At 59.0% G+C, this 115343-nt stretch carries 98 protein-coding genes, 1 tRNA gene and 1 pseudogene (2 of these 100 cut by a window edge); 60 read left to right on the top strand and 40 right to left on the bottom strand.

The window, feature by feature from the left end:
* Positions 1-1095, bottom strand: partial view of an FAD-dependent oxidoreductase gene (locus WBR25_RS07260; protein ID WP_100653433.1) — the 5' portion only. 594 nt of this gene lie to the left of the window's left edge; the window shows 1095 of its 1689 coding nt (coding positions 1-1095); it begins with the start codon at positions 1093-1095; its stop codon lies off the left edge, out of view.
* 135 nt (positions 1096-1230) lie between these two features.
* Between WBR25_RS07260 and WBR25_RS07255 the strand changes: the two genes are divergently transcribed.
* The 3 genes from WBR25_RS07255 (at position 1231) to WBR25_RS07245 (ending at position 5760) form a co-directional block, all read left to right on the top strand.
* Positions 1231-4167 carry a sensor domain-containing phosphodiesterase gene (locus WBR25_RS07255; protein WP_479749640.1) on the top strand — a complete coding sequence of 979 codons (2937 nt, stop codon included), beginning with the start codon at positions 1231-1233 and terminating at the stop codon, positions 4165-4167.
* Between the two features lie 65 nt (positions 4168-4232).
* Positions 4233-5030: a pyruvate formate lyase 1-activating protein gene (pflA, locus tag WBR25_RS07250; protein WP_005333994.1), complete on the top strand. Its 798-nt coding sequence runs from the start codon at positions 4233-4235 to the stop codon at positions 5028-5030.
* 88 nt (positions 5031-5118) lie between these two features.
* Positions 5119-5760 (top strand): energy-coupling factor ABC transporter permease, encoded by a 642-nt coding sequence (locus WBR25_RS07245; protein WP_005361550.1) that lies wholly within the window; start codon positions 5119-5121, stop codon positions 5758-5760.
* A gap of 84 nt (positions 5761-5844) precedes the next feature.
* Here the strand turns inward: WBR25_RS07245 and WBR25_RS07240 are convergent, their stop codons facing one another.
* The gene (locus tag WBR25_RS07240) at positions 5845-7137 is read right to left on the bottom strand and encodes an NAD(P)/FAD-dependent oxidoreductase (protein WP_005333998.1); all 1293 of its coding nucleotides are present in this window, start codon (positions 7135-7137) and stop codon (positions 5845-5847) included.
* A gap of 74 nt (positions 7138-7211) precedes the next feature.
* Complete coding sequence (ycfP, locus tag WBR25_RS07235; RefSeq protein WP_005334000.1) at positions 7212-7751, bottom strand: alpha/beta hydrolase YcfP; 540 nt, start codon at positions 7749-7751, stop codon at positions 7212-7214.
* A 505-nt stretch (positions 7752-8256) separates the two neighbouring features.
* On the opposite strand from ycfP, the gene WBR25_RS07230 reads away from it, so the two are divergent.
* Positions 8257-9660: a nucleobase:cation symporter-2 family protein gene (locus WBR25_RS07230; RefSeq protein ID WP_479749639.1), complete on the top strand. Its 1404-nt coding sequence runs from the start codon at positions 8257-8259 to the stop codon at positions 9658-9660.
* A gap of 63 nt (positions 9661-9723) precedes the next feature.
* On the opposite strand, the gene WBR25_RS07225 is transcribed toward WBR25_RS07230, so the two are convergent.
* From WBR25_RS07225 to WBR25_RS07215, 3 genes are all read right to left on the bottom strand, one after another.
* Positions 9724-11520 (bottom strand): M3 family oligoendopeptidase, encoded by a 1797-nt coding sequence (locus WBR25_RS07225; protein WP_479749638.1) that lies wholly within the window; start codon positions 11518-11520, stop codon positions 9724-9726.
* Between the two features lie 123 nt (positions 11521-11643).
* Entirely contained in the window at positions 11644-12564 is a 921-nt protein-coding gene (locus WBR25_RS07220; RefSeq protein ID WP_479749637.1) for a DUF808 domain-containing protein, read from the bottom strand.
* A 1-nt stretch (position 12565) separates the two neighbouring features.
* Positions 12566-12706: a hypothetical protein gene (locus tag WBR25_RS07215; RefSeq protein ID WP_193558067.1), complete on the bottom strand. Its 141-nt coding sequence runs from the start codon at positions 12704-12706 to the stop codon at positions 12566-12568.
* A gap of 251 nt (positions 12707-12957) precedes the next feature.
* Between WBR25_RS07215 and WBR25_RS07210 the strand changes: the two genes are divergently transcribed.
* Positions 12958-13560: a DUF924 family protein gene (locus tag WBR25_RS07210; protein ID WP_479749636.1), complete on the top strand. Its 603-nt coding sequence runs from the start codon at positions 12958-12960 to the stop codon at positions 13558-13560.
* A 63-nt stretch (positions 13561-13623) separates the two neighbouring features.
* Here WBR25_RS07210 and WBR25_RS07205 read toward each other — a convergent pair whose 3' ends face one another.
* The 5 genes from WBR25_RS07205 to WBR25_RS07185 all read right to left on the bottom strand — a co-directional run bounded on the left by WBR25_RS07205 (position 13624) and on the right by WBR25_RS07185 (position 18992).
* On the bottom strand, positions 13624-15243 hold the full coding sequence (locus tag WBR25_RS07205) for a methyl-accepting chemotaxis protein (RefSeq protein WP_005334016.1): 1620 nt from the start codon (positions 15241-15243) through the stop codon (positions 13624-13626).
* 104 nt (positions 15244-15347) lie between these two features.
* Complete coding sequence (locus WBR25_RS07200; RefSeq protein ID WP_043819404.1) at positions 15348-16607, bottom strand: dicarboxylate/amino acid:cation symporter; 1260 nt, start codon at positions 16605-16607, stop codon at positions 15348-15350.
* 204 nt (positions 16608-16811) lie between these two features.
* Positions 16812-17243 carry a CC0125/CC1285 family lipoprotein gene (locus WBR25_RS07195; RefSeq protein ID WP_041235087.1) on the bottom strand — a complete coding sequence of 144 codons (432 nt, stop codon included), beginning with the start codon at positions 17241-17243 and terminating at the stop codon, positions 16812-16814.
* 216 nt (positions 17244-17459) lie between these two features.
* Positions 17460-17536 (bottom strand) — tRNA-Pro (locus WBR25_RS07190).
* A gap of 112 nt (positions 17537-17648) precedes the next feature.
* Positions 17649-18992, bottom strand: a complete 1344-nt coding sequence (locus tag WBR25_RS07185) for a dihydroorotase (RefSeq protein WP_479749635.1) — start codon at positions 18990-18992, stop codon at positions 17649-17651.
* Positions 18993-19072: 80 nt separating this feature from the next.
* Between WBR25_RS07185 and WBR25_RS07180 the strand changes: the two genes are divergently transcribed.
* Positions 19073-19948 carry a 6-pyruvoyl trahydropterin synthase family protein gene (locus tag WBR25_RS07180; RefSeq protein WP_236354169.1) on the top strand — a complete coding sequence of 292 codons (876 nt, stop codon included), beginning with the start codon at positions 19073-19075 and terminating at the stop codon, positions 19946-19948.
* Positions 19949-20019: 71 nt separating this feature from the next.
* Here the strand turns inward: WBR25_RS07180 and WBR25_RS07175 are convergent, their stop codons facing one another.
* Positions 20020-22032, bottom strand: a complete 2013-nt coding sequence (locus WBR25_RS07175) for a methyl-accepting chemotaxis protein (RefSeq protein ID WP_279486871.1) — start codon at positions 22030-22032, stop codon at positions 20020-20022.
* A 252-nt stretch (positions 22033-22284) separates the two neighbouring features.
* On the opposite strand from WBR25_RS07175, the gene hinT reads away from it, so the two are divergent.
* From hinT to tyrA, 12 genes are all read left to right on the top strand, one after another.
* On the top strand, positions 22285-22635 hold the full coding sequence (gene hinT, locus WBR25_RS07170) for a purine nucleoside phosphoramidase (protein ID WP_005334033.1): 351 nt from the start codon (positions 22285-22287) through the stop codon (positions 22633-22635).
* On the top strand, positions 22635-24071 hold the full coding sequence (locus WBR25_RS07165) for a COG3014 family protein (RefSeq protein ID WP_479749634.1): 1437 nt from the start codon (positions 22635-22637) through the stop codon (positions 24069-24071). Before hinT ends, WBR25_RS07165 begins: the two co-directional genes overlap by 1 nt.
* Positions 24072-24154: 83 nt before the next feature.
* Positions 24155-24553: a YcfL family putative periplasmic lipoprotein gene (locus tag WBR25_RS07160; protein ID WP_005334038.1), complete on the top strand. Its 399-nt coding sequence runs from the start codon at positions 24155-24157 to the stop codon at positions 24551-24553.
* The gene (gene lpoB / locus WBR25_RS07155) at positions 24553-25149 is read left to right on the top strand and encodes a penicillin-binding protein activator LpoB (RefSeq protein WP_479749633.1); all 597 of its coding nucleotides are present in this window, start codon (positions 24553-24555) and stop codon (positions 25147-25149) included. Before WBR25_RS07160 ends, lpoB begins: the two co-directional genes overlap by 1 nt.
* Positions 25139-25984, top strand: a complete 846-nt coding sequence (locus tag WBR25_RS07150) for a phosphotransferase (protein ID WP_479749632.1) — start codon at positions 25139-25141, stop codon at positions 25982-25984. Before lpoB ends, WBR25_RS07150 begins: the two co-directional genes overlap by 11 nt.
* 3 nt (positions 25985-25987) lie before the next feature.
* Entirely contained in the window at positions 25988-26845 is an 858-nt protein-coding gene (locus WBR25_RS07145) for a DUF6279 family lipoprotein (RefSeq protein ID WP_258720372.1), read from the top strand.
* A 96-nt stretch (positions 26846-26941) separates the two neighbouring features.
* On the top strand, positions 26942-27376 hold the full coding sequence (locus WBR25_RS07140; protein ID WP_005334044.1) for a hypothetical protein: 435 nt from the start codon (positions 26942-26944) through the stop codon (positions 27374-27376).
* A 158-nt stretch (positions 27377-27534) separates the two neighbouring features.
* Positions 27535-29337, top strand: coding sequence for a protein translocase subunit SecD (secD, locus tag WBR25_RS07135; RefSeq protein WP_064341910.1), 1803 nt, complete (start codon positions 27535-27537; stop codon positions 29335-29337).
* A gap of 151 nt (positions 29338-29488) precedes the next feature.
* A complete protein-coding gene (gene secF / locus WBR25_RS07130) occupies positions 29489-30406 on the top strand; it encodes a protein translocase subunit SecF (protein ID WP_266133809.1) in 918 nt (305 codons plus the stop codon).
* A 282-nt stretch (positions 30407-30688) separates the two neighbouring features.
* Positions 30689-31990 (top strand): glucose-1-phosphate adenylyltransferase, encoded by a 1302-nt coding sequence (gene glgC, locus WBR25_RS07125; protein ID WP_005334047.1) that lies wholly within the window; start codon positions 30689-30691, stop codon positions 31988-31990.
* Positions 31991-32398: 408 nt separating this feature from the next.
* Entirely contained in the window at positions 32399-33472 is a 1074-nt protein-coding gene (locus WBR25_RS07120; protein WP_058058089.1) for a 3-deoxy-7-phosphoheptulonate synthase, read from the top strand.
* A gap of 135 nt (positions 33473-33607) precedes the next feature.
* Positions 33608-34735 (top strand): bifunctional chorismate mutase/prephenate dehydrogenase, encoded by a 1128-nt coding sequence (tyrA, locus tag WBR25_RS07115; RefSeq protein WP_479749631.1) that lies wholly within the window; start codon positions 33608-33610, stop codon positions 34733-34735.
* Between the two features lie 160 nt (positions 34736-34895).
* On the opposite strand, the gene WBR25_RS07110 is transcribed toward tyrA, so the two are convergent.
* The 4 genes from WBR25_RS07110 to dapB form a co-directional block, all read right to left on the bottom strand.
* Entirely contained in the window at positions 34896-36047 is a 1152-nt protein-coding gene (locus tag WBR25_RS07110) for a DUF1615 domain-containing protein (RefSeq protein WP_479749630.1), read from the bottom strand.
* Between the two features lie 301 nt (positions 36048-36348).
* Positions 36349-39573, bottom strand: coding sequence for a carbamoyl-phosphate synthase large subunit (carB, locus tag WBR25_RS07105; protein ID WP_479749629.1), 3225 nt, complete (start codon positions 39571-39573; stop codon positions 36349-36351).
* A 20-nt stretch (positions 39574-39593) separates the two neighbouring features.
* Positions 39594-40730, bottom strand: a complete 1137-nt coding sequence (gene carA / locus WBR25_RS07100) for a glutamine-hydrolyzing carbamoyl-phosphate synthase small subunit (RefSeq protein WP_479749628.1) — start codon at positions 40728-40730, stop codon at positions 39594-39596.
* 670 nt (positions 40731-41400) lie between these two features.
* Positions 41401-42213 (bottom strand): 4-hydroxy-tetrahydrodipicolinate reductase, encoded by an 813-nt coding sequence (gene dapB, locus WBR25_RS07095; RefSeq protein WP_005347132.1) that lies wholly within the window; start codon positions 42211-42213, stop codon positions 41401-41403.
* A 273-nt stretch (positions 42214-42486) separates the two neighbouring features.
* On the opposite strand from dapB, the gene WBR25_RS07090 reads away from it, so the two are divergent.
* From WBR25_RS07090 to serA, 6 genes are all read left to right on the top strand, one after another.
* Positions 42487-42621: a hypothetical protein gene (locus tag WBR25_RS07090; RefSeq protein ID WP_479749627.1), complete on the top strand. Its 135-nt coding sequence runs from the start codon at positions 42487-42489 to the stop codon at positions 42619-42621.
* Between the two features lie 10 nt (positions 42622-42631).
* Positions 42632-43468: an alpha/beta hydrolase gene (locus tag WBR25_RS07085; protein WP_479749626.1), complete on the top strand. Its 837-nt coding sequence runs from the start codon at positions 42632-42634 to the stop codon at positions 43466-43468.
* 438 nt (positions 43469-43906) lie between these two features.
* Entirely contained in the window at positions 43907-45241 is a 1335-nt protein-coding gene (locus tag WBR25_RS07080) for a Na+/H+ antiporter NhaC family protein (RefSeq protein WP_335847862.1), read from the top strand.
* 313 nt (positions 45242-45554) lie between these two features.
* The gene (locus WBR25_RS07075) at positions 45555-46151 is read left to right on the top strand and encodes a 5-formyltetrahydrofolate cyclo-ligase (RefSeq protein ID WP_479749625.1); all 597 of its coding nucleotides are present in this window, start codon (positions 45555-45557) and stop codon (positions 46149-46151) included.
* A gap of 161 nt (positions 46152-46312) precedes the next feature.
* Positions 46313-46966 carry a ribose-5-phosphate isomerase RpiA gene (gene rpiA / locus WBR25_RS07070; protein ID WP_479749624.1) on the top strand — a complete coding sequence of 218 codons (654 nt, stop codon included), beginning with the start codon at positions 46313-46315 and terminating at the stop codon, positions 46964-46966.
* A gap of 324 nt (positions 46967-47290) precedes the next feature.
* Positions 47291-48523, top strand: coding sequence for a phosphoglycerate dehydrogenase (serA, locus tag WBR25_RS07065; protein ID WP_005337639.1), 1233 nt, complete (start codon positions 47291-47293; stop codon positions 48521-48523).
* A gap of 81 nt (positions 48524-48604) precedes the next feature.
* Here serA and WBR25_RS07060 read toward each other — a convergent pair whose 3' ends face one another.
* Positions 48605-48985 (bottom strand): diacylglycerol kinase, encoded by a 381-nt coding sequence (locus tag WBR25_RS07060; RefSeq protein ID WP_005337641.1) that lies wholly within the window; start codon positions 48983-48985, stop codon positions 48605-48607.
* A gap of 144 nt (positions 48986-49129) precedes the next feature.
* On the opposite strand from WBR25_RS07060, the gene WBR25_RS07055 reads away from it, so the two are divergent.
* Entirely contained in the window at positions 49130-50194 is a 1065-nt protein-coding gene (locus WBR25_RS07055; protein ID WP_144715443.1) for a 3-deoxy-7-phosphoheptulonate synthase, read from the top strand.
* Positions 50195-50279: 85 nt separating this feature from the next.
* Here WBR25_RS07055 and WBR25_RS07050 read toward each other — a convergent pair whose 3' ends face one another.
* The 3 genes from WBR25_RS07050 to WBR25_RS07040 all read right to left on the bottom strand — a co-directional run bounded on the left by WBR25_RS07050 (position 50280) and on the right by WBR25_RS07040 (position 52982).
* Positions 50280-51077: an ATP-binding cassette domain-containing protein gene (locus tag WBR25_RS07050; RefSeq protein ID WP_186301917.1), complete on the bottom strand. Its 798-nt coding sequence runs from the start codon at positions 51075-51077 to the stop codon at positions 50280-50282.
* A 65-nt stretch (positions 51078-51142) separates the two neighbouring features.
* Positions 51143-52150, bottom strand: a complete 1008-nt coding sequence (btuC, locus tag WBR25_RS07045; protein ID WP_479749623.1) for a vitamin B12 ABC transporter permease BtuC — start codon at positions 52148-52150, stop codon at positions 51143-51145.
* A 100-nt stretch (positions 52151-52250) separates the two neighbouring features.
* The gene (locus tag WBR25_RS07040) at positions 52251-52982 is read right to left on the bottom strand and encodes a substrate-binding periplasmic protein (RefSeq protein WP_043825634.1); all 732 of its coding nucleotides are present in this window, start codon (positions 52980-52982) and stop codon (positions 52251-52253) included.
* Positions 52983-53094: 112 nt separating this feature from the next.
* On the opposite strand from WBR25_RS07040, the gene WBR25_RS07035 reads away from it, so the two are divergent.
* Together WBR25_RS07035 and tapW are read left to right on the top strand one after the other, a co-directional pair.
* Positions 53095-53451, top strand: coding sequence for a DMT family protein (locus WBR25_RS07035; RefSeq protein ID WP_479749622.1), 357 nt, complete (start codon positions 53095-53097; stop codon positions 53449-53451).
* A 58-nt stretch (positions 53452-53509) separates the two neighbouring features.
* Positions 53510-54649, top strand: a complete 1140-nt coding sequence (gene tapW / locus WBR25_RS07030) for a type IVa pilus ATPase TapW (RefSeq protein ID WP_005353124.1) — start codon at positions 53510-53512, stop codon at positions 54647-54649.
* 93 nt (positions 54650-54742) lie between these two features.
* On the opposite strand, the gene WBR25_RS07025 is transcribed toward tapW, so the two are convergent.
* Positions 54743-55192, bottom strand: a complete 450-nt coding sequence (locus tag WBR25_RS07025) for a methyltransferase family protein (protein WP_479749621.1) — start codon at positions 55190-55192, stop codon at positions 54743-54745.
* Positions 55193-55365: 173 nt separating this feature from the next.
* Here WBR25_RS07025 and alr point away from each other — a divergent pair, with 173 nt between their 5' ends.
* Positions 55366-56592 carry an alanine racemase gene (alr, locus tag WBR25_RS07020; RefSeq protein WP_479749620.1) on the top strand — a complete coding sequence of 409 codons (1227 nt, stop codon included), beginning with the start codon at positions 55366-55368 and terminating at the stop codon, positions 56590-56592.
* 65 nt (positions 56593-56657) lie between these two features.
* On the opposite strand, the gene WBR25_RS07015 is transcribed toward alr, so the two are convergent.
* The 7 genes from WBR25_RS07015 to WBR25_RS06985 form a co-directional block, all read right to left on the bottom strand.
* Positions 56658-57602: a TerC family protein gene (locus WBR25_RS07015; RefSeq protein WP_005337664.1), complete on the bottom strand. Its 945-nt coding sequence runs from the start codon at positions 57600-57602 to the stop codon at positions 56658-56660.
* 302 nt (positions 57603-57904) lie between these two features.
* Entirely contained in the window at positions 57905-58900 is a 996-nt protein-coding gene (oppF, locus tag WBR25_RS07010; RefSeq protein WP_005337666.1) for a murein tripeptide/oligopeptide ABC transporter ATP binding protein OppF, read from the bottom strand.
* Entirely contained in the window at positions 58901-59881 is a 981-nt protein-coding gene (gene oppD, locus WBR25_RS07005; RefSeq protein WP_005337668.1) for an ABC transporter ATP-binding protein, read from the bottom strand.
* A gap of 54 nt (positions 59882-59935) precedes the next feature.
* Positions 59936-60847: an oligopeptide ABC transporter permease OppC gene (oppC, locus tag WBR25_RS07000; RefSeq protein ID WP_005337670.1), complete on the bottom strand. Its 912-nt coding sequence runs from the start codon at positions 60845-60847 to the stop codon at positions 59936-59938.
* Between the two features lie 14 nt (positions 60848-60861).
* Positions 60862-61782 carry an oligopeptide ABC transporter permease OppB gene (gene oppB / locus WBR25_RS06995; RefSeq protein WP_069555437.1) on the bottom strand — a complete coding sequence of 307 codons (921 nt, stop codon included), beginning with the start codon at positions 61780-61782 and terminating at the stop codon, positions 60862-60864.
* A gap of 98 nt (positions 61783-61880) precedes the next feature.
* Complete coding sequence (locus tag WBR25_RS06990) at positions 61881-63500, bottom strand: ABC transporter substrate-binding protein (protein ID WP_120413955.1); 1620 nt, start codon at positions 63498-63500, stop codon at positions 61881-61883.
* A 279-nt stretch (positions 63501-63779) separates the two neighbouring features.
* On the bottom strand, positions 63780-64415 hold the full coding sequence (locus tag WBR25_RS06985; protein WP_005337678.1) for a YchE family NAAT transporter: 636 nt from the start codon (positions 64413-64415) through the stop codon (positions 63780-63782).
* A gap of 840 nt (positions 64416-65255) precedes the next feature.
* Between WBR25_RS06985 and adhE the strand changes: the two genes are divergently transcribed.
* Positions 65256-67922 carry a bifunctional acetaldehyde-CoA/alcohol dehydrogenase gene (adhE, locus tag WBR25_RS06980; protein ID WP_019446648.1) on the top strand — a complete coding sequence of 889 codons (2667 nt, stop codon included), beginning with the start codon at positions 65256-65258 and terminating at the stop codon, positions 67920-67922.
* Between the two features lie 569 nt (positions 67923-68491).
* Here adhE and WBR25_RS06975 read toward each other — a convergent pair.
* From WBR25_RS06975 to WBR25_RS06965, 3 genes are all read right to left on the bottom strand, one after another.
* Positions 68492-69232: a YebC/PmpR family DNA-binding transcriptional regulator gene (locus WBR25_RS06975; RefSeq protein ID WP_005337681.1), complete on the bottom strand. Its 741-nt coding sequence runs from the start codon at positions 69230-69232 to the stop codon at positions 68492-68494.
* Positions 69233-69334: 102 nt separating this feature from the next.
* Complete coding sequence (gene aspS, locus WBR25_RS06970) at positions 69335-71101, bottom strand: aspartate--tRNA ligase (protein WP_479749619.1); 1767 nt, start codon at positions 71099-71101, stop codon at positions 69335-69337.
* 32 nt (positions 71102-71133) lie between these two features.
* Positions 71134-71385 (bottom strand): FmdB family zinc ribbon protein, encoded by a 252-nt coding sequence (locus tag WBR25_RS06965; RefSeq protein ID WP_005337686.1) that lies wholly within the window; start codon positions 71383-71385, stop codon positions 71134-71136.
* Positions 71386-71547: 162 nt separating this feature from the next.
* Between WBR25_RS06965 and WBR25_RS06960 the strand changes: the two genes are divergently transcribed.
* The 6 genes from WBR25_RS06960 (at position 71548) to WBR25_RS06935 (ending at position 77744) form a co-directional block, all read left to right on the top strand.
* Positions 71548-72396, top strand: coding sequence for a DUF72 domain-containing protein (locus WBR25_RS06960; protein ID WP_479749618.1), 849 nt, complete (start codon positions 71548-71550; stop codon positions 72394-72396).
* Between the two features lie 275 nt (positions 72397-72671).
* Positions 72672-73418 carry a carboxy-S-adenosyl-L-methionine synthase CmoA gene (cmoA, locus tag WBR25_RS06955; RefSeq protein WP_005353159.1) on the top strand — a complete coding sequence of 249 codons (747 nt, stop codon included), beginning with the start codon at positions 72672-72674 and terminating at the stop codon, positions 73416-73418.
* Positions 73415-74392, top strand: a complete 978-nt coding sequence (gene cmoB, locus WBR25_RS06950) for a tRNA 5-methoxyuridine(34)/uridine 5-oxyacetic acid(34) synthase CmoB (protein WP_139734269.1) — start codon at positions 73415-73417, stop codon at positions 74390-74392. The genes cmoA and cmoB overlap by 4 nt, the downstream gene beginning before the upstream one ends.
* Before the next feature lie 52 nt (positions 74393-74444).
* The gene (locus tag WBR25_RS06945) at positions 74445-75233 is read left to right on the top strand and encodes an ATP-dependent zinc protease family protein (protein WP_005337698.1); all 789 of its coding nucleotides are present in this window, start codon (positions 74445-74447) and stop codon (positions 75231-75233) included.
* A 3-nt stretch (positions 75234-75236) separates the two neighbouring features.
* Positions 75237-76775 carry an inactive transglutaminase family protein gene (locus WBR25_RS06940; RefSeq protein WP_005337699.1) on the top strand — a complete coding sequence of 513 codons (1539 nt, stop codon included), beginning with the start codon at positions 75237-75239 and terminating at the stop codon, positions 76773-76775.
* Positions 76776-76778: 3 nt separating this feature from the next.
* Positions 76779-77744: an alpha-L-glutamate ligase-like protein gene (locus WBR25_RS06935; protein WP_005337700.1), complete on the top strand. Its 966-nt coding sequence runs from the start codon at positions 76779-76781 to the stop codon at positions 77742-77744.
* 319 nt (positions 77745-78063) lie between these two features.
* On the opposite strand, the gene WBR25_RS06930 is transcribed toward WBR25_RS06935, so the two are convergent.
* Positions 78064-78666 (bottom strand): peroxiredoxin C, encoded by a 603-nt coding sequence (locus WBR25_RS06930; RefSeq protein WP_005337701.1) that lies wholly within the window; start codon positions 78664-78666, stop codon positions 78064-78066.
* A 146-nt stretch (positions 78667-78812) separates the two neighbouring features.
* On the opposite strand from WBR25_RS06930, the gene WBR25_RS06925 reads away from it, so the two are divergent.
* From WBR25_RS06925 to WBR25_RS06915, 3 genes are all read left to right on the top strand, one after another.
* The gene (locus WBR25_RS06925) at positions 78813-79721 is read left to right on the top strand and encodes a hydrogen peroxide-inducible genes activator (protein WP_005337702.1); all 909 of its coding nucleotides are present in this window, start codon (positions 78813-78815) and stop codon (positions 79719-79721) included.
* Between the two features lie 194 nt (positions 79722-79915).
* Positions 79916-80365 (top strand): C40 family peptidase, encoded by a 450-nt coding sequence (locus WBR25_RS06920; RefSeq protein ID WP_042083908.1) that lies wholly within the window; start codon positions 79916-79918, stop codon positions 80363-80365.
* A gap of 311 nt (positions 80366-80676) precedes the next feature.
* The gene (locus WBR25_RS06915; protein ID WP_005337704.1) at positions 80677-80853 is read left to right on the top strand and encodes a hypothetical protein; all 177 of its coding nucleotides are present in this window, start codon (positions 80677-80679) and stop codon (positions 80851-80853) included.
* A 170-nt stretch (positions 80854-81023) separates the two neighbouring features.
* Here WBR25_RS06915 and dsdC read toward each other — a convergent pair whose 3' ends face one another.
* Positions 81024-81968 (bottom strand): DNA-binding transcriptional regulator DsdC, encoded by a 945-nt coding sequence (gene dsdC / locus WBR25_RS06910; protein WP_429042057.1) that lies wholly within the window; start codon positions 81966-81968, stop codon positions 81024-81026.
* A 223-nt stretch (positions 81969-82191) separates the two neighbouring features.
* On the opposite strand from dsdC, the gene dsdX reads away from it, so the two are divergent.
* From dsdX to WBR25_RS06895, 3 genes are all read left to right on the top strand, one after another.
* Positions 82192-83529, top strand: coding sequence for a D-serine transporter DsdX (dsdX, locus tag WBR25_RS06905; RefSeq protein ID WP_479749617.1), 1338 nt, complete (start codon positions 82192-82194; stop codon positions 83527-83529).
* A gap of 16 nt (positions 83530-83545) precedes the next feature.
* The gene (locus tag WBR25_RS06900) at positions 83546-84877 is read left to right on the top strand and encodes a D-serine ammonia-lyase (protein ID WP_479749616.1); all 1332 of its coding nucleotides are present in this window, start codon (positions 83546-83548) and stop codon (positions 84875-84877) included.
* A gap of 309 nt (positions 84878-85186) precedes the next feature.
* Positions 85187-85363 carry a hypothetical protein gene (locus WBR25_RS06895; RefSeq protein WP_005337712.1) on the top strand — a complete coding sequence of 59 codons (177 nt, stop codon included), beginning with the start codon at positions 85187-85189 and terminating at the stop codon, positions 85361-85363.
* A 72-nt stretch (positions 85364-85435) separates the two neighbouring features.
* Here WBR25_RS06895 and icd read toward each other — a convergent pair whose 3' ends face one another.
* Together icd and WBR25_RS06885 are read right to left on the bottom strand one after the other, a co-directional pair.
* Positions 85436-86689, bottom strand: coding sequence for an NADP-dependent isocitrate dehydrogenase (gene icd / locus WBR25_RS06890; RefSeq protein ID WP_005347179.1), 1254 nt, complete (start codon positions 86687-86689; stop codon positions 85436-85438).
* Positions 86690-86845: 156 nt separating this feature from the next.
* On the bottom strand, positions 86846-87721 hold the full coding sequence (locus WBR25_RS06885; protein WP_005361632.1) for a helix-turn-helix transcriptional regulator: 876 nt from the start codon (positions 87719-87721) through the stop codon (positions 86846-86848).
* 129 nt (positions 87722-87850) lie between these two features.
* Between WBR25_RS06885 and manA the strand changes: the two genes are divergently transcribed.
* The 5 genes from manA to WBR25_RS06860 all read left to right on the top strand — a co-directional run bounded on the left by manA (position 87851) and on the right by WBR25_RS06860 (position 96376).
* Positions 87851-89050: a mannose-6-phosphate isomerase, class I gene (gene manA, locus WBR25_RS06880; protein WP_479749615.1), complete on the top strand. Its 1200-nt coding sequence runs from the start codon at positions 87851-87853 to the stop codon at positions 89048-89050.
* A gap of 860 nt (positions 89051-89910) precedes the next feature.
* Positions 89911-91551: a methyl-accepting chemotaxis protein gene (locus WBR25_RS06875; RefSeq protein WP_216955590.1), complete on the top strand. Its 1641-nt coding sequence runs from the start codon at positions 89911-89913 to the stop codon at positions 91549-91551.
* 521 nt (positions 91552-92072) lie between these two features.
* A complete protein-coding gene (locus WBR25_RS06870; RefSeq protein ID WP_479749614.1) occupies positions 92073-93965 on the top strand; it encodes a PTS fructose transporter subunit EIIC in 1893 nt (630 codons plus the stop codon).
* Positions 93966-94198: 233 nt separating this feature from the next.
* Entirely contained in the window at positions 94199-94951 is a 753-nt protein-coding gene (locus tag WBR25_RS06865; protein ID WP_479749613.1) for a DNA/RNA non-specific endonuclease, read from the top strand.
* 321 nt (positions 94952-95272) lie between these two features.
* Positions 95273-96376, top strand: a complete 1104-nt coding sequence (locus WBR25_RS06860) for an ElyC/SanA/YdcF family protein (protein ID WP_479749612.1) — start codon at positions 95273-95275, stop codon at positions 96374-96376.
* An 81-nt stretch (positions 96377-96457) separates the two neighbouring features.
* Here the strand turns inward: WBR25_RS06860 and WBR25_RS06855 are convergent, their stop codons facing one another.
* Positions 96458-96832, bottom strand: a complete 375-nt coding sequence (locus WBR25_RS06855) for a DUF805 domain-containing protein (RefSeq protein ID WP_005337730.1) — start codon at positions 96830-96832, stop codon at positions 96458-96460.
* Between the two features lie 367 nt (positions 96833-97199).
* Between WBR25_RS06855 and WBR25_RS06850 the strand changes: the two genes are divergently transcribed.
* On the top strand, positions 97200-99125 hold the full coding sequence (locus WBR25_RS06850) for an NAD(P)-binding protein (protein WP_421287368.1): 1926 nt from the start codon (positions 97200-97202) through the stop codon (positions 99123-99125).
* Positions 99122-100327: a c-type cytochrome gene (locus WBR25_RS06845; protein WP_479749611.1), complete on the top strand. Its 1206-nt coding sequence runs from the start codon at positions 99122-99124 to the stop codon at positions 100325-100327. The genes WBR25_RS06850 and WBR25_RS06845 overlap by 4 nt, the downstream gene beginning before the upstream one ends.
* A gap of 88 nt (positions 100328-100415) precedes the next feature.
* Here the strand turns inward: WBR25_RS06845 and WBR25_RS06840 are convergent, their stop codons facing one another.
* The 3 genes from WBR25_RS06840 to WBR25_RS06830 form a co-directional block, all read right to left on the bottom strand.
* Positions 100416-100751, bottom strand: a complete 336-nt coding sequence (locus tag WBR25_RS06840; protein WP_479749610.1) for a DUF3634 family protein — start codon at positions 100749-100751, stop codon at positions 100416-100418.
* Between the two features lie 106 nt (positions 100752-100857).
* Positions 100858-101826: a nucleoside hydrolase gene (locus tag WBR25_RS06835; RefSeq protein WP_479749609.1), complete on the bottom strand. Its 969-nt coding sequence runs from the start codon at positions 101824-101826 to the stop codon at positions 100858-100860.
* Positions 101827-102044: 218 nt separating this feature from the next.
* The gene (locus tag WBR25_RS06830) at positions 102045-102338 is read right to left on the bottom strand and encodes a hypothetical protein (RefSeq protein WP_005353197.1); all 294 of its coding nucleotides are present in this window, start codon (positions 102336-102338) and stop codon (positions 102045-102047) included.
* 212 nt (positions 102339-102550) lie between these two features.
* Here WBR25_RS06830 and WBR25_RS06825 point away from each other — a divergent pair, with 212 nt between their 5' ends.
* The 4 genes and pseudogenes from WBR25_RS06825 (at position 102551) to WBR25_RS06810 (ending at position 106328) form a co-directional block, all read left to right on the top strand.
* The gene (locus WBR25_RS06825; protein ID WP_139731867.1) at positions 102551-103996 is read left to right on the top strand and encodes a coniferyl aldehyde dehydrogenase; all 1446 of its coding nucleotides are present in this window, start codon (positions 102551-102553) and stop codon (positions 103994-103996) included.
* A gap of 11 nt (positions 103997-104007) precedes the next feature.
* On the top strand, positions 104008-104628 hold the full coding sequence (locus WBR25_RS06820; protein ID WP_005337741.1) for a TetR/AcrR family transcriptional regulator: 621 nt from the start codon (positions 104008-104010) through the stop codon (positions 104626-104628).
* Positions 104609-105127 (top strand): hypothetical protein, encoded by a 519-nt coding sequence (locus WBR25_RS06815; protein WP_139410538.1) that lies wholly within the window; start codon positions 104609-104611, stop codon positions 105125-105127. The genes WBR25_RS06820 and WBR25_RS06815 overlap by 20 nt, the downstream gene beginning before the upstream one ends.
* An 18-nt stretch (positions 105128-105145) precedes the next feature.
* Positions 105146-106328, top strand: a pseudogene (locus WBR25_RS06810) (iron-containing alcohol dehydrogenase).
* A 3-nt stretch (positions 106329-106331) separates the two neighbouring features.
* Here WBR25_RS06810 and WBR25_RS06805 read toward each other — a convergent pair.
* Complete coding sequence (locus WBR25_RS06805) at positions 106332-106637, bottom strand: hypothetical protein (RefSeq protein ID WP_279486844.1); 306 nt, start codon at positions 106635-106637, stop codon at positions 106332-106334.
* A gap of 194 nt (positions 106638-106831) precedes the next feature.
* On the opposite strand from WBR25_RS06805, the gene WBR25_RS06800 reads away from it, so the two are divergent.
* The 8 genes from WBR25_RS06800 to WBR25_RS06765 all read left to right on the top strand — a co-directional run.
* The gene (locus WBR25_RS06800; RefSeq protein ID WP_005337747.1) at positions 106832-107092 is read left to right on the top strand and encodes a GNAT family N-acetyltransferase; all 261 of its coding nucleotides are present in this window, start codon (positions 106832-106834) and stop codon (positions 107090-107092) included.
* Entirely contained in the window at positions 107079-107669 is a 591-nt protein-coding gene (locus tag WBR25_RS06795; RefSeq protein WP_279486843.1) for a nucleotidyltransferase family protein, read from the top strand. Before WBR25_RS06800 ends, WBR25_RS06795 begins: the two co-directional genes overlap by 14 nt.
* A 71-nt stretch (positions 107670-107740) precedes the next feature.
* Positions 107741-109564 carry a SulP family inorganic anion transporter gene (locus WBR25_RS06790; RefSeq protein ID WP_021230679.1) on the top strand — a complete coding sequence of 608 codons (1824 nt, stop codon included), beginning with the start codon at positions 107741-107743 and terminating at the stop codon, positions 109562-109564.
* Positions 109565-109685: 121 nt separating this feature from the next.
* Positions 109686-111047 carry an MATE family efflux transporter gene (locus tag WBR25_RS06785; RefSeq protein ID WP_479749608.1) on the top strand — a complete coding sequence of 454 codons (1362 nt, stop codon included), beginning with the start codon at positions 109686-109688 and terminating at the stop codon, positions 111045-111047.
* Positions 111044-111655: a hypothetical protein gene (locus tag WBR25_RS06780; RefSeq protein WP_005361671.1), complete on the top strand. Its 612-nt coding sequence runs from the start codon at positions 111044-111046 to the stop codon at positions 111653-111655. Before WBR25_RS06785 ends, WBR25_RS06780 begins: the two co-directional genes overlap by 4 nt.
* A gap of 276 nt (positions 111656-111931) precedes the next feature.
* Complete coding sequence (locus tag WBR25_RS06775) at positions 111932-112147, top strand: HP1242/YdcH family protein (RefSeq protein WP_005337763.1); 216 nt, start codon at positions 111932-111934, stop codon at positions 112145-112147.
* 162 nt (positions 112148-112309) lie between these two features.
* Complete coding sequence (locus WBR25_RS06770; protein WP_479749607.1) at positions 112310-113503, top strand: sugar ABC transporter substrate-binding protein; 1194 nt, start codon at positions 112310-112312, stop codon at positions 113501-113503.
* Positions 113500-115343, top strand: the 5' portion of a protein-coding gene (locus WBR25_RS06765) for a diguanylate cyclase domain-containing protein (RefSeq protein WP_479749606.1). 295 nt of this gene lie beyond the right edge of the window; only the first 1844 of its 2139 coding nucleotides appear in the window; its start codon is at positions 113500-113502; the stop codon falls past the right edge of the window. The genes WBR25_RS06770 and WBR25_RS06765 overlap by 4 nt, the downstream gene beginning before the upstream one ends.

Below are 115343 nucleotides of genomic sequence, written 5' to 3'. Positions count from 1 at the left end.
TTGCACCAGTCGCTTCTCGTTGAGGCCGGTGCTGGCCACCGCCAGATCGAACAGCTTGCAGATGGCGGTCCCTTGCGTCTTCTTGTAGGTTTCGCTTCGGCCCAGCATATTGTCGGCGGCGATGCGCCCCTGCCGGTTGGCCGGGCCCGCCAGCGGGATCAGCACAGATTCGCCGGTGACGAAGTCAATCTCTTCCACCGCATCCCCTACCGCATAGATGAAGGGATCCGAGGTACGCATCCCGGCATCCACCTTGATGCCGCCCCGTGGGCCCAGCTCCAGCCCCGCCTTGGCGGCGAGCAGGGTTTCCGGCTTGACGCCGATGGCGAGGATCAAGAGACCGGTATCAAGATGGGAACCGTCATTGAGGGTCAGGCGCAGGCCACCGCTTTTGGCGGTCGGCACGGCGGAGGTCTTCTCGGCAGGCAGATCCAGACTCTCGATGGCGGTGAGGCCGGTGCGCAGGCGCAGGTCAATCCCCTCTTCCCGGATGCGGGCATGGAGCATGTTGGCCATCTCCTTGTCCACCGGTGCCATCACCTGATCGGCCAGCTCCAGCAGGGTGACATCCAGCTTGCGCTGATGCAGCGCCTCCATCATCTCCAGCCCGATAAAGCCGCCGCCCACCACGGTAACGTGGCGCGGCTGATCGTGATGCAGGGCCGCCAGAATGCGATCCATGTCCGGGATGTTGCGCAGGGTATAGACATGGGGGCTGTCGATACCGGGGAAGGGAGGACGGATCGGCGCAGCCCCCGGGCTCAGCAGCAGCACATCGTAATGCTCGCGCTGCTCTTCACCGGTTTGCAGGTTGCGCACCAGCAAGGTCTTGCCCGCCTTGTCGATCTCAATCACATCGTGGAAGACCCGCACATCGACGTTGAAACGGCGCTTGAAACTCTGGGGAGTCTGCAGCAGCAAGGCATCCCGGTCGGGGATATCGCCCCCGATGTGATAGGGCAGACCGCAGTTGGCGAAGCTGACAAACTCGCCCCGCTCGAACATCACGATCTCTGCCTCTTCACTCAAACGACGAGCACGAGCCGCCGCCGATGCGCCCCCCGCGACACCACCGATAATCAGGATCCGTTTCATCTGCAAGACTCCTCATACATGATAATGGGCAATAAATTAGACTTTTCTAATTTAGAATTCAATGAAATTTTGTTTCACACCATTTTGCAGTATTCTTGCAACCCCGACGGTTGCTTAACAGGATGTTGTTTGTTCATGTCGTCTACCGCACTCAGTCATCTTCCTCCTGCCCTCCAGACGCCGCTCTTTTTCCGTCTGGATCTGCGCAGTCAACGGCTGGTCGCCCTGACCGACGTGATGCAAACCCCGCTCTACTGGCTCGACGAACCGCGCGCCCCCTGGCCTGCCCAGCTGCCCGATGCCCTGCGCCTGCCCATCGAACAACTGTTGGCCAACGGCCATGGCGGCAAGATCACCGTGCGCTTTGCCAGCCAGTTGTGGCATATCGCCCTCGCCCACGAGCAGGATGGCTTCTGGCTCATCTGTCTGCAGAACCTTCGTCAGGAGCCCATCGCCGACCTGGCATTGCAACTGCCGCGCCTCAGCCAGATGGCGAGCCAGCAGCAGTATGCGCCCCTGCTCGAGGCCCTTAAAGAGAGTTTGGGGGCCGATCGGCTCATCCTCTGGCACTATCAGGCCAACGGCGATCTCGGCAGCGAACAACTCACCCCAGTGTTCACCCTGGGGGTCGAGGCGCTCTACCCCATTCGTGGTGACAGCCGCTATATCCGCGCCCTGCGTACCCGCAAATCGTTGAGCTTCTCGGAGGCCGCCCACCAGCCGATGCTGAGCAATCACCTCTATCTGACCAGTGCCGGTGTGCGCTCACGCCTCGATGGTGCCTTGCTGGAGCAGGACAAGCTGTTCGGGGTGCTGAGTCTGGAGTATCTCGATCCCACCCCCCTTAGCGAGGAGATGTTGCAGCTGGTGCGCAGCAGCGCCCAACTGCTCGGCCACTGGCAACCGCAACCGGAAGAGCACCGCGCCGAGCTGGCCCTCCCGCCCGAACTGCACCAGCAGACCGGCATCGACTACTGCAAGACGCTGGTAAGCTGGGCCATGAGCGCCAGCGGTGCCCGGGTGGGCTGGATCGGCGAGTTCCAGCCCCGCGGTCAGGATCTCTGGATCATCCCCCGCTGCGTCATCAACGAGGAGATCTGCTCCACCCTCAAGCCCATCCAGCTCGACCCCGGCCCCGCTCAGGAGCTGTTCCAGCACGGTCAGGCCATCTATGTGGAAGATCTGCCCGTGCGCTATCCCAAGGCGACCCGGCTGCTGGCCCTCAATGCCAGCGCCTACATCGGCATTCCGCTCCATGGCCAGAGCGGCGCCCCCATTGGCCAGATCACCCTGCTGCTCGATGCCCCTCTTGAGGAGCCCGAGCCGCTGCTGGATCTGTTGAGCAGCCAGCACGAGCGGGCAGCCATCGAGCTCAAGCGCCTCGCCACCGACGATGCCCTGCGGCTGGCGGAAGTGGCCTTCAATACCCACGATGGGCTGATCGTGATGGATCACAACGGCATCATCCTCAAGGTCAACCACTCCTTCAGCCGGATCACCGGATTTGGCGAGGTAGAGGTGATCGGTCACTCCATTCGCAAGCTGCGTCCCACCTACTACGGGGATCATCTCAAGGAGGATGTCAGCCGCACCGTCAACGAGCAGGAGTTCTGGCTCGGGGAAGAGCGCTGCCTGCACAAGGATGGTCACCTCTTTCCGGTGCGCTTGATGGTGAACGGCGTCAAGGATGAGCAGGGGGAGCTCAGCCACTTTATCTGCAGCTTCTACGACATCACCCAGGAAAAAGAGGCGGCCAGACATATCGAGCAGCTCGCCTACTACGACGATCTCTGCGGTCTGCACAACCGCCGCAGCCTCAACCATATTTTGCAGCAGACCCTGAGCGCCCCCAACGGCCAGTGGGGCGCCCTGCTGCTGGTGGATCTCGACAACTTCAAGTCGATCAACGACTCCCTCGGTCACGCCTGCGGCGATCTGTTGCTGCAGGCCGTGGTGCAGCGTTTCAGGGAGCTGCCCCAGGACAATCTGGTGCAGGCGCGCATCTCGGGGGATGAGTTTGCCCTGCTCTTTACCCAGCTCGGACAAGGCGAGGTCACCGCCAAAATTCTGGCAGAGCACTTCGCCCGCGAGCTGATGGGGCTGTTTCGCACCCCGTTTGACATCGGCGATCACAAGCTGCACTGCAGCGCCTCGGTGGGGATCAGCCTCTTCTCCGGCAACGAGACGGATCATCTGGTCCTGATGCAACAGGCCGACACCGCGACCCACATGGCCAAGCGCGCCGGTCAGGGCCACTACGTCTTCTTTACCGAGGCGATGGCCCAGCACGAGAAAATTCGGCTGACCCTTACCAATGAACTGCGCGATGCCCTGCGTCACCACGAGCTGCAACTCCACTACCAACCGCAATACCGGGTCGACAATGGCTCGCTGTCGGGTATCGAGGCGCTGCTGCGCTGGCAGCGCAGCGACGGCACCATGGTGCCACCCGGGGAGTTTATCCCCATCGCCGAAGAGACCAGCCTGATCCTCGAAATCGGCTACTGGGTGATGAAGACCGCCTGCGCCCAATACAGCTTCTGGCTCAACCGTGGCCTGCAGATCCCCCATCTGTCGGTCAACGTCAGCGCTCGCCAGTTCCACACTCAGGGCTTCGTACAACAGGTGGAGTACATCTTGCGCGACACCGGTGTGCCCCCCTCCCGCCTGCTGCTGGAGGTGACCGAATCGGTAGTCTTGGAGAATCGGCAGGAGAGTATTGCCAGAATGCGCCAGCTCAAGGAGCTCGGCATCCTCATCTCCATCGATGACTTCGGTACCGGCTACTCGTCGCTGGCCTATCTGCGGGATCTGCCCGCCGATGAGGTGAAGCTGGACAGAAGCTTCATTCAGACCCTGGTACACAGCGAACAGGACAGAGCCATCGTCAAGGCGATACTCGATCTGGCCCAGGTCTTTCGTTTTACCGTCACCGCCGAAGGGGTGGAAGAGGAGGCGCAGCTGGCCATCCTCAAAGCACTGGGATGCCAGCATTATCAAGGGTTTCTCACCAGTCGGCCGCTCACCGTCAAGGGGCTGGAGCAGCTGCTTGGCAGCCGGGCGCCGGACTAAAGGTGTAGGATCAATAGGGGTTTATGTAATAAAATAACGGCCTGCTCGAATCGTTGGAGTTGTTTATGTCTGTCATTAATCGGATCCCTGCCGTTGAAATCAGCCAGCCAGCCGGAGCTCACGGCACCGTTGGCCGGATCCATTCCGTCGAAACCTGCGGCACTGTCGATGGCCCGGGAATACGCTTTATCGTATTCATGCAAGGCTGCCTGATGCGCTGCAAGTACTGCCACAACCGCGATACCTGGGATACCGAAGGTGGCCGCGAAGTGACCGTACCGGAGTTGATGAGTGACATCACCAGCTATCGCCACTTCATGAATGCCTCCGGCGGTGGCGTGACAGCGTCCGGCGGTGAAGCCATGCTGCAACCGGCTTTCATTACCGAACTCTTTACCGCCTGCAAAGAGAAAGGGATCCACACCTGTCTCGACACCAACGGCTTCGTCCGTCATCTCGACGAACAGGTGGACAAACTGCTCGACCAGACCGATCTGGTGCTGCTCGACATCAAACAGATCAATGACGAGAAACACATTCCGCTGACCCACGTCAGCAACAGATACACCCTGGAGTTTGCCCGCTATCTGGCAGCCAAAGGCAAGACCATGTGGATCCGCTACGTGGTGGTACCGACCTGGAGCGACGACGACGAGAGCGCTGAAGGGCTGGGCCAGTTTATCGCCGAGCTGGGCGAGAGCGTGGAGAAGGTGGAGCTGCTCCCCTACCATGAGCTCGGCAAACACAAGTGGGACGTGCTGGGCGACCCGTACGAGCTGAGCGGGATCAAGCCCCCCAGCAAGGAGACCATGGAACGGGTCAAGGGCATCCTCGGCAAGTACCACAACAACGTCAAATATTGATGGTAAAAGCAGGCTGACTCGTCAGCCTGCTCTGCTATGGGGCGGTCGGGAAGACCGCCCGGACTCTACTGCATGAATGGATGACAAGATGAGTGAAGGACAACTCGCCGCCCTTCTGATCTGGCTGGTACTGCTGGCCTTCAGCCTGCGCCGCTCCCTGTGGCAGACCCTCCATGACAACCCCCTCTATCAGCACCTGTTGCTGGGGAGTGCCATCGCGCTGGTGCCGCTCTGGTATCTAAGAGCCGGCCTGCATGAGGGGCTGGAGGTCCATTTTCTCGGGCTCACCTCCCTCACCCTGCTGCTGGGCTGGCGGCTGGCACTGCTCGCCCCCTGCCTGACCCTGCTGGTGCTCGGTTACTTCGGTGTCACCAATCTGGCCGATTTTGGCTGGCAAGCGCTGGTGGGCATCGCCCTGCCGGTAGCCACCAGCTGGCTGCTGTTTCTGGCCAGCTGGGCCTGGCTGCCGCGCCATCTTTTTGTCTATATCTTCGTGGCTGCCTTTCTCGGCGGCGCCATCACCATCTCGGTCAAGGTGGCCGCCAGCGCCCTGCTGATGGGGCTGAGCGACAGCTACCCCTGGCACACCATCACGGCGGATTACCTCTCCATCTGGCCACTGCTGCTGTTCCCCGAAGCCCTGCTCAACGGCATGGCGATGACGGTGCTGGCCATCTACCGCCCTCACTGGGTCAATACCTTCTTCGACCGCACCTATCTGGGCAAGTAGCTCTCTCTTTCCTGATCTGCGCCCATAAAAAAGGAGAGGCCATCGCCTCTCCTGTTGGTATTCCGAATTCTGTCAAACCTTGGCTTAGTGCAGCTTCAGGGTCGGGCGCAGTACCCGGTTGATGCGACCCACCAGCATGATGAGGCCGGTCTTGACGTAGCCGTGCAGGGCGATCTGGTGCATCCGGTAGAGGGAGATGTAGACCAGACGGGCAATGTAGCCCTCCACCATCATGGAGCCGCGCATCAGGTTGCCCATCAGGCTGCCCACGGTGGAGAAGCGGCTGAGGGAGACCAGCGAACCGTGGTCGTGGTAGAGGTAGGGCTTCATCTCGCCGCCGTTCATCTTGGCCAGGATATTCTTGAACGCCTGGCTGGCCATCTGGTGGGCAGACTGGGCGCGCGGCGGCACGAACTTGCCATCCGGCTGCGGGCAGGCTGCGCAGTCACCGATAACGAAGATGTTCTCGTCACGGGTAGTCTGCAGGGTCTCTTTCACCACCAGCTGGTTGATGCGGTTGGTCTCAAGACCGGCGATATCCTTCATGAAGTCAGGTGCCTTGATACCGGCCGCCCACACCATCAGGTCAGCTTCAATCAGCTCGCCATCCTTGGTGTGCAGACCGTCGCTGGTCGCTTCGGTGATCATGGTGGCGGTACGCACATCCACACCCAGCTTGACCAGCTCCTGATGGGCGGCGCCGCTGATGCGCTCCGGCAGAGCCGGCAGAATGCGCGGGCCCGCTTCCACCAGGGTCACCTTCAGGCTGTCGGTGGTGAGGTTCTTGAAGCCGTAAGCGTAGAGCTGCTCGACCGCGTTGTAGAGCTCGGCAGAGAGCTCAACGCCGGTTGCGCCGCCGCCGACGATGGCAATCTTCACTTTGTCGCCCGGCTTATATTCGGTGGCGAACTGCAGGAAGCGGTTCATCATGCTGTTGTGGAAACGGTGCGCCTGGGAGGGGCTATCGAGGAAAATACAGTTATCCTTGATGCCCTTGGTGTTGAAGTCGTTGGAGACAGAACCGATGGCCATCACCAGATAGTCGTAGGGCAGCTCGCGCTCGTTGACCACGATGTCGCCATTGTCGTCGTGGATCGGGGCCAGCACGATGCGTTTATCGTCACGCTTGATGTCGGTCAGGGTGCCGAGCTGGAAGTCGAAACCGTGGTTCTTGGCGTGAGACTGGTAGCTCAGAGCATCGATGCCCGCGTCCATGGAGCCGGTGGCTACTTCGTGCAGCAGGGGTTTCCACAGGTGGGTGCGGTTGCGATCGACCAGAGTGATCTTGGCCTTGTTCTTCTTGCCAAGCTTGCGACCCAGACTGGTGGCCAGCTCCAGGCCACCGGCGCCGCCGCCTACAACGACAATATTCATCATGATGATTTTCCTCGGTTCCTCAAAACGAAAGGGAGCCATTGGCTCCCTAAAACGAAATCGGTCGACGTGATGGATCAGGCTTCTTTGAAGGCCTTCATCCGCTGCAGATGATGCGAGATATTTTTGAACTTATGAGTCTCGCGCTCATCCCACACGATGTCGTAATAGTTCTTCAATTCACGTTCAGTGTCCCGATTATCGCGCACTTCATCCTGAACGGAAAGGATACACAGGCAGTTTCCTGAATTTTTCTTACGAAATTCAGTTACACACTTGGTACCGATATCGTCATATTCTTCCGGCCGGTCGATCTTGCCCTGCATGTTCTCTTCCGGATGGAGGTTGGGGTTGAAGATCACCTGGCGAATACCGCACAGAAAGCCGATCCGCTCGCTCCAGTAGCCACCAAGACCCACGCCGCAGATCAGCGGTTTGGGATCGGTACTCATATCGAGCTGTTTTTTCACTTCCTTGAGCAGATGGCTCATATCATGACGGGGGTGAACCGTGCTGTAGTGCACGAAACGCACATCATCATCAATAAACTGCAACTGCAGCACTTTCTCGTGATTGCCTGGGCTGGTGGCATCAAAGCCATGCAGATAGATGATCATGGATAAGACCTCAGGATCTGTGTCAGTTTTATCGAAACTACCCCAGCGGCGGCCCCGTGCGCCACCAAAACATCCAACTTTCTTGCTTTGGATCACGCCCCCGCCCCCGATTGCGCCCTGCGACCCGCGAGCGCCGTCACATGCAGAGGGGCGCATTGCGAACAACGTTATGGTGCCCGGCTATCAAAGTGAGATCGCCAGACCGATAATGATAAACCCCTTACCAATCTGAGATGCCCCCACCTCTTTCCCCTGCCAACAGCCGGACACTTATCTGGCCGGTATGTGACTCATCCCGCAAAAACAAGGCGTTATCGCCAAACGTTTTCTCTCGTGAGCGGCGTTGTGCATGTTTTGTGCACTGACCCGTGCAGCACTGGATCCCTCTCACTACTGCCGAGGGATCTGGCACCTCTGTCAATACACGAGATCAATGACCGGGAAAGCTGCGGCTTTCACTATCTTGCCTGTAGCAGTTGCGCGGGCTTCAAGGAGTGATCTGTTCATGAACGAGACCAATCCCCCTCCCCCGACCGGGTGCGCGCAAGCGCCGGTGGATGAAGTGGAGCGCATGCTCCCCATGGGCCAACTATTTACCCTGGGCCTGCAACATGTGCTGGTGATGTACGCCGGCGCCGTGGCGGTGCCATTGGTGATTGGCGGCAGTCTGGGGCTGCCCAAGGATCAAATCTCCTACCTTATCAGTTCGGACCTCTTCTGTTGCGGCATCGTCACCCTGCTGCAATGTGTCGGGATTGGCCGCTTTGCCGGGATCCGGCTCCCGGTCATCATGTCGGTCACCTTTGCCGCCGTGATGCCCATGCTGGCCATCGGAGCCAACCCGGATCTGGGGCTGACGGGCATCTTCGGCGCCACCATCGCCGCCGGTATCATCTCGACCCTGCTGGTGCCGCTGATAGGTAGGCTGATGCCGCTCTTCCCCACCGTCGTGACCGGGGTGGTTATCACCTCCATCGGGATCAGCATTATGCAGGTGGGGATCGACTGGATGGCGGGGGGCAAGGGCAATCCGGAATATGGCAGCCTGCGCTATATCGGCACCAGCTTTCTGGTGCTCGTCTTTATCCTGCTGGTGACCCGCTTCACCAAGGGCTTTTTCAGCAATATCTCGGTGCTGCTGGGGATCATCTTCGGTTTCGTGGTGGCCATCGCCATGGGCGAAGTGAGCCTCGATGGCCTCGGCGAGGCAGCCTGGTTTGCCCCCATAGTGCCCTTCGCCTTCGGCTGGCCCACCTTCGATCCCATCTCCATCGCCACCCTGACGGTGATCATGCTCATCACCTTTATCGAATCCATGGGGATGTTTCTGGCCCTTGGCGACATCGTCGGCCATCCGGCTAGGCGCGGTGATATCGTGCGCGGGCTGCGGGTGGATGGCATCGGCACCATTATTGGTGGGATATTCAACAGCTTCCCCCACACATCGTTCTCCCAGAATATCGGTCTGGTGAGCGTGACCGGGGTATCGAGTCGCTGGGTCTGCGTGATGTCGGGGGGGATCCTGCTCGCGTTTGGCCTCATCCCCAAGATGTCGGTGCTGGTCGCCTCCATCCCGCCCTTCGTGCTGGGGGGCGCCGGTATCGTGATGTTCGGTATGGTACTGGCCACCGGCATTCGCATCCTGGCGCGCACCGATTACAACAGCAACCGTCACAATCTCTATATCGTCGCCATCAGTCTCGGAATTGGCATGATCCCGACGGTCTCCGGGAATTTTTTCCAGCAGCTTCCGGCGCAGCTACAACCGCTTTTTCATAGCGGTATTCTGTTGGCCACCATCAGTTCGGTGCTGCTCAACCTCTTCTTCAACGGCTATCAGCCGGATCTGACTCACCAGACCCGCCCCCTGTTCGTTGGCCCCATCAAACCGCAGCAAGAGCAGGCATAACAAACAGGCCCCCGGACAGCGAGACTGTCCGGGGGCCTGTTGTTCATATCACCGCTGACCCAATCAGGCAGGCAACTGCGTGAAGCGCTCTACCGCCTGCGCTACTTGTGCCAGACTCCCCTGCCAGAAGGCGGCCTCACGGATATCCTGCCCCAGATGCTTGGCTACCAGGTCTTCGGCGCTCATCCGGCCGGTATCGCGCAACAAGGCACGATAGGCCTCGGCAATGCCCTCTTCCCCCGCCGCCTTGCGGCTCATCAACTGCTGATAGACCCCGAGGCTGAACAGATAACCGAACAGATAGGGGTAGTTGTAAAAGCCCAGCCCCGCGATGGAGAAGTGCGCCTTGGCCGCCCAGAACATGGGGTGATAGCGGGTCAGACTCCCCTCATACCAGCGTCCCCATGCCTCGTCAGTCAGCGCCTTGAGCCGCTCTGCCGGCACATAACCCTGCGCCCGCTCTGCCACCAGCGCCCGCTCGAAATCGAAGCGGGCCGGGATATTGACCAGGAAGGTGGCAGCGCCATCGGCTTCGGCCCAAGCGATGACCAGCTGCTCTTCCGGGCTTTGCGCCTGCTCGAACAGGGCGCTTCGCACCAGGGTTTCGGCAAAGATGGAGGCGGTCTCCGCCAGCGTCATGGGGTAGCTGCGCTGACTCATCGGCAGATCGCGGATCACCCAGTTGTGCCAGGCGTGACCCAGCTCATGGGCCAGCGTAATGACATTGTCCATAGTGCCGGCATAGGTGACGAAGACCCGCGGCTCGACCGGTTCGGCAAACTTGGTGCAGTAGGCACCGGTGCGGCGATTTGGCGTGGGCGCCGCATCAATCCACCCCTTCTCGGCCATCATACGGGCAAACGCCCCCATCTCGGGATCGAAACGGCTAAAGGCATCGGCAATCAACTCGATCGCCTCCTCGAACGGGATCTCGCGGCTGCTGACGGCCGGAGGCGGCGCAAAGAGATCCTCCGGCCCCAGATCGTCGAGACCAAGGCGCTCGGCCATCAGCTCCAGCGCCCGCTGGCCCAACCTACGGGCTCGCCAGGTTTCGCTCATCAGGGCATCGAGGGTGGAGCGTTCGATATGACTTTGATGGCAGGAGAGATCCAGCGCATCGAGCACACGGGTTTTGCCGCGCTGACGGGCCAGCTCCAACCGCCAGCCGTTAAGGGCATTGAGGATAGCGGCAACCGTCTCCTGCTCCCCTTCCCAACCGGCGCTGATGGCATCAAAGGCTTCTAAACGCAGCGCACGTATCGGGCTGGAGAGCAGATTGCTCGCCTCGGCCAGCCCCATCTCGCGGCCATCAATGGTTAACCGGATCTTGCCCACCAGATCGTTATAGAGGTTGCCCCAGGCGTGCAGACCATCGGTGCCCAGGCCAATCACCAGCTGCTCCGCCGCCACCGGCAAGCGCTGATCCTGCAAACGACGCTCGTGGCGCAGGCGGTACGCCTCCTCGCCGAGCAGCGGATCACTCATCAGCGCGGCAAATTCATCTTCCGGCAGCGCCAGCATCAGATCTTCCACCGGCGCCAGCGTCTTGAACAGATCGGCGTTGAGGGCGCGGGCACGGGACGCCAGCTGTTTGGCCTGCGGATCCCGCGCATCCTGACTGCCGCGGCACGCGGCCAGAATGGCGACGTTCCAGCCGATATGGCGAATATCACTGGCGCGCAACCGCACTTCCCGCAAGAAATCCAGCAGCGCTGCGTCATAGTCGCGCACCCCGTCCAGACCCGCCATATAGCTGGCCAGCTCTTCCAGCGCGTGGCGGGCTGCGCGCATGTCCGCTTCCAGCTCTGGGCTGTCGAGGCCCGGGTAGATATGGTCGTTATTCCACTGTTGTTGATACATAACTTCTCGCAAAGGCCTTTATCGGGAGGCGCAGCAGACCTGCGGGCAGCAAGTCCGACACCGGGCAACCCGAAGGCCAAAAAATGAAGAGAGGAAAAAAGAGACAATGGCCCGCAAGCTCGCTTATCCCTTGGCTGGGGCAAGACGGCTCACCAGCGTCATCACGGCAACCAGCAGCAGACCCGCCACCACACCGGCCACGGCGTTGAGCAGCGTCGGCGTCACCGCCGCCAGTACGGCCCCTACTGTGGGCAGGGTGGCGACAACAGCGGTTGCGCCTTCAATCAGGTGATAGGCAAAAGGCCAGCCATGCACCAAAATGCCGCCACCCACCATGAACATGGCGATGGTGCCGACCAGTGCCAACAGGTGCATCAGGCGGGGCGCCGTCACCAGCAGACCCTGCCCCACCGCGCGGCGCAGGGCGCTGCCATCGGGCTTTTGCAGCAGATGCAGACCGATGTCATCGAGCTTGACGATCAGCCCCACCAACCCGTAGACCCCGATGGTCATCAGCAGGGCGATGCCCGCCACTACCGAGAGCTGCAGCGCGAGGCTTGCTCCCTGTACCGTGCCAAGGGCGATGACGATGATCTCGGCAGAGAGAATAAAATCGGTGCGAATCGCCCCTTTTACCTTCTGCTGCTCGAAGGCCACCAGATCATCGGGAATAGGAGCTGTGTGTGCCTCACCCTCGCTCACTTCATGGGGCAGGAACTTGTGGGCCAGCTTCTCGGCCCCCTCAAAGCAGAGGTAGGCGCCTCCCAGCATCAAGAGCGGCGTGATAAGCCAGGGCACCAGGGCACTGATGGCGATGGCGGCGGGCACCAGAATCAGCTTGTTGCGAAATGACCCCTTGGCCACCGCCCACACCACCGGCAACTCCCGCTCGGCGCGCACCCCGGAGACCTGCTCCGCGTTGAGGGCCAGATCATCCCCCAACACCCCGGCGGTCTTCTTGGCCGCCATCTTGGTCATCAGCGCCACGTCATCAAGCACGCTGGCGATATCGTCGAGCAGGGCCAACAAACTGGTTCCAGCCATATCAAAGATCCCTTATATCAGTGAGAAACGTCTTCCCGAAAAATGTCTTGCGCTTGTTCACCACGACCTTGGTCATCAGCGCCACGTCATCGAGCACGCTGGCGATATCATCGAGCAGGGCCAACAAACTGGTTCCGGCCATATCAAAGATTCCTTATATCAGTGAGAACAACCCCGGGAGAGAGGTGTACGTCCCGATAACCACCAGGGTCAACAGGACCACCTCATGGCGATCGCAGGCCATCATCGGCCGAGCCAAGAATCCGGCGCTCGCCATCGGGGGGTTACGCCTTTCGGGCAAAAGATGGCACAGTGTAACGAGAAGCCGCCGTTTCGGCAGCACCCCTGAGCCATTTGTTCCTGGTTCCCTCTGAATCACCTCAAGGAGTTCCCATGCAACCCTGGCAACCTCTGCTCGATTTCTGGTTTGGCGACGAAGCCGATGATGTCCTGCGGGCCACACGGCAAGCCCCCCTCTGGTGGGGAAAAAGCAGCGAAACGGATGCCCTGCTGGCCAAGCAATTTGGCGCGCAAGCAGAGGCGGCCGCCAACGGGGAGCTGGCCGACTGGGCCGATCTGCACCACGGCAGGCTGGCGCTGATCCTGCTGCTTGACCAGCTGCCCCGCAATATCCATCGCGGCACGCCTGCGGCCTTTTCCCAGGATCCGCTGGCACGGGATCTCTGCCTGAAAGGGCTATCCATCGGGGCGGACAAATCCCTCTCGCCACTGGAGCGGGTCTTCTTCTATCTGCCGCTGGAGCATGCCGAATCCCGCGAACAACAGGCCAGAAGTGTGGCGCTGTTCGAGGCACTGGCTGCCGAGCAGGCTGGCACACCGGCGCAAGCAACGTTTGCCGGATTTGCCGACTTTGCCCGCCGCCATCAGGTGATCATCGAACGCTTTGGCCGCTTCCCCCACCGCAACGACATACTGGGTCGCACCAGCACACCGGAAGAGGTAGCATTTTTGCAGCAACCGGGCTCAGGCTTCTAAGCAAGCCATATAAAAAATCCCCGCCAGCTGGCGGGGATAGCGGATGGATAACAACCGTCGGCGTTACTGAATGCGATAGCGGGATATCTGCTGGTGGATGCTCTCGGTGGTGACATTGAGCTCCTCGGCTGCGGCAGAGGTCTCCTCTGCTGTGCTGCTGGTCTGCTGCACGACCTGAGCAATCTGCTCCACCTGATGGGCAATCGACTCGGCGGCCGAGCTCTGCTCGCGGATGGCATTGGTGATCTCGCCCACCTGCTCCATCACCCGGTGCGACGCACTGCGGATTTCGGCAATAATGGCGCCACTCTCGGTCGCCATGGTGACCCCCTGGCTCACCTTCTCCTCAACCAGATGCATGCGGGAGACCGTATTGTTCGACTCCTGCTGGATCGCCTCTACCGTGGCGGAGATCTCCTGGGTGGATTGGGCTGTGCGCTCAGCCAGTTTGCGCACTTCATCTGCCACCACCGCAAAGCCACGGCCGGACTCTCCGGCCCTCGCCGCCTCAATGGCCGCGTTCAAGGCCAGCAAGTTGGTCTGCCCCGCCACATCACGGATCACGTTGACCACACCGCCAATGCGCGAAATGCCCTCACCCAGCGCAATGACCTCGGCCGAGGCCTGCCGAATGGAGTCGGCGATCTCGTTGATGGCATGAACGGTGCGCTCGATGGTCCGGCCCCCCTCGGTCGCCAGTTGCCCCGACTCGTTGGTGATGCGGCTCGTCTCCTGAGTGCGCTGGGAGATATCTGTGATGCTGACCGTCATCTCTTCCACACCGGCGGCTATCAGACTGGTGGCATCATTGGCCTGATTAGCCGAGCTGGCCAGGTGTTGCGCTGCCTGAGAGAGAGATTCGGCAGTGCTCTTGATCTGCAAGCTGCCGACGGAAAATTCGGTAAATGTCTGTTGCAGCGTATCGAGCAGCCGGTTGACCGCATTGAGGGTCAGGCCAATCTCATCTTGCTGTTTCACATCAGCTCTCAGGGTAAAGTTGAGGTCACGCTGGATCCGGGTCAGGGTATCCATGGCGGTGCGAAGGGGATTGGCCACCTGATTGAACAACCAGACAAACAACCCCATCGTCAGTACGGTGGCACCACCGGCGATAAACAACAGGGTTTGCAGGCTGTTGTCATAATTCTCCTGGCCCTGCTTCTTGAGCGCCAGCCCCAAATCCATATTGAAGTTGACGTGAAGCTCGATTGCCTTGGCAAACTGCTGGAACACTCTGGTGGCTTCTCCCGCCAGCATGTCTCGCGCTTCATCGTTCTTGTTTTGTCTGGAGAGCTGCAGAACCTTGTCTATCTCCTGATAATATTGCGCAATAATGCGCTGATCATCGTCGGTCAGGCGCCGGTCTTCGTCATTGGAGAGCATCTCTGCTTTATATTTCTCCAGTTGCGAATTGATCTGTTTGCGATGCTCGGCAATATCGGCTTCTATCTGCTGCATCTTGCCATCATCGGTATTGAGAATGTGACTTTGCACTCGGGAGTGCAGCTCATAAAACGCAGCCTGCACCTCCTTGATCAGCGCAATACTGGGCACCGTATTGTCCGTCACATAGCTCAAGTCTCGATTGCCAGCCCCAAGGCGGTTGATACTGAACCAGCTGAGGAAAACAAGCGCCAGCATAACCAGCAGCGCTATCAGTTGAAGCCGACGAGCAATGTTCATAACCGTACACTCCAGATGAAAACTATCTAGCAGTGTAGACGAGCCATAAACAACAACGGCCCGCATTGGCGGGCCGTTGTTGTTTATTTTTCATGACGTTGTGATCAGGCTTTGGCTGGCTCACTCTCGCCCAGCGCGACGGTTTCACCCAGACTGTCTTCGGTCTTGGCCACCACGCTGGCGGCGATGGCGTTGCCCAGCACGTTGGTGGCAGAGCGGCCCATGTCGAGGAAGTGGTCGATCCCCAGCAGCAGCAGAATGCCCGCTTCCGGAATATGGAACTGGTTCAGGGTGGCGGCAATCACCACCAGAGAGGCGCGCGGTACCCCGGCCATCCCTTTGGATGTGACCATCAACAGCAACAGCATGGTGATCTGCTGGGCCATGGAGAGCTCGATGCCATACGCCTGGGCGATGAACATCACCGCGAAGGTGCAGTACATCATGGAGCCGTCGAGGTTGAAGGAGTAACCCATCGGCAGCACGAAGCTGGCGATGCGCTTGTCACAACCGAACTTCTCCAGACGATCCAGGGTCTTCGGATAGGCCGCTTCGGAGCTGGCGGTCGAGAAGGCAAGCAGGATGGGCTCGCGGATCATCGCCAACAGCTTGATGACGCGACCACGCAGGAAGACGCTACCCATGGCGATCAGCAGCAGCCAGAGGCAGGCCAGCGCGATGTAGAACTGGGCCATAAAGCTACCGTAGGTAACCAGAATACCCAACCCCTCTTTGGCCACCATGGCAGCGATGGCGCCAAATACCGCGAACGGCGCAAAGTTCATCACATAACCGGTCACTTTCAGCATGATCTCGGCAGCGCTGGCCATCAGCACCACTACCGGCTTGGCCAGATCGCCGAGCGCGGCGGCAGCCAGACCGAAGAAGAGGGAGAAGACTACGATCTGCAGGATCTCGTTGGTGGCCATCGCCTCGACCACGCTCTTGGGGATGGCGTGGGTCACAAAATCTTTCAGGGTAATGGCACCGGCAGCAATGCCCGAGCTGGCGGTGTCATTGGGCAGGGATAGTGAAAGACCCACACCCGGCTGCATCAGGGTCACCATCACCAGACCCAGGCTCAGGGACATCAGGGAGGCCAGCATAAACCAGCCGAGGGTCTTGGCACCGATACGCCCCACGGTGCGGGTGTCGCCCATCTTGGCGATACCGACCACCAGGGTGGTGAAGACCAGGGGAGCGATGATCATCTTGATCAGTCGCAGGAAGATATCGGTCAGGATCGTGATGTTACTGGCAAAATCCGCAGCCTGATCTGCGGCAAACATCCGATAGCCCTGGCCGGTGAGGATGCCAAACATCATGGAGATGAGGATGGCGACCGTCAGTTTATTCATTTTCATGGGGGAGTCCCGGTTTTGATTGGTGCAAGCCGTAAACAGTGGCGTGGGAGCCACTACAGTCCGTTTTTGTGATCCGAGCCGTTGATTCCTGGCGGCTGGTATGCTGGGAGAATGCCTAAAAGCAGGGGGTAAATCTAGAGGCTTTATCCAGAATTTTATCCTGCCATTAGGTGTATGTGATATGGATCTTGCAAACCATCAATATTAATCACTGTTTATTTTGATTTCGGCGAGATATTTCGCATTTAGAGTTCGCTCATCGAGTGCCCGTGGCAACAGGCGAAAAGTGAGCAGCGCCGAGATGGTATGCTGCACCTGCATCTGGGCCATAAAGAGATCCGGTTCATCCTCGTCAAAGCCGAAGATCGGCCGTGATGGGGTCACCCTGACGGCATCGCGGTTAATGGTCAGCTCATCGACCTTGAGCCAGGAGTAACCCTCTGCCAGTGCCAGCTCCCCTGCCCGCTTGAGTACATATTTGCGGGCGGTCTCCCTGTCCACCAGATCGTTGCCGACAAACTCCAGTTGCCACTTGTCCGGGCCAAGCCGGGTCTGGGAGAAACCGGTCTGGCCGTTCCAGAATGACTTTTCACTCTCGTAAGGGGTGGCGCAGCCCACCAGCAGCAGGGTGAGCATCAGCAGACAACAGGGTTTAGATACGGATGCAGACACGAGAGGCCTCGCCAGGCAAATGAGCAACAGAGTTGTTACTACACCATAAAGCGCGGTGGCTGCACAATCGACTCACGCCAACAGCGACCGGCACGCATCACCACTGGCTTCGCGCCTGTGCGGCAAATCGCAGGCAAAAGAAAAGGCCTTGTTGTTTGACAAGGCCTTTACCGGGGAATTTGGTCGGTGTGAGAGGATTCGAACCTCCGACCCTCTACACCCCATGCAGATGCGCTACCTGGCTGCGCTACACACCGACGGAGTCAGCTCGGCTGACGGGGGCAGAGTTTATGGAGATGACCCAGCCCTGTCAACAGGGAAACGCCGCCAATTCCTAAGCCACGGTGCGTTCGCCTGCTTTGCGAACAATCAGCGGTTAAAGGTCAGCCGCTTGCCCAGGATCTGGTCAGTCACCTGCCCGTTTTGCCAGGCGATCTGGCCGTTCACCAGCGTCATCTCCACCGTGCTGTGGAAGCGGTAGCCGTTGAAGGGCGACCAGCCACAGTGGTAGAGGATGTTGTCATCGTTGACCACATAGGGCTTGCCCAGATCCAGCAGCACCAGATCGGCGAAGTAGCCCTCGCGGATATAACCGCGATCCTGCACCTGGAAGCGCTCGGCCACCGCATGGGAGGTCTTCTTGACGATAGTCTCCAGGGTAAACACGCCGTTGTGGTAGAGCTCCAGCAGCGCCTGCAAAGAGTGCTGCACCAACGGTACGCCAGACGGCGCCTTGAAGTAGCTGTTCTGCTTCTCTTCCCAGGTGTGGGGCGCGTGGTCGGTGGCGATGATGTCGAGCACGTCGTTGCGTACCGCATCCAGCAGTGCCTGCTGGTCGGCGGCACTCTTCACCGCAGGGTTGCACTTGATCAGGCTGCCCTGGGTCTCGTAATCGGCATCATTGAAGAAGAGGTGGTGCACACACACCTCGGCGGTGATGTTCTTGTCCTTCAGCTCGCTCAGGTCATGGCTAGCGGTAAACAGCGACAGCTCCTTGGCCGAGGTCAGATGCAGCACGTGCAGCTTGGCACCGTATTTTTTCGCCAGCGCCACCGCCATGCTGGAGGATTTGTAGCACGCCTCGTCACTGCGAATGCGGCCATGCTCGTCCATCGGCACATTCTCGCCCCACTTGGCCCGTGCCGCCTCTTCCGCCTTGGCGATGGTCGGGGTGTCTTCGCAGTGGGTCACGATCATCACCGGGCTCTCGCGGAAGATGGCCGCCAGGGTCTCCTGATTGTCCACCAGCATGTTGCCGGTCGAGGAGCCCATAAACACCTTGACCCCGCAGGACTGCTTGGGGTCGAGACGCTTGATCTCTTCGAGGTTGTCGTTGGTGGCGCCGAGATAGAAGCTGTAGTTGGCGACGGAGGAGTTGGCAGCGATCTGGTATTTGGCTTCGAGAGCGTCGAGGGTGGTGGTCTGGGGATTGACGTTGGGCATTTCCATGAAACTGGTGGTGCCACCGGCGACGGCGGCGCGGGATTCGCTGGCGATAGTCCCCTTGTGGGTCAATCCCGGCTCCCGGAAGTGGACCTGATCATCGATCATTCCGGGGATGAGATGGCGACCTGCGGCATCGATAACCAGCGCATCGGGCGCCTCGATATCCGGGGCGATGCGAGCAATCCGTTCTCCCTCGATCAACACATCGGAGGCATAGATGCGGCCTTCGTTGACCAAGGTGGCATTCTTGATAAGCAGTTTGTTCATGGGGGGTTCCAGTTCCTTTGCCGATAATCGCGGGTCATAATAGCGCAAAACTGCCCTTTCTCTGTAGCAAGGCCTGACTGATGAAGTTATTTGTAAGAGATTTGACCGTGATCGACTCCAGCTACCTCTGCGAACGCCGCGGCATGGTGGGCGAGAGCTGGCTGGTAGATATCGAAATGAGCGGTGAGCTCAACGAAATGAGCATGCTGCTGGACTTTGGCCGGGTAAAGAAGCTGATCAAGTCGATCATCGATGAAGAGGTGGACCACAAGCTGCTGGTGCCGACCGAGTGCCCGCTGATCCACGTCGAGACACTGGATGGTGACGAAAGCACAGTGGATCTGCTGCGCCCGGGTCGCTCCATCCATCTGCGCTGTCCATCCCAGGGCTTTGCCTTTATCCCGGCTCCGCAAGTTGATAAAGAGTCGGTGACCCGCTACCTGCTGGCGGTTCTGGCCAAACGGCTGCCGGGCAATATCAAGGATCTCTCCCTGACCCTGCGTCAGGAGGCGATCACCGGTGCCTTCTACCACTACAGCCACGGCCTGAAAAAGCACGATGGCAACTGCCAGCGCATCGCCCACGGCCACCGCTCTCCCATCGAGATCCACGTCGATGGCGAGCGCGACCAGGAGCTTGAGCTCAACTGGGCCGAGCGCTGGGGCGATATCTACCTCGGCACCGAGGAGGACAAGGTAGCGCTGACCGAGCTCGCTTTGAGCCCTCGCGCCAATGCCCAGCTTGGCGAGCATCACACCGGCTTCAAATATATGGCGCCGCAAGGGCTGTTCCAGCTGGCCATCCCCACCGCCGAGGTGGAGATGATCGACACCGACACCACAGTCGAGCTGCTGGCCTGCTATATCGCCCGCGAAGTGAAGAAGATGGTGGGCGACAAGTTCGTCAAGATTGTCGCCTATGAAGGGGTCGGCAAGGGCGCGATTGCCTACGCCTGATCCCCTTGTCACGGCCGCAATAAAGAGAAGGCCCCGCATCTGCGGGGCCTTGTTGTTTCAACTCTCGACCATCAGGCGCTCAGGCGGAAGCGCTTGACTAGGCTCTCCTGCTGCTCGGCGAGGGAGTCCAGCTGCTGGCTGGTCTCGGCTACCCGCTCAATCCCCTGATAGTTGAGATCCGAGATATCGGAGATGCGGTTGAGGTTGGTGGCGATATCGGCGCTGGTGGCCTGTTGCTGCTCGGCGGCAGAAGCGATCTGGCTCGACATGTCGCTGATCAGCACCACAATCCCCTGCACCTCCTCCATGGCGTTGTTGGCGTGAGAGCTCTGATCCACGCAGCTGTCCATCTCGCGAGAGCACTCCTGCATCACGGTCACCGCCTTGGCTACCCCCTGCTGCAGGTTCTCGATCATGGTCTGGATTTCGCTGGTGGACTGGGCGGTGCGGCCCGCCAAACTGCGCACCTCATCCGCCACCACCGCAAATCCGCGCCCCTGCTCGCCGGCCCGCGCCGCTTCGATGGCGGCGTTGAGGGCCAGCAGGTTGGTCTGCTCGGCGATGCCGCGAATGACATCGAGGATGTTGCCAATCTGGCTGCTCATGGCGCTCACATCACCAATCACCTTGCCGGTCTGTTGCAGCTTGCCCGCCAGTTGATGAGTGGTGGTGATATTGCCTGCCATCACCTTGCGTCCCATCTCGGAGGCCTTCTCCACATCCTGCACCCGCTCCAGGGTCTGGTTGGCGGCCTGCGCCACTTCCCGCACCGAGGCCTCCATCTGGGTCATAGCGGCGGCGACCGAGGCGGTCTCCTGCCGCTGTTTCTCCAGATCCGCCCGCACTGATTCGGTGGTGTGGCGGTTACCGTGGGCGGCATCATTAAGCTGGGCCGACGCTTGTGAAAGTTGTGCCAGCACCTCCCCCATCTGGGCAATCAGCAGGTTGATCTGGCTGCCCAGCTGACCAAATTCGTTCTTGCTCTGAAAACCGATGCGCTGGGTCATGTCACCCTGGGTCACTTCGGTCAGCACCCGCAGCAACTCCCTGAGTGGACGGCGAATGGCCTTGCCCAGGGTATAAGCCACCAGCATGGCGATCAGGATGGCGACTACGATGCTGGTTCCCTGGGTCAGAGTGCTCTGGCTCTGAGTGGCTTTGGCGTGCTGAATGCTTTGACTCATCAGCTGCTGACTCTGGCCGGTGATCCGCTCAAGCTGGTTCTGGATCTCGACGATCAGGGCGCTCGCCTGCTTGCTCTTCTCCCGCATCTGTTCCTGCTGCTTCATCAGCGCCAGATACTGGGAGAGCACGCCTTCGCTTGCGGTGGTGTCGCGCACAAAGCCGTGAACATAGTGGCCCATGTCGTTCTCGAAGTTCTTGAGCTCCCCCTGTAGATCCTTGATGGTGCTGTTGAACCCCTCGATCTGCATCTTGTTGCGCTTGAGCGCCCCTTCGATGGGGGCCGGAATGGTCTGATTGAGGGCGTCCATGGTGGAGAGTTCGATAGCGGAAAGCTTGGTGGTCAGGGTCTCGGAGAGCATCTTGATAAAGCTGTCGTCGATGGTGACCATCATGTCACCCAAACTCTTCTTGAACTGGGGCAGACTGACCTGAAACTGCCCCTTGGCCAGATTGACCTTGTGCAGTCGGGTGAGCAGCGCCTCGTGTTCGCCGGGCAGGGTATCGGTCAGTTGCAGGTAGCTGTCGACCTGCTGGCTGAGGCTGCTCATCTCCCCTTGCAGTTCGGGGTGGTGGGCCACCTGCTGGCGCAAGACGTCGAGGCTCTTGCCCACCGCAGCCTTGGCCTGTTTCAGTTCGGCCACTTCGGCCGGCAGCAGTTTGGGATCCTGCTCGGTGAGCACATCCCCCAGCCACTTGTTGGCGCTGAGTAGGGTGATCTGGGTCTGACTGCTGGCAATCACCAGCGGCATAGACTGCTGGGTAACCTGCTCCAGTGCGTTCCCCAGGGTCTCCTGACTACGAAATGTGAGCAGTGAACTGGCCACCATCACGGCCACCAGGATCGCGAAGCCAAGGTAGACTCGCTGCAAGATGGAGAGATCCGACATTGTTTGTTTCATTATTGTCCCGCTGTATATGCAAAAGTCCCTTGCCTGAGTACCCCGTCCTTTTGATACCCTGCAGACCACCCTGAACAGGCGCTGCAGATGACGTCCCTCTGGCTATCGGTATTTTTAACAATAACTGAAGGGAATGGGACATCAGCTGTGTCAAATGTCGGCTTGTGTCACACTTGGCGTGCTGCTCGCCCCCCTTTCGGGAGCCGCTTGGGGTTCTAGTTCAATTTTCTGTTTCATATAAGGGAGTTAGCCATGGCGCAAGAAACCATTTTCAGCAAAATCATCCGTAAAGAGATCCCCGCCGACATCCTTTATCAAGACGATCTGGTCACCGCATTCCGGGATATCCAGCCCAAGGCCAAGACCCATATTCTGATCATCCCCAATGTGCTGATCCCCACCGTCAATGACGTGGAAGCCGAACATGAACTGGCCCTTGGCCGGATGTTCACCGTGGCCCGCAAACTGGCCGCCGAGGCTGGCATCGCCGAAGATGGCTACCGCCTCATCATGAACTGCAACCGCCACGGCGGGCAGGAGGTCTACCACATCCACATGCATCTGGTCGGTGGCCAGCCGCTGGGACCGCTGCTCAGCCTGTAATGAATCGCCACGCCTCAACCTGCCGCAGCGCCCTGTTGCTCTGCGGCGCCCTGCTGTTGCTGGGAGGCTGCGCCTCCCGCTGGCAGGATATGTTCGTCTCCTACTCCGATCAGATGGTGCCCCTGCGCAACCAGCTGCTGCTGGGCCATGCCGCCGAGGCACTGCCCGAAGTGCGCGACTCCACCCTTGGGGATGACACCTTTGTGCTGGATCGGCTCGAACAGGGGCGCATTGCCTGGCTGGCAGGTCAGGATGCGGGCAGCAAGCAGGCGTTCACCGCCGCCGACAGCCGCCTTCAGTGGGAAGAGAATCAGGCCGAATACCGGCTGAGCCACGGTCTGGATCAGGTGGGCAGTCTGCTCACCAACGACCAGTCGATGGCCTATCGTACTCCCGATTACGAACGCACCATGCTGCACCACTATCTGGCCCTCAACTATCTGCAACGGGGTGATGCCGATGGCGCTCTGGTGGAGGTGCGCCGGGCCAATCAGGTGCAGGAGCAGGCCCTGAAACGGCGAGCCGATGAGGTGCGCAAGGCGAAGGATGAGAGCGAAGAGGCCGAAGCAGAAGGCGAGATGCGCCAGCTGATGTCGCGCGGCGCACCGGATCTCGATCGGTTGATCGGCAAGGTCAAAAACGGTTTTCAGAACGCCTACACCTTCTATTTTTCCGCCGTGCTCTATGAGGCGGCCGGGGATCTCAACGATGCCTGGGTCGACTATCAGCGCGGCTACCAGATAGCGCCGGACAACCGCAGCCTGCAAGATGCCTTGCTGCGTCTGGCGCGGCTGCGTGGCTCACCGGACGAGATCCGCGAGACCGAGAAAAAGATAGGCCGCAAAGCACCGCCGCTTGCAAAAGATCAAGGCCAACTGGTGGTGCTGTTTGAAGATGGTTTGATCCCGGCGCGGCGCGAACTGTTCCTGCCGCTGCCCATCTCCACCTCCCGCGGCGATTTTCGCACCTTTACCGTCGCCATCCCCTATTACGATAATCGGGCCAGCGACACCGGCCCGCTGACGGTGGAAGTCGGCAAGCGGGCCTGGCAGACCAGCGAGCTGGTCAGGCTGGAAGCGCTGGCCGCCAAAGATCTGCAGGAGCGGCTGCCCGGCATGCTGACCCGCCAGGCGCTGCGACTGGTGGCCAAGGAGCAGATGCGCCGCACCGCCGCCAAAGAGGGGGGCGATGTGGGCAATATTCTGGTGGGGATCTTCAACACCCTCTCGGAGCGGGCCGATACCCGCAGCTGGCTGACGCTGCCAGCTCAGGCATCGAGCTGGCAGGGGATGGTGCCGGCAGGTGACATCAACCTCACCCTGAGCGCAGGGACGGCGCAGCGGCAATTGCCGCTCACCATCCACAAGGGACGCACCACCCTGGTCTGGGTACAGCGCCTCGGCGCCGGTCTGACCACCCGGGTGATGCCGCTCTGAGCAGATGGCGAAGAGAGATGAGCAAGACAATTAACCGGGCAGGCTCACACGCGGCCCCACTCACCCCGATTAAGGAGAGCAAGATGAAAGCATACGGGTTGGCCCTCGGGCTCGCGCTGCTGCTGACCGGCTGTGCCACCAACACCTCAGGCGTGGCGCTCTATGGCCCGGCGGGCGGTGCACCCACGCTGGAGCAGCATCAAAACGTCAACGTCACCCTGACCGAGCTGAGCCGCCGCCAGCAAAATGGCCTGCTGCAAGTCAATGTGGCCGCCGCCAGCACCCAGCGCGGCGATAACAAGCTGCAATATATCTTCTATTGGTATGATGAGGCCGGTCAGGAGGTCGCCAGCGATGGCCGCGGCTGGACCCCCATCAAGCTGCATGGCTATCAGACCCGCACCCTCTCGGCCCTGGCGCCCAGCCCGGCGGCGCAGGGTTACCGGATTTACGTACGCGAAGTGATTGAGGAATCCTACTGATGAAAATGAATCATGCCCTGCTGATATTGACCTCTGCATTGCTCTTAGGCGGCTGCTCCAGCACCACCGTCAGCTATGGCGATCCGACCGAAACCGAAACCGTCACCGTCGATTACGGCTCAAGCGACCTGCAGGCCATCGCCGACAAGATGGCGGACTCCATGCTCGCCTCCCCCGCCACCAGCGAGATCACCGCAGGCAGTCGTCCGGTGATGTTTATGGACTCTATCCGCAACAAGACCTCCGAGCACATCGATACCGAAGCCATCACCGATACCATCCGCACCAAGCTGCTGCGGGCCGGCAAATTCCGCTTCGTCGACATGAGCAAGGTCGCCGCCGTCAAACAGCAGCTCGAATACCAGCAGAGCAGCGGCATGGTAGACCCGGCCTCCATGGTCCGTCTAGGCAAGCAGACCGGCGCCCGCTACATGGTCTATGGCAACCTCAGCAGCATCGTCAAAGACAATGGCAAGGTGAAGGATGTCTACTACCAGATGACCATGAACCTGATGGATCTGCAAAACGGCGAACTGCTGTGGGCCGATCAGAAAGAGATCCGCAAACAGGCGAAGAAATCCACCTTTGGCTGGTAACCGGCTCCCACTGACGGGCAACAGTGATCCGCTACTGGCCAGCCTGCCCGCCCCCTGGCGGGAGGGGCAGCTGGAACCACTCGGGTTAGGCCTGACCAACTGCAACTATCGACTGCGCCTCCCCTCGGGGCGCAGTTACTTTTTGCGTCAGGGCCACTCCGACCCACTGCGCTTGGGCATCGACCGTCCCACCGAGTGGCAGCTTTATCAGGGGGCGATGGCAGAAGGGTTGGCGCTGCCCTGCCACTATGGCGATCCCGCCAGCGGCCTGATGCTGCTCGAATGGTGCGATGAGCCAAACTGGGTGCACGCGGCACCACCGGAAGCCGATCAGCCCCGTCTGCTGGCTGAGGTACTGCGCAAGCTCCATCGCCTGCCGCTGCCTGCGGTGGTGATGGCGGTGCGAGCCCACGCCGCAGGCTATCGCGCTAGACTGGCCAACATCCCCTCCTGGCTGCCCGCCCTGGAGCGGAGCTTGCTCGCCAGCAGTGAGCCAAATGATTGCTGGCGCCCTTGCCACCATGATCTCAATCCGGCTAACTTGTTGGGAAGCAAACCCTGGGTCATCGACTGGGAGTATGGCGCGGCAGGTCACCCCGGCTTTGAGCTCGCCAGCATCCAGCGCACCCATGAGTGGCCCGCCGAGCGGCGCGACGAGCTGGAAGCGCACTATCTGCAAGCCGTGCCGCGCCAACAGTGGCCCGATTTTCAGAGCGAGGCATTTTTACCCTGGGTCGACTATATCGGCCTGCTCTGGGCCCTGCTGATGGCAGAGCAACAGCCCTCACTCGACTATGACACCCTGATCGCCATCAACCGGCAACGACTGGAGTAACAGATGATAAACAAGGTGCGCTGGCACAAGCCGAAAACTTGGGGTCTGCTGCTGATCGGCCTGCTGCTGACCGGCTGCTCCACCCGGGTGATCTACTACTGGCTCGATACCGCCATCATCTGGCAGCTGGATGACTACTTTGCCCTCTCCTATTCGCAGAAGGATCTGCTCAGCCGCGAAGTGAAGGGGCTGATGGCCTGGCATCGCCAACACGAGCTGCCGCGCTACGCCAAGGATCTCGATGCACTGGCCAAGGCGGTGGCCAGCCCCATGACGCCGGAGCAGATCTCGACCAACCTAGATGCGGTGCAGCAGAGCCTGACCCGCACGCTGGGAAATACTATCCCCCGCGCGGTCAGGCTGGCGCGCACCCTGACCGATGAGCAGGTGGCCCGCTTTATGACCGATCGGGTCAAGCGGCAACAGGAGCGGCAAAAGGACTTTGCCACTGAGCCCAAAGAGCAGATGCTGGCGGAGTTTCGCGACAAGATGAACAAGCGGCTCGAGTTCTGGATTGGCGAGGTGAAACCGGCACAGGCGCCACTGGTGGCCCAGTGGGCCGAATGGCAATACGAGCTAATGCCCCCCTGGCTCGAGTTTCAGGAGTCCTGGACCCAGGAGCTGGACAGGCTGATGAAGCAGCGCCAGAGTCCCGACTTTACCCGCGAGCTGACTGACCTGCTGGCCGAGGGGGATGGGCTGATGGATGGCCGCTTTACCGGCTATACCGAACAGTCGCGCCAGCGTACCGTCAACTGGCTGAGCGCCATGAGCCAGTCGCTGGATATCTCCCAGCGGGCCCATCTCTACTCCCTGCTCAAGGGCTACGCCCGCGACTTCAAGCAGATGAGCGGCAGCTGATATAAGGCACCGAATGGAGCTGCGAGCCCGGGACAACCTTGTTCAAACCGGGCGCTTATGGTAGTTTGCCCTTTCTATTTATCGGGAATTAACTTTTTGCGCCTTATCGACAAAGTAAAACTGGTGCTGGTAACTCTGGTTATCGCCCTCACCCTGCTTTGTTCCATCGCCCGAATGGAAGGCCCGCTGCTACCCGCATCTCCCCAGAGTGAACAGCAGCAGACTCAGGTGTTCAATCAGCTTAGCGACAGCGATGATGGCATCATCAAGTTTGTCGGCAGCCATCAGAATCACCTGCTGCGTCTCGAACAATCCCTGCGCAGTGACAACCAGCCCAAGAGTGTGGTCTACGAGCTGATCCAGAGCTGGTCGGCCCAGGCCATCCTGCTGTTGCTGCTCGGCTGGCTGATGCTGGCACCCGAGCTCTATCACAAACAGAGTTTTCGCGATCGCTTTGGCGCGATCCACCGGCGCCATCTACAGCGCCAACATCTACAATACCGCTTCACCCAGAGCTATCTGAGCGCCTGACCCCGGAGGGGCTGGCACATCCACTGTTTGCTCATCTCCTCTTCCTGACGGATCCGGCAACTGCCTGATCCGCATCTGATGCATCCCATTTTTTGCGCCTTGCCGAGCCTTGTTGCTATCGGCCCGGGCACCATTCTCCTGACAGAGGCTTGTTTGCCATGAGAAAGAGCAATCGCACCGTTCTCAACCGCATGAGCAAGTGGCAGTACGCACTGCTGCTGTTGATGCTGTTGACCTTTACCTTTTACTCCCTGCCCACCTTTTTTGGTGAGCAGCCCTCCCTCGGCCTGCACGGACAGCAGCGCCTGACGGCTCAGCAGCAGATGTTGCTGAGCGACAAACACCTGACCCCGATCAAGGTCATTGAGCAACCTGAGCGGGTCGAGCTGGTCTTTGCCAGTCAGGGCGATCAGCAGCGCGCCAAGCAGTTGCTGGAGCTGCAAGGGGTCGACAGTGCCGCCCTGACCCTGGAGTTTCACTCCAACGCGCCGGCCTGGATCACCCGCCTCGGCGCCGACCCCATCAAGCTGGGGCTCGACCTGCGTGGCGGCTCCCAGCTGCTGATCGGGGTGGACGTGGACTTTGTCATCGACAATCAGACCAAGAATCTGGTGGATACCCTGCGCACCCGCTTCCGTGAAGCCAATCTGCGCGGCGCTAGCGTCACGCGCAGCGCACAGGGCGCCGTAGCCGTCACCCTGCCGGAGGTCGCCGAACAGGAGAGCTGGCTCGCCATCATCAAGGAGAGTGCCGGTACCCGTCAGGATCAGTGGAAGCTGACCCGCTCCGGTAATGATCTGAAACTGGTGCTGAGCGATGCTGAGCGTACCCTGCTGGTCAACAACGCCGTGACCCAGAACCTGTCGATCCTGAAAAAACGGATCAACGAGCTCGGCATCGTCGAGGCCTCAGTGGTGCGTCAGGGCCAAGATGGCATCCGTATCGAACTGCCCGGGGTACACAACCCCAAGCAGGCGAAAGAGGTGATCGGCGCCACCGCCTCGCTGGCCTTCTACGAGGCCAAAGCCGACAGCCACTTCTATATCGCCGATCGCAACGGCCAGGCCGTCGGCATGGCGCGCAAGCCGGTACTCACCGGCGAGCACATCGTCGATGCCCGCGCCAACATGGGCGAGATGGGTCAACCCCAGGTCAATATCGTGCTCGACACCCTGGGCGGCAGCAAGATGAACCAGTTCAGCCGCCAGCATGTGGGCAAGCCGATGGCGACCGTCTTCACCGAGTACAAAACCAACGCCCAGGGCAAACTGCGCGCCCAGAGCGAGGTGATCAACGTCGCCACCATCCAGACTGCCCTTGGCAACCAGTTCCGCATCACCGGCATTGGCAGTCTGCCGGAAGCTCAGGAGCTGGCCATGCTGCTGCGTGCCGGCGCCCTCACCGCCCCTCTCAAGATCCTGGAAGAACGCAGTATTGGCCCGACGCTGGGGATGCAGAATATCGAGGCAGGCTTCACCGCGCTGGCCTTCGGCATGGCAGGCATGATGCTGTTCATGATGGCCTGGTACCGCAAATTCGGCTGGGTTGCCATCACGGCGCTGGTCGCCAACCTGTTGATGCAGGTCGGTATGCTGGCTGTGCTGCCGGGCGCCGTGCTGACCCTGCCGGGGATCGCCGGTCTGGTGCTGACGGTGGGCATGGCGGTGGATACCCATGTGCTGATCTTCGAGCGGATCAGGGACCGGCTGCGAGAGGGGGGCTCACTGGCCAACGCCATCGACTTTGGCTATCGCTCGGCCTTCCACACCATTTTCGATGCCAACATCACTACGCTCATCTGCGCCGTGGTGCTCTATTCAATCGGCTCCGGGCCGCTGCAGGGCTTCTCTATCACCCTCATTCTGGGTCTGCTCTCCAGCATGATCACCGGGATCTGGGGGACGCGCGCCATCATCAACCCCCTATGGGGACGCAGCAGTGAGCGCACGCTGAAGGTGTAACGGGACAGCAGTCCCTCTGATGAGCGGCTTTGGCTGCGCCATCGGCTATGGATATGGCCGGAGCGGCCAAAGCAGAACACTATTTTCCCGGCGTGTCACGGCACGTCGTGATGGGCCAACAGCCAGATGCTGGCTGGCCAAGGAGAGAATTATGTTGAGAATGATCGTTGCCATGGGGCTGACCCGTTGGCGTTATATTGGCCTGTGGGCTTCCATCCTGCTGACCGTGGCCAGCGTCGCCATCTTGCTGGTGAACGGCCTGACACTGGGGCTCGATTTTACCGGCGGGATCCTGCTGGAGTTTCATATCCAGACCCTGAAAGAAGCCCATGAACTCAATGCCATGCTGGTCTCCCCGCTGGCGGGAGCCGTTGAGCTGAGCTCGGCCGGTATTCCCGGCGAGTGGCTGATCAAACTGCCCCCCCACGAACTGCCCTGGCCCGCGGCGGATCTCGCCACCATGCTGACCCAGCAACTGGGGATACCGGTCGAGTTGCTGCGCACCACCATCGTCGGCCCTCAGGTGGGTGCCGAACTGTTCCAGCAGGGGATGCTGGCGGTGCTGGTGGCTTCGCTGGCGATGTCGGCCTATCTGGCGTTTCGTTTCGAGTGGCGTCAGGCCATCGGCATCCTGCTCTCGGTGGTCCATGACGCCATCGTAGCGCTGGGGCTGCTGTCACTCTTTCAGATCGAATTCGACCTGAACATCATCGCCGGTTTGATGGCGGTGATCGGCTACTCCCTCAACGACAGCATCGTCATCTCGGACAGGTTGCGGGATCTGCTGAGCTCGCGTACCCAGATGGGGATCCACGAATGCTCCGATGTGGCCATCAAGGCGACCTTCAGTCGCACCATGATCACCTCGGGCACCACCCTGTTTACCGTGGGTGCGCTGCTGCTGTTTGGCGGTGACGCCCTCTACGGCTTCTCCTTCACCCTGTTTGCCGGGATCCTGGTGGGCACCGTCTCCTCCATCACCGTCGCCTCGACCGTGCAGGAGCTGCTGGGCCTCACCCCGCAGGCCTACCAGAAGAAGAGCGAGGAGCCACTGGCCAACGCAGCCTGAACCTTGTTAATCAGACCCGGCTCACCGGGTCTCAACAAACCGGGCCCCTGCCAACCATTGGCAGGGGCTTTTTCATCCCTCCTCTCTCGCCGCCCATTTTGTCGTTCGGCTCGCCTCAATTGACAACTGACCATATTGAAAGCAATGACGGATCAACCCGTCATTTTTAATAACAAAAAGGTCATTTTATTACGTCAGAAACCATAAAATGTGACTGAAAGCACTTTCTTGAGGGCTCAAAGGAGGCAACATTGTAGTGATTTATCTACAAAGGGATATGAGATGTTGTTACAACCTGCCAATACAGCAAAATCCAGACAGTTGCTGAACGAGACCATGGCTTTGGTACTCGCAGGAGGGCGGGGTAGTCGCCTCAAACAGTTAACCGACAACCGTGCAAAACCTGCCGTTCATTTCGGCGGCAAATTCCGCATCATCGATTTCGTGCTCTCCAACTGCATCAACTCCGGCATTCGTCGGGTCGGTGTCGTGACCCAGTACAAATCCCACAGCCTGTTGCGCCATCTCCAATCGGGCTGGTCTTTCCTGCGCTACCAGATGAACGAGTTTATCGATCTGCTCCCTGCCCAGCAGCGGGTGGATGAGGTGAACTGGTATCGAGGTACCGCCGATGCGGTCTACCAGAATCTGGATATCATCCGCGATCACGCCCCCAAATATGTGGTGGTGCTGGCAGGCGATCACATCTACAAGATGGATTACGCCGCCATGCTGCTCGACCACGTCAATATGGGTGCCAAGGTAACCGTTGCCTGCATCGAGGTGCCACGCAGTGAAGCAAGCGCCTTCGGGGTAATGGCGGTGGATGATGATCGCAAAATCAATGCCTTCGTCGAAAAGCCTGCTAACCCGCCCGCCATGCCGGGCAAGGCCGACACCGCGCTGGCCTCAATGGGCGTCTATATCTTCGATGCGGAGTATCTCTATCAGCTGCTGGAAGAGGACATTGCCAACGAGCAGTCCCATCACGATTTCGGCATGGACGTGATCCCCCGCGTGGTGAAAGAAGGCACCGCATTCGCTCACCCGTTTGGCATGTCCTGTGTCGGCTGCTGTCCGGATCGCCGCCCCTACTGGCGCGATGTGGGCACCGTGGACTCCTTCTGGGAAGCCAACATGGATCTCGCCTCCGTCACGCCGGAGCTCGATATCTACGATCAGGACTGGCCCATCTGGACTAGCCAGAACATGACTCCTCCCGCCAAGTTCGTGCAGGACCGAAACGGCCAGCACGGCATGACCATCAACTCCATGTTTGCCGGGGGCACCATCGTCAGTGGCTCTTTCATCCTGAGTTCGGTGCTCTTTACCAATGTGCGGGTCGACTCCTTCTGCACTCTGGATCAGGCCGTTATCTTCCCAGGTGTGGAGATTGGTGCCGGTTGCCGACTGCGCCGGGTGGTGATCGACAAGGGGTGCAAACTGCCGGAAGGCACGGTGATCGGTGAAAACGCCGATGAAGATGCACGTCGCTTCCACCGCTCCGAGCAGGGCATAGTGCTGGTCACCCAGGGGATGCTCACTCGCCTGAACAAAGAGCTGCAGGGAAAACAAAAGCGCTGATCCGCAGCCAGACGGGATCCCCCTTCCTACCGTAAAGGGAGCCATCATGGCTCCCTCTTTCTATGGCTGACCAGATAGCCACCTCACACCATCATTGCCATCGAGTTGCAGTCTCCCAGAGATACCATTTACTGTGGGTAAACAGCTGGACAACGCAGCCTTTACGCCTCAAGATGTAAACATTAAATTACAAAACAACCATTACCCCTCCGAAAAACCCTCTGTATTATTCCTGTTAGCGCTATATAGCAGCTCCTTTATCTGACTTTTTAGCGGTAAACCCACTAGTTTCACTTGATTGTTTGTTTTTACTTGGTAAGGTGAGGGCGGTTGCGTAACAAAGCAGGTACCGGTGTAAACATATAGGTACAACCGCTTTTGGCTTAATACAGTAGAGAGAATGAAATCATGCAAAGAGACCCCCTGAACAACATCCATATCCAGTCCGAACAAGTGATGATCACGCCTGCCCAGCTCAAGGAGAAGTTACCCATCTCCGACAAGGCGCTGGCATTCGTGCAAGGGGCCCGCAATACCATCGCCGACATCATTCACCGCCGCGATCACCGGCTGCTGGTGATCTGTGGTCCCTGCTCCATCCACGATATGGATGCCGCCAAAGAGTACGCAACCAGACTCAAAGCGCTGCATGATGCCTATCAGGACTCTCTCTACATTGTCATGCGGGTCTACTTTGAGAAGCCGCGCACCACGGTCGGCTGGAAAGGCTTTATCAACGACCCCAATCTGGATGGCACCTTCGATGTGGAGCTGGGGCTGCACCGTGCCCGCGAGCTGCTCTGCTGGCTGGCGGAGCTGGAGTTGCCGCTGGCCACCGAAGCGCTCGATCCCATCAGCCCGCAATACCTGGCCGAGCTCTTCTCCTGGTCAGCCATCGGCGCCCGTACCACCGAATCCCAGACCCACAGGGAGATGGCGTCCGGTCTCTCCATGCCGGTCGGCTTCAAGAACGGCACCGACGGCAACTTGGGGACTGCCATTAATGCGTTGCAGGCGGCCTCCTCCCCTCACGCCTTTATGGGGATCAACCAGCAGGGTCAGGTTGCGCTGCTGCAGACCCAGGGCAACCCGGATGGCCACGTGATCCTGCGCGGCGGCAAACATCCCAACTACGACTCGGTCAACGTGTCACTGGCGGAAGAGGCGCTGGAGAAAGCGGGCCTGCTGCCGAGCCTTGTGGTGGATTGCAGCCACGGTAACTCCAGCAAAGATCACCGTTTGCAGCCCAAGGTGGCCGACAACGTCATCCACCAGATCCAGGAGGGCAACCGCTCCATCATCGGGGTGATGCTCGAATCAAACCTGTTCGAGGGAAACCAGTCCAGCGAGCAGCCCAAGGAGCAGATGCACTACGGGGTCTCCATCACTGATGCCTGCATCGACTGGGACACCACCGCCACCCTGCTGGCCCGCTGCCACAACCAGCTGGCTGACCCCCTCAAGGGCAGAACTGCACGGTAAGCCGTGGTATCTTGTCGTAACCTATTGAACAATCGAGGTATCACTAGTGGTGGCATCAAACCGCTCACGCCGTGATACCTTGTTGCATCTTGAATTTCAGGGCGCCGCCGCTCGCGGCGCCAGCAGGGACTGGATATGGCTGAAGAGTTGAATGTACTCAGGGACAAGATAGATGCGGTGGACAAGCAGCTGATCGATCTGCTGGCCGCCCGTCTGGCCCTGGTGGGAGAAGTGGGTGAGGTAAAGAGCCGCCACGGCCTGCCCATCTATGCACCGGATCGGGAAGCGAGCATGCTGGCCCGCCGCCGCGCCGAGGCTGAGCAGTTGGGGGTGCCCGGCGATCTCATCGAAGACGTGCTGCGCCGGGTGATGCGTGAATCTTATGCCAGCGAGAAAGATACCGGCTTCAAATGCATAAAGCCGGATCTTGGCAAGGTGGTCATCATCGGCGGTCAGGGCCAGCTTGGTCGGCTATTCAGTCATATGTTCAGCCTCTCAGGCTATCGGGTCGAGACGCTGGAACAAGCCGACTGGCCGCGCGCTGACGAGATCCTCGCCGGAGCCGGTCTGGTGATGGTGGCGGTGCCCATCGATATCACCTGCCAGATCATCGACCGCCTCGGCAACCTGCCCGCCCACTGCCTGCTGGTCGATGTCACCAGCGTGAAAGCGGCGCCGCTCGAACATATGCTGGCGGCGCACCAAGGGCCGGTACTGGGACTGCACCCCATGTTCGGGCCGGATGTGGCGAGTCTCGCCAAGCAGGTGATCGTCTGCTGCCAGGGTCGTGACCCCGCCGCCAGCCAATGGCTGCTGGATCAGATGACCATCTGGGGCGCCCGCTTGCAACAGGTGGAAGCCAAGGCCCACGATGAGGCGATGACCCTCATTCAGGCACTGCGTCACTTCGCCACCTTTGCCTATGGCTGGCACCTCTCCCGGGAGCAGGCCAATCTGGATCGCCTGCTGAGTTTGAGCTCCCCCATCTACCGGCTGGAGCTCGCCATGGTGGGGCGGCTGTTCGCTCAGGATCCCCACCTCTATGCCGACATCATTTTGTCGTCACCGCAGAATCTGGCGATGATCCGTCGCTACTACCAAAACTTTGGCGAAGCGCTGGGGCTGCTGGAGCGGGGGGACAGAGCCGGATTTATCGACGCCTTCTCACAGGTCTCCGGTTTCTTCGGCGAGCATGCCGACCAGTTCCTGCGTGAAAGCCGCATGCTACTGGCCCAGGCCAACGACCGCCGCCAACACGGCTGATCCTGCAAAAGTAGTAACAACTCATGCCACTCGGAAGGAGCCGCCACCGTTCATAACTGGATGCGAGCCAAAGATCTCCATTGGAAGGGGCGATTAAGCGTGCGGGTTGTCATTCACAATGGCAACCCGCTTTGCAACTAGTCTCGAAGCAAACCCAGTCTTACCGAATCGTCGCCATCTGCCGCACGCATCGCTGCTCCCTGTCATCTACCCGCTTGGCAAACCAGGCGGTGGTAAGGTTTCGGGTAATTTTCGGGCTCTTTAGCTGAATGCCGGGCAGGATGGCGCGGGGCAGTCGCTTGCCCGCTTGCTTGTCGGCCAGGGTAAAGATGCGATGGTAGAGATCGGTCTCGGCAAATTCGGCGGTATCCCCTTTACGCAGGCTCTGGTGGATCGCCTTTTTGCTCATATTGACCCGGTTGGCGAGGGTGTAGACGGCAAGCTCGGTATTGCCGGGCAAATCCGAGTCATAGCGGATCAGATCCCCGTCCAGCGCCAAAGTTTTGCCACTCAAACGGCTGACGGCAGCTTGAAAAGCGGCATTGCGACTGGCGTACCAGCCGGCGTTGAAATCGGCAAAGCGGTAGAGGGTATCCGGGTAGTCGACGGGATAACCGAAGATATGTTTGGTGCCAAACCAGATGCCGCCGCGACGGGTAAAGACTTCGTGGCGGATGGAATCCTTGATTGGATAGGGGTAGCCACGGGCGTTGGCCTCGGCAAAGGCGATGCTCACCTGCATCGGGCCACCAGTATGCACCGGGTTGAGGTTGCCAAACAGCGTCTTGCCCATCGGCAGCATGCTGATCATGTCTTCGAAGATTTCACTCATCTCCCGCTCGGTACGCAACTTGTCGATTCGCTCGGCGTAGCTCTTGCCGGTGGGCGAGTTGATGGAGAGCGCGGCCCGCACCATAAATTCGGGGATCAGCAGCTTGGCGGCCCGTGAGTTGATCTCTTTCCAGGCGATCTTGCCAAGGCCCGGCACCACGGGGTCGGCCTGATAAGTAGCTTCCTGCTCCGCCACCGCCAGCACGCTACAGACATTGTGATCATTCACCGTCACCCCCTGGGTGGTGAGCGCCGTCACCACGTCGTTGGCCCACCCCTGTTTGTCCGGCACCTGACGGGGCAAGAAGCGCACGATGCGGCTCTTCATATCCGCCGGTTTGCGCGGCTGCATGGCAGGCGGCGTTTTGGGGTTGCTCACGCTCGCCTCTTTGGCAGGCGCGGAGGCGGGATCACTGGCACAACCGGCCAGCAACAAGGCAGAGCAGAAGGCAAGAAGACGACAGGAAGGCAAAGCGGTCATAAGCATGTCCATTTTTTGTAGGCCCTACAGGCAGCGCTGCTGGCACTGCACTGACAAGCAAAGTGGGGCCATTGTAGAGGATTGCCTGCTGCAGTTGAAACCCGCGCTCGCAGCATCCCCTCCCCTTGCCAGCTTTTGCCACCCCACGCGCCATCCGTTGTCTGCGATGAGGAAGACATGACCTTCTTCAAGGATTCACCCGGCCCGAACCGAACGGTGAGCGCCTGATAAAAAGAAACCCCCGCCATCGCTGGCGGGGGTTGGTCGTCTGGCAAGCCGGGCTGATGCCCGCTGCAAACTCTTAGCGGTTTTTCACCTTCTGGTGCAGCTCCTGCACCGAGTTGACGTTGGCGGTGGCATCCACGCTGATGGCCATGCAGGTGGCAAACGCCTCATTCATGGTGGTGGTGTAAGCCACTTTGTTTTGCAAGGCGGCGCGACGCAGTTGCTTGGAGTCCTGGATCGCCACCCGCCCTTCGGCGGTGTTGACGATGTAGGTGTACTCACCATTTTTGATACGGTCGAGAATGTGCGGGCGACCTTCGTGCACCTTGTTGACCAGGCGCGGGTTGATGCTCGCTTCACCCAGCGCGACCGCGGTGCCGTGAGTGGCATCCAGCTCGTAACCCAGCTCCAGCAGCTTGGCAGCCAAGTCGACCACCTGCGCCTTGTCGCTGTGACGCACTGACAAGAGGGCACGACCCTCTTTCGGTACGGCGTGGTTGGCACCCAACTGCGCCTTGGCATAGGCCTCGGCGAAGCTGCTGCCCACCCCCATAACCTCACCGGTAGAGCGCATCTCTGGCCCCAGCAGCGGGTCAACCCCCGGGAACTTGGCGAACGGCAGTACCACCTCTTTCACCGAGTAGTAGGGTGGGATGATCTCTTTGGTGAAGCCCTGTTCTTGCAGCGACTGACCGGCCATCACACGAGCAGCAATCTTGGCCAGCGGAGCACCGGTCGCCTTGGAGACAAACGGCACGGTACGGGCGGCACGCGGGTTCACCTCGATGAGGTAGATGTCATCGCCCTTGACCGCGAACTGCACGTTCATCAGGCCGATAACGCCGAGCTCCAGCGCCAGCTTGCGCACCTGCTCGCGGATCTCGTCCTGAATCTTCTTGGACAAGGTATAGGGAGGCAGGGAGCAACCGGAGTCACCGGAGTGAATACCGGCCTGCTCGATGTGCTCCATGATGCCGCCGATGACTACATCGGTGCCGTCGCAGATGGCATCCACGTCCAGCTCGGTGGCATCGTCCAGGAAGCGGTCCAGCAGTACCGGCGATTCGTTGGAGACGCTTACCGCCTCGGCGAAGTAGCGACGCAGATCCTGCTCGTCATAGACGATTTCCATGGCGCGGCCACCCAATACGTAGGAGGGGCGAACCACCAGCGGATAGGTGATCCGCTCGGCCAGCAGCACAGCCTGCTCCAGCGCGGTGACGGTGCCGTTTTCCGGCTGCTTGAGGCCGAGGCGCTCGACGGCAGACTGGAAGCGCTCGCGGTCTTCGGCGCGGTCGATGGCATCCGGGCTGGTACCGATGATCGGTACGCCGTTGGCTTCCAGTGCACGGGCCAGTTTCAGCGGGGTCTGGCCACCGTACTGGACAATCACGCCCTTGGGTTTTTCGATGCGCACGATTTCCAGCACATCTTCTAGGGTCACCGGCTCGAAGTAGAGACGATCCGAGGTGTCATAATCGGTGGAGACGGTCTCCGGGTTGCAGTTGACCATGATGGTCTCGTAACCGTCTTCGCGCAGGGCCAGCGCTGCGTGCACGCAGCAGTAGTCGAACTCGATACCCTGACCGATACGGTTCGGGCCGCCACCGATGATCATGATCTTGTCACGGCTGCTCGGGGCCGCTTCGCACTCCTCGTCATAGCTGGAGTACATGTAGGCGGTGTTGGTGGCGAACTCGGCGGCGCAGGTATCGACCCGCTTGTAGACCGGGAAGATGTTGTGGCGGGCACGCAGCTTGCGCACTTCCCCTTCAGCCACGCCGAGGATCTTGGCCAGACGGGCATCGGCAAAGCCCTTGCGCTTGAGGGCGCGCAGGAAGTCAGCATCGAGACCGGCCATGCCGCGCTCTTTCACCTCTTCCTCCAGCTTCACCAGGTCTTCAATCTGTACCAGGAACCAGGGGTCAATCTTGGTCAGCTTGAAGATGCCATCCATGGAGAGACCGGCGCGGAACGCATCGGCGATGTAGAAGATACGGTCACTACCGGCGTCCTGCAGCTCGTGACGGATGCGGGTCAGGGAGTCCGGGGCATTGAGGTCAACCATGGGGTCGAAGCCGGTTTTGCCGGTTTCGAGGCTGCGCAGCGCCTTGTGCAGGGACTCCTGGAAGTTGCGGCCGATGGCCATCACTTCGCCGACCGACTTCATCTGGGTCGTCAGACGATCGTTGGCACCGGCGAATTTTTCGAAGTTGAAGCGCGGCACCTTGGTGACCACGTAGTCGATGGCCGGCTCGAAGGAGGCCGGAGTGCGACCGCCGGTGATGTCGTTCATCAGCTCGTCGAGGGTGTAACCGATGGCGAGCTTGGCAGCGATCTTGGCGATGGGGAAACCGGTCGCCTTGGAGGCCAGCGCGGAGGAGCGCGACACCCGCGGGTTCATCTCGATGATGACCATGCGGCCATCTTTCGGGTTGATACCGAACTGGACGTTGGAGCCGCCGGTCTCGACACCGATTTCGCGCAGCACCGCCATGGAGGCGTTGCGCATCAGCTGGTACTCCTTGTCGGTCAGCGTCTGGGCTGGCGCGACCGTGATGGAGTCACCGGTGTGGATACCCATGGGGTCGAAGTTTTCGATGGCGCAGACGATGATGCAGTTGTCGTTGCGATCCCGCACCACTTCCATCTCGTACTCTTTCCAGCCGATCAGCGACTCGTCGATGAGCAGTTCTTTGGTCGGGGAGAGATCCAGACCGCGCTCGCAGATCTCGACGAACTCTTCGGTGTTGTAGGCGATGCCGCCACCCGAGCCACCCATGGTAAAGGAGGGACGGATGATGCAGGGGAAGCCGACCATCTGCTGCACGCTCCACGCCTCTTCCATGTTGTGGGCGATGCCGGCGCGCGGGCACTCGAGGCCAATGCTGCGCATCGCCTTGTCAAAACGGGAGCGGTCTTCGGCCTTGTCGATGGCGTCGGCAGTGGCACCGATCATCTCAACACCGAACTCGGCCAGCACGCCGTGCTTCTCCAGCGCCAGTGCGCAGTTGAGTGCAGTCTGGCCGCCCATGGTGGGCAGGATGGCGTCCGGGCGCTCTTTCTTGATGATTTCGCGCACTACTTCCCAGGTGATGGGCTCGATGTAGGTAGCGTCCGCCATCTCCGGGTCAGTCATGATGGTGGCCGGGTTGGAGTTGACCAGAATGACGCGGTAGCCCTCCTCGCGCAGGGCTTTGCACGCCTGGGCGCCGGAGTAGTCAAATTCGCAGGCCTGGCCGATGACGATGGGGCCGGCGCCGAGGATCAGGATGCTCTGAAGGTCGTTACGTTTTGGCATGAAACTCTTTCCTCTATTTCTTAGGCGCGATACTGCTTAATCAATTCAATAAAGTGGTCAAAGAGACCGGCACAATCGTGCGGGCCTGGGCTCGCTTCGGGGTGCCCCTGGAAGCTGAAGGCCGGACGGTCGGTGCGATGGATACCTTGCAGGGAACCATCGAACAGGGAGACGTGGGTGGCGCGCAGGCAATCCGGCAGGCTGTTCTCGTCTACCGCAAAGCCGTGGTTCTGAGCGGTGATCATGACGGTGTTGTCATCGAGGCTCTTCACCGGATGGTTGGCGCCGTGGTGGCCAAACTTCATCTTGACGGTCTTGGCACCGGAGGCCAGACCCAGCAGCTGGTGACCCAGACAGATGCCGAATATCGGCGTGTTGGTATTAAGGAAAGCCTTGATGGCCTCGATGGCGTAGTCGCACGGCTCGGGGTCGCCAGGGCCGTTGGAGAGGAAGATGCCATCCGGGTTCATTGCCAGTACCTCGGCGGCCGGAGTCTTGGCAGGCACCACGGTCAGGCGGCAGCCACGGTCAACCAGCATCCGCAGGATGTTGCGCTTGACGCCAAAGTCATAGGCTACCACGTGGTATTTCAGCTGGTCGGCATCCGGGGTGACATGCCCCTTGCCAAGCTGCCAGCTCCCTTCGGTCCAGTTGTACGCTTCACCAACCGTCACCTCTTTGGCCAGATCCATCCCCTTCAGGCCGGGGAAGGCGCGGGCCTGTTCGAGGGCATAGGCTTCATCAACCTGTTTCCCGGCCAGAATGCAGCCAGCCTGGGCGCCTTTCTCGCGCAGGATGCGGGTCAGTTTGCGGGTGTCGATGTCGGCGATGCCAACGATGTTGTGAGACTTGAGGTATTCGGAGAGGGATTGCTGATTGCGGAAATTGGAGGCAAGTATCGGAAGGTCCCGGATGATCAATCCCTGTGCGTGGATTTGACTGGACTCTTCATCTTCGCTGTTGGTGCCGGTGTTGCCTATATGGGGGTAAGTGAGGGTGACTATCTGACGGGAATAAGAGGGATCGGTGAGGATTTCCTGATAGCCCGTCATCGACGTATTGAAAACCACTTCACCAACGGAACATCCCTCGGCGCCTATCGACACGCCTTTGAACACAGTTCCATCTTCCAGCACTAGCAATGCAGTGTGATTCAAGACAACCTCCAGTTATTTAGCTTTAAATTCAGCAATTTACCTGGGTGTTGCGGGCTCGGTTCCGGCCTTGGACAGGACTCGAACCCGGCAGATTTCTGGCAAATTGGGCGCATTCTACTTAAAAAAAGTGGCATTTCAACGTCTTTTCTCAGATGAAATGCATCTAAATTCAATAAAAAAGCAACATTACCCATTATCTATGCACTCAACCGCTTTGCAATCCCCTCCAACGAAAGAAAAGTAAAAATCACCCACAAAAGATGCCACCAAGCCAGCAATAGCGACAAAAACCAATAAAAAAACCAATAAAAACAATAGCATTCACTTTTACACAAAAAACATTAATGACAAATCTAACGCTTTTGTGATGACAAAGGTGAACATGAAAAATGGAAAACGTTTTTCTGTATTTGAATTTTTAGTCTTTTCTTGTCGGTGTAAAAAAATGGCTTAATCAGCCATAAAGATGCTCAAATCTGTTACCTGGTGATGACATTCAGGAAGGGGAAATCTGGTGGATAACGCAATAGTGTGATTTATAAGGCGTTCAGTTAAAAATTTCAGGCAGCGTGTCTTTTTACACAGACTCTGGCTGACTAACAGCAAAAACCCCGGCAAGCCGGGGTTTTTCACTGGGGTAGCAGTAGTACGAAAGTGCCGCTCAGAGGCATCACTTGAGATTGAGCACATCCTGCATGTCATAAAGACCGGCACCCTGCTGACCAAGCCACTTGCCCGCCCGCACAGCACCGTTGGCGAAGGTCAGGCGGCTGGAGGCCTTGTGGCTGATCTCCACCCGCTCGCCGATATCGGCAAACATGACGGTATGCTCCCCCACCAGATCGCCGGCGCGAATGGTGGCAAAGCCGATGGTATTGCGATCCCGCTCGCCAGTGATCCCCTCGCGGCCATAGACGGCGCACTCCTTGAGATCCCGGCCCAGGGTTTTGGCGACCACTTCCCCCATGGAGAGCGCGGTACCGGATGGCGCATCCACCTTGTGGCGATGGTGGCCCTCGATGATCTCGATGTCGGTGTAATCCCCCATCACCTTGGCGGCCTGCTCCAGCAGCTTGAACACCAGGTTGACCCCGACCGAGTAGTTGGAGGCGAACACGATACCGATCTGCTTGCCCGCCTCTTTCAGGGCGGCCTTGCCTGCATCGTCAAAACCGGTGGTGCCGATCACCATCTGCTTGTGGTGGGCCAGCGCAAAGGCCAGATTGGCAAGGGTCACCTCGGGGCGGGTGAAGTCGATGATGAGATCAAACTCATCGCGCACCTTGTCCAGACTATCGCTGATGGCCACGCCCAGATGGCCCAGCCCATTGAGCTCACCGGCATCAAGGCCGATCACCGCCGAACCCGGCCGCTCCAGCGCGGCACCGACCACTACGCCATCGGTGTTGGTGATGGCCTCCAGCAGCACCTTGCCCATACGACCATTACAGCCCATCACGGCCACACGGATCGGATTGTCCATCTCCACCCTCTCATCTCTTTTAATTATGGAAAGAGACCGTTTTACCAGCCCGCGCCGGGTTTGAAAAGTCATGATGCCACCACTCCTTGCTGCGCTCGCCAACAGCAGGGCACACTGGCTGGCCAAGAACTTCCTTTTGGTCACAGGCCGTTTTTCATCGTCTCACTCCATCATTTGGCAGACCGGGTGCCATCTGATAGGTTCGAACGAGTGAAATGCCAGCATAAGCAAAATCAGGGCAACGCCCGTGTCGATATCAAATGAGGTGCAAGGATGAGCGCAGGATTGCTGTTTGCAGTGGGGTTGATATCACTGACCCTGGTCATACTGGCCGCGGCTCTGCTGTTTGGCGGGCCGAACCCGGCACCGGCGATGGCCAGCATCAACGACCCTTTCAAGGGGGAGTGACTGGAGCAATATGCCACCTCTCTCAAGATACCCGGCGCGTGACGGCACGCAGCTGACCTATCGGCACTATGGCGCAAAGGAGCACGCAGAGAACAACAAGGTCAAGGGCAGCGTGGTACTGGTTCACGGCTCTTCTGCCAGCAGTCAAAGCATGCACAAGATGGCGAACGCCTTTTCGCAAGCGGGATACGACGCCTACGCCCTCGATATTCGCGGCCATGGCGCATCGGGCAACAAAGGCACCATTGACTACATCGGTCAGCTTGAAGACGATCTGGAAGATTTCATCAAGTCGGTAGCCCCCGACAAGCCTGCAACACTCGTCGGCTTCTCGTCAGGGGGTGGCTTTGTCCTGCGTGTTGCTGGCAGTGCGCGACAAACCCTGTTCGAGAGCTATCTGCTGCTCTCCCCCTATCTCGGCCCCACCGCCGCCAACTACCGGCCCAACAGCGGTGGCTGGGTGCGTGTCGGCTTGCCTCGCCTCATCGCCCTGAGCATCCTCAACGGTTTCCATATTTCCGCACTCAACCATCTGACCGTGCTGAACTTTGCCCTTAATGATGAGGCGAAATCCCTGCTGACCCCCTCCTACTCCTTCAACCTTGCCTCTAACTTTCAGCCAGAGCGCGACTATCAGCAGAATTTACGCAATGTGCAACGCCCCTGCGCCGTGATCGCGGGTGCAAATGACGAAGCCTTCCAAACAGATCAACTTGAACCTGAGTTAAGACGTCTCGGCATCTCCTGGCCTGTCACCCTGCTGCCCGGAATTGGCCACATTCCGCTGACGCTGGAACAGGATGCTCTCGCGACAGCCGTTCAGGCGGTAGAGAAACTGACACAGTAACCACACAGCCCAGGTCTTGTGTCCACGCGTTCTGGAAATATCCGTACCATGCTCACGTAGAGATAGAGAGAGGTGCGGCTGACGTTTGGCAGCGGGAGAAATCCCCAAGATGGCATGCAGAGATCTTATCGTTTCCCTCTTTCCTTATTAAAGGCACGCGATACCCCCAGATACCCGCTGACTGAGCCAGAACAGCAATGAACAATAAACAGCACTAACTTCTTTTTCCGAATATTCTTTGGATATCTCAATAACACCAGAATCGTCAAACAAAAACACCTATCCATCTGGACGTCTATCTTGACCAGGCGAGGTTGACTCACTACTGTGGGCACCCCAATGCGGCAGGATGCCCGCCCTGTTTTCCCCCTATCCCTATCCGATACAGGTACAAAGCAGTTTATGACAGGAGGTCATTGTTCAATTTCAGAGGAACACATGATCCAGACTCAACCCAGTGCCAGGGCCTTGTTGCCACTTCTGGTTTTTCTCGCACTCTTTATCGGTACCGGTACCTGGCTGACCCTGCAGGGGGTCGAATTCGCCTTCTATCAGCTGCCCGCTCCGGTTGCTGCCCTGCCTGCCGTGATGCTGGCCCTGCTGCTTGGCAAAGAGAGCTTCAACAGCAATCTGGAGACCTTCTTCAAGGGGGTCGGCCACAGCAATATCATGGCGATGTGCCTTATCTATCTGCTGGCGGGCGCCTTTGCCAGCGTGGCCAAGGCCACCGGCGGCGTTGATGCCACCGTGGCGCTGGGTCTCTCCCTCATTCCCGGCTGGGCGCTGTTGCCCGGGCTGTTCCTCATCTCTGCCTTTATTGCCACTGCCATGGGCACCTCCATGGGCACCATAGGTGCCGTGGCGCCGGTGGCCCTCGGTGTGGCGCAGGCGGCCGGTATCGATCCGGTACTGATGGCAGGCACCATTCTCTCCGGCGCCATGTTTGGCGATAACCTCTCCATCATCTCCGACACCACCATAGCAGCAACCCGGAGTCAGGGGTGCGAGATGAAGGATAAGTTCCGCGAGAACTTCAAGATTGCAGCCCCTGCTGCCATCGCGGTGATCCTGCTCTATCTGACCCTGGGCTCAGTGGGTGAATCCCCTGCCAACGGCAGTGCCATCGAGCTGTTCAAGGTGATGCCTTATCTGCTGATCCTGGGGCTGGCGCTCGCCGGAGTGAATGTGTTTGTGGTGCTGGGGATCGGCATTCTGGCCGCCGGAGTGGTGGGCATGATCAACGGCTACGCCATCGGTCAGTTCAGCAAGGATATCTATCAGGGCTTTACCGGCATGCAGGAGATCTTCCTGCTCTCCATGCTGATCGGCGGCCTCGGCGCCCTGATGGAGCGTCAGGGTGGTCTGGCCTGGATCAGTGAGCGCATCAGCGCCCTGATTGCCCGTTTCACTCGCGAGCACAATGGTGAACAGAACGAGAAAGCGGCCGAGCTCGGCATCGCCGGGGTAGTGAGCCTCACCAACCTCTGCACCGCCAACAACACGGTGGCTATTATCGTCGCCAGCAAAGTAGCCCGGGAGCTGGCCGAACACCACGGTGTCACCCCGCGCCGCGCCGCCTCCATGCTGGATATCTTCTCCTGCGTGGTACAGGGTCTGATCCCCTGGGGCGCACAGGCGCTGCTGCTGGGATCCATCTTCGCCCTGTCGCCGTTGGCGGTAGTAAGCATGAGTTTCTACCCGATGGCGCTCGCGGTGGCGGCACTGATTGCCGTGTTCGTGAAGCACCAGATGCGCGGCAAGGCTGACAAGTAACAGGATAACGTCCATGCGTTTCTACACAGGATTAGCGCTCGCGGTAGCAGCACTTATTGCAGTGTTTGTGAAGCACCAGATGCGCGGCAAAGCTGACAAGTAACAAACCAGAGGCTGGCGCGCCGACATGCAGTCAACAGGGGCTACACCCTGGCCCTTGTTGACTCACTAACGGATCCGCCAGCATTTATCCCACCGTTCCGGGCATCAGCCGTCCGGGGCGGGAGTTCCCCTGCCCCTTAACGTCAAGAGTGAATGTGCTAAGGTAGAGCGCGTTCAAGCCATCGATGCGCAGCTATACCAGAGGTTCCCCATGCATGAGTCCCAACCCGAACGTCAATCCCTGCGCCAACTGGTTCGTCAACGCCGCAAAAATCTGAGTCCGGCCGAGCAGCAATTGGCGGCCCAACAGCTGCTGGCCCAGTTCAAGCAACACCCCGAGATCCTCGCCGCCAAACGCATTGCCCTCTATCTGGCCAATGACGGGGAGATCAATCCCTTGCCCACCATCCATTGGCTGTGGGCCCAGCACAAAGAGGTCTACCTGCCGGTGCTCCACCCCTTTACCCCGGGTCACCTGCTCTTTTTGCGCTATACCGCCACCAGCCCCATGGTACGCAACCGCTACGGCATCGAAGAACCGGAGCTGGATATCCTGCAGGTGGTGCCCCACAGCACGCTCGATCTTATCTGCACCCCGCTGGTCGCCTTCGATGCTCAAGGTAATCGCCTTGGCATGGGGGGCGGCTACTACGATCGCACTCTCGCCATCTGGCATGAGCACAAGCTGGGCCCCAAGCCGCTCGGCATTGCCCACGACTGCCAGCAGGTGAATGCGGTCCCGCAAGAGGAGTGGGATGTGCCGCTGCCCCAGATCATCACCCCGAGCCACTGCTGGCGCTTTGAATAAGCTGTTTTTGGCCGGCAGCCCCGGCTTTGTGCGCGCAAACGCAGAATAAACAGGCAAACGATTTACAAAATCCCTCTTTTTGCCCAGGAACGTGAGCAACAAGGTCGCGACGGGGGACCGGGTTGGATATAATGCGCCCGCTTTTTTCTTAAGGAACGATCATGACTCAAGATGAAATGAAGAAGGCGGCCGGTTGGGCTGCGCTCAAGTATGTGGTTCCCGGCACCATCGTCGGGGTGGGCACCGGCTCTACTGTCAACCACTTTATCGACGCGCTGGCGACCATGAAGGACGAGATCAAGGGGGCGGTATCCAGCTCCGTTGCCTCTACCGAGCGCCTCAAGGGCTTCGGCATCACCGTATATGATCTCAACGAGATCGACGCCCTCTCCGTCTATGTGGATGGCGCCGACGAGATCAACGCAGACCGCGACATGATCAAGGGCGGTGGCGCAGCCCTGACCCGCGAGAAGATTGTTGCCGCCGTCGCTGACAAGTTCATCTGCATCATCGACAACACCAAGACCGTCGACGTGCTGGGCCAGTTCCCGCTGCCGGTGGAAGTGATCCCGATGGCCCGCGAATACGTGGCCCGCGAAATTCGCAAACTGGGTGGCAACCCGGTGTGGCGTGAAGGCGTGGTCACCGACAACGGCAACCACATTCTGGATGTGAAAGGCATGGCCATTACCGACGCCAAGGCGCTGGAAGTACGACTGAACGCCATTGTTGGTGTGGTCACCAACGGCCTGTTCGCCGCGCGCGGCGCCGATGTTGTCCTGATCGGTACGCCGGACGGCGTGATTACCCAGTAATCCCGACACCGGTAGCACAGTGCAGCGGCATCCTCCCTCCCTCGCCAGCGCCACTCTGCAACCTCTGACGCAGCAGCGGCGTTGATTGAGCCCCGGGATGGGATATGACCCAAACATTGCACTGTGAATAAATGACGGCGCCTGATGGCGCCGTTTTTATTTATCCCTCAACAAGTTGCATACGGATGTTTACAACATTCGTTGATAACTTCAAAGAATTTGACTTTCGTCACAAATATTCCCTCTCCCAAACGTTTTTGCTACTTTACGGTTTTCTTCGCACACCAAATCTGCACTTACGTTTGCACATACAGAGGGATCGTCATGACTGCCAAGTTTTCGTTGGACAAGGATAAAATCAAGGTTCTGCTGCTGGAGGGGGTTCACCCCAACACCGTAGAGACCTTTCGTGCCGCAGGTTACACCAGTGTGGAGTATCTCAAGACCTCGCTCTCCGAAGAGGAGCTGATCGAGCAGATCCGCGACGTCCATTTCATCGGGCTGCGCTCCCGCACCCAGATCACCGAGAAGGTACTCGACGCCGCCAACAAACTGGTCGCCATCGGCTGCTTCTGCATCGGTACCAACCAGGTCGAGCTTGAAGCGGCCCAGATCCGCGGTATTCCGGTCTTCAACGCCCCCTTCTCCAACACCCGCTCGGTTGCCGAACTGGTGCTGGGCGAGATCCTGCTGCTGCTGCGCGGCATTCCCGAGAAGAACGCCAAGTGCCATCGCGGGGTGTGGGAAAAGCTGGCCAACCGCTCGGTGGAAGCGCGCGGCAAGAAGCTCGGCATCATCGGCTACGGCCACATCGGTACCCAGCTTGGCATCATCGCCGAAAGCATCGGCATGAAGGTTTATTACTACGATATCGAGAACAAGCTCTCGCTGGGCAACGCCATCCAAGTGCCAAGCATGGTCGAGCTGCTCAATATGTCTGACGTCATCAGCCTGCACGTGCCGGAGACCGCCTCCACCAAGAACATGATCGGTGCCGAGCAGCTGCGGATGATGAAACCGGGCGCCATCTTCATCAACGCCGCCCGCGGTACCGTGGTGGATATCGATGCGCTGGCTGACGTCATCAAGAGCGGCCATATTGCCGGCGCCGCCATCGACGTCTTCCCGGTCGAGCCCAAGTCCAATGACGAGGAGTTCCAAAGCCCGCTACGTGGGCTGGAGAACGTCATCCTGACCCCGCACATCGGTGGCACCACCCATGAGGCGCAGGAGAACATCGGGCTGGAAGTGGCCAACAAGCTGGTCAAATACTCCGACAACGGCTCCACCCTCTCTGCCGTCAACTTCCCGGAAGTGTCGCTGCCGGGCCATAAGGGCTCCAGCCGCCTGCTGCACATTCACCGCAACCAGCCGGGCGTGATGAACCAGATCAACCAGATCTTCGCCGAAGAGGGGATCAACATCGCCGGTCAATACCTGCAGACCAGCAGCCATATCGGTTACGTGGTGATCGACGTGGAGACCGAGCACAGCGAGAAGGCGCTCGCCAAGCTCAAGGAGATCAACGGCACCATCCGCGCCCGCATCCTCCACTGATAGACCCTTATCTGCGCAGCAAAAAGCCCGTCGTGATGACGGGCTTTTTTATGAAGCAGAGCCTAAAGGCAGCGTAGTGGCTTACCACCACCCCAACAGATTGCGGCCCACCAACGCCCCCCATACCAGGGCGTTCAAGGCCAGCGCGATAAAAACGGCGGCGGAGCCCAGATCCTTGGCACGACCGGAGAGCTCATGATGCTCGGAGCCAACCCTGTCTACCACAGCTTCAATGGCGGAGTTGAGGATCTCGACGATCACCACCAGCCAGCTGATGACGATAAGCAGCAGGATCTGGTTGAGAGAATCCCCCAGCCAGAAGGCAAGCGGCATCAGCAACAGGATCAGCATCAGCTCCTGCCGAAACGCCGCCTCGTTAATCCAGGCTGACTTGAGCCCCTTCATGCTGTAACCGGTTGCGTTGATGATGCGGGTGACCCCGGTTGCCCCTGGCTTTGCCACGCTATCTACCTCATTTGGAATCGATTTTGGCCTCACATCCTATCAGAGCCCCCCAAGGTTTCAATCAGGGGACTTTTGCTTTATTTTATCTCTTTGCTTTTTCGCCCCTTGCGGCTGACACCACCCACTCGAGACTTGAGTTGTATGTCCATTCACACAGATGAATTGCGCACCCGTCGCCTGGAGTCACTGATCACTCCGAGCGAGCTTGCACACGCGTTTCCGATCACCGATACCATTGCCCAGAATCTGCTGGATGCCCGTCGCGAAGTGGAAGCCATTCTGGCCGGAGACGATCAGCGCCTGCTGGTCATTGTCGGCCCCTGCTCCATCCATGATCCCGCTGCTGCTCGCGAGTATGCCCTGCGCCTCAACGCCCTGCGCGAGCAGTATAAAGAGAGTCTCTGCATCGTGATGCGCACCTACTTCGAGAAGCCGCGCACCATCGTCGGCTGGAAAGGGCTGATCAATGACCCGCGCCTTGATGGCAGTTTCGATGTCAACGAAGGGCTGAAACTGGCGCGCAAACTGCTGGTCGACATCAACGAGATCGGCATGCCCACCGCCACCGAATTCCTCGATATGGTGACCGGCCAGTATATTGCCGACCTCATCACCTGGGGCGCTATCGGCGCTCGCACCACCGAATCCCAGGTACACCGCGAGATGGCTTCGGCCCTCTCCTGCCCGGTCGGCTTCAAGAACGGCACCGACGGCAATACCCGCATCGCCATCGATGCGGTGCGCGCCGCCCGTCACAGCCACATCTTCTATTCGCCGGACAAGGACGGCAAGATGACCATCTACCGCACCGCTGGTAACCCCTTTGGTCATGTGATCCTGCGTGGCGGCCACCGACCCAACTACGACACCGCCAGTGTCGATGAAGCCTGTGAAGCGTTGGCCGATGTGGGCCTGCCGGAGCGTCTGGTGGTCGATTTCAGCCATGGCAACAGCATGAAGGATCACCGCCGTCAGCTGCTGGTGGCGCAAGATATCTGCGATCAGCTGCGCCGCGGCCGTACCGGCATCGCCGGCATCATGGCCGAAAGCTTCCTGGTGGAAGGGCGTCAGGATGTGGAGAACGGCTGCGCCGCCACCTTCGGCCAGAGCATCACAGATGCCTGCCTGTCATGGAACGATACCGAAACCCTGCTGGCGATGCTGGCAGAGGCGGCACAGGTGCGCCTGAGCAAGCAAGCTCGCTAATCCCACGTTACCCGAGATGCCAAAAGGGCCGGATATCCGTGATATCCGGCCCTTTTCTTTACCTGCGAGTGACTGCCAACACGTGCTAGAGGCTCGGCATAAACCAGACCCGACCCGCCGCTTCGATGCGGTCGGTGCGGATCTGGAATACCTGCGCCAGCAGCGCCTCATCCACCAGCTCGACACCCCCTTCGCGCACCACCGCGCCCCCTTGCAGGCAGAGAATGCGGTCGGCCCAGTCGATGGCCAGATTGATATCGTGGATGGCGAGTACCACCAGCAAGCCCTGCCCGGCCAGGGTTTTCAGCAACCGCAACAGCGCCAGCTGGTGATGCAGGTCGAGCCCCGCCAGCGGCTCGTCCAGCAGCAACACCTTGCCGGTCGGATTGAGGCTCGGCCACACCTGCAGCAGGGTGCGGGCAATCAGCACCCGCTGCTGCTCGCCCCCCGACAACCGGCTGAAGTCACGAGCCAGCAAAGCTTCCAGCTCCAATGCCTCGCACAATACATTTATCGCCTCGTTCTGTCTGGCGGGCGCAACCGCCTCATTGAGCCCCAGGCTCAACACCTGAAACACCGGAATATGAAACAGCTGGGGCTGACGCTGGGGCAGCATGGCACGCCGTTTGGCAAGCTCGGGCCAACTCATGTCAGTAAGCACTTCCCCCCCCAGCAGCACTGTGCCATCGGCGGGTAAAATCCCCGCCAGCGCCCCGAGCAGGGTCGACTTGCCACTGCCATTGGGGCCAAGCAGCGCCACCAACTGGCCGCCATGCCAGCAGATATCCAGGGGAGAGAGCCGTCCAGCAATGGCGAGTGCGCGCGCCTCCAGCAGCGGCGCAGCAGCACGAGAAGAAACCGGCATGGGATCAGCGGGTGACATCGGCATCTTGCCTCAACAACGGGTAAATAAGGAGACTGCGCGCCCCGACCAAATCATGCAGATATTCATGCAGCACCATCGGCAGTTTGCCTCAATAGCAGGTAGATAAAGAGCGGCGCCCCCACCGAGGCGGTGATGACGCCGATAGGCAACTCCCCCGCGCTCAGGGTGGATCGAGCAACCAGATCGGCCGCCAGCAGCAGGGCCCCGCCGCCAAGCGCCGAAGCAGGCAGCAGAAAGCGCTGATCGCTGCCACCGCAGAGCCGCAGCAGATGGGGCACCACCAACCCGACAAAACCGATGACACCACACAACGACACCGCCACACCGGTCAGCAGACAGACCGCCAGCACCAGCCGCACCCGCATCTTGTCGACATCCATCCCCATCAGGCGGGCCTGGGTCTCCCCCAACAACAACTGTTGCAGCGCTTTGCCCTGCCAACAGAGCCAACCCAAGGTGAGCGGCAGCACCAGCCACCACCAGCCGAACTGCTGGCTGCCGTAAGAGAGGCTCCCCATCATCCAGAACATGAATTCACGCAAGGAGCCATCGTCGGCAAAGTACATCAACCAGGTCATGGCCGCATTGGTGAGGATGCCGATGGCCACTCCAAACAGCAGCAAGCGGGCATGACCGAGACGCGCTCGACGAGCCAGCCGAATGAGCAACATGGTCACCAGCAGGGCGCCACCGAAGGCCGCCAGCGACAGCCCCCAGCCGGGCAGATAGAGGCCGAGGGACTTGGCAACCGCCATCGCCACCATGGCGGCAAGGCCAGCCCCGCTTGAAACGCCAAGCAGCCCGGGTTCGGCCACCGGGTTGTGCAGCATCACCTGCAATATGGCGCCGCCACAAGCAAGGGCAGCGCCAGCCAAGAGGGCCAGCAAGGCGCGCGGCAGCCGCAGCTCCAGCAGGATGCGCTGTTCGAGATCGCCAAGGGGCTGCCAGGGCAGCAGCACAAACTCGCCCCAGACGAGGGAGAAGAGAAACAGCAGCAGGGTCAGCAGCGTCAGGCCACAGAGCCAGCGCCGCTGCCAGCGCTGCTGACGGGCGATAAGGGAGAGGTACAAGGAGGATCCCCGACAATAACAAGGCTTCATCCCCGGCCCGGTCGCAGCGCCGGGGGGGAAGCAGGAAAAGGGCATAATAACAGTGGCTTGCCACCCAAGGTCAAGGCTGGTAACGCTTTGCCATCACCCTTATCTCGCCGCTGGCCACCAGATTTTGCAGCGCCACCAGCAAGGGCTGGCGCAGCGACTGGTGAGGTGAGTGCTTGCTCATCCCCAGATAGAGGGTCACCGGCGTGGCGGGGCGGTAGTCCGCCTTGCCTATCCGGCTGGCATTTCCCTGACTCAGGGCATAGTCCACCTGACAGTCAGTGCCAATCATCAGCGGCAGGTGACCCCGCTGCACCATGCGCAGCAGCTGATCTTCGGTGGGTACTCCGTGCTTGTCGAGGCGACTGTCACTGTTGAAGGGCTCAAAGTAGGCGGAGTTGAGCACATAGCCCACCTTCACCCCCTGCAGATCGCGGTATTGGTGGATCCGGGCCACATTGACCGGCTGACCATAAAACGCGGGCCAGCACTGATAGTAGGCAGGCTGCAGATAGTCGATGAACTGCGCCCGCTCGGCGGTATAGGCGAGGCCAATCATCAGATCGACCTGGCCGGTCTGCATCTGCTTGAGCGCCCTGCCCCACGGCATCCGCCGTACCTGCAACTCAATGCCGCTCGCCTGTTGCAACCGGCGCAGGATGTCCATGTCGAGCCCCTGCAACCGGCCATCCGCTTGCAGGATGCGAAATGGCGGCCACAGATCGGTGGCCACCGTCAGCGTCGGGGTCGCTCGCACCGGCATGGCAAATAACAGTAACAACACTATCCCGCATAACTTGCCCATCCCGTCGCATACCTCGCACGGCTTATCCTGTTGGTTAAAAATACCCTCCCGCACCACGTATGAAAACCCGTGGTTCAGGGATAAAATGCGCCGGATTTTCAAGGAGAACCCTATGAACCCGATTTTCACCAGTATCGGTCTGCTGCTCTGCAGCAACGTCTTTATGACCTTCGCCTGGTACGCTCACCTCAAGAGCATGAACCATAAACCCTGGATCATTGCCGCCCTGGTGAGCTGGGGTATCGCCCTGTTCGAATACCTGCTGCAAGTGCCCGCCAACCGCATCGGCCATACGGTGATGAGCGTGGGCCAACTTAAAATCCTGCAAGAAGTGATCACACTCAGCGTATTCGTCCCCTTCTCTATCTTCTATCTCAAGGAAGATCTGAAATGGGACTATCTCTGGGCAGGGCTCTGCATTCTCGGTGCGGTCTTTTTTGTCTTTCGCGAGAAACTGACCGGCGCCTGAGGCTGTACACTCAATATCATCCCGCTCATGGCATCTCATTGATCGACGAGGCAAAAAAATGGAATTGCGAGACATGTTACAGATCCTGGCCAAGCAGGATGGCTCAGACCTCTATCTGTCGACCGGCGCGCCCCCCTGCGCCAAGTTTAACGGCGGCCTGCGCCCCCTCAACGAAACGCCGCTGGAGCCGGGTGAAGTGGCGCGGATCGCAGCCGAGATCATGGATGGCGAGCAGAAGCAGCAGTTCGAGAAGGATCTGGAGATGAACCTTGCCATCTCCCTGCCCCAGATCGGCCGCTTTCGAGTCAACATCTTCAAGCAGCGCAACGAAGTCTCTCTGGTGGCCCGCAACATCAAGACTGAAATCCCCCGCTTTGAAGATCTCAAACTCCCGCCAGTGTTGCTCGACACCATCATGGAGAAACGTGGCCTGGTGCTGTTTGTCGGCGGTACCGGCTCGGGCAAATCCACTTCGCTGGCGGCGCTTATCGACCATCGTAACCGCAACAGCGGCGGCCACATCATCACCATCGAAGATCCGGTAGAGTTCGTTCATCGCCACCGCAAGAGTATCATCAATCAGCGGGAAGTGGGCGTGGATACCCGCAGCTTCCACGCCGCCCTGAAAAACACCCTGCGTCAGGCGCCGGACGTCATTCTTATCGGCGAAATTCGCGATCGCGAGACCATGGAACATGCGCTGGCCTTCTCCGAAACCGGCCACCTTGCCATCTCCACCCTGCACGCCAACAACGCCAACCAAGCGCTGGATCGCATCATCAACTTCTTCCCCGAGGAGCGCCGCCCGCAGTTGCTCAACGATCTGGGCAACAACCTCAAAGCTTTTGTCTCCCAGCGGCTGGTGAAAACCACCGATGGCGGTCGCCGGGCCGCAGTGGAGATCATGCTCGGCACCCACACCATCCGCGACATGATCAAGCGCGGCGAATTTGGTGGCCTCAAAGAGGTGATGGAAAAATCCAAGGCCCTCGGCATGGTCACCTTCGACAGCGCCCTGTTTGATCTGGTGGTGGAAGGGGTAATTGAGGAAGAAGAGGCGGTGAAAAACGCCGACTCGGCCAACAACCTGCGCCTCAAGATCAAGTTGTGGAAGGAGAAGGGGCAGATTGCCAGCAGCAGCGATGCCACTGGCTGGAGCCTCGAACCCACCAAGGACGAGAAGGGCGATTTTTTCTAACCTGCCCCTCGAGAACCCCGGGCCCGCCCGGGGTTCTCTTTATCCAGCACGGCTGACCCGACTTATCCCTCAGCTCACGCAGATCACAACCAGTCAGCACCAACGGCGAACGCGCTGGCAATACGCCACATACTCGTCGCCGAAACGGGCATGCAACAGCCGCTCCTCCGGCATGATCTGAAAGCGGGTCAGCCAGGCCACCAGCACGATTGGCCCAACCCAGACCCAACTTCCACCGAGATAACAGCCCCAGGCGGCCAGCCAGCAGAGCAGACCCAGATACATGGGATTGCGACTGACACGATAGACGCCGCAGGTCACAAGACGACTGGTGTGCTGAGGTTTGGTGGGGCTGACCGTGGTCTGGTGGTGACGAAATCGTTGCAGGGCCCCAAAGCCCATGATGGCCCCCGCCACGACCAGCACAGCCATCAGCGCCATTGCCCAGATGCCGAGCTGGCTCTCCCCTCTTAGCCACCACATGGCCCCGGCACAGAGCAGGAAGATCAGCGGTGGTGGCAAACGTAACTCAAGATTGACCATTTTATTCCCCTGACGAGTGTCGGCCGAACCCGTGTTGCGGTAGACTCCCAACCAGTCAGCGCCTGTTGAGAGTGACAAAGATCATAATAATAACAACAAGTTGTGGTTAAACCACCACCAATGTGGCCGACCCCGTCCAAACTATCCAACGCGAACAACAAAAAGGAATCACCATGCACAAGAAAACTCTGCTGGCTACCCTGATCTTCGGCCTGCTCGCGGGCCAAGCCGTTGCGGCTCCCTATCTGCCCCTTGCGACGGATCATCGCAACGGCCAGGAGCAAACCGCCAGCAACGCCTGGTTGGAAGTGGATCTGGGCGCCTTTGAACACAATATCCAGACCCTCAAGGATCGCCTCGGCGACCAGGGCCCGCAGATCTGCGCCATCATGAAGGCCGACGCTTATGGTCATGGCATCGACCTGCTGGTTCCCTCCGTGGTCAAGGCCAATATCCCCTGCATCGGCATCGCCAGCAACGAAGAGGCGCGCGTCGCCCGCGAGAAGGGCTTTACCGGCCGTCTGATGCGGGTGCGTGCTGCCACCCCGGATGAAGTAGAGCAGGCCCTGCCCTACAAGATGGAGGAGCTGATCGGCAGTCTGGTGAGTGCCCAGGGTATCGCCGATATCGCCCAGCGCCACCACACCACCATTCCGGTGCATATTGCACTCAACTCCGCCGGCATGAGCCGCAACGGCATCGATCTGCGTCTGGCCGATGCCAAGCAGGATGCGCTGGCCATGCTCAAGCTAAAGGGGATCACCCCAGTCGGCATCATGACCCATTTCCCGGTGGAGGAGAAAGAGGACGTCAAGATGGGGCTGGCCCAGTTCAAACTGGACTCCCAGTGGCTGCTGGAAGCGGGCAAGCTGGATCGCAGCAAGATCACCATCCACGCCGCCAACTCCTTCGCCACCCTGGCCGTGCCGGACGCCTACTTCGACATGGTGCGCCCGGGCGGCCTGCTCTACGGTGACTCCATCCCCTCCTACACCGAATACAAGCGGGTGATGGCATTCAAGACCCAGGTCGCCTCGGTCAACCACTATGCAGCGGGCAACACCGTCGGTTATGACCGCACCTTTACCCTCAAGCGTGACTCCTGGCTCGCCAACCTGCCGCTGGGCTACTCCGATGGCTATCGCCGCGCCCTCAGCAACAAGGCCTATGTGCTGATCCAGGGTCAGAAGGTGCCGGTGGTCGGCAAGACCTCCATGAACACCATCATGGTGGATGTGACTGATCTGAAAGGGGTGAAACCCGGCGACGAGGTGGTGCTGTTTGGCCGTCAGGGTGAAGCCGAAGTGAAACAGGCGGATCTGGAGGAGTACAACGGCGCCCTGCTGGCGGACATGTACACCATCTGGGGCTACACCAACCCCAAGAAGATCAAACGCTGATAACACGATATGAAAAAGGGCTCCCGCGGGAGCCCTTGTTGTTATTGCTTCATTGTCTGCCGCGCTCAAGCGGCCTTTTTTCGGGTCACAAACAGACTCAGCCCCATGGATGCCAGCAGGATCAACGCGACTACGCCCAGTGCTATGCCGGTCGGGATCTTGAAGATATCCAGCAGCAGCATCTTGACCCCGATAAACATCAGGATCAGTGCCAGACCGTATTTGAGCAGGGCGAAGCGATCAGCCACACCCGCCAGCAGGAAGTACATGGCACGCAGACCCATGATGGCGAAGATGTTGGAGGTCAGCACGATGAAGGGATCCGTGGTCACCGCGAAGATGGCCGGGATACTGTCCACCGCGAAGATGAGATCGCTCACCTCCACCAACACCAGAATGAGCAGCAGCGGGGTGGCATAGCGCACGCCGTCACGCCAGACGAAGAACTTCTCCCCTTCCAGGGTCTCGGTCACCTTGAAACGACGGCGCATCCAGCCCAGCAACGGGTTGTTGGCCAAGTCCGGCTCCTTGTCGGCCGCCCACAGCATTTTGGCACCAGTCAGCAGCAGGAAAGCGCCGAACAGATAGAGGATCCAGTGGAACTGCTCGATGAGCCAGCTGCCCGCGAACACCATACCGGCACGCATCACGATGGCACCCAATACTCCATAGAGCAGCACCCGGCGCTGCAGCTCGGCCGGAATGGCAAAGTAGCCGAACAGCATCAGCCAGACGAATACGTTGTCCACTGCCAGCGCTTTCTCGATGAGGTAGCCGGTGAGGAACTCCAGTCCCTTCTGGTTGGCAATCTCACGGCCCGCGCTGTGATCCAGCCAGAGCCAGATAGCCAGGTTGAAGAGCAGCGCCACGCTGACCCAGATAAGAGACCAGACACCCGCCTCTTTGAGGGATACCTTGTGTGACTTGCCGCCACCAACAAAGCGTATGTCTATCCATAACAGGACCAGCACTATGCTGAAGAAACCGGTCCACATCCACCATTCACCCATGTTCACTTCTCCCAAAAACGACAAAACCCACGACCGAGAGGCGTGGGTTTGCGTTTGGAGCAGATACACCTTGCCTCTCGGCAAGGTCTCACTTACAGCTGATTTGCATCAACTGCCCGGCTGCCGGGTGCACTGCAGGAAATGGGTGCACCGTAATGACGACAAACCGGCGAGAAGTTACTCCCCTTGTTGCGCGGATAGTAGCAGCGGTAAAAGATAACGCCAAGAGGCATCTTCACTGCCGTCAAAAATAAATCGGGGCCCCATCAAGGAGCCCCGCAAACAGGTTCAACACATCCCCATCAGAGCGGATCGACCTTGAGGCAGGAGACCGCGTGATCGAAGTTCCCCTCCAGCACTGGGCGGGTCTTGGCACACTCGGGGCCAGCCACCGGGCAGCGGGTGCGGAACACGCAACCTGACGGCGGGTTCATCGGCGATGGCAAGTCCCCCTCCAGGATCTGGATCACCTTGTTGCGCTCCAGCTCAGGATCCGGGATCGGCACAGCAGACATCAGCGCCTTGGTGTAGGGGTGCAGCGGATTGGCGAAGATCTCCTTGCGGGTCCCCAGCTCGACGGCATTGCCCAGATACATCACCAGCACCCGATCGGAGATATGCTTGACCACCGACAGGTCGTGGGCGATGAAGATAAGCGACAGCCCCATCTCCTTTTGCAGGGACTTGAGCAGGTTGACCACCTGCGCCTGAATGGAGACGTCAAGCGCCGAGACCGGCTCGTCACAGATGATCATCTTGGGCTCGAGGATCAGCGCCCGGGCAATCCCGATCCGCTGGCACTGGCCGCCGGAGAACTCGTGCGGATAGCGGTTGACCAGGTTGGGCAACAGCCCCACCTTGCTCATCATGGCGCGCACCTTCTCCTTCACCTCTTCCCGCGGCAGGTTGGGGTAGAAGGTGATGAGCGGCTCGGCGATGATGTCGCCAATGGTCATGCGCGGGTTCAGAGAAGCCAGCGGGTCCTGGAAGATCATCTGGATCTCTTTGCGCTTCTCGCGCAGGGCATTCTGATCGAGCTTGGTGAGATCGTCACCCAGCCACACCACCTTGCCATCGGTGGCCGGTACCAGACCGATGATGGCGCGGGCAAAGGTCGACTTGCCGCAGCCGGATTCACCCACCACGCCGAGGGTTTCCCCTTCGTAGAGGCGCAGGGTAACGCCATCGACCGCCTTCAAATCGGATGGCTTGGCCCAGGGCCACGCCTTGCCACTCTTGATACTGAAGTGGACCTTGAGGTCAGACACTTCCAACAGCAATTTTTTGTCGGCACCCATTTAGTTGGCCCCCTTGTTCATGGCATCCGAAACCCAGTGACAAGCACGCTCCCGACCGTCGTTGAACGGGGTCAGGATCGGTGACTGCTGGCCGCAAATCTCGCTGACCCGGTGGCAACGCTCCTGGAAGGGGCAACCGGTGGGCAGACGCAGCAGGTTGGGCGGATTGCCCGGGATGGTGGGCAGCACTTCCCCTTCGGTATCGAGGCGGGGAATGGCGCGCAGCAAGCCTTCGGTGTAGGGGTGGCTCGGGCGATAGAAGATATCGTCTACCTTGCCGTACTCCATGGTACGACCGGCATACATCACCAGCACCTTGTTGCAGATACCGGCGACCACGCCAAGGTCGTGGGTGATCATGATGATGGCGGTGTTGAACTCGCGCTTGAGCTCGTTCATCAGAGTCATGATCTGGGCCTGTACGGTCACGTCGAGTGCGGTAGTCGGTTCGTCAGCGATCAGCAGTTGCGGCCGGCAGAGCAGTGCCATGGCGATCATCACCCGCTGACGCATGCCGCCGGAGAACTCGTGGGGATACATGCCCATCCGCTTGCGTGCTTCGGGGATCTTAACCGCATCGAGCATCCGTACCGACTCTTCAAACGCTTCCGCCTTGCTCACCCCTTTGTGCAGCATCAGCACTTCCATCAGCTGATCCTGCACCTTCATGTAGGGGTTGAGCGAGGTCATGGGGTCCTGGAAGATCATGGCGATCTTCTCGGAGCGGATCTTGTTGAGCTTGGACTCCGGCAGGTTGAGGATCTCCTCACCCTGAAACTTGGCGGAACCGGTAATAATGCCGTTTTTGGCCAGCAGCCCCATGATGGCAAAGGCCGTCTGGGATTTGCCGGAGCCTGACTCGCCGACGATCCCCAGGGTTTCGCCCGCAGAGAGAGAAAAGTTGAGGTCGTTAACCGCCACCACATTGCCGTCCGGGGTCTTGAACTCGACCCGCAGATCTTTCACATCCAGTAACTTCATATAAAAACTCCTTATCGATCTTTCGTGATGCTTTCCTGTCGACCCGATGCTCGATTAACGATCTTTCGGATCGAGGGCGTCACGCAGACCATCCCCGAGGAAGTTGAAGCAAAACAGGGTCACCACCATAAAGCAGGCGGGGAACAACAGTTGCCAGATGGCCACTTCCATCGATTTGGAGCCTTCATCCAGCAGGGCACCCCAGCTGGTCATCGGTTCCTGAACACCAAGGCCCAGGAAACTCAGGAAGGATTCAAACATGATCATCCCCGGCACCAGCAAGGTGGCGTAGACGGCCACGATACCGAGTACGTTCGGTACGATGTGACGGGTAATGATCTTCCACTTGGAGACACCACAGACGTGGGCTGCCTCGATAAACTCCTTGCTCTTGAGGCTCAGGGTCTGGCCCCGCACGATCCGCGCCATGTCGAGCCAGCTCACCGCCCCGATGGCGATAAAGATGAGTGCCAGATTGCGGCCAAAGAAGGTGACCAGCATGATGACAAAGAACATGAACGGGAAGGCGTTGAGGATCTCCAGTACCCGCATCATCAGGCTGTCGACCCGCCCGCCGATAAAACCGGAGGCCGCGCCATACAAAGTACCGATGATGACCGCCACCATGGCGCCCATGATGCCGACCATCAGGGAGATGCGCCCGCCCAGCAGGGTGCGCACGAACAGATCGCGCCCCAGACTGTCGGTTCCGAAGTAGTGACCCGCTTCCATATCCGGCGGCGACTGCATGGCGCCCCAGTCCGGATCGTCAAAGGTGTATTGGGACAAATGGGGGCCAAAGATGACAGCCAGACCGATGATGGTCAGAATGATCAGGCTGGTCAGGGCCGCCTTGTTGCGCAGGAAACGGCGACGGGCATCCTTCCACAGGGAGCGCCCCTCCACCACCTCGACCTTTTGCGCGAACGCCTCGACGGCATCGCGTTTTTCAGTTGAAACAACCATGATGAACTCCCGAATTAGTAACGGATCTTGGGATCGATAAAGGCGTAGAGAATATCGACCACAGCGTTAAAGGTGATGGTGAGGGCGCCGACCAGAATGGTCAGACCGAGCACCATGGAGTAATCACGGTTAAGGGCACCGTTGACGAACAGCTGACCGATCCCCGGCAGGCCGAAGATGGTCTCGATCACCACGGAACCTGTGATGATGCCGACAAAGGCCGGGCCCAGATAGGAGACCACCGGCAGCATAGCCGGACGCAGCGCGTGTTTCAGGATGATGTGGCGCAGCGGCAAGCCCTTGGCACGGGCGGTACGGATGAAGTTGGAGTTCATGGTCTCGATCATGCTGCCCCGCATGATCCGCGAGATGGCAGAGATGTAGTACATCATCATGCCGAACACCGGCAGCACCATAAACTGGATGCCACCGCCCTGCCAGCCACCGGCAGGGAACCAGCCAAGATGAATACTGAAGAACAGCACCAGCAAGGGCGCCAGCACAAAGCCCGGTATCACCACCCCGGCCATGGCCGACGACATCAGCAGATAGTCGATGATGGTGTTCTGTTTCAGTGCCGCTATGGTGCCGAAGGTGACCCCCAGCAACACGGCGAAGAAGAAGGCCGTGGTCCCGATCTTGGCGGATACAGGCAACGCCTGGCTCACCAGGTCATTGACGGTGAAATCCTTGTATTTGAAAGAGGGACCCAAATCACCCTGCACCAGGTTGCCCAGGTAAGTGAGATATTGCATGCCAATGGGTTTGTCGAGACCATATTTGGCTTCGATGTTAGCCATCACTTCAGGGGGGAGTGAACGTTCGCTGGTAAAAGGGTTACCCGGGGCGAAACGCATCATGAAGAAAGAGACAGTGATCAAGACCAGCAGAGTCGGGATCGCTTCCAATAGCCGTTTAAAAATGAATTTCAACATAGACATTTCCTGTCCTGTACTGCTTCCAAATGGTCGCGGTTGTAATAAAGGCCCGCCGTCCGGCGGGCCCTGCTTGTTATGCGACTTGTTGCTTTAAATCAGTGAGCAATGATGTACATATCTTTGCTGTAGAGGTTATCCAGCGGGTTGGCCGGGTAGCCACCCACATAGGATTTCACCATGCGCGGAGTAACGTATTGATAGATAGGGGCGATCGGCATGTCCTTGGCAAGGATGGCCTCAGCCTGGGCATAGATCTTGTTGCGGGCCACATCGTCAACCTGATCGCGAGACTCATCCATCAGCTTGTCATACTCCGGATTAGAGTACTTGCCGTCGTTGGTGCCGTGGGTGGTCTGCATCAGATCCAGCATGGAGGAGGCTTCGTTGTAGTCAGCGTTCCAGCCGGCACGAGCTACTTCAAACTGCCCCTGTTTCTTGGTTTCCAGGTAAGTTTTCCACTCCTGGTTGACCAGGCTCACCTGCACACCCAGCTTCTTCCACATGGAGGCCACGGCCACGGCCACTTTCTTGTGGTTGTCGTCGGTGTTGTAGAGCAGTTCGAGCTTGAGCGGCTTGCTGGCATCGAAACCGGCTTCTTTCAACATAGCTTTCGCTTTGGTATCACGCTCGGCCTGGGTCATCTTCGACCAATCGGCGACCACTGGCTTAAAACCATCCACATAGTCTGGGGTCAGACCGTAAGCCGGAGTCTGGCCCTGACCCATTACCTTGTCGGCGATCACATCACGATCGATGGCGTAGGAGAGCGCAGTACGGACACGCACATCGTCAAACGGTTTGTGCTTGAAGTTGAATTGGTAATAGTAAGTGGACACCAAGCCGGTCACCTTCAGCTCATTCGGGTAATCCTTCTTGAGCTGCTTGAAACGTTCGATAGGAGTGGTGTAAGTCAGATCCACCTCACCCGCCAGATAGCGGCTCAGATCGGCGTTGGTAGACTGGATCGGCAAATAGACCACTGTATTGATCACTGTCTTGCCGTCGTCCCAGTAATTCTTGTTGCGCTCAAGCTCTATCCGCTCGTTGACCACCCATTTCTTCAGCACATAGGCACCATTGGATACCATATTCTCCGGCTGGGTCCACTTGTCACCAAACTGCTCGACTACCTTTTTCGGTACCGGATAGGTGGTGGTGTGGGAGAGCATGCTGACGAAGTAAGGGATGGCTTTCTCAAGCTGCACTTCGAAGGTGTAGTCGTCGGTCGCCTTCACACCCAGCGTATCAGCGGGTTTCTTGCCAGCGATAATATCGGTGGCGTTGGCGATAGTCGGCATCTCCAGATACCAGGAGTAAGGAGAGGCTGTCTTCGGATCAACGGCACGCTGGAAAGCAAAAACGAAATCGTGGGCAGTGACCGGGTCACCGTTGGACCACTTGGCATCTTTGCGCAGATGGAAGACGTAGTGCTTGTTATCCTTGGTTTCCCAGGATTCTGCTACGCCAGGCAGTACTTCACCCTTGGGACCAGAAAGTACCAGACCCTCGAACAGGTCACGAAGAATATTGGATTCGACCGTTCCTTCGGTCTTGTGCGGGTCAAGGGTCGCAGGCTCGGAGCCGTTGCCTTTTACCAGTTGCTGGACTTCAGCCAGCTTGGTTCCCGCCGGGACATCGGCAGCCTGAGCCACATTGACGCCACCAAACAGTGCAGCCACCAGCAATGTGTTAATCATTGTTTTTTTATGAGTCATTTCCCTACTCCAACAAGAACATTCCATGCGTTTTTTAAAGTGACGGGGTTAAAACCCGCTCCCAGCATAATTCCCTGCCAATTCCGATAATGCAACAGATATTGTCAGGGTAACCGTCATTTTCTGGTTAAAAAATCAGCTAACGTGCGCTTTTTCAGTATTAAAACACCAGCAAAGCGCTCGTTTTTCACACAAACGACCGATTCTAGAAAAGACCGGGCAAAAAGCAACCAATAAAAAGCCGGTCACGAGGACCGGCTTTCATAAAGCGGAGCTGGCTCACATCAGGCTGGGGAAAACCCCCTTGATACCGGCCACCATGATCTCGATACCCAGCGACATCATGATAAGACCCATGATACGGGTCACCACGTTGATGCCGGTGTTGCCCATGATCTTGAACAGCAGCGGCGCGGCGCGGAAGATGAGCCAGGAGCAGAAAGAGAAGACCACGACAACCACTGACATGCCGAGCAACTGCTGCCAGTGGCTCTGGCTGGCATAGACAATCACCGAGGAGATAGCACCGGGACCTGCCATCAGCGGCAACGCCAGCGGTACCACGGCGATAGACTCGCGCACAGCCAGTTCACCCTTCTCCTGTTTGTTGTGCTTCACCTCGCCCAGCTTGCCCTGCAGCATCGACCAGGCAATCAGGGTAATCAGCGACCCACCGGCAATACGGAACGATGCCAGCGAGATGCCAAAGCCATCGAGGATCAGCTGCCCCATATACATGGAGACCAGCAGGATCACCATCACCGCGATATTGGCGGTGGTATTGGTTTTCATCCGCTCGGCCTGGGTATGGTGGCTGGTCAGGCTGACAAACACCGGCAACAAACCAAGCGGGTTGATAATTGCGAACAAACCGACAAAAAACTTCAGATACAACGAGACGTCAATTGCTGCCATAGGCGCCTTCCAATAGAGTTTCGGGCCCAGCGGGCCAGTCCATTAATTTCGTGCGTAAATTTACATCATAGCCAGAGCGGGCACCAATCAAATAATCTCACCATTTTGAGGGTTTTTTAGTTAGTTCATCTAATGCATCCGCGCTAACTGGCATAAACCGATGCCAAAAGCCCTTTCTACCGCCCGACACGCGCCAGAAAAGTGAGCGCAAGCCTGCTTAATCATGACCAGAGAGTCCGACGATGACTGACCGAATGACCAAGCGACTCGAGAGAATCCAGGCTTTGCCTTCCTACTATTTCAGGCCAGACATCACTTCATTGACTCGGCAATAGAGCCACAATGCAAAAACCGGGAAAGGGGGCAGAAATGGCCCCCTTGGGGAATAAAGCGGATTAGTCATGGATTAAAACAACAATCATTTTTGCAACAAACGCTGGAATAAAGTGCGTTTGTCGGTGATTCTGAAACCAATTCACTCATATTTGCTAACCTATACCGCCAAAATAGCTCTGCAATCCTATGACCAAGTGCAATTAACCACTTGATAAATGTGGTTTATTACCATGCGTTAACAAGTCTCTCACCTTTCCCTTTGATGCACATTCCGATAACATCAGTCAAACAAGGATTGTGAAATAAAATTTCTTTTGTTCTTTTGTTACACATGATCCAGATCAAGTTTTTCTGAGTCAGCCCCGCTCTATAATCGACTCAGAAAGCGATTTAGTAAGGCATGTGAAAAAGCTGTTGCAACGATACCGTCTTGACAGGGCGACTATAATTGCCGGGCATTGCCAACGTCTTACTAAACAGTTTTCAAATAATCAGGAGATAAACATGGCAGTAACCAATTTGGCTGAACTGGATGCACTGGTCGCCCGCGTTAAGGAAGCCCAGCGTGAATTCGCCAGCTTCTCTCAAGAGCAGGTAGACAAGATCTTCCGTGCCGCCGCCCTGGCCGCCAACAACGCCCGTATCCCCCTGGCCCAGATGGCCGTGGAAGAGTCCGGTATGGGTATCATCGAAGACAAGGTTATCAAGAACCACTTCGCCTCCGAATATATCTACAACAAGTACAAAGACGAGAAGACCTGCGGCATTCTGAGCGAAGACGATCAGATGGGTACCATCACCATCGCCGAGCCGGTAGGTATCATCTGTGGTATCGTTCCGACCACCAACCCGACCTCCACTGCGATCTTCAAATCCATGATCGCGCTCAAGACCCGCAACGCCATCATCTTCTCCCCGCACCCCCGCGCCAAGAACTCCACCAATACCGCTGCCAAGCTGGTACTGGATGCAGCTGTTGCCGCCGGTGCACCGAAAGACATCATCGGCTGGATCGACCAACCGTCTGTTGAGCTCTCCAACGCCCTGATGAAGCACGAAGACATCAACCTGATCCTGGCCACCGGTGGCCCGGGCATGGTGAAAGCAGCCTACTCCTCCGGTAAGCCTGCTATCGGTGTGGGTGCCGGTAACGTACCTATCGTTATCGACGAAACCGCCGATGTGAAGCGTGCCGTTGCCTCCATCCTGATGTCCAAGACTTTCGATAACGGCGTGGTCTGTGCTTCCGAGCAGGCAGTCATCGTTGTTGATGCCATCTACGACCAGGTTAAAGAGCGCTTTGCATCCCACAAGGGCCACGTGCTTTCCAAAGAAGATGCTGACAAGGTACGTAAAGTCATCCTGATCAACGGTGCCCTGAACGCCAACATCGTTGGCCAACCAGCCACCAAGATTGCCGAGATGGCAGGCGTGACTGTACCGGCTGATACCAAGATCCTGATTGGTGAAGGCGTCAAGCTGTGTGCAGAAGATGAGTTTGCTCACGAGAAATTGTCCCCGCTGCTCGGTATGTTCCGTGCAAGCAGCTTCGAAAACGCCGTTGATATGGCCTGTGACATGGTCAACATCGGTGGTATCGGCCACACCTCAGGTCTGTACACCGACCAGGACCGCAACGCTGACCGCATCAAGTACTTCGGCGACAAGATGAAGACCGCGCGTATCCTGATCAACACTCCGTCTACCCAAGGCGGTATCGGTGACCTGTACAACTTCGCAATGGCTCCGTCCCTGACCCTGGGTTGCGGCTCCTGGAGCGGTAACTCCATCTCCGAAAACGTGGGTCCGAAGCACCTGATCAACAAGAAGACAGTCGCAAAACGGGCAGAAAACATGCTGTGGCACAAACTTCCGAAATCCATCTACTTCCGTCGTGGTTCCCTGCCGATCGCTCTGAGCGACCTGGAAGGTAAAAAGCGTGCCATGGTCGTAACTGACCGCTTCCTGTTCAACAACGGCTACGCCGATGAACTGGTCAGCCTGCTGAAAGCACAGAATATGGAAGTGGAAGTGTTCTACGAAGTAGAAGCTGACCCGACCCTGGCTGTGGTTCGCAAGGGTGCCGAGATGGCCAACTCCTTCAAACCGGACGTTATCCTGGCGCTGGGCGGTGGTTCACCGATGGATGCAGCCAAGATCATGTGGGTGATGTACGAGCACCCGAACACCGCGTTCGAAGATCTGGCCATGCGCTTTATGGATATCCGCAAGCGTATCTACAAGTTCCCGAAAATGGGCGTGAAGGCCGAACTGGTCTGTATCACCACCACTTCCGGTACCGGCTCTGAAGTCACTCCGTTTGCGGTAGTAACCGATGAAGTGTCTGGTCAGAAGTATCCGCTGGCTGACTACGAGCTGACCCCGAACATGGCCATCGTTGATGCCAACCTGGTCATGGGCATGCCGAAGTCCCTGTGTGCCTTCGGTGGTATCGATGCCGTGACTCACGCCATGGAAGCCTATGTTTCCGTACTGGCTAACGAGTACTCCGACGGCCAGGCGCTGCAAGCCCTGAAAATGCTGAAAGAGTACCTGCCGTCCAGCTACCAGAACGGTGCCAACGACCCGATCGCTCGTGAGAAGGTGCACAATGCTGCCACCATCGCCGGTATCGCGTTCGCCAACGCCTTCCTGGGTGTGTGCCACTCCATGGCTCACAAACTGGGTGCCGAGTTCCACATTCCGCACGGTCTGGCTAACGCCCTGCTGATCAGCAACGTCATCCGCTACAACGCGAACGACAACCCGACCAAGCAGACTGCGTTCTCCCAGTACGACCGCCCGCAGGCTCGTCGTCGTTACGCCGAAGTCGCTGACCACCTGGGTCTGACTGCTGCCGGTGACCGCACCGCCGCCAAGATCGAGAAGCTGCTGACCTGGCTGGACGAGCTGAAGGCTACCTTGGGTATCCCGGCCTCTATCCGCGAAGCTGGCGTGACTGAAGCTGACTTCCTGGCCAAGGTTGACCAGCTGGCTATCGAAGCTTTCGATGACCAGTGCACCGGCGCCAACCCGCGCTACCCGCTGATCAGCGAGCTGAAGCAGGTTCTGCTGGACTCCTACTACGGTCGTCCGTTCACCGAAGCCGCTCCGGTAACTGCTGCCCCGGTTGAAGCCAAGGTTGAAGGCAAGAAGAAATCCAAGGCCTGATAACCAGTCCTGAGATAACAAGCCCGCGCACTGCGCGGGCTTTTTTTATCTGCCACTTATCACAGAGCTCCTCTCTCCAGCCGATTGCGGTAGTGCAGCCCCTAACTTCCCAACCAACCAACCAACCAACCAACCAACCAACCAACCAACCAACCAACCAACCAACTCGCCCCAGCCAATCCGTTATCGACATCCCAACCTGTGACTCTGTATTGATGGGCACCTGTGATAACAAGAGCACGCCCCATCACCTCCTCTCCCCTACCCGCAACGAATTACCCTGACGGGCAGATGTGAGCAGTCAACGCCATCTCAAGAGCTAAAGGTGTGATAAACAGGATAAGCGGAACCTCGCTAACGCAACGCAGCAGAACTGCCGACTGGCGTACGTGCAGGGCCAACCGACTGGCATGAATAGAGCAATGATAATGCGCAGAGAAAGCGGGAAAGATTGTCAGTGAAGAGAATTGTTGCGCCGATTGCTCAACCGACACATCAACAGTTGCCACGATGCAAAGATAAAAAAATGGCAGCCATCAGGCTGCCATCGGGAGAGCACGATTCAGCGATCAGAGGGTCGCAGCGACTTCATCGGAGATGGAGCCGTTGTGGTAAACCTCTTGCACGTCGTCCAGATCTTCCAGCATGTCGATGAGGCGCATCAGTTTGGGTGCAGTTTCTGCATCCAGCTCAGCTTCGGTGGAGGGGATCATGGTCACTTCGGCGCTCTGGGCCTTGAAGCCGGCAGCTTCCAGACCATCCAGCACGGTACCGAAGTCGTTCGGGGTGGTATACACCTCGATGGTGCCATCCTCTTCGGTGACCACATCATCGGCGCCCGCTTCCAGCGCAGCATCCATCAGGGCATCTTCGTCTACGCCTACGAAAGTCAGCAGACCTTTCTTGCTGAACAGATAGGCAACGGAGCCGTCGGTGCCCAGGTTGCCACCGCACTTGCTGAAGGCGTGACGCACTTCGGCTACGGTACGGTTACGGTTGTCGGTCAGGCACTCTACCATCACCGCAGAGCCAGCCGGGCCGTAACCTTCGTACACGATGGTCTCGAGCTGTTCGCCATCGCCACCACCGGCGCCACGCTGAATGGCACGGTTGATGGTGTCGCGGGTCATGTTGTTGGTCAGGGCGGCAGTCACCGCAGCACGCAGACGCGGGTTGTTGGCCGGATCGGCATCACCCAGACGCGCGGAGGTAGTGATTTCGCGGATCAGCTTGGTGAAGATCTTGCCACGCTTGGCGTCCTGAGCGGCCTTGCGGTGTTTGATGTTGGCCCATTTACTGTGACCTGCCATAGAGACTCTCCGTTATTTTTTAAATGTCAGTAACACTGATCATGACTAACCCAAGGGAAACACAGAGGCCGCACGGCGGCGGCCTCCGGTGCCGGTATCGGCTTACTCGTCGCCCTTGACGGTGGTTGCAATCGCCAGCTCACCCAGTTGGGCGGCATTGGCAAGGCTGGGGGCGTCTGTCATCAGACAGGCAGCCGCGGTCGTTTTCGGGAAGGCGATGACGTCCCGAATGTTTTCGGTGCCGGTCAGCAGCATGCTGAGACGGTCCAGACCGAAGGCCAGACCGGCGTGCGGCGGGGTACCGTACTTCAGCGCATCCAGCAGGAAGCCGAATTTCAGGCGCTGCTCGGCCGGGGTGATACCCAGGATATCGAACACGGTGGATTGCATCTCGCTGTTGTGGATACGGACAGAGCCGCCACCCACTTCGTAGCCGTTGATCACCATGTCGTAGGCGTTGGCGTAAGCACCCACAGGGTTGGCTTTCAGCTCGGCCGGGCTCATGTTGCTCGGCGCGGTGAACGGGTGGTGCATGGCGGCCAGACCACCTTCACCATCTTCCTCGAACATCGGGAAGTCGATGACCCACAGCGGTTTCCAGCTGTTCTCCAGCAGGCCCAGATCGCGACCCACTTTCAGACGCAGGGCGCCCATGGCATCGCAGACCACTTTCTTGCTGTCAGCGCCAAAGAAGATGATGTCGCCGTCGGCAGCGCCGGTACGGGCCAGGATCTCGCGCACGATGGCGTCAGAGAGGAACTTGGCAACCGGAGACTGCACGCCTTCGATACCATTGGCCGCTTCGTTGACCTTCATCCAGGCCAGGCCCTTGGCACCGTAGATGCCGACAAACTTGGTGTACTCGTCGATCTGCTTGCGAGAAAGCTCGGCACCGCCCGGTACTTTCAGGGCAGCCACACGGCCTTTCGGATCGTTGGCGGGGCCCGCGAACACGGCGAACTCGACAGCAGTCAGCAGATCAGCCACATCAACCAGCTCCATTGGCAGACGCAGATCCGGCTTGTCGGAGCCGTAGCGACGCATGGCTTCGTCGAAGGTCATGATCGGGAAGTCGCCCAGATCCACGTTCAGGATGTGCAGCCACAGTTTGCGGATCATATCTTCCATCACTTCACGCACTTGCGGCGCGGTCATGAAGGAGGTCTCCACGTCGATCTGGGTGAATTCCGGCTGGCGGTCGGCACGCAGGTCTTCGTCACGGAAGCACTTGACGATCTGGTAGTAGCGATCGAAGCCGGACATCATCAGCAACTGCTTGAACAGCTGGGGTGATTGCGGCAGAGCGTAGAACTTGCCCTTGTGCACGCGGCTCGGCACCAGATAGTCACGGGCACCTTCCGGGGTGGCCTTGGTCAGCATCGGGGTCTCGATATCGAGGAAGCCGTGCTCGTCCATGAAGCGGCGTACGAAGGCGCTGGCCTTGGCTCGGGTCTTCAGGTACTTGGCCATCTCGGGACGACGCAGATCCAGGTAACGATATTTGAGGCTGATCTCTTCGCTGTTGACCTGATTGAAGTCCAGCGGCAGCGGCTCGGCACGGTTGATGATGTTGAGTTCGTGGGCGAACACTTCGATGGCGCCAGTGGCCATGTCGCTGTTGCGCTGGGACTCGGGACGGGTGCGTACCACGCCGGTCACCTGGATGCAGAACTCGCCGCGCAGCTCGGAGGCCAGGGCGAACGCCTCCGGCTTGTCCGGATCGAAGAACACCTGAACGATCCCTTCCCGGTCGCGCATATCGATAAAGATCAGACCGCCGAGATCACGACGACGATGAACCCAACCGCACAATGTAATGGTCTGCCCTGCATGGGCCTCATTGACCTGTCCGCAATAGATAGAGCGCATGGACTTCTTCCTTCGAAATTGTAGAGAGACGGTTAACCTTGGGCCGCCGGGCACGACTGGCAAGCACCGTCTGTCTCACAGCTGGCCAGATTCTTTTTCTTACCCGGTTTGAAATCAGTCTCGTACCATCCGGTTCCCTTGAGCCGGAAGCCTGCCGCCGATATCAGCTTGACCAGATTCGGCTTGCTACAGGCCGGACAGTCGGTCAGGGGGGCATCGGAAAGCTTTTGCAGTTTTGCCAATTCATGGCCACAGACGTCGCAACGATATTCGTAGATAGGCATGGGTCACAAGAAATTGAAAAACAAAAGGGCTGGCATTATAGAGGAAAACCCCCTTTTGGGTAAAATGGCCAGCAGCCTCCTTTCGCCAGTTTTTTGCACTCGATGGCAAAAAGCGGGCAAAAAATCGGCACGAATGCACCAAGAGCGAAGAGAATAGCCACCATGAGCCTCTATTTGGGCCTGCCACAGTGGTCCCACCCCAGCTGGCCCGGCCAGCTACTGGGCCTTGGCGCCAAGCCTGCCGAACACCTCGCCCACTACGCCACCGTGTTCAATTCGGTGGAGGGCAATACCACCTTCTACGCCCTGCCGACACCGGACACGGTACAGCGCTGGGCCGATGCGGTGCCTAATCACTTTCGTTTCAACTTCAAGTTTCCGCAAACCATCAGCCACCAGAGCGATCTGGTGAGCGCAGACAAGCAAGTAGCCGACTTTATTCGCCTGCTCGCCCCGCTGCACGACAAGCTGGGGCTGCTCACCCTGCAGTTGCCCGCCCGTTTCGGGCCACAGGGGCTGGCCAGACTGGCGGCCTTTATCGAGCGGCTGCCACGGGCGTTTCGCTACGCCCTCGAGGTGCGTCACCCCGACTTTTTCGCCAAGGGGGAGGCCGAGCGGGCCTTGAACCGGCTGCTGATGGAACAGGGTGTGAACCGGGTGATGCTCGACAGCCGGCCACTCTTCTCGGTGCAAGCAACCACGCCAGCCCTTGTCGATGCCCAGGGCAAGAAACCGCGCCTGCCGGTGCATCTGCTGGCCACCGCCAACGCCCCTATGGTGCGCTTTATCGGCCTGCCGGATCCAGCGGCCAATCACCCCTTCCTGCCCAGCTGGCTCCCCCACTGGCGCCAGTGGCTTTCCGAGGGCAAGGATCTCTACCTCTATATACATACTGCCGACAACGCCCAGGCACCTGAGCTGGCCCGTCAGATCACCCGCTTGCTGGAGCAGGAGATGGCCCCCTGGCCGGGGGAAAACGATCGCGCACGGCAGGGAGTGCTGCGCTTTTAGCCAACCCATTCTGCGGCCATCGTTTCGCTGCAAAAAAAGTGCTTTTTTGTGGCGTGGCAAGCCCTGGCGTCAAGACAAACGGCCATCAATCCTCTACACTACCGCCCCAAGTAAGGGTCCGGAACATGGCCCGTACGAACAGGACAGGTCCAAAGGATTTCATGACCAGCCACCCCGTTCGTAAACAGGTGATAAATCTACTCTGATGGGTGTCACACAACGACTCAATTGAACAATACAGCCGGGTGATGTCCCGACTGTCAGGTTGCGCCAGCATGCATACCAAAGATCAAATTTTTGCCGCCCCGATCGCCCGATTGGGAGACTTCTGTTTTGACGAACAGGTCGTCGACGTTTTTCCCGATATGATCCAGCGCTCGGTGCCGGGTTACAGTAACATCATCTCTGCCATCGGCATGATGGCCGCCCGCTACGCCCAACCCGAGAGCCGACTCTATGATCTCGGCTGCTCACTGGGTGCCGCGACCCAGGCGATGCGTCGCCATGTCAGCCAGCCCGGCTGCCGCATCACCGCGGTGGATCTCTCCCATCCGATGATCGAGCGCGCCCGCGCCCACCTCTCCGGTTTCAAATCCGAGGTGCCGGTGGAGCTGGTGGAGGCGGATATCTGCGACATCGAGATCGAGAACGCCTCCGTGGTGGTGCTCAACTTCACCCTGCAATTTGTCGAACCAGAGAAACGGGCCGCCCTGATCCAGCGCATTCACGATGGGCTGCGCCCGGGCGGGATCCTGATCTTGAGCGAAAAGTTCCGCTTTGAAGATGAACCGGTCAACGAGCTGCTCATCGATCTGCACCTCGACTTCAAGCGGGCAAATGGCTACAGCGAGCTGGAGATCAGCCAGAAACGCACCGCCCTTGAGAACGTGATGCGCACCGACAGCCTGCCGGTGCATCAGGCACGCCTGCGGGATGCCGGTTTCGTCCATCAGGATCTCTGGTTCCAGTGCTTCAACTTCGGATCCATGATTGCCATCAAATCCAGCGACGCCCAGCCATGATCGACTTTGCCAATTTCTATCAACTGATTGCCAAAAACCGGCTGAGCCACTGGCTGCATACCCTGCCCGCCCAGCTGCACGCCTGGCAACATGACAACCAGCATGGCGACCTGCCGCGCTGGAACCGCGCCCTCAACAAGCTGCCGGTGGTCTCCCCCGGCAACATCGAGCTGAAAAGCCGGGTCGAGATTGGCTCGGCCGAGAGCCTTGGCGAAGGTGAACGCAAGAAGGTCGAGAGCCTGCTGCGCCACTTCATGCCCTGGCGCAAGGGGCCGTTCACGGTGCACGGCATCCACATCGATACCGAGTGGCGCTCTGACTGGAAGTGGGATCGGGTGCTGCCCCATATCAGCCCGCTCGAAGGCCGTTACGTGCTGGATGTGGGCTGCGGCAGCGGCTATCACCTCTGGCGCATGGTGGGTGAAGGGGCTCGGCTTGCAGTCGGCATCGACCCGAGCCCGCTGTTCCTCTGCCAGTTCGAAGCCATTCGCCACTTCGCAGGCAATGATCAGCGCGCCCACCTGTTGCCGCTCGGCATTCAGGAGTTGCCGGAGCTGCGCGCCTTTGACACCGTCTTCTCCATGGGGGTGCTCTATCACCGCAAATCCCCCATCGAACATATCGAGCAGCTGCGCAATCAATTGAAAGATGATGGCGAGCTGGTGCTGGAGACCCTGGTGATCGATGGCGGGGTCAACGACGTGCTGATGCCCACTGACCGTTACGGCAAGATGCGCAACGTCTGGTTTATTCCCTCAAGTAGCGCCCTCAAGCTGTGGGTCGAGCGCTGCGGCTTCACCGACGTGCGGATAGTAGACGAGAATATGACCAGCACCGACGAACAGCGTCGTACCGACTGGATGATTAATGAATCCCTGAGTGACTATCTGGATCCAGACAATCCGGCACTCACGGTAGAAGGACACCCGGCGCCGAAACGTGCCGTACTGATTGCCCGCAAGGCCAAAGACTAGCCGATGGCGATTCAGGAAGTTACACTGACCCAATTCCAGGAAGCACAGTTAAATGAATGACATGAAAAGCAAATTAAAAGGAATGACCCTGCTCTCCCTGCTTAGTCTCGGCGGGTGTGTCAATATGGAAAAAGCGCCTCAGGTCCCTGCTCTGACGCTGGCCGAGCTTCGTAGCGAGCTGAGCCAGAGCGAGCAGCGCCTGCAAACATCCATGGAACAGCAACAGAAGCAGTATGTGCAGCAACAGCACCTGCTGGTTCAGCTCAACACAGATGTCACCAATATGAAAGAGTCCGTCAAGCAAGTAGACCACAAGCTCGCCACCCTCCCCTCCGAACCGCCCAAGCCGATGGCCATCCCCACCGAGAAGTGCCCGGCCCCCAATCAGGGTCACACCATCGATGGCAAGCTGATGGTCGGTGAAGCCGAGTGGATCTGGGTTGATGCGGCCAACGACGCCTTCCAGGCGCGGGTCGATACCGGTGCGACCACCTCCTCCATCAGTGCGCAGGAGATCACCATTTTCGAGCGCAACGGCAAAAACTGGGTGCGCTTCTTCCTGAGCCATCAGGAAGTGGACGACAAGATCCAGATCGAAGCGCCGCTGGTACGCCATGTACGGGTGCGTCAGGCCTCTGCCGACGATCTGGACCGCCGTCCGGTGGTGCGTCTGGCCGTGCGCATTGGCGACATGACCGAAAAAGCCGAATTTACCCTGAAAGACCGTAGCGACATGACCTTCCCTGTGCTGCTGGGTCGCGAATTTTTGAAAGACATCGCCGTGGTTGATGTGGCCCGCGAATATATCCAACCCAAACCCAAGCTCAAGGATGTGAAATAATCCATGGTTTCCCGTAAGCCGTTCTATTTGCTGGTAGCCCTGCTGTACATTGTCGGCCTGGGGATGACGATCTATCACCATATCGCGTTGGATGTGCCGCTGACGCCCGGTGAAAAGCGCCAGATCTGGTCCATCGAAGCCAAGCTGGAGTTTGAGGCGACCGGTGAGCCGGTGATCGCCTCCCTGGCTATTCCGGGCACCCAGCCCGGTTTCACCCTGATGAACGAGAACGCCGCCAGCCCCGGCTACGGCCTCTCCTTTGTCGAGAAAGATGGCGATGCCCGCGCCGAGTGGTCCATCCGCACCGCCTCTGGCCGTCAGGAGCTCTACTACCGCGTCGACATGATGGCGGATGCCCATGCCAAACCGGCCGCCAATCCGCAGCCGCCCGCCATCGAGAAGCAGATCGAAAGTGAGCCTTATGCCACCGCGATGAAGCAGATCCTCGAGCGGGCCCAGGAGCGCTCTGCCGACGGCTACACCCTGACTCGCGAGATCATCAAGGAGATCGAGAAGCAGGAGCAGAATGCCGAACTGCTGAAAAAGCACAAGAGCCGCGCCAACCTGATCGCCGAGCTGCTCAACAATGCTGACGTCCCCACCCGCGTGGTGCATGCCCTGAATCTGGAAGATGGCCGCCGTCGTCAGGAGCTGGTGGATTACCTGCAGGTATTCAACAGCCCGACCGACTACAAGCTGTTCAACCCGCAAACCGGTGAACAGGGCCGTCCGGCCAACCTGCTGCTGTGGGAATACAACTCCGGCGCCCTGCTGGACGTGACCGGTGGTCACAACTCCCGTGTCAGCTTCTCGATGATCGAGCAGGAGCAGCCGGTCAGCGTGGCACTGGCGCAGAAGTTCGAAAAATCAGAGATGATGAACTTCTCCATCCACAGCCTGCCGCTGGAAGAGCAGACCCTGTTCAAGGGCTTGCTGCTGATCCCAATCGGCGTGCTGATGGTGGTGTTCCTGCGGGTTCTGGTGGGGATCAAGACCTCAGGTACCTTTATGCCGGTGCTGATCGCGGTCGCCTTTATCCAGACCTCGCTGGTCACCGGTCTCATCGGCTTCCTGCTGATCGTCGGCACCGGTCTCATCATCCGCTCCTATCTGTCTCGGCTTAACCTGCTGCTGGTCGCCCGAATATCGGCCATCATCATCATGGTTATCTCGATGATCGGTATCTTCTCCGCGTTCGCCTTCAAGCTGGGGCTGACCGACGGTATGAAGATCACCTTCTTCCCGATGATCATCCTCTCCTGGACCATCGAACGGATGTCCATCCTGTGGGAAGAAGAGGGCCCGAAAGAGGTGTTCCGCCAGGGCGGCGGCTCTCTGCTGGTTGCCGTCATCGCCTATCTGGCCATGGATAATGAACTGATCCGTCACCTCACCTTCAACTTCCTCGGCCTGCAGCTGGTGCTGATGGCGACCGTGCTGTTGATGGGTAACTACACCGGCTACAAGCTGAGCGAACTGAAGCGCTTCAAGCCGCTGGTGGACGAGATGAAATCTGGCGTCACCCCGGGTAAGGACAAGTAACCGATGTGGTTCTGGGAAAAATACACCACCCCGTGGAGCCTGTCCCAATCAGGCATCCTCGGCATGAACAAGCGCAACCACTCCTACATCAGCCGCTACAATCCGCGCAGCCTCTATCCGCTGGTGGATGACAAGCTGCAGACCAAGCAAATTGCGCTGGATGCAGGGGTTACCGTGCCTGAGCTGATCGGTACCATCCGTGCCCAGCACGATGTGGGTCGCATCACCGAGCTGGTAAAAGATTGGCCGGGCTTCTGCATCAAGCCAGCCCGTGGCTCGGGCGGCAAGGGGATCCTGGTGATCCTGCGCCAGGAAGATGGCCTCTTCTACAAGCCCAACGGCAGCGCCTCCAACGGGCAGGATCTGGAGCGCCATGTCTCCAACATTCTGGCGGGGCTCTATTCGCTTGGCGGCAAGCCCGACGTGGCACTGGTGGAAGGCCTCATCAACTTTGATGATGTGTTCGACGGCTACTCCTTCGAAGGGGTACCCGATGCCCGAGTCATCATCTTCAAGGGGTTCCCGGTGATGGCGATGATGCGCCTCTCCACCGCCGCCTCGGACGGCAAGGCGAACCTGCACCAGGGCGCCGTGGGGGTGGGTCTGTGCCTGCGTACCGGTCGTGCCCTGCGGGCGGTGCAGTTTGGCAATCCGCTGCGCCACCATCCGGATACCGGCCTCGACCTCTATGAGCTCAAGGTGCCCCACTGGGATACCCTGCTCACCCTCGCCGCCTCCTGCTACGAGATGTCGGGTCTGGGCTACATTGGTACCGATATGGTGCTGGACAAGTTCCGCGGCCCCATGCTGCTGGAACTCAACGCCCGTCCCGGTCTTGCCATCCAGATCGCCAACGGTCGCGGCCTGGTGCCCAATCTCAAGACTATCGAGAAGCTGGGCCAGGTGAAGATGAACGTGGAGCAGCGGGTCAATTTCGCCAAGGATCACTTCGGGATCTTTGAGGAATAACTTCTTCGCTTGTGAACTAAGCGCGCCTATGGCGCGCTTTTTTTATGGCGATTGTCTGTCGGCATATCCCCCCACCCAGCCATTCGGATCAGCACCTCATTTCGAAACAACGAGTACGCCAGCGAACGGCTGCTTGGAATAGCGATGGAACGATGGAACGATGGAACGATGGAACGATGGAACGATGGAACGATGGAACGATGGAACGATGGAACGATGGAACGAGAAGAGTGTGGCCACTATGTCAGAGGATGGATAAATCTCAGGTATAAAAAAACCGGTGCCAAGGCACCGGTTTTTCAAGGAGAGTATGACCCGATTACAGGGAGTCAGCATTCTCGGACAGGTACTTGGCAACGCCGTCCGGAGAGGCTTGCATACCTTTTTTGCCTTTTTCCCACTGAGCCGGGCACACTTCGCCGTGCTCTTCGTGGAATTGCAGGGCATCGACCATGCGCAGCATCTCGTCGATGTTGCGGCCCAGCGGCAGATCATTGACAACCTGATGGCGAACGACACCGTTCTTGTCGATCAGGAAGGAGCCACGGAAAGCCACACCGGCTTCCGGATGCTCAACGTCATAGGCTTTGCAGATTTCGTGTTTCACGTCGGCGATCAGCGGGTACTTGACCTGACCGATACCGCCATCTTCCACTTTGGTGTTGCGCCATGCGTTGTGGGAGAACTGGGAATCGATGGAAACACCAATCACTTCCACGCCACGCTTCTGGAACTCTTCATAACGGTGATCGAAGGCAATCAGCTCGGACGGGCAGACGAAGGTGAAATCGAGCGGATAAAAGAAGACAACGGCAGCTTTGCCTTTGATGTGGGATGACAGGTTGAATGAATCAACGATCTCGCCATTACCCAGAACAGCTGCGGCGGTAAAATCGGGTGCGGGACGGCCTACCAATACCATATTCAATTCCTCTTTATGTGAAGTGAACAATCCGGTGAGGATTGGGCTACCTAGAGCCAAGTCCATCTAATTCAAGCGACAAACTATAGACCCGGTGGTAGATTAGTTAAATCAAATTAAATAGATAGCATTAATCGGGTTTTTCTATGCAACGTTGGCCCAGCCTCAAACAGCTGCAATATCTGGTCGCTCTCGATGAGCACAAGAACTTCAACCGCGCCGCCAAGGCCTGTCATGTCAGCCAGTCGACCCTGAGTACCGGGATCCAGACGCTGGAGGACATGATGAACCTGCAACTGGTGGAGCGGGACCACAAGAGCTTCATTATGACCCCGGTCGGCATGGAAATCGTCGAGCGCGCTCGCAATTTGCTCTCCGATGCACGGGATCTAATGGAGCTCGGGCAACATCAGGGCGGCGTGATGCAGGGGACGGTACGTCTTGGCTGCATTCCCACCATCGCCCCCTTCTTGCTGAGCAAGCTGCTGAAAGAGTGCAGCAAAACCTATCCTGACCTCGAATTGTTGCTGCGTGAAGACACCACCAGCAATCTGCTCAAGCAGCTGGAACAGGGTCAGCTCGACTTGCTGATCCTCGCCCTGCCCATCGAGATAGGTGGATTTCACTGCAAGACCGTCGGTCAGGATCCGTTCCACATGGTGATGCCCGCCAGCATGGCGGCCGGTCTGCATACCCCGTTCGACTACAAGGAGCTGCCCAACCAGAGCATCTTCCTGCTGGAGCGGGAGCACTGCCTCACCGAGCACGCAGTGAGCGCCTGCCGCCTGCGGGACAAGAGCAAGATCAACCCGTTTGCCGCCACCAGCCTGCACACCCTGGTGCAGATGGTGGAAGCGGGTCTTGGCACCACCTTCCTGCCGCAGATGGCCATCGATGCCGGCATTCTTGCCAACTCCGATCTGGTGGCCATCCCGCTGCCGGGAGAGACCTCCTATCGCGAGATTGGGCTGGTCTGGCGCCCTAGCACCACCCGGGTACAGACCTTCTACAAACTGGCCGAGCTGCTTAAACCGCTGATCAGCCACAACGAGTGACAACAAACGCCAGCCCTCGGGTTGGCGTTTTTCAGTTCCCCGCCACATTTTTCCTCTCGGAGACTAGGTCTGGAGCCAGATCCCTGTTTATGATGGAAAAGTTGTCGCGTGCCCTCCTGCCCCCAGAACGATTTGGCAGGATATGGCGCTCGGTAAATGTCTCGTTTGGTAGATCCGTCCGTGGAGAGAGCCCGATGTATCGCAAGCTGCTGCTATCCCTGCTGACTCTGCTGCTGGCCGCCTGTTCCAGCACGCCGGAGCCGCCTCCGCCCCCCCGGCAGAGCAGTGCCTTTGATGGCTTCTACCAACAGTGGCGCGGTGTTCCCTACCGCATGGGCGGCGCCAGCCGCGCCGGGCTAGACTGCTCCGCCTTTACCCAGCTCGCCTACAGTCAGGTGCTGGGCTTCAACCTGCCAAGAACCACCGAATCTCAGGCCAGCATTGGCAAACCGGTGGATCGCTACCGGCTGCAACACGGGGATCTGGTCTTCTTCAAGACCGGCTGGCAGCAATACCATGTGGGGGTCTACACAGGTGCCGGCGAGTTTATTCACGCCTCCACCAGCAAGGGAGTGATCCGCTCCCGCCTCGACAACGTCTACTGGAACAGTCGCTACTGGCAGGCACGTCGGGTGACCCAGTAGCCGCTCAAACGCCTGCTTGCGGCACAAGTTGCGTGCCGATACTCTCCGTCAATCCCTGTCGCTATGTCGGGACACACAACCCGCGCTTATAACTCAATTGGCCCCAAAGCCTGCATATCACACCATTTTGTGATAAGGTGGTGGCCAATTTTTAACACTTTCGCCTCTTTCTCATACGCTCTCTGTCCTGATTGACAACACGCGCGGCGATAACAAGCAGCGTGCGGCGAAAGTGGAGTGTGGCGCGACACTGCCGGACGGGTGTCCCACAGCTGCAGTATCAAGGGTTAAATAGATAAGGAGATCGTGCAATGAAACAGTATCAAAGCTGGCTGGGGCAATACCTGATGAGTCGCCGTGACGGTGACCACGCCATGGCATGCGAGATGGCGAGTTCCATCTGCGAGTTCTGGCAGCAGCAGGGTGATGAAAACGAACTGGACAAGTGGCAGCAGATTTACCAGAACCATCTGGAAAAGACCACCTGACCCTGACCGCTCCCTTGCTGCCAGCCACCCGGTGTTGGCAGCAAGGCCACTCGCGACCAACCACCATCAGCCAACCCATCTCCCCCAATTTTCCCGCTACGTTAAACCGCTACCTTCGTTCACTCGCGCTTTACCATCTTCATTTTTTGCTCTTGCGCACCGGCCTCGGTTCATTCCATCTCGGCCGCCATTTCCTGCGCCCAGTCGATAAAGGCCTGGATCTTGGGACACGCCCGATTGGGCAGGGTCGCCATGTAATAACGCTGCTCGCACTTGACCTCCAGCCCGGCAAAAGGGGCCACCAGCTCGTTGCGTGCCAGTCGCTTGCTCACCAGATTCTTGCGCCCCATGGCGATCCCGGCGTGATTCATGGCGGCGATGATGGCGAGATCCGAGCGATCAAAACCCATGCTCAGCTGACATGCCTCGAGGCTGACCCCGGCGTGGCGAGCCCAGCAGCTCCATTCGTCGGTATCCGAGTCAAATCCCCATGCCTGCCGATCATGGAGCAAACGGCACAAAGACAAGTTGGCGGGATTGCCGACAAGCCCGTGCTGCTCGGCATATTCCGGGCTGCAGACCGGCAGCATGTACTCATCCATCAGCGGGTGGATGGCAAGCCGCTCCGGGCTCTTCTCATCGAAATAGAGGGTCAAATCGATGCCATAACCATGCAGGTTGATGTTCTCGTTACCGGTGATGATATTGAGCTCGATCTGCGGATGCAGGCAGGAGAAATCCGCCAACCTGGGCACCAGCCAGCACTGGGCGATGGAGGGACGCGAATAGATGGTCAGGGTACCGGAGAGCTCCTGATTCTTGATCTCCAGGATCTCCTGATTGATGAACTCCAGCGAGGATTTGAGCGCCCAGAACACCCGCTGCCCATCCGTCGTCAGTACCACCTTGCGGTGAAAACGCTCAAAGAGCTTGAACCCCAGCTCCTCTTCCAGTGCGCTGATCCGGTGACTCACGGCACTGGGACTCAGCGACAATTCATCAGCTGCCATGGCAAAGGATCCGTGGCGGGCGGCCGCCTCGAAGGTGTGCAGCTTGGCCAGCTGGTAGCCACTCAGCAGCTTGTTGCGCGATATGTAATTATCCCCGTTATACATTCATCCCCCTCTTCGCAATGGCCACCGATGATACACCCACAAGCCACCTTCAGGATGAAGTCAAAAGACCCAAAGAGTGTGATTTAGATAAATTGTGACCAATGTAGCACCTTTGCATCACCTCAGCTCACCCAAGTGGTCGATTTCATCATTTGTCAGCCCCGCCTCATTTTCATTCAATAAGCGCATAAACAGTCACACACAACAGATGTCGAGGCGCAGTATGAGTTCAGAGGTATGGGTCATCGCTACCTTGCTAAGTAGCATCGTTCTTATCGTGGTCACCATAGTGAAGGGCAAGATCCACCCCTTTCTTGCCCTGCTGCTGGCCAGCTTCTATGTCGGCACCATGATGGGGATGGAGCCTCTCAAGATGGTCAATGCCATGGAAGAGGGCATTGGCGGCACGCTAGGCTTTCTCGCCGCCGTCATCGGCCTTGGCACCATACTCGGCAAGATGATGGAGGTGTCAGGGGCAGCAGAGCGCATCGGTCTCGCCCTACAGAGATGCCGCTGGCTCTCGCCGGATGTCATCATGGTACTGGTGGGTCTGGTGTGCGGCATCACCCTGTTTGTCGAAGTCGGGGTAGTGCTGCTGATCCCGCTCGCCTTCTCCATCGCCCGCAAGACCAGAACCTCGCTGCTGACCCTGGCCATTCCGCTCTGCACCGCCCTGATGGCTGTGCACTGCATCGTACCGCCGCACCCTGCCGCCCTCTATGTCACCAATCAGCTGGGCGCCGATGTGGGTTCCGTCATCGTCTATGGTCTGGCGGTCGGCCTCTTTGCCTCTCTTATCGGCGGCCCCCTGTTCCTCAAACTGCTGGGCAACCAGCTCCCGTTCAAAGGGGTACCCGATGCCTTTGCCGACATCAAGGCGCGCGATGAGGCCACTCTCCCGACCTTGAGCGCCTCGCTCTTTACCGTGCTGCTGCCCATCCTGCTGATGCTGGCCAAGACGGTCGCTGAGCTCAATATGGATCACGCCAGCCACCTCTATGTCGTGCTGGAGTTTATCGGCAACCCCATCACCGCCATGTTTATCGCTGCCTTCACCGCCTACTACGTGCTGGGGATCCGCCAGCAGATGAAGATGGAGGGACTGCTTAACAAGACCGAGGAGTGCTTCTCCTCCATCGCCAACATTCTGCTCATCATCGGTGCGGGTGGCGCCTTCAATGGGGTGCTCAAGGCAAGCGGCCTGGGCGATAGCCTGGCCACCATCCTCTCCCAGCTGGATATGCACCCCATTCTGCTCGCCTGGCTGGTTGCTATCGTGCTGCACGCCGCCGTGGGCTCCGCCACCGTCGCCATGATGGGCGCCACCGCCATCGTCTCCCCCATCATGGTGCACTACCCGAACATCAGCCCGGAGATCATGACCCTGGCCATCGGCTCCGGTGCCATTGGCTGCACCATGGTGACTGACTCTCTGTTCTGGCTGGTCAAGCAGTATTGCGGCGCCACCCTGAACGAAACGCTCAAGTACTACACCACCGCCACCTTGGTCGCCTCCCTGATGGCGCTGGCCGGTACCTTCCTGCTCTCCTTTATCGTGTAACAAGACCGAGAACACTATGAAAAACATCGACGTACAACAGCTCACAGCGCAATTTCCACTAGTGCAATCCCTGATCGCGCTTGAGCCAGTCACCTGGTTCAACCCCAACACCACCACTCTGGCTGCCGGTCTGCCCTATGTGGGGCTCGATAACAACAATGTGGCGGACGCTTCCACTCGGCTGGCCCGCTTCGCCCCCTACATGTGCGAGGCCTTCCCCGAGACCCGCACCAGCAACGGTATTCTGGAGTCCGAGATCGCCGCTATTCCGGCGATGCAGGCTACGCTCAACCGGCGCTACGGGGTTGAGGTCACCGGTCGACTGCTGCTGAAAAAAGACAGTCACCTGCCCATCTCAGGCTCCATCAAGGCGCGAGGCGGGATCTACGAGGTGCTGACTCACGCCGAACAGTTGGCGATCAAGGCTGGTCTGCTGTGGGAAGAGGATGACTACCGCAAACTGTTCAGCGACGAGTTTCGCCAGTTCTTCAGCCAGTACAGCATCGCAGTGGGCTCCACCGGCAACCTTGGCATGTCTATCGGCATCATGAGCGCCAAGCTCGGCTTTACCGTCACCGTCCACATGTCGGCCGATGCGCGGGAGTGGAAGAAGCGCAAGCTACGCGAACACGGCGTCATCGTGGTCGAATATGCCGAAGATTACGGGGTGGCGGTGGAACAGGGGCGCAAAGAGGCCGAGCGCGATCCCAACTGCTTCTTTATCGACGACGAGAACTCCCGCACCCTGTTCCTCGGCTACTCGGTAGCGGGCGAGCGGGTGAAAAAGCAGTTCGACCAGATGGGTATCAAGGTGGATGCCGACCACCCGCTGTTTGTCTACCTGCCCTGCGGCGTGGGTGGCGGCCCGGGCGGCGTGGCCTTTGGTCTCAAACTGGCGTTCGGGGATAACGTTCACTGCTTCTTCGCCGAGCCCACTCACTCCCCCTGCATGTTGCTGGGAGTCCACACCGGATTGCACGATGCCATTGCGGTGCAGGATCTGGGCATCGACAACCTCACCGCAGCCGACGGCCTCGCGGTAGGTCGCGCCTCCGGCTTCGTCGGCCGCGCCATGGAACGACTGCTCGATGGCTTCTACACCCTGAGCGATCAGGAGATGTATGACCTGCTCGGACTGCTGGTGCGCGATGAGCAGATCACACTCGAGCCCTCCGCTCTGGCTGGTATGGCTGGCCCGTGGCGGGTGGCAGCCAATCCCGAGTGGCTCACCGGGCGCGGTTTCGATGCCGCAACCATGGCACAGGCCACCCATCTGGTGTGGGCCACCGGCGGTGGCATGGTGCCCGCAGAAGAGATGGCAAAGTACCTGGCCAGCGCCAAGATCTAGGCTGTTTTGCCACATTTATCTGCAAATCAACCCGCCATCAGGGCGGGTTTTCTGTTTTGGGAACAAGGGGATGGGGCAGTTCTGTCGCAATCCATGGCGACAATTTCCCCAAGTTGGTCAGTTTGTGCTAAAATGGCGCTCATTTTTTGACATCTCGCGTCACGTTCGCCGCCAGATTGCCCATCGGGCTCTCTGCCCGGGTCGTGACTTTGCACCATCATGCCTGATGATGTTCCCCCCCAAGATGAGCCGACAGGCTCCCGTCAAGGTGGGCACCCTCAAGGGCACATGAGATAAGGAGATCGGGTAATGAAACAATATCAAAGCTGGCTGGGAGATTATCTGATGAGCCGACGTGACGGAGATCACGCGATGGCTTCGGAACTTGCCAACACCATCTGCGCCTTCTGGAAGGCTCAGGGCGATGAAGCAGAAACCAGCAAATGGCAGCAACGCTATCAGCAACACGTAGAGCAGGCGCAATAAGCCCCAGCACTCTTTCGCGATAAAAAAACCGGCGCACATGGCGCCGGTTTTACATTTCTGGCAAGCAGCAGATTACATCTGGTCGATCATGTCCTGAGCAAACTGGGAGCAGGAGCGCAGGGTGGCCCCTTCCATCAGACGCTCGAAGTCATAGGTGACGGTCTTGTTGCGGATCGCCGCTTCCATCCCCTTGATGATGAGATCGGCCGCTTCAACCCAACCCATGTGGCGCAGCATCATCTCGGCGGAGAGGATCAGGGAGCCCGGGTTGACCTTGTCCTGACCGGCATACTTCGGCGCAGTACCGTGGGTCGCTTCGAACAGGGCCACGCCGTCACCGATGTTGGCACCCGGCGCGATACCGATACCGCCTACCTGAGCGGCCAGCGCGTCGGAGATGTAGTCGCCGTTGAGGTTCATACAGGCGATGACGTCATACTCGGCCGGACGCAGCAGGATCTGCTGCAGAAAGGCATCGGCGATGACATCCTTGATGACGATGGTCTTGCCGGTTTTCGGGTTCTTGAAGGAGCACCAGGGGCCGCCGTCGATCAGCTGGGCACCGTACTCGTTCTGGGCCAGAGCATAACCCCAATCCTTGAAGGCACCTTCGGTGAACTTCATGATGTTGCCCTTGTGCACCAGAGTCACGGAGTCGCGATCGTTGTCGATGGCATACTCGATAGCGGCACGCACCAGACGCTCGGTACCGGCTTTGGACATCGGCTTGATGCCGATCCCGCAGGACTCGGGGAAGCGAATTTTCTTCACACCCATTTCGTTTTGCAGGAAGGCGATCACCTTGTTTGCTTCGGCGCTGTCGGCCTTCCACTCGATACCGGCGTAGATGTCTTCGGCGTTTTCGCGGAAGATCACCATGTCGGTCAGATCAGGACGTTTCACCGGGCTCGGGGTGCCGTCGTAGTAACGCACCGGGCGCAGGCAGATGTAGAGATCCAGCTCCTGACGCAGGGCTACGTTGAGGGAGCGAATACCGCCACCGACCGGAGTAGTCAGCGGGCCCTTGATGGCCACGCAATATTCACGAATGAAATCCAGAGTTTCGGCCGGCAGCCAGGCACCTTCGCCATAGACATGAGTCGATTTCTCGCCGGTATAGATCTCCATCCAGGCGATCTTGCGCTCGCCCTTGTAGGCTTTCTCGACCGCAGCATTCACCACATTCAACATGGCCGGGGTTACGTCAACACCGATGCCATCCCCTTCAATAAACGGAATGATCGGATGGTTGGGAACCTGCAGCTTGCCGTTGGCATCGACTGTGATTTTCTGACCCTGGGTCGGGATTACTACTTTGCTTTCCATCGGCATCTCCTAACTTCCGTTTGTTATCAACTTGTTTGTTGCGCGCGGCCATCTTAGCCCATTCATTTTCATAATAAAACGACAAGAAAGCATGTCAGACCAAAGAGGTAGCCACCCGCCAGTGCGCCGTCACCACGCCTTACCGACCCCGCCCCGTTATCCCTCCAGCTCGCTGGCCGCCGCCTGCGGCTGACTCAGGGAACGGTACTGGGAAGGGGTCAAGCCGGTCTTCTGTTTGAACACCCGGCAGAAGTAGTTCACGTCACTGTAACCGCAGCGACTGGCCACCTCCTCAAGACGAAAGCGGTACTTTTTCAGCATGAATTTGGCCCGATCGATCCGCACCCAGCTGATGTAATCGGCAAGGCGCATATGACCCTGCTCGCGGAACAGGTGGGAGAGATGGCTGGCTGAAACGTTGAAGCGGTGGGCAATGGAGTCACGGGTGATGGGACGGTGAAAGTTCTCCTGGATATAGATGCAGATCCCGTGAAAGAGCTCTGCCCCCCGTGGCCGATCCGTGGCGGACTCCAGCAACAGCTGACGGGCACTCGCCAGCAGAGCCTGCAGCAGGTGATCATCGGTGGGGGAGCGACCAGGATCCTCGGTCAGTACGTTCAGCGCCGCCAAAATGTGTTCGATCACATGGCCCGCCCGCGCCATGATGCTGTGCTTTTGCACATCGAAGAAATCGGGATCTTCACGGCGCTTGCTCACCAGGCTGAACCCCAGCTGGCGTTTGCCAAACAGCAGGCTCAGCACCGAGCAGTCGGTGGTCCAGAGCGGCTTGTTCCAGCCGTTGGGAGGGATATAGAGCGCCTGCCCTGGTAACACGCTGATCTCTCTGACCCCCTCCTCCCGGTCCCAGATCTGGTTGAGATACTCGCCACTAAAGACCAGCTCGAGGCGGGGAAAGTTGACCTGATAGCTGAAACTGGGTGGTACCCCCTGTTCACTGGCAAACCAGATTTGGTCAAATGGAACCTGTTCGCTCAGGGCTCCGTCGAGCAGTTGGCTGAAGATGAGAGACATGGTGATCCTGATCAAGAGAGAGGCAAGCGGTTGCGGCGCGCACGACCGCCCATGTTATAGTCCGGTCCACAGCAGTAATGCCACCCTTTTCTGCACCCGATTTTCTTCAAACTAGACGAGGCGTCCCTTATGAGCAGTAGCGATCTGCCCTCCTTTCTGTTGATGCAAAACCCGATTCAAGGCTATGACTGGGGCAGTCATGACTCCCTCACCACCCTGTTTGGCATTCCCAACCCGCAAGACAAACCCCAGGCCGAGCTCTGGATGGGGGCTCACCCCAACGGCTGCTCCGAGGTGACGCTGGCGGGCAGTGTGCAAAAGCTCTCTTCGGTGATCGACAGGGCTCCGGCCGCTGCGCTGGGTGAGGCCACCCTCGCCCGTTTTGGCAGCCTGCCGTTCCTGTTCAAGGTGTTGTGTGCCGAGAAGGCTCTCTCCATTCAGGTGCACCCGAGCAAGGCTCAGGCCGAAGCGGGCTTTGCCAAAGAGGAGGCCGCAGGCATCGATATCAAGGCGAGCAATCGCAACTACAAGGACCCGAACCATAAGCCGGAGCTGGTCTTTGCCCTCACCCCCTATCAGGCGATGAACGGCTTTCGCGCCATTCCCGCCATTCTGGCACTGTTCGAGCGGGTCAATCTGGCGGCCATCACCGATCTGACCGCAGCCCTTGCCGCCAGCCAGAATGAAGCGGGCCTGCAGCACTTCTTCCACCAGCTGCTGGTACTGGAAGGGGCGCGCAAGGAGGAGGCGCTGGCAGGGCTGCTGACCTATGCCGCCGCCCATCAGGATGAGGAGACGTTTGCCCTCATCACCAGTCTGGCGGCCCAGTACCCGGGAGATGTAGGCCTCTTCTCGCCGCTGCTGCTCAACGTGGTGACCCTCCAACCCGGTCAGGCGATGTTCCTCGATGCCTGTACCCCGCACGCCTATGTGCGCGGTACCGGCCTCGAAATCATGGCCAACTCGGACAACGTGCTGCGCGCCGGCCTCACCCCCAAATACATCGATGTGGCAGAGCTCTTGGACTGCACGCGCTGCTTGCCCAAGCCGGACGACCAGATCCTGCTTGCTCCCCATGTTGAAGGGGCGGTGCAGCACTTCGACGTGCCGGTACCTGACTTCACTTTCAGCGTCTACCCGGCTGGCGAGCATCAGCTCACCACTGCCAGCGCCGAGATCCTCTTTGCCATCGATGCAACCGTGATCCTCAAGCAGGGCGAACAGTCACTGCGTCTGGAAAAGGGGCAATCAGCCTTTATTCCTGCAGCGACTGGCAGTTATCAACTGCTGGCCGAAGGGCGGGTCGCCCGCGCCGGCAACCGCTGCTAATCAGCATAAGAGCCGACTCTCGTTGGAGGGGGAAGATACCTCCCCCTCCCAACAGCGCAATATGGCCTACCAGTCAAGTCCGTCTGTATCTCTACTGCTCTCTTATGCCTACCTTCCTTCAGGCATCTCGCTCTGAAGTCCATCCCTGACTGCATCCTGCCCACAACCAGCTCCACAGGTTTGTCGCCCAAGCTTGGCGCTACCCTGATGCAGATGACTGGGTTTGCTGATACGAAGAAAATTCCAGCCTGCACAAGCAACGGCGACACTCTGAGTATCCGAAAAAATGGAGGCAATAAAAATAACAACTCTACTCTCTACTATTTTCATCCCCTGATGAAAGCTAAAACAGCACATAGATGCATCGCCATTAAACCTTTCCCAGGCCATCATCATTCGGTCTGTAAACATTTAGCAGCCGTAGTCATACAGAACCATTAATAATGCAAACGAAAGGGATCTCTTTTGAATTTTCGAGATGCGGCCCTATTTTTTAGTCGTTCTATAATTTAATTCCAAGCAGACCATTCGATCTTTGTCGAAAATAATAACTCAATAAAAAAACAAGCCGTTGATATATAACCACTTTCTTTTACGCCACACCTTCAGGCTGACATAATCCGTAATAAAGCCAGGCTGCATGAACTGACAATTAAATCAATTTAAAAGCAGGGTAATGAGAGATTTGATATTTATTTTTTGATATGCCAGCCAAACCTCATTGCAGTAAAGAAATAGACCTTAAATACCCTCTGTGATTAAGATCACTTTTATTTGATTTATTTTTAAGGTATCACATCTATTCGCCGCTATAAATTTCACACAAAGATCCGCTGACAAAAATAGATAAAAGAGGATATATGCTGACAAAAATGACAATTGGGCAAAAGCTGACCATGGCGTTTACCACTCTCGCTTTGTTGATGCTGGGTTTTGCCTGGTTTGCCACTTTACAACTCTCCAATATTTACCGTGACGCCAGTGAGGTCAGCGACAATATCGTTCCCTCCATCCGGGCATCCAGCCAGATGCATGTGTCCTTGCTGGACGCTCGCCGTGCCGAACTGAACATGGTGATAGATGCACTGGGCAAGGATCCCGACTCCCTCAACAGCAGCACACAGTCTTTCGAAGCGGCAAAGAGTCAGTACATGGCCGCCGAGCAACGGTATGGATCTATGCCTTTTGTGTCGGAGCGAGATCGCAACATGTTTGCAGAGCTGAAAACTGCAGCAGCCAAATATTTTTCAGCCCATGGTGACTTGGAAACAGCCATACGGCAGGGAGATATTGCCAAGGTGCAGTCGCTGATCAAAAACGAATCCCGTGCAGCCCTTGAGCAGGCCGGACAGGATGGTCTGGAGCTGCGCAAGGAGAACGATCGGGTTGCCAACCTGCTGACCAAGCAGAGTGAGGCCTCCTATGAACGGGCAAAACTGCTGAGCACTACCGTCGGTGCGCTAACCTTGCTGTTCGTCGTTATTGTGGCCTGGCTGCTGATCCGGCAGATCCGCAATCCAGTGATGACCCTGCTGGAGCAGACACGCCAGGTGGCGGCAGGCAACCTCACCAGCCAACTCGACATGAAGCAATTCTCCCATGACGAACTAGGTAAGCTGGCTCAGGGGTTCAACGAGATGCAATCCAATCTACGCATGCTGGTCAACGAGGTATCCGGCTCGGTAGTGCAGTTGGGCGCGGCCGCCGAAGAGATCAGCGCGGTGGCACAGCAATCGGCTAACAACATGGGCGCCCAGCAGCATGAGCTCAATCAGCTGGCCACAGCCATGAACGAGATGCAAGCCACGGTACAGGAGGTGGCCCGCAACACCAACGACGCCGCCAGCGCAGCAACGTCGGCCAGCGACACAGCCGCACAAGGCAGCGAGACCGTCAATGACTCAATCGGCAGGATTGAAAAGGTGGCTACCGCCATCGAAGAGACTGCTCTGGTGATCCGCCAGCTGGGTGATGACAGCCGAAATATCGGCATGGTGCTTGAAGTCATTCAGGGGATTGCCGAGCAAACCAACCTGCTGGCACTGAATGCGGCAATCGAGGCAGCCCGAGCCGGTGAACAAGGTCGTGGTTTCGCCGTGGTAGCAGATGAAGTCCGCACTCTGGCCAAACGAACCCAAGACTCCACTTCCCAGATCAACCACATCATCTCCGAACTGCAGCTGCGTGCTAACGAAGCGGGCGTCACCATGCAACAGAGTCAGGATATGATGTCCGAGACGGTCCACACTGCTCGCGAAGCGGGAGCCTCTATTGCCGAAATAAGCAGCTCGGTTAACAGTATCTCTCACATGAATATTCAGATTGCCACCGCAACTGAAGAGCAGGGGGCGGTAAGCGAGGAGCTCAATCGCAATGTAGTCAACATCAGCAATGCCTCGGAAGAGGTGGCGACCGGCGCCAAACAAATGGCTCAGGCTTGCAACGACCTCAACCTGTTGGCAACACAACTGCAGGAGGTTGTACGCAAGTTTCGGACATAACGCCCGATTGCCCCCCTCATTCATCAGCCCAATAAGGCTGAAGCACTAAACAGCCCGCCATTCATAAAAGTGGCGGGCTTTGTCAAACAAGGAACCATACAAAACCCGAAGACACCCATGCTGCACATAACAAGTGATCAGTGGAGGGATTAACTCACATCAAGAGCAGCCCTCCCTCTTTCTGATTGTTCTCTCAACGCGTTTTGCCAGCACCTTCACATTTTCCGCCCTCAAAGTAGAACACAAATCTCCATACCTCCGAAGGCGAGACCTTTTCGTCGCACTCATGTAAGTAGCAAAACCAATCCACAATTCATTGTTTTTATTTAAAAAAATAAAAACACCGGTATGAGTTGGCTTTTATGATGATATGCGAGCTGGGTCACATGACGACTTGCACAGCACAAAAATCCAGTAAACGGCACATTTGTCCGATTTCGGCACCGCGCCAACGGGAGAACAATATCCAGGTCAATTGTTCCCCCCATCATGCGGCTCGGCAACGGAGCCAGGAGTGTAATATGTTACCCACCATGACCAACGGCAGACTAATCTGCCTGGAGTTGAAGGCCACCAGCAAGGAGGCTCTATTCGACGAGATGGCACAGATGCTGGCGCGCGATGGCGCCGTGTCTGATCAACAGCAATTCGTCAAGGATATCTGGGCCCGCGAGCAGCTGGACTGCACCGGCTTCGAGCAGGGTGTCGCCCTGCCCCACGCCAAGAGCAAGGCGGTCAGTCGTCCGGCCATTGCCATCGGTGTCAGCCGCCAAGGTATCGAGTACGGCGCCGAAGATGGCAAACCGACCCAGCTGATCTTCATGATCGCCTCCCCGGATGGCGGCGCCAACCACCATATCGAAGTGCTGGCGGAGCTCTCTACCCGTCTGCTGGAGCCGGGTTTTATCGAGCAGATGAAGGCGGCCACTACCGTCGAGCAAGCCCTGACTCTGCTCAAGCAAGGCCCGAAAATGGAAAAACCCGCCCCTGCCGCCAAACCGGCTGCCACTGCTCCGGTTGAACCCACCGATCGCACCTTCAAGGATCGCCTCAACACCATGAAGCAGCACCTGCTGTTTGGTACTTCCCACATGATCCCCTTCATCGTGGCAGGCGGTGTGCTGCTGTCACTGTCGGTGATGATGAGCGGCAAGGGCGCCGTGCCGGAAGCGGGCTTCCTCAAAGACATGGCGACCATGGGTATCGCCGGTCTGACCCTGTTTACCGCCGTACTGGGTGGCTACATCGCCTACTCGCTGGCTGACAAGCCGGGCCTGGCCCCGGGCATGATCGGCTCCTGGATTGCCGTACAGCACTATCAAACCGGTTTCCTCGGCGCCATTCTGGTGGGCTTTATCGCAGGTTTCGTGGTCAATCAGCTCAAACGGATCAAGCTGCCTGACTCCATGACCTCCCTTGGCTCCATCTTCATCTATCCGCTGATCGGTACCTTCCTGGTGTGTGGCATCGTGATGTGGGGGATCGGTGCCCCGATCGCCGCCATGATGGAAGGGATGAACCACTGGCTCTCCAGCATGGCGGGCTCAGGTAAAGTGATGCTGGGTGCCATTCTGGGTGGTATGACCGCCTTCGATATGGGCGGCCCGGTCAACAAGGTTGCTACCCTGTTTGCCCAGACTCAGGTCAACACCCAGCCCTGGCTGATGGGCGGCGTCGGTATCGCCATCTGTGTACCGCCGCTGGGTATGGCACTGGCGACCTTCATGTCTCCGAAGCGTTACAAGAAAGAGGAGCGTGAATCCGGTAAAGCAGCCGCCATCATGGGCATGATCGGTATCAGTGAAGGTGCTATCCCGTTCGCCGCTGCTGACCCCATGCGTGTTATCCCGGCCATCGTCGCAGGCGGCATCGTCGGCAACATCACCGGCTTTATGATGCACAGTATCAACCACGCCCCCTGGGGTGGCTGGATTGTCCTGCCGGTTGTTGAAGGCAAGATGGGCTACATCCTGGGTACCATCCTCGGCGCCCTGACCACCGCCATCATCGTCAACCTGCTGAAGAAGCCGGTGAGCGAAGAAGATGACGTGACCGCCACCCAAACCAGCTTCGAAGTCATTGAAGCGGAAGGAGAAGCGGACGTACTGGCCATCACTGCCTGCCCGTCTGGCGTGGCCCACACCTTCCTCGCCGCCAAGAGCCTGCAGAAGGCTGCCGCCAAGCAGGGGATCAAGATCAAGGTCGAGACCCAGGGCGCCAACGGCATCATCAACCGCATTACCGCCAAGGATGTCGCCAACGCCCGCTGCGTTATCTTCGCCCACGACGTGGCCATCAAATACCGTGAACGCTTCACCGATATCGAAGTCATCGATGTGAAGACCAAGGAGGCGATCCACAATCCGGAAGCACTGCTGGCCCGCACGCTGGGCAACAAGGCAAACGCAGCCTGATAGCAGTCAGACCAACCAGTACAAGGGGCCCATCACGGGCCCCTTTTCGTTGCCTGCCGAGCAACCGCATATCATCCCACCGACCAAGCCACTGATTTAAAACATATTAACCAGTCACATCACGGATCTTGGCGAGCCGTCACAGAACGGTGACGTGTAAAAAAACAGCAATTGAAGCGCTGGTCAGATCTCATGTCAAATGGCTCCGCCTACTAAACTGGAGCATCACAAAAATGATAAAAATCAATAAATTGGTTCTGGCTGTTACCCTCACCCTCACTGCCACCCCCTTGCTGGCAGCCCACTGGACGTGTGGCGACCACGTGCGCTTTGGTCTGCCCTCCGAATCGGATCAGAAGCTCTGCCGTGAAGGGTATGCGGTCGGCTACAACTACGACTACAAGGTGGCGGACTGGGTCTCCTACCGAATGACCGCCCAGAGCGCACAGGGCACAGTGCCGCGCAAGGATGCCTTCGCCGAGGACAGGGAGATCCCGGTTGCCTACCGCGCCACCCTCTCCGACTACAAGGGCTCGGGCTACGACCGTGGCCATCAGGCCCCGGCGGGGGACATGAAATCGAACAAGAACACCATGAAAGAGAGCTTCCTGCTGAGCAACATGACGCCGCAGATCGGGGTGCTCAACCAGAAGGCGTGGCGCGTGCTGGAGGACAAGGTGAACAAGTGGGCGGTCTCCCGCAAGGATGTACAGGTGGTCACCGGCCCCATCTTTACCGGCTCTGAAGAGTCCATCGGTCAGGGTGTGGCGATCCCGAGCGCCTACTACAAGATCGTGATGGACCCGGCCAGACTGCAGGCCATCGCCTTTATCATGCCGCAGGAAGAGGTGCCCATCAGCCAGATCGCCGACTACCGGGTCTCGGTACGCGAGGTGGAAGAGCAGACCCAGCTCAACTTCTTCAGCGATATGCCCGAAGAGCAGCAAGAGACGCTGGAAGCCCGCATCTCCCCGATGTGGAACTGACTGCGAACACTCGCCAACAGATGGATTGACTCCCCATCTCTCTTGAATCGCGATAGAGGGAGGGGCCAACGCCCCTCCCTGCAGGGGGAGTCACGCTCCCCCTGCCCTTTTCAGATGGCAGCTGATCCGTTGCGGCCACTTTTGCGGCCACAGGTGTGGCATCACCCGACGACTCGCCCCGACTCACAGTTTGCCGCACCGTTAACTGGTATATTGCCTCTCTTTGGCACTAACAGACTGAATTGACGCACATTTGCCTCGTCGCATCGGCCCACACGCCGGCGCACCACGGCGCGATTCAGCCCGACAGAGGACCTTTTGATGAAACAGACCCTTCTTGCCCTCACCCTCGGCGGCCTGCTGGCGCTCTCGCCCCTCGCCCTGCAAGCGGCCGAGAGCTCGATGCAAATGGAGCACGACCTCAATACCCTGGTCAGCAAACGCCAGGCGGTGGACATGCTGCTCGGCGAAGCGCTGCAGATCTACAAGTCGCCAGCGAAAATCTCCCACGCCGGTTTTACCGCCAAGATGCCGAGCAATATGGAGCTGGTGACCGAGCGGCTGCTGGCCGCCTACCAGCTTGAGCCCTACCGCACCGACCTGCTCATCTCGGCGGCCAACGCCCAGATCTACAACGGCAACCTGAGCCGCGCCATCACCTTGCTGGAGCAGGCGCAGGCCGTCGCCCCCGATGATCTCGACATCAACAGCTATCTCGCCATCTGGCAGTTGGTGAAGGGTAACAAGGAGGCTTCCCGCAGCTATCTGGCGAAAGTGGCGGATCGCAACAGTGGCCGCGCCGCCGATCTGGAGGAGATCATCGCCCGGGTGCAGCGGATCACCGCCGCCCCGCTGCAGACCGAACTGACCGAGGATCAGCTCAAGGCCACTAGGGAGGGCAAACGCGCCATCGTCACTCTGGGCTACGCCCTCAATCCCGACGGCAGCATGGACAAGATCCTGCTGGGCCGCCTGCAAACCACCCTTGAGCTGGCCAAGGCCGACCCGGAAGCGCTGATCATCCTGACCGGTGGCGTGCCCCAGAACCGCCAGACCGAGGGCAAGCTGATGGCCGACTGGCTGGCCAACCACGGCATCGACCGCAGCCGCCTGATTGAAGAGAACTACGCCACCAGCACGGTGGATAACGCCCTCTACAGCGCCTATGCCCTCGCCCGCCACCAGATTGACTATGCGGTGCTGGTAAGCTCCACCAGCCATGTACGCCGCGGCCAGACGGTGCTGGAAATCGCCTGCGACCAGATTGGCCCGGCCAACATCAAGGTGGCGAGCGTCAGCTACCCCGACAAGCCCCTCGAGGAGCTGTCCACCCCGAGCGAGAGCGAGCTGCTCGGCATCTATCGCGACGCCCTGCGCACCTACGGCATGTGGAGCTACCGCTCCGCCCCGCTGATCGAGCGTTGATCGGCCATCAAAACGAAAAAGAGAGGGAGGCGTGATGCCTCCCTCTCTTTTATTGACCGATGATTGGCCAAGCCTCGCCCGTTAGCTGACGATAAAGCCCTGCGAGGGGGCCGCTTTGGGATCGTCACCGAAGCGGTTTGGCCCCTGCTGACCGTTGCAAACCATAAAGTAGATAAGCACCAGGGTGCCGATAATGGGGATAAGCCCGAGCAGCAGCCACCAAGCGCTGCGGTCGGTATCGTGCAGGCGACGGGCCGCCACCGCCAGCGATGGCAGCAGCACCGCCAGCGAATAGATGGAGCTGATCAGCTCATTGTCGCCGCCAATCAGCTTGTCCACCATGCCGAGCAACAGCATGACGATGACGTTGCACAGCACAAACATCCAGTATTCGGTGCGACGGGCCCGCCCGCTGAATACCGCATATTGCTTGAGGACCGAGATATACCAGTTCATTGCGCCTCCTGAGTGGCCTTTATGCCTATGAATAAAAAAGAGAGTCGATAAAACAAGTAGTTAAGAGCTTAGCGCGATCATCCCCCCGAGTCGACAATGATGCCCGAACGCCTCCCAAACTAATCAGCTGCGGCAATCATTGACCGACCGATCCGGAAGATAATTTGCCCTGCAACAGGGCAAATCACCCCCATCAGCGCATCACTCTCGTCACAAGCAGGAAAATGGTGCTTAATAATCCATTAGCAATCGTATGGACTCAGCGTGAGGATAGCGGTAGATTCGGCGCCCAATCCTGAACAGGATCTGTGTCTCCCTCCCATAATGAATCCACTTATTCATTACTTCTCCTAACACAGGGATAGCCATGAGTATTACACGCAGAGATTTTCTCAACGGCGTTGCCATCACCATTGCGGCAGGCGTCGCCCCCATCAATCTGCTCAAGGCTGCCGAAGGCGGCAGCACGCTGGCGGATAAAACCCTGGCCTACCCGCCCGCCCTCACCGGCCTGCGCGGCAACCACCCGGGCTCTTTCGAACCGGCCCACAGCATCGCCCGTGACGGCAAGCAGTATGATTTTGCCAATATTCCCCTTGAGGGGGAGTACGATCTGGTGATCGTCGGCGCCGGGATCAGCGGTCTGGCCGCTGCCTGCTTCTATCAGCAGCTGCTCGGCGCGGATAAGAAGATCCTGCTGCTAGACAACCACGACGACTTTGGCGGCCACGCCAAGCGCAACGAGTTCACCACCCCCGATGGCCTGCGCTTGGGTTACGGCGGCAGTGAATCCCTGCAATCACCACGTTCGGTCTACAGCCCGGTGGCGCTCGGTCTGCTCAAGGCGCTGGAGGTCAACATCGACGAGCTGGCCGCCGGTTTCCAGCAGACCTTCTATCCGGATCTGGGGCTGAGCCGCGGCGTCTATTTCGACGAGAAGCACTTTGGCGTCAACAAGATAGTGAACGGGGATCCGGGCCACAACGTAGCGGATGACATCCCCCGCGATCGCCTGAACGGCCGGCCACTGGCAGAGTTTATCGGTGACTTCCCCCTCGATGATGCCGACAAGGCCGCCCTGTTAGCCCTGCACGAATCGAAGATCGACTACCTGAGCGGCATGACCCGCGAGCAGCAGGACGAGTGGGTGACCCGCAACAGCTACACCACCTTCCTGCGCGATAAAGTGGGCCTCAGCGAGCGGGCGATCACTTACTTCCAGCAGCGCACCAACGACTTCCAGGCGGTCGGCATCGACGCCACCGCCTGCGCCGATGCGCGCCTCTGCGCCTTGCCGGGGTTCGACGGCCTCAATCTGACGCCGCTGGATGCCGAGGAGCAGGCGGAGCTGGACGACCCCTACATCTTCCACTTCCCCGATGGCAACGCCGGTCTCACCCGCCTGATGGTACGCAAGCTCATTCCGCAAGTGGCGCCGGGTCACACCATGCAGGATGTGGTGCTGGCCAAGTTTGACTACGGCAAGCTCGACCTGCCGGAGCACAAAGTGCAACTGCGCCTTGGCAGCACGGCGTTGCAGGCCAAAAACGTGCGCCTCGCCGACGGCAAGCTGGTGGTGGATGTTACCTACATCAAGGAGGGGAAACTGCACCGGGTGCGGGCCAAGCAGTCGATCATGGCTGGCTACAACATGATGATCCCCTACATGGTGCCCGAGATGCCGGAGCCCCAGAAGGAGGCGCTGCGCCAGAATGCCAAGGCGCCGCTGGTCTACACCAAGGTGGTGATCAAGAACTGGCAAGCCTTCGTCAAGCTGGGGGTACACGAGGTCTACTCCCCCGCCGCACCCTACAGCCGGGTCAAGCTCGACTATCCGGTCAGCATGGGTGGCTACGAGCATCCCAAGAGCCCGGATCAGCCGATGTGCCTGCACATGGTCTATGTGCCGACTCTGCCGGGCAGCGGTCTGTCGGCCCGCGAACAGTCCCGCAAGGGGCGCGCCATGATCCTCGGCATGCCGTTCGAGCAGCATGAACAGATGATCCGCGAGCAGTTGCAGGGGATGCTCGGCAGCGCCGGTTTCAACCATGAGCAGGACATCCTCGCCATCACGGTCAACCGCTGGTCTCACGGCTACTCCTATGTCACCAACACCCTGTTTGATGACGAAGCGCAGTGCGAAAAATGGATTGAACTGGGTCGCCAGCCGATCGGCAACATCACCATCGCCAACTCGGATGCAGGCTGGAGCCCCTACGCTCACGCTGCCATCGACGAAGCGTGGCGCGCCGTCAACGAGCTGGTAGCCATGAGCAAGGGAGGTGCCCAATGAGCCGCGCCCTGTCACTGACCGCCAGCGCCCTGCTGCTGGCCCTGCCCGCCCTTGCCGCCAACGCAGCCCCCGCCATGTCTGCGGGGGAATACGTGGCCAAGCTGGGCGATTGCGCCGCCTGTCACACCAGCGAGACCAGCAAGCCGCTGGCGGGCGGCAAAGGGTTCCCGACCCCCATCGGCACCGTATTTGCCACCAACATCACCCCGGACAAGACCCACGGTATCGGCAACTACAGCCTGCCGGAGTTCATCAAGGTAATGCGTGAAGGGGTGGCCCGCGATGGCCATCGCCTCTATCCGGCCATGCCCTACACCGCCTACGCCAAGATGAGCGATAAGGATCTCGAAGATCTCTATCACTATCTGATGAAGGAGGTACAGCCGCTGGCCATCGCCAACAAGGAGAGTGACATCCCCTGGCCCCTCAACATGCGCTGGCCGCTGATGGGCTGGAACTGGATCTACCACGATGACAGCCGCTTCACCCCGGTGGCGGGCAAGAGCGAAGAATGGAACCGCGGCGCCTATCTGGTGCAGGGTGCCGGCCACTGCGGCAGCTGCCACACCCCACGCGGATTGGGGATGCAGGAGAAAGCGCTGACCGAGGCGGATCCCGTCTACCTGAGCGGTGCCGCGCTGGATGGCTGGTATGCCCCCGACATTCGCGGCAGCCGTTACAGCAAGCAGGCGCTGATCGACCTGCTGAAAACCGGCCGCAGCCAGCATGAAGCGGTCGCGGGCCCCATGGGGGAAGTGATCACTCACAGCAGCCAGTATTTCAGCGACGCCGATCTGGCCAGCATCGCCACCTATCTGACCGATCTGAAAGATGAACAGGTGGCGGAGAAAGGGGCCCGCGCCTACGCCAGTGCCAGCGGCAAGGCGGACTACGCCATGTACTGCTCCACCTGTCACGGGGTCAACGGCCAGGGCAATGACCACGTCATTCCATCGCTGGTGAACAACCGCACCGTGCTGGCGAGCGATCCGTCGAGCCTGATCAATGTGCTGCTGCACGGTGCCGAGACCCCGGTCACCCACGGCCATCTGGGTTACCACATGCCGGGCTATGGCTGGACCATGGATGACGAGCGGCTCGCCGAGCTGGTCAACACCCTGCGCGCCTCCTGGGGCAATGAAGGCACCGCCGTCAAGGCGGCGGCGGTCAAGGCCCAGCGCGAGCTGCACGGCAAGGAGTAAGGGCTGTCAGCTCTCTCTTGGCCAAGTGCCATAAAAAACGGGCCTCCACTGGAGGCCCGTTTGCTATTGATGAACCACGTTCCGGTGCTTATCCCTTGCGGGATTTTGGCCCCGGCAGTGGCGCCGTTGGCTGGCAGTAATCGCCATAGGGGAAGATATTGCGAAACCGCTGGGCCACCGGCTCGGGGATGGATCGGGAGAAGATCAGCTTGACGCCATCGCCATCACGCTGCCCCACAATGCGACCGCGCACCGTGTCGTGGCGTAGGATCTGCTTGGCATGCTCAATAAAGGCGGGTGACACCTTGCCCTGCTTGACCACCACCTTGCCGGGGGCAAGGCGGATCTCGAACAGGGCGCCACGCCCCAGCTTCATCAACCACCAGATCAGCACAATCGCTACGATCAAGGAAATCCAGGCCATCTTCATCCCTCCCAACCTCTTGATATAAGGCAGTATAAGCGGCCGTGCGCTCCGATTGTTTGGCGCCGATCACAGCCCCCGCGTCAGCGCAATAGCGCCCCTTTGCTCAGCAATCCTTGCCCCAGCCCACCAGCGTCTCGCGATAGAGCGCCAGCAAGGCTTCATCGCGCACCGCCACCCCGACCAGCTGCGGGCGATAGGCTGCCCAGTCATCGTGGGAGTGGCGTTTGCCATCGAACTTTTGCAGGGTGTGGCCGATGGCCGGGCCGCTGGTGATGACCCGTACCGGCCCCTCGCGCAGGGTAAAGAGGGTCGGGTCAATGACATAGGCGATGGCGGACGGGTCGTGGACGTGGCAACCGGAGAGCCCCAGTTTCTCGGAGTAGAAGCGCAGATAGAAGCGGCTGACATCCCACAGGAAGCGGCCCGGCTCCCCCGCCTTGTCCCTGAGTTCATCCAGATAGGCGCTGCCGAAGAAGCTCTGCTGGGTCACATCCAGCCCGATGATCACCACAGGCCAGTCGGCGGTAAAGACCCGGTCGGCGGCATCGGGATCGTCGTGAATATTGGCCTCGGCATAGGGGGTGACGTTGCCGCGATGGCCGTTGACGCCAAACGCGCCCCCCATCACCACTACCTGTTTCACCAGCGAGACAATCTCGGGCGCCTGTTGTAGCGCCAGCGCCAGATTGGTCAGCGGGCCGATAGTGACCAGGCTGATCTCCCCCGGCGCGGCTTTCACCGCCTCGACAATATATTGCCAGGCGGGGCGGGGATCCGGAGCGATAGTCACCTCCCCCGCCTCCATGTCGCCAAAGCCGCTCGGGCCGTGGACTATGGTGGTGGGGCCGACCGGCTCGCGCTGCAGCGGGGCGGCAGCACCTTTGGCCACATCCGCCTTCATGCCGTACTTCTGCTTGAGCCAGAGGGCGTTGCGGGTGCCATTGTCGATGGTGGCGTTACCAAAAACAGTGGTGATGGCGAGCAGCTCGATGGCGGGGTGGGCCTCGGCAAACAGGATGGCCATGGCATCGTCGATACCCGGGTCGGTATCCAGAATGATTTTATGGGTCATGAGAAATTCCTACGGTGACAAACCCTGCGACAAAAGGGAGAGTCTACCCGGCTGACGGCCCCATATCCCGGCATGGGATCACAGAGCGGGCCTTTGCTCCCGGCAGCGGGGCGCTGCTGGCGACAATTAGCATAAAAAACGCGGCCCTGTTGCCAGCGCCGCGCCCTTTATCGTTGTTCGTTATCTGCTATCTGGCAGTGATCTGCCTGACCGGATCCTCAGTGCTTGCGGTGCCAACGCGGTGAGGTCGCCTTCTCCCCCCAGGGGGTGACGCAGGGGAGCAGCGCCCCTTCAATCACCATCTCGCTGCCCGCCAGCGCTTCGGCGATCTTCTGGTGCAGCACCCGCAGTACCTTGCCCTCGTGCTCGGCCAGAGAGTGGCCCGCGGCAAAGAATTCCGGCTGATATTGCAGTGCCAGCTTCTGGGCGAATTCGTAGGTGTTGAAGCAATCCGGCATCCGCTCAACCACATCTTCAAGCCGGGCCAACAAGCTGTTCAGTTCCCTGGTCATAGTGCTCTCTCCGTGTAGGTTAATAGCCAAAAACTACCCCTTATTAGATAAGTCACCAACGAGCAAACCACAAAAGTGTGGGGAGACACACAGTTCTCTCTTGCGTCCGGCTCATGGTGAACGGCAGACAGCTTGCCAGCTTTACATTCCGGTAACAAACAGCTAGATTTAGACCGACTAATCAGTCGGTCATTTTTCATGCGGAGAACAACATGGGTGCGGCGCAGCTTCAACACACTCCTGAGGATATCCTCGCCATCAAATTGTCCCTGCCGGATCAGCTGGCACGACTCAAGCGGGCGAGTCTGGCTCACCCCATGCCTACCCTGGCCGAGCGCCGGGCGCAGCTGACCAAACTCAAGCAGGCCTTGCTCGCCCACAAGGGGCAGCTGTGCAAGGCGCTGGCGGCAGATTATGGCCAGCGCAGCCACTACGACAGCCTGATCGCCGATGTGCTGCCCTGCATCATGCAGATCAACTACACCCAGAAGCGGCTCAAGCGCTGGATGCAGCCCCACCGCCGCCACACCGGCCTACTGCTGGCCCCCGCCAAAGTAGAGGTGCACTTCCAGCCACTCGGGGTGGTCGGCATTATCGTGCCGTGGAACTTTCCGGTGATGCTGAGCCTTGGCCCCCTCATCACCGCCATCGCGGCGGGCAACCGGGCGATGCTGAAACTCTCCGAGTTCACCCCTCATACCAATGCCGTGCTGCGCACCATGCTCACCAGCGTGTTTGACGAAAACGAGATCGCCATCATCGAGGGGGATGCCCAGATGGCGGCGGCATTCAGCTCGCTGCCGTTCGATCACCTGCTCTTTACCGGCTCCACCATGGTGGGCAAGCTGGTGATGGCCGCCGCCGCGCCCCAGCTCACCCCCCTCACCCTTGAGCTGGGTGGCAAAAGCCCCTGTCTCATCGCCCCCGACATGCCGGTCGCCACCGCGGTCGAGCGGATGATCTTCGGCAAGAGCCTCAACGCCGGACAGATCTGCGTCGCCCCCGACTATGTGCTGCTGCCCCGCAGCGAGGTGGATAACTTTATCGCCGCCTATCGCCGCCACTTCAGCAAGCTCTACCCGCAGGGGCTCAATAGTGCTGACTACGGCGCCATCATCAACGACCGCCAGTATCAACGTCTCGTCAGCTGGCTGGATGAAGCCGAGCAGGCGGGTGCCCAGCTCCACCCCTGTGGCAACCCGGCCCGCGACGACCAGCGTCGCCTGCTGGTGCCCCACCTGCTGACCGGAGTGCCGAGTCAGTGTCAAGTGATGCAGCAGGAGATCTTTGGCCCGCTGCTGCCGCTCATTCCCTACGACACCCTGGAGGAGGCGCTCGCCTATGTGGCTGAACGGCCCCGCCCGCTGGCCCTCTATCTGATGAGCTTCGATCCCGAGTTGCAGGCACGGGTGACCCGGGAGACCCACTCCGGCGGCATGGCGATCAACGAGAGCCTGTTTCAGGTGGCTGCCGATGATGTGCCGTTTGGCGGCATCGGTGCCTCCGGCATGGGCCACTACCACGGCCACGAGGGGTTTCTTACCTTCTCCAAGGCGAAAACCGTGCTGACCCGCGGCAAGTTCACCACCGGCTCCCTGATCCATCCGCCCTACCACAGCTGGATCCAGAAGCTGATGATGGCCTTCTTCCTGCGCTGATGGAGATGACCATGAACCAGGCTATCCCGCAGCCACAAACCATGACCGACAAGCGCCGCCAGATCCTGGATGCCGCCCTCGCCCTCTGCGCCGAAGATGGCCTGCAGGGGGCCGCCACCGCCCGTATCGCCAAGGCTGCCGGGGTGGCCAACGGCACTCTGTTCCACCACTTTCCGAGCAAGGAGGCGCTGATCCTCGCCCTCTATCAGGATGTAAAGACCCGGATGGGGAGCGCCATCCATGAAGCAGATCCCACCCTGCCGCTGTACGACCAGACCCGCCACTACTGGCAGCTGGCGATGGAGTGGATGCAGGCTAACCCCAATGAGCTCAAATTTGTGCTGGGCTTCTTTCACTCTCCGCTGCTGGCCAGACCGGCCCGCAGCCAGATCCTGAACGATGCCCTGCGCTTTCTGCCTGCTCTGCTGGCAAAGGGGCAGGCCAGCGGCGAGCTGATGCAGGCTCCCGCGCCACTGTTGCTGGAGGTGTGTCAGGGCCAGTTCCTCGCCTGCGCATCACTGTTTGTCGATCAACCGGAGCTGGGAGAGGACGACTACTGGCAAGCCAGTGCGTTCGCCCTCTTCTGGTCAGCCATCTCAGGAGCCAATCCCCATGCAAACACGGATGTTTGAACCTGCGGCCGCCCTTGGTCGCCGCCTCTGGATCACCACTCTGCTCTGGGTGGTGGGTCGCACCCTCTGTCGCGCCGCCCGCACCGACGAGGCAGTACGCCGCGAATTGGCGCCGTTGCCGGACGGGTTGGCAATCCGCCTAGAAGTGGGCGGCATCGGCTACGCCATGAACATGCACAAGCAGGGTGGCCGCTGGTATCCCGGCGCGCCAGTCGCCCCCCATGCCACCATCCATCCGCTGCGGGTGCGCTTCAAGCATCCCAATATCGCCTTTCGCGCCCTGAGTTTTCGGCTCGGGGTCAATCAGGCATTTGGCGAAAACCGGCTGCTGGTGGAGGGAGACCTGACCGTTGCCATGCATCTGGTGCGGGGGCTTGAGCAGTTGCAGTCCCTGATCCTGCCCGCCTTTATCGCGCGGCCGCTGCTGCGCAACTATCCCGCCCCGACCAACAAGATCGGCCGGGCCTGCAACATCTATCTGGGTCTGGTGACCGGCTAACGCGCAAGGAGCCTTGAAATGAGCCGCTATTACGATTTCTTCTGCCCGGTCAAACTGCTGGCCGGTGAACAGGCGCTGGAGCAACTGGCCAGCGAGCTGGCCAGCCTCGGGGCCCGTCGCCCGCTGCTGCTGACCGACAAGGGGGTCAATGCCACCGGCCTTGCCACCCTGCTGGCCAATGTGCTGGCCGAGGGGGAGCTGCCGGTCGCCGCCATCTGGGACGAGATCCCGGCTGACTCTTCCACTGCCGTGGTGGAGCGGATCGCCAAACGCTATCGCGAGCTCGACTGCGACAGTCTGGTGGCGCTGGGGGGCGGCTCGGTCATCGACACCGCCAAGGCAGTCAACATTCTCACTTCCATGGGGGGATCATCTGCTCGACTACTCGGGCGCCGGTTGCCTGACCCGTCCCCTCAAGCCGCTGGCGGTGGTGCCCACCACGGCGGGCACAGGATCAGAAGTGACATTGGTTGCAGTGATCAAGGATGAGGCGAGCGGGCGCAAGGTGCCCTTCACCTCCCCCTTCCTGCTGCCCCAGCTGGCGGTGCTCGACCCGCGCCTGACCCAGGGACTGCCCCTCAATATCACCGCCGCTACCGCCATGGACGCCATGACCCACGCCATCGAGGCCTTTATCGGTACCGCCAAGAACCCGGTGAGCGATGCACTAGCCCTGATGGCGGTGGAGAAGATCGCCAGCGCCCTGCCGCAAATCATCCACGACCCGCAAAACAAGCAGCTGCGGCTGCAACTGGCGGAAGGCTCCACGCTGGCTGGCATGGCTTTTTCCAACTCCATGGTGGGGCTGGTGCACGCCCTCGGCCACAGTCTGGGAGCCCGCTGCCATCTGCCCCACGGGCTGTGCATGAACCTCTTTTTGCCGACCGTGCTCGACTACAACCGCCCCGAGGTGGATAGCGAGTTGGCCCGGCTGCTGTTGCCGCTGGTGGGGGCCGAGCGCTTTGCCGCCACCCCGGCCCATCAGCGGGCGGAGGCGACCATCACAGCCATTCGCACCCTGCGCGACACCTTGTGGCAAGCGGTCAAGCTGCCGCGCACCATGAGTGAGGCTGGGGTAAGCGATCGCTCGCTACTGACCGAGATCCGCGATCTGGCGATCAACGACGGTGCCCTGCTGTTCAATCGCAAGGATGCCGACCGTGAGCAGTTACTCACCCTGCTGGAGCGAGCCTGGGCCTAGTGGCTAATCGGCTACAACCTCACAAATAAACTGGAATGGCGCATCAGGATGGTGCGCCAACAATGAAAAGAGTTGATCAAAATCATCTTGGTTCTTTTTGCTCGCTCGGTTGTGGCTATACCAAATAGCCCCCGTATCCCCCATCCACAATGAGATTCTCCTAGCCAACAACAGCCGAATTTTTCTATTTTTACCTGCTGTTTCAAACTGAGCCGTGAGTTCAGGGTTGGATGCATCAGAAATCGCAATCTGCCGCTGATCTGGGCTGTTCTGACTTTGAGCCAACACCTTCCGGGTAACTTTCAACATTACCGTGTCCATTTTTACCTCTTCCGAACTTGCTGATTATTGCCACATCGATTCGTGCCAAGATAAAAGCCAGAGAGCAAGAGCTGGCTCAATAATCCTGATAACAATCGATACATCATCCACTATCTGTTCTATACCTTGGCTAACAGTTATGTTGTGCTGAGAGACCCAACTTTATGCCAGAGGTGCCCACCATGAGCGACATCATCCATCAGGCCAACCAGCAGCAGTTCATCTGTATGGTGGAGGGGAAAGAGTCGAGACTGCGCTACCGGCGGCTCGATGCCAAGACCATCGACGCCTACAGCACCTTCGTGCCCCCCGAGCTGCGGGTGCAGGGGATTGCCGATCAGCTGGCACGCGCCTTCTTCAACTGGACTCAGGCGGAGGGGCTCACTATAGTGCCGAGCTGCCGCTACATTGATGTCTGGTTACGCCGCAATGCCAACAACTGAACCTCTGAACTCCGCCCTCGAACAGCAATTCCAAGCCAAAACTGAAGCCCTGCTGCGGGCCGATCCGCAGCGGATGGCCTGCCTGCAAGCCGCGGCCGAGCTCAATCTGCCCGACTGGGCGCTGGGAGCAGGCTTTATCCGCAACCTCATCTGGGATCACCTTCACCACAAGGCGGAGCCCACCCCGCTCAACGATATCGACCTTATCTATCTCGACAAAACCGATCCGCAAGGGCTGGCCGAAGCGGAGCACGAAGCTTGGCTCGCCAAACGCCTACCCGACCAGCAGTGGGAAGTGCGCAATCAGGCCCGCATGCACACGCGGCAGCTGGTAACGCCGTTTGCCAACAGCCTTGAGGCGCTCAGCCACTGGGTCGAAGTGCCCACCTGCATCGGCGTGCGCCTGAATCAGGATGGCGAGTGCGAGTGGCTCGCCCCCTACGGCTTTGCCATCAACTGGTCGCTGCAAGTGAGTGCAAACCCCAGATGTCGCCAGGACAAACAGATTTTTACCCAGCGCATCAAGGAGAAACGCTGGCAGGCTATCTGGCCTGACCTTCAGGTAAACTGGCCATAACCTGATTGCAATCTTTCGATAACCTTGGGCACACTAGGGGAAAAGCTGGTTGTAACTCAATGGGTTAAATAATGCGCGACTTCTTCTCTCTCGAACGCTGGCTACCGGGCCTCGCCGCCCTGCTGCATTACCAGCGCGCCTGGTTGATGCCAGATCTTCGCGCCGGACTCTCGGTGGCGGCCGTGGCGCTGCCCGTCGCCATCGCCTATGCCGAGCTTGCCGGGGTGGGTGCCATCGTCGGCCTCTACTCCTGCATCCTGCCCATGCTGGTCTACGCCCTGTTTGGCACCTCCCGCCAGCTGATTGTCGGCCCCGATGCCGCCACCTGCGCGGTCATTGCCGCCGTGGTGACGCCGCTGGCCGCAGGCGACCCCACCCGTCACTGGCAACTGGTGATGACCATGACCGCCATGACCGGCTTCTGGTGCCTGATTGCCAGCCGCTTCAAGCTGGGAGTGCTGGCGGACTTTCTCTCCCGCCCCATCCTGATGGGGCTGCTCAATGGTGTGGCCATCACCATCATGGTGGGCCAGCTCTCCAAGATCTTCGGCTTCACCTTTAGCGAACGTTACCTCATCGAGCGGATCGCCAGCGGGGCCACCTATATCACCCAGACCCATCTGCCGACCCTGGCCATGAGTCTGGTGGCTCTGCTCACCCTGCTGCTGGCCAAGCGCTACAAACCGGCATGGCCCTCCTCCATGGTGGCCATGGTGGTGACCGCTGCGCTGGTGTGGGGCTTTAATCTCGGTCAGTTTGATATCGCCACCCTGGGGACGGTGGGCTCCGGCCTGCCCGCCTTCCAGATGCCGGAATTTCCCCCCGGCCTGATGCGGGAGCTGGTGCTGCCTGCCCTTAACCTCGCCATGGTGAGCTTCGTCTCCATGATGCTGACCGCCCGCAGCTTTGCAGCCAAAAACGGTTACGAAATCGACGCGGACAAGGAGTTTCGGGCCCTCGGTATGGCGAACCTCGCCTCGGCGGTCTCGCAAGGCTTTGCCATCAGTGGCGCGGATTCACGCACCGCGGTCAACGATGCCAACGGCGGCAAGAGCCAGCTGGTCTCCATCATCGCTGCGGCGGTGATCGCCCTCATCACCTTCTATCTGACGGCGCCGCTCAAATATATTCCCACCGCCGCCCTCGGGGTGGTACTGGTGATGGCCTCCCTGTCGCTCACCGATTTTCGTGGCCTCTGGGCCCTGCGCCACTCCGATCGCTCCGCCTTCTGGCTGGCGCTGGTCACCTTTATCAGCGTGCTCACCATGGGAGTGATCCCCGGGATCACCCTCGCCGTGTTGCTGGGGCTGTTCCAGTTCCTGCGCAATGTGATGCGCCCCACCGACCAGCTGCTTGGCATGGATGACGAGGGGGTAGTGCGCACCCTGGGGGACAACGAACAGGCCAAGGCGATCCCGGGTATTCTGGTCTATCGCTTCAACTCGCCGCTGACCTACTTCAACGCTCCCTACTTCAAGCGCCGGGTGCTGGCCCTGCTGGTGCAGGATCCCCGAGCCCCCAAGTGTCTGGTGATCGATGCGGTTGCCTGCTTCACCCATCAGGACATCAGCGTGATGAGCATGGTGGGGGAGCTGCACAAGGAGCTGAAACGGCGCGGCATCCATATGGTGATGGCGGGTCGCCACGGCCAGATGACCCACTGGCTAAAGCAGGCGGGTGTGCGGGTGGGCGATGAAGGGATCATCCTCTGCCCCGATATGTATCAGGCGCTACGTCTGACCCGCTGCTACCGCGAGCCGGTGTTCAAGGATGATGCGGTGGTGGAGAGCACCACAGATGCCATCCGCTCGAATTGGCCGCAGGATGATGCCCTGCCCGACTCGGCTCGCCTCACCCTGCCAAGCGAACAGGAGGCGGGCGCCACGCCTGCCTGATCCCTTGGCCTGATCCCCTGGCCGATGCAATCCTGCACAAGGATTGCACCGGCCTTAGCCTTGGTGTTAAATGCGCCCCCAGAGGACACTCCCCCGTGCCCTCCCAGCTGTTGGACATGCCATGCAATCTCAATCCCACGCAGGCCCGGGCACGCTATTTGCGCTGACCTGGCCGCTCTTTATCGATCTCGCCCTGCACTTTCTGACCGGCGCCCTCAATACCTTCATGGTGGGTCACGTCTCCTATCAGGGAGTGGCGGCGCTGGCGGTCGGCAATCAGGTGTTCGATCTCGCCATCACATTGTTCAGCTTCGTCAGTATCGGTACCAGCGTGGTGATCACCCAGTATCTGGGGGCCGGCGATCGGGAGAAGAGTCGGGTGGTGATCCACACCGCTATCGGCTTCAACCTGCTGATCGGTCTGGTGGCCGCCATCGGCGTGATGGCAGGCGCCAGCACCATGCTGGCGCTGATGAACCTGCCTGCCAATCTGATGAGCGACGGGACGCTTTACTTGCAGATCATCGGTCTCTGCCTGTTACCGGAAGCAGCAGCCCTCTGTCTGGCGGCGACCCTGCGCGCTCACGGCCACACCCGTCAGGCGATGTATGTGACCCTCATCGTCAACCTCATCACCTTCGTCGGCAACCTGCTGCTGCTCTACGGCTGGTTCGGCCTGCCCCAGCTTGGCGTCGCCGGTGTCGCCATCAGCACGGTCGCGGGCCGCCTGATCGGCGTGGTGCTGCTGGTGTGGCTGGTAGCCCGCAAGACCGGCATTCGACTGGTGGTGCGCGATATCGTCCACCCCAGCCGGGAGATGCTGGGCAAGGTGCTCCATATCGGCCTGCCTGCGGCAGGAGAGAACCTCTCCTGGATGCTGCAGTTTATGGTGGTGACAGCCTTTGTCGGACTGCTGGGTGACAAGGCGCTGGCGACCCAATCCTACTTCTTTCAGATCTGCCTGTTTATCCTGCTGTTTGGCCTCTCCATCGGCCTTGGCAACGAGATCATCATCGGCCATATGGCGGGAGCAAGACAGTTCGATCGCGCCTATCAGCAGCTGCTCAAGAGCCTCAAGCTGGGGCTGGCGGTCACCTGCGTCATCGCCGTGGCGGCGGCCCTCAATGGCCGTACCATCATCAGTCTCTTTACCGATGATGCCGACATCATCACTCAGGTGGCGCAACTGTTTCTTATCAGCCTTATCCTCGAACCCGGCCGCACCTTCAATCTGGTGGTGATCAACGCCCTGCGGGCCACCGGGGATGCCCGTTTCCCCCTCTACATGGCGTTGCTCTCCATGTGGGGAATTGCCGTGCCACTCTCCTATTTCCTCGGTATCATGCAGGGTTATGGACTGGTCGGTATCTGGCTGGCGCTGGCCTGCGACGAGTGGGTGCGCGGTCTGGCCATGTTCTGGCGCTGGCGCAGTCGTCGCTGGCAAAACAAAATTCTTGTTGAAACAAAAGCGGAATCACAATGAAGAAGATAGGACTCTTGCTGGCTGCCATCCTGCTCAGCCCCCTGGCCATGGCGCAAACTGCCCCTGCCGCTCCCAAGGCTCAAGCCACCCAGACCTGGTATGTGGCCCCCATCGCCATCGATGAAACCAGCGACGCCCAGAAGGCGCTGACCAAGGACTTCATGGCCCAGATGATCAAGACCATCAAGATCAACGAGTACCAGACCGGCAAGGCGGTGGGCAACACCAAGAAGCCCAAGTGGCTGATCCGCACCAAGCTGATCCCCGCCAGCAACGAACCACTGGTCGGCAAGAAACACCCGCAGGGTCTCACCTACGGCAAGGGCAATCCGACCCAGGAGATCGTCGGCGAGCTGTTGATGAATGGCACCCTGGTGGCCCACATCGGCCAGGGCTGGCGCGAGCCTATCGTCCCGGGCACGCCGGTGGCCGAAAAGCTCTCCATTGCCAACTATCGCTACGCCATCGGTGATCAGGCCAAGTCGGCGGATCTGGAGGAGCTGGCGGCCCAGATTGGCTTTGAGGCGGGCAAGGTGATCCACCGCGACGGCAAGCCGCTGCCCGAGAAGAAAAAGAAAAAAGAGCAGGCGGACGAAGAGAAAGAGTAACGTTGCCTGCATCCATAAAAAGGGGCCACTCGGCCCCTTTTTTGATCCTGCACCCTCACGCCAACACTGCCTCTGTTGTGACTTGTCGCACAGTTTGGCTCACCATTCAGATTGATAAATCACTTATCTTTTTTTGATTCAACAAGTTATAAATATCCCGCCGAATACTCCAAATCATTGCCCCCAAATCCGATCAGGATCACATTTATCCCCGGCACTAAGGGGTAGCTTTGGTCTTACAGGCACAATCAAACGAAACCAAGGAGGCTCCATTACATGTTCCCAGAGTACAGAGAACTCATCTCGAAACTGAAGAGCAGTGATGTCCATTTCCAGAAGAAGTTTGACTTGCACAACGACCTGGATGCGGAGATTAGAAAGTTGGAAAAGCATCACGCCAGCGACTATAGCGCCGAGGTGAGAGATCTGAAAAAACAGAAACTCAAACTGAAAGAGGAGATATACGACATCCTCAAACAACATCCACAATAGATGCCTCGAAGAATATGCGGATAAGCAATTTATCCCCCAGCCCGGCCCACGCGCCGGGCTTTTTGTTGTTTCAGTCAATTAGTTGACACCCGAGCCTACCGATCTTGCCGGTAGTTTGTTACATTTTTCCCTTGGAATTCAGGGAATAACGGTGATGATAACATGAGCAGAAAACTATCTTTTTATCATCTCTTGCTGCTTTGCCTGTTCGCATTGAGCCATCCCCTGCAGGCTCAGGAGCCTGAACTGGAGCTGTGGCACTCCCAGCAGGCTGGTTACGTGATCGACGACGTGATCGCCCGCTTCAATCAGGAGGGGAACCACAGAGTACGGGTCACCCAGATTGAGCCGGGCAAGATCAAGGCGGATCTCCTGCTGGCAGCTCAGGCCAGGGGGCTGCCTGATCTGATGCTGATCCCCTCCGATTTTATCGGCCTCTATAGCCAGATGACCCTCGCCCCGCTCCCGGCCGAGTGGTTTTCCCCCTCATTGATGGCCAGCGCCTTGCGTTATGTCACCCTGGATAGGCAACGCTGGGGCATGCCCATGATGCAGGGCAACCATCTGATGCTGTTTTACAACAAGGCGCTGGTCTCGACTCCGGTGACCCAATGGCAGCAACTGACTGCTATCACCCCGGCCCTCAAGGCCAAGGGGGTCTACCCCGTCAGCTGGCCCTATCACGACATGTACTACTTCGCCGCCTTTTTACACACCTTTGGCGGCTCGCCGGTGACCGAAGGGCGCATCACCCTCGACAGCCCGGCCATGGTGCAGGCACTGGAGGCCTACCGCACTGTCGCCAGCGAACAGTGGGTCGATCCCGAGTGCGACTATGACACCGCCCTCGCCCGCTTCAATGAGGGCAAGAGCGCCTACCTCATCAATGGGGACTGGGCGTTCAATGATCTGGTGAAGAACATGGGGGATAAGCTGGGCGTTGCCCTGCTGCCCCGTTGGCAAAGCCATCCCATGCACTCCATGAGCGGCGCCTACGTGATGGGAGCCTCCCGCTGGGCGATGGATGATGAGGATCGCCAGCCCGTCATCAAGGCACTGATGGCCTTTATCCAGCGTCAGGATATTCAGCAGTTCATCTATCATCAGGGGGCGCTGTTGCCGGTCAATCAGCAGGCTTTTACCGCCATCAGCCGCCGTCCCACGCCTCAGGAAAAAGTGCTGCTGGAGCAGTTCACCCTCAGTACCCCCATGCCCTCCGACAGCGCCATGTCCATCGCCTGGCAAGCGATGGAGAAAGGGTTCGAGCGCTTTAAAGAGGGGATCAGTGCCGCCGACACCGCCCGCTATATGCAGCAGCTGGCCGATCAGCAGTACCGGCAGGTCAAAACACCATGAAACATCGCACCTTTCGGCTCGGCCCGACCCTCATCATCATCCTGTTCACCGTCGCCTTGCTGCCGGCACTGCTGGCCAGCACTGTGCTGCTGATCCGCCAGCACCAGATCATCGCCCAGAGCGAGCAGTCACAGCTGGAGCGGGCCCTCACCAGCATGACCCGCGAGGCCCGCTTTCGCAGCGAGCTGATCGGCACCCAGCTCAATCAGCTCAGCCAGGATCGGGTGCTCCATCAGGCCCTCGACAACTTTCTCTTCTCCAGCCATGCCCGGCTGGCGCTGGCCACCTTTGTCAAATCCAACAGCCTGCTCACCTCGGCCTACCTCATCGATGACAAGGGGTTGGTGGTGGAGTACATCAATGGCCAGGCCTCCCACCTCGAGTCGAGCAACCTGATGCCGCAGCTGATGGCCTGGGGCAAGACACGCGAGGCAAAACAGGGCAAGCATCTGCTGCTGCCCGTCGATGATCCCGTGCTGGTCGACGACATGGAGCAAAACCGCAGCGGCGGGCTGGCGCTGGTGGCCCCCATCTATCGCAACCACCAGCGAGCAGGGGTGATGCAGACCCCTTCCGGCTTCGTGATGGCCATTCTCCCCTGGCGGCAGATGGCCCAGTTGCTGGAACCCTATCTCAAGGGAAGCGAATATCTGGTGATCTCCCAGGGCGAGAACCGTCTTTACGAAGGGGCTCACCAGAGCGCCAACGCCATGGATGACAGGGAGCCAAGCAAGATGGCGCAGCCCCTGGCCATTGGCTGGCCCCAGCTGGAGCAGGAGATCACCCCCACCATCACCCTCTACAGCTACAGCAATGACAGGGTCAGCGAGCTCAATAAATCCCAGCAGTTGCTGACCGTCAGCATCGCTGTCATGTTGCTGCTGGTGGCCATCGGCTGCGTCTGGCTCACCCGCTGGCTCACCCGACCGCTGCGCTCGCTGGCCGCGCTGGTGCGCAGCTATGGCAAGGGCAATTACCAGCAACGGCAGGCGCCGCTGCGCTTTGTGGAGTACGACGAGGTGCGCCAGCTGCTGCAAGAGATGGCCAGCACCATCTCGGATCAGGTGCGGGCGCTCTATCAGCAAAATGAACAGCTGCAGCAGGCCAATAGCGAGAAAGAGGCCTTCAACCAGCGGCTGCTCGGCTTCAACGACGAGCTGGAGCAAGAGGTTGCCTCGCAAACGACCGCCCTGCGCTCGGCCCTGAGCCGGGAGGAGCGCAGCCGCCATATCCTGCAATCCTGGTTGCAATTCGGTCTGCACCAGCAGCTGGATATCGATATTGCCGAGCTGGCCAGCTCCGCCCTGCTGCAACTCTCGCAGCTCTATCCTGGCCACCGCTGGGGACTGGTGATCCGCCGCGATGGCCAGCCCCACTACTCCCTGACCCAGGGGGTCGATGCCCCCTTGCGGGATGCCTTGCAGGAGAAACTGGCTCAACTGATGGATGAGGAGGTCAAACACTCCGAATGCCAGTGGGATAACGCACTCTGGAAGATCATGACCCTGCCCGGTAGCCAGAGCGGCGTGCTGTTTGGCTATCTGATGGTGAGCGCCGAAGGGCTGGAGTCCGAAGACAGGGCCATCTTGCGGCTGTTTGCCAAGCAGTTGGCGGTGGGCATCGAGGGGCGCCTTTTCACCGACGAGCTGGCGCGGGTCGCCCGCACCGACAACCTCACCGGACTACCCAACCGACAGGCGTTCGAAGAGACCTTCCACCACTATCAGGCGGTGCTGGCGCGCCATCCGGAGCGTCACCTCGCCCTCTTCATGCTCGACCTCAACGGCCTCAAGCGCACCAACGACCAGTATGGGCACGAGGCAGGCGACGCCCTGCTGAT

The organism is Aeromonas sp. MTB (assembly GCF_056632455.1).
This window is presented reverse-complemented; position numbering and strand designations above follow the sequence as displayed.

Excerpts from the sequence above, each read along its gene's own strand:
- WBR25_RS07255 (WP_479749640.1), top strand. The coding sequence starts at position 1,231 with ATGTCGTCTACCGCACTCAGTCATCTTCCTCCTGCCCTCCAGACGCCG.
- pflA (WP_005333994.1), top strand. The coding sequence starts at position 4,233 with ATGTCTGTCATTAATCGGATCCCTGCCGTTGAAATCAGCCAGCCAGCC.
- WBR25_RS07245 (WP_005361550.1), top strand. The coding sequence starts at position 5,119 with ATGAGTGAAGGACAACTCGCCGCCCTTCTGATCTGGCTGGTACTGCTG.
- WBR25_RS07240 (WP_005333998.1), bottom strand. The coding sequence starts at position 7,137 with ATGATGAATATTGTCGTTGTAGGCGGCGGCGCCGGTGGCCTGGAGCTG.
- ycfP (WP_005334000.1), bottom strand. The coding sequence starts at position 7,751 with ATGATCATCTATCTGCATGGCTTTGATGCCACCAGCCCAGGCAATCAC.
- WBR25_RS07230 (WP_479749639.1), top strand. The coding sequence starts at position 8,257 with ATGAACGAGACCAATCCCCCTCCCCCGACCGGGTGCGCGCAAGCGCCG.
- WBR25_RS07225 (WP_479749638.1), bottom strand. The coding sequence starts at position 11,520 with ATGTATCAACAACAGTGGAATAACGACCATATCTACCCGGGCCTCGAC.
- WBR25_RS07220 (WP_479749637.1), bottom strand. The coding sequence starts at position 12,564 with ATGGCTGGAACCAGTTTGTTGGCCCTGCTCGACGATATCGCCAGCGTG.
- WBR25_RS07215 (WP_193558067.1), bottom strand. The coding sequence starts at position 12,706 with ATGGCCGGAACCAGTTTGTTGGCCCTGCTCGATGATATCGCCAGCGTG.
- WBR25_RS07210 (WP_479749636.1), top strand. The coding sequence starts at position 12,958 with ATGCAACCCTGGCAACCTCTGCTCGATTTCTGGTTTGGCGACGAAGCC.
- WBR25_RS07205 (WP_005334016.1), bottom strand. The coding sequence starts at position 15,243 with ATGAACATTGCTCGTCGGCTTCAACTGATAGCGCTGCTGGTTATGCTG.
- WBR25_RS07200 (WP_043819404.1), bottom strand. The coding sequence starts at position 16,607 with ATGAAAATGAATAAACTGACGGTCGCCATCCTCATCTCCATGATGTTT.
- WBR25_RS07195 (WP_041235087.1), bottom strand. The coding sequence starts at position 17,243 with ATGCTCACCCTGCTGCTGGTGGGCTGCGCCACCCCTTACGAGAGTGAA.
- WBR25_RS07185 (WP_479749635.1), bottom strand. The coding sequence starts at position 18,992 with ATGAACAAACTGCTTATCAAGAATGCCACCTTGGTCAACGAAGGCCGC.
- WBR25_RS07180 (WP_236354169.1), top strand. The coding sequence starts at position 19,073 with ATGAAGTTATTTGTAAGAGATTTGACCGTGATCGACTCCAGCTACCTC.
- WBR25_RS07175 (WP_279486871.1), bottom strand. The coding sequence starts at position 22,032 with ATGAAACAAACAATGTCGGATCTCTCCATCTTGCAGCGAGTCTACCTT.
- hinT (WP_005334033.1), top strand. The coding sequence starts at position 22,285 with ATGGCGCAAGAAACCATTTTCAGCAAAATCATCCGTAAAGAGATCCCC.
- WBR25_RS07165 (WP_479749634.1), top strand. The coding sequence starts at position 22,635 with ATGAATCGCCACGCCTCAACCTGCCGCAGCGCCCTGTTGCTCTGCGGC.
- WBR25_RS07160 (WP_005334038.1), top strand. The coding sequence starts at position 24,155 with ATGAAAGCATACGGGTTGGCCCTCGGGCTCGCGCTGCTGCTGACCGGC.
- lpoB (WP_479749633.1), top strand. The coding sequence starts at position 24,553 with ATGAAAATGAATCATGCCCTGCTGATATTGACCTCTGCATTGCTCTTA.
- WBR25_RS07145 (WP_258720372.1), top strand. The coding sequence starts at position 25,988 with ATGATAAACAAGGTGCGCTGGCACAAGCCGAAAACTTGGGGTCTGCTG.
- secD (WP_064341910.1), top strand. The coding sequence starts at position 27,535 with ATGAGAAAGAGCAATCGCACCGTTCTCAACCGCATGAGCAAGTGGCAG.
- secF (WP_266133809.1), top strand. The coding sequence starts at position 29,489 with ATGTTGAGAATGATCGTTGCCATGGGGCTGACCCGTTGGCGTTATATT.
- glgC (WP_005334047.1), top strand. The coding sequence starts at position 30,689 with ATGTTGTTACAACCTGCCAATACAGCAAAATCCAGACAGTTGCTGAAC.
- WBR25_RS07120 (WP_058058089.1), top strand. The coding sequence starts at position 32,399 with ATGCAAAGAGACCCCCTGAACAACATCCATATCCAGTCCGAACAAGTG.
- tyrA (WP_479749631.1), top strand. The coding sequence starts at position 33,608 with ATGGCTGAAGAGTTGAATGTACTCAGGGACAAGATAGATGCGGTGGAC.
- WBR25_RS07110 (WP_479749630.1), bottom strand. The coding sequence starts at position 36,047 with ATGACCGCTTTGCCTTCCTGTCGTCTTCTTGCCTTCTGCTCTGCCTTG.
- carB (WP_479749629.1), bottom strand. The coding sequence starts at position 39,573 with ATGCCAAAACGTAACGACCTTCAGAGCATCCTGATCCTCGGCGCCGGC.
- dapB (WP_005347132.1), bottom strand. The coding sequence starts at position 42,213 with ATGGACAATCCGATCCGTGTGGCCGTGATGGGCTGTAATGGTCGTATG.
- WBR25_RS07090 (WP_479749627.1), top strand. The coding sequence starts at position 42,487 with ATGAGCGCAGGATTGCTGTTTGCAGTGGGGTTGATATCACTGACCCTG.
- WBR25_RS07085 (WP_479749626.1), top strand. The coding sequence starts at position 42,632 with ATGCCACCTCTCTCAAGATACCCGGCGCGTGACGGCACGCAGCTGACC.
- WBR25_RS07080 (WP_335847862.1), top strand. The coding sequence starts at position 43,907 with ATGATCCAGACTCAACCCAGTGCCAGGGCCTTGTTGCCACTTCTGGTT.
- WBR25_RS07075 (WP_479749625.1), top strand. The coding sequence starts at position 45,555 with ATGCATGAGTCCCAACCCGAACGTCAATCCCTGCGCCAACTGGTTCGT.
- rpiA (WP_479749624.1), top strand. The coding sequence starts at position 46,313 with ATGACTCAAGATGAAATGAAGAAGGCGGCCGGTTGGGCTGCGCTCAAG.
- serA (WP_005337639.1), top strand. The coding sequence starts at position 47,291 with ATGACTGCCAAGTTTTCGTTGGACAAGGATAAAATCAAGGTTCTGCTG.
- WBR25_RS07055 (WP_144715443.1), top strand. The coding sequence starts at position 49,130 with ATGTCCATTCACACAGATGAATTGCGCACCCGTCGCCTGGAGTCACTG.
- WBR25_RS07050 (WP_186301917.1), bottom strand. The coding sequence starts at position 51,077 with ATGTCACCCGCTGATCCCATGCCGGTTTCTTCTCGTGCTGCTGCGCCG.
- WBR25_RS07040 (WP_043825634.1), bottom strand. The coding sequence starts at position 52,982 with ATGGGCAAGTTATGCGGGATAGTGTTGTTACTGTTATTTGCCATGCCG.
- WBR25_RS07035 (WP_479749622.1), top strand. The coding sequence starts at position 53,095 with ATGAACCCGATTTTCACCAGTATCGGTCTGCTGCTCTGCAGCAACGTC.
- tapW (WP_005353124.1), top strand. The coding sequence starts at position 53,510 with ATGGAATTGCGAGACATGTTACAGATCCTGGCCAAGCAGGATGGCTCA.
- WBR25_RS07025 (WP_479749621.1), bottom strand. The coding sequence starts at position 55,192 with ATGGTCAATCTTGAGTTACGTTTGCCACCACCGCTGATCTTCCTGCTC.
- alr (WP_479749620.1), top strand. The coding sequence starts at position 55,366 with ATGCACAAGAAAACTCTGCTGGCTACCCTGATCTTCGGCCTGCTCGCG.
- WBR25_RS07015 (WP_005337664.1), bottom strand. The coding sequence starts at position 57,602 with ATGGGTGAATGGTGGATGTGGACCGGTTTCTTCAGCATAGTGCTGGTC.
- oppF (WP_005337666.1), bottom strand. The coding sequence starts at position 58,900 with ATGGGTGCCGACAAAAAATTGCTGTTGGAAGTGTCTGACCTCAAGGTC.
- oppD (WP_005337668.1), bottom strand. The coding sequence starts at position 59,881 with ATGAAGTTACTGGATGTGAAAGATCTGCGGGTCGAGTTCAAGACCCCG.
- oppC (WP_005337670.1), bottom strand. The coding sequence starts at position 60,847 with ATGGTTGTTTCAACTGAAAAACGCGATGCCGTCGAGGCGTTCGCGCAA.
- oppB (WP_069555437.1), bottom strand. The coding sequence starts at position 61,782 with ATGTTGAAATTCATTTTTAAACGGCTATTGGAAGCGATCCCGACTCTG.
- WBR25_RS06990 (WP_120413955.1), bottom strand. The coding sequence starts at position 63,500 with ATGACTCATAAAAAAACAATGATTAACACATTGCTGGTGGCTGCACTG.
- WBR25_RS06985 (WP_005337678.1), bottom strand. The coding sequence starts at position 64,415 with ATGGCAGCAATTGACGTCTCGTTGTATCTGAAGTTTTTTGTCGGTTTG.
- adhE (WP_019446648.1), top strand. The coding sequence starts at position 65,256 with ATGGCAGTAACCAATTTGGCTGAACTGGATGCACTGGTCGCCCGCGTT.
- WBR25_RS06975 (WP_005337681.1), bottom strand. The coding sequence starts at position 69,232 with ATGGCAGGTCACAGTAAATGGGCCAACATCAAACACCGCAAGGCCGCT.
- aspS (WP_479749619.1), bottom strand. The coding sequence starts at position 71,101 with ATGCGCTCTATCTATTGCGGACAGGTCAATGAGGCCCATGCAGGGCAG.
- WBR25_RS06965 (WP_005337686.1), bottom strand. The coding sequence starts at position 71,385 with ATGCCTATCTACGAATATCGTTGCGACGTCTGTGGCCATGAATTGGCA.
- WBR25_RS06960 (WP_479749618.1), top strand. The coding sequence starts at position 71,548 with ATGAGCCTCTATTTGGGCCTGCCACAGTGGTCCCACCCCAGCTGGCCC.
- cmoA (WP_005353159.1), top strand. The coding sequence starts at position 72,672 with ATGCATACCAAAGATCAAATTTTTGCCGCCCCGATCGCCCGATTGGGA.
- cmoB (WP_139734269.1), top strand. The coding sequence starts at position 73,415 with ATGATCGACTTTGCCAATTTCTATCAACTGATTGCCAAAAACCGGCTG.
- WBR25_RS06945 (WP_005337698.1), top strand. The coding sequence starts at position 74,445 with ATGAATGACATGAAAAGCAAATTAAAAGGAATGACCCTGCTCTCCCTG.
- WBR25_RS06940 (WP_005337699.1), top strand. The coding sequence starts at position 75,237 with ATGGTTTCCCGTAAGCCGTTCTATTTGCTGGTAGCCCTGCTGTACATT.
- WBR25_RS06935 (WP_005337700.1), top strand. The coding sequence starts at position 76,779 with ATGTGGTTCTGGGAAAAATACACCACCCCGTGGAGCCTGTCCCAATCA.
- WBR25_RS06930 (WP_005337701.1), bottom strand. The coding sequence starts at position 78,666 with ATGGTATTGGTAGGCCGTCCCGCACCCGATTTTACCGCCGCAGCTGTT.
- WBR25_RS06925 (WP_005337702.1), top strand. The coding sequence starts at position 78,813 with ATGCAACGTTGGCCCAGCCTCAAACAGCTGCAATATCTGGTCGCTCTC.
- WBR25_RS06920 (WP_042083908.1), top strand. The coding sequence starts at position 79,916 with ATGTATCGCAAGCTGCTGCTATCCCTGCTGACTCTGCTGCTGGCCGCC.
- WBR25_RS06915 (WP_005337704.1), top strand. The coding sequence starts at position 80,677 with ATGAAACAGTATCAAAGCTGGCTGGGGCAATACCTGATGAGTCGCCGT.
- dsdC (WP_429042057.1), bottom strand. The coding sequence starts at position 81,968 with ATGTATAACGGGGATAATTACATATCGCGCAACAAGCTGCTGAGTGGC.
- dsdX (WP_479749617.1), top strand. The coding sequence starts at position 82,192 with ATGAGTTCAGAGGTATGGGTCATCGCTACCTTGCTAAGTAGCATCGTT.
- WBR25_RS06900 (WP_479749616.1), top strand. The coding sequence starts at position 83,546 with ATGAAAAACATCGACGTACAACAGCTCACAGCGCAATTTCCACTAGTG.
- WBR25_RS06895 (WP_005337712.1), top strand. The coding sequence starts at position 85,187 with ATGAAACAATATCAAAGCTGGCTGGGAGATTATCTGATGAGCCGACGT.
- icd (WP_005347179.1), bottom strand. The coding sequence starts at position 86,689 with ATGGAAAGCAAAGTAGTAATCCCGACCCAGGGTCAGAAAATCACAGTC.
- WBR25_RS06885 (WP_005361632.1), bottom strand. The coding sequence starts at position 87,721 with ATGTCTCTCATCTTCAGCCAACTGCTCGACGGAGCCCTGAGCGAACAG.
- manA (WP_479749615.1), top strand. The coding sequence starts at position 87,851 with ATGAGCAGTAGCGATCTGCCCTCCTTTCTGTTGATGCAAAACCCGATT.
- WBR25_RS06875 (WP_216955590.1), top strand. The coding sequence starts at position 89,911 with ATGCTGACAAAAATGACAATTGGGCAAAAGCTGACCATGGCGTTTACC.
- WBR25_RS06870 (WP_479749614.1), top strand. The coding sequence starts at position 92,073 with ATGTTACCCACCATGACCAACGGCAGACTAATCTGCCTGGAGTTGAAG.
- WBR25_RS06865 (WP_479749613.1), top strand. The coding sequence starts at position 94,199 with ATGATAAAAATCAATAAATTGGTTCTGGCTGTTACCCTCACCCTCACT.
- WBR25_RS06860 (WP_479749612.1), top strand. The coding sequence starts at position 95,273 with ATGAAACAGACCCTTCTTGCCCTCACCCTCGGCGGCCTGCTGGCGCTC.
- WBR25_RS06855 (WP_005337730.1), bottom strand. The coding sequence starts at position 96,832 with ATGAACTGGTATATCTCGGTCCTCAAGCAATATGCGGTATTCAGCGGG.
- WBR25_RS06850 (WP_421287368.1), top strand. The coding sequence starts at position 97,200 with ATGAGTATTACACGCAGAGATTTTCTCAACGGCGTTGCCATCACCATT.
- WBR25_RS06845 (WP_479749611.1), top strand. The coding sequence starts at position 99,122 with ATGAGCCGCGCCCTGTCACTGACCGCCAGCGCCCTGCTGCTGGCCCTG.
- WBR25_RS06840 (WP_479749610.1), bottom strand. The coding sequence starts at position 100,751 with ATGGCCTGGATTTCCTTGATCGTAGCGATTGTGCTGATCTGGTGGTTG.
- WBR25_RS06835 (WP_479749609.1), bottom strand. The coding sequence starts at position 101,826 with ATGACCCATAAAATCATTCTGGATACCGACCCGGGTATCGACGATGCC.
- WBR25_RS06830 (WP_005353197.1), bottom strand. The coding sequence starts at position 102,338 with ATGACCAGGGAACTGAACAGCTTGTTGGCCCGGCTTGAAGATGTGGTT.
- WBR25_RS06825 (WP_139731867.1), top strand. The coding sequence starts at position 102,551 with ATGGGTGCGGCGCAGCTTCAACACACTCCTGAGGATATCCTCGCCATC.
- WBR25_RS06820 (WP_005337741.1), top strand. The coding sequence starts at position 104,008 with ATGAACCAGGCTATCCCGCAGCCACAAACCATGACCGACAAGCGCCGC.
- WBR25_RS06815 (WP_139410538.1), top strand. The coding sequence starts at position 104,609 with ATGCAAACACGGATGTTTGAACCTGCGGCCGCCCTTGGTCGCCGCCTC.
- WBR25_RS06805 (WP_279486844.1), bottom strand. The coding sequence starts at position 106,637 with ATGTTGAAAGTTACCCGGAAGGTGTTGGCTCAAAGTCAGAACAGCCCA.
- WBR25_RS06800 (WP_005337747.1), top strand. The coding sequence starts at position 106,832 with ATGAGCGACATCATCCATCAGGCCAACCAGCAGCAGTTCATCTGTATG.
- WBR25_RS06795 (WP_279486843.1), top strand. The coding sequence starts at position 107,079 with ATGCCAACAACTGAACCTCTGAACTCCGCCCTCGAACAGCAATTCCAA.
- WBR25_RS06790 (WP_021230679.1), top strand. The coding sequence starts at position 107,741 with ATGCGCGACTTCTTCTCTCTCGAACGCTGGCTACCGGGCCTCGCCGCC.
- WBR25_RS06785 (WP_479749608.1), top strand. The coding sequence starts at position 109,686 with ATGCAATCTCAATCCCACGCAGGCCCGGGCACGCTATTTGCGCTGACC.
- WBR25_RS06780 (WP_005361671.1), top strand. The coding sequence starts at position 111,044 with ATGAAGAAGATAGGACTCTTGCTGGCTGCCATCCTGCTCAGCCCCCTG.
- WBR25_RS06775 (WP_005337763.1), top strand. The coding sequence starts at position 111,932 with ATGTTCCCAGAGTACAGAGAACTCATCTCGAAACTGAAGAGCAGTGAT.
- WBR25_RS06770 (WP_479749607.1), top strand. The coding sequence starts at position 112,310 with ATGAGCAGAAAACTATCTTTTTATCATCTCTTGCTGCTTTGCCTGTTC.